This window comes from Colwellia sp. C2M11, from assembly GCF_018860915.1.
Classification (GTDB): domain Bacteria; phylum Pseudomonadota; class Gammaproteobacteria; order Enterobacterales; family Alteromonadaceae; genus Colwellia.
On sequence record NZ_JAHKQD010000007.1, the window covers coordinates 1 to 115,343 of the forward strand.

The window sequence follows — 115,343 nt, forward strand, 5'->3', positions numbered from 1 at the left end:
CCACTCGTAGAATCTTGATTGCTATCTCTCTAACATAATTCTTTTGTGCTGCCTGAAATTCAGTAAAATGACACAGCAAAGTATGATTTAAAAAAATAAATCTATAATGATTGTTTAGTTATGTTTTGTATGATTAAAATAACAGAAAGAATACAAAAATTAACTTAGGTTATCAAAGCTTGGGTGTCCCATAATTTCAATAATTTCATTTCTATAATTTCTAATCGAGGTTTATGAATATAATTTTAGTAACAGATATCTTCGGTAAAACACCTGCTTTAGTTAAGCTAAGCGAAGAACTCAATGCAAAGGTTATTGTCGATCCTTATGGTGGAGTCGATATGGCTTTTAAAGATGAAGCTGAAGCATATTCTTACTTTATGGAGAATATTGGGTTTGATGATTATTTGTCAATATTACTAAAAAAGACGGAGTCAATAACTTCTGCTAGTACTTTAATTGGTTTTAGCATTGGGGCATCTATAATTTGGAAGTTATCTGAAATGCTTTCGGTTAAAAATGTAAATCGTGCAATTTGCTACTATGGCTCTCAAATTAGAAATTTTAAAGAAGTGAGCCCACAATTTGAAGTCGATTTGATTTTCCCCAAAAAAGAGTTTCATTTTGATGTGCTAGAACTACAAAATGAGCTATCGAGAAAGAAAAATGTAAATACTTCTAAAGTTGAATATTTGCATGGTTTTATGAATTTATATTCAACTAATTACAACCAAACTGCTTATAATCTACAGCTAAATTGGTTGCGAATAAATTCCTGCTAACAAACTGATTAATTGGTACAAAAAATACAGTTGTCTGTTTTCACTACGTCCAACATTTTAACCAAAAATTTTTAGCTCGTTATTTGGGAGTTATAGACTAGAAGCTACCTTCTAGTTTCATCATTAAAAAAGGATTTCCATGAAAATATCTGTTTTAGCTTTATCATTCGTTTGTTTATTTAGCTCTGCTGGTGAATATGAGACCGCTGTGGGTATAGGACATCAATATGGAGGTGTTTTAGGTGCGCAACTTTCCTATAAAACAGACTCGAGTAAGTATTATGGCTCTGTTGGATTAATAGGACTTTCGGCTGGCTTTCAAACAACTTTCAGTGAAAACTCAAATCATGCTTATGGTCTTGTTATTGGTAGGGAAGAGATTCAGAGCGAGGATGGCTTTCTTTTTGCAACGTATGATTATCATTTTAACGGTTTTTCTAAAAATGGGCTTGTAATTGGTACAGGTCTTGGCGTTACTAGAGAGGATGCTGGTGGTTTTTATTCTGATACTGGAAAAACAGAAACCTCAACATCAGTAACATTAAATATTGGTTATAAATTCTGATACGCCTATAGCAAGCAATTCAACAGAACTAAAAACCGTAGGCTGTTCGTATCGTTACACATTTTAGTAAACAATTATCAGCCCCTTAAATGGACGTTGAGGCTGTAGAATAACTAACTCAGTCAAAACGACGAGTTTCTTTAGCTCCTGTATCAGGCTGTAGAGTGTTAACGCGATATAGGTAATGCATTTAGTACCCCTATTTTATGGGGAAATTTATAATAAACGAGTTATTCTACAAACTCGTTAGGTTTATACATGCTGTCAATTAAATTAAATTAAATTATATTTGGTCGGAGTATATCAATGTGATAACTGAATTTGCTCCAATTAATTTATATAAAGAAAAACATGGGAAATTCCCCTCAAGCAAAATAAAAATAAGTTTGTGGGACAATATAGTTGCTCACTTATTCGGTTCATTAATATTTGCCATAAAAGTCAGGAAAGTTGGGCTATGTACTTTCAAATTTTGTGCTAATGGCTTTGAGCGTAAATCGAATTTGGGAAATAAGTTTATTCCTTGGGATAAAGTTTTACACATTCACCAATTAACTGACGCTTATCTAATGGAATTGGAGCAAGGATTTATCCCTTTACCTTATAGATGCTTTGAGAATCACCATACTGAATTTAAAAATCTTATTTCCAATAAGTTTGTTTAATAAAATTAACAAAAACAGTCGTTCAAATTATTTTTAGATACCAACAAGCTTTATCCTTTTACTACCTGCTTGCCTATTGCTCTACCCTCATTTCTATAAGAAAGAAGGCAAAAAGCCTGCTTTACACATCAACCAGTAGGTCTGGTTTTTTGAACTTATTGATCTACTGGTAACAATCAAGTAATCTTTTTAAAAATACAATAATGGTTGATTGATACTCTCTTGTAGAAAGAAGGTATGTCACCTCATAGTAAGTTGTTATGCTTATAAAAGGAGTTAGTGTTGATTTCAGGTTATAAAATTAGTTCTGAAACAAGTGATATGGATATTTCAGTGATTCATGGGTACATTGCTAGATCTTATTGGGCTGAAAATATTCCATTGAATACCATGGAGACGGCAATTAATAATTCATTATGTTTTGGTGTGTTTACTGATTCAGGAAATCAAGTAGCTTTTGCTCGAATGATTACAGACACTGCGACATTTGCGTACTTAGCTGATGTTTTTGTTTTAGAGGAACATCGCGGTAAAGGTATTAGTAAATGGATAATGAAAAATATTATTGAACACCCAAAATTGCAAGGTATTCGTCGTATGGCTCTTGCGACAAGTGATGCACATGGATTGTATGAACAATTTGGTTTTAAAGCATTAAGCTCCCCAAAATCATTCATGGAATTACATCACCCGGAAGTTTACAAATAAGCATAATAAGTCGTTAAGTGTCCAGGAAGGCGAGATGATTGAAACAACTTGCCATTGTGGAAATATAGCAATAACTACAAATAAACTACCGGAATCAGTAACAACTTGTAATTGCTCCCTATGTTATCGTATTGCAGCTTTGTGGGCATATTACACAGCGAATCAAGTAGTAAATATCAGATATTTTGATGGTGCGAATACATTTAAATATGTCGAGCAATAAAGCACTTAACAATTTTATCAAACCTCGTTTATAAAGACATTAAATGCCTTAACTGATCAATTAAACTGTTTATCAATTTGATGCATATTAAACAATTATTTTTTAAGGACAATAATGAAGTATTTCATTTACATTTTTTTCACTACAATATTATTCATTTCGGTTGGTGTAAATACAGTTCCTGCGAAAAAAGTACTGATTATTGCATCAAACATGATTGATATGGGTGATGCTGAAAAGCATGATGCGCGAAATAACTTATGGGAAGTAGCGCCGCCTTACCATATTTTTGTGAGTCATGGTTTCGAGGTTGACTTTGTTTCACCTAATGGAGGAAAAGTTGAATTCATGATGGATCCTCTAGGTATCAGTAGTTACACCATTAAATATGAAGGTTTCATGGACAAAGCAAACAACACTTTTACCCCAAGGAGAATTGAACCGAGTAATTATTGGGGAGTTTATATTGGTGGTGGTTACGGCCCTTTATTTGATGTTGCTAATAATAAAGAGTTACAGTCAATTATTGCAAAAATATATGAATCAGGTGGTATTATTGGTGGCGGCGGACATGGCGCGGGTGCTTTTGCTAATGTTGTTTTATCTACGGGTGAGTTTCTTGTCAAGGGTAAGAAAGTTGCTGGTTTTCCAAACTCAACAGAAAGATCTAAATCATGGGCAAAACAAGGATCTCTATTACCATTTCTTGTTGAAAGTCAGTTAAATAAAAATGGTGCAATTGCACAAAATAAACATACTTTAAAAGACAAACACGAAGTTGTTATCGATCAGCGAATTGTTTCAACAATGTTTTTACCTTCGGCAGCTATTGTTGCAAAAGAAATGATAATATTAAACAAGTAGCAATGGCACTTAACAATATTTTTTCAGGTTGGAGTATCCAAATGGCTCAAGGCAACAATAAGAAATTACTAACCAAAAGGGTTCGTAAAGGTGATAAGGGCTATCCCATAGCAACGATAGCTTTTTATGGACCAAACAATAATCTTGCAACAAAAGCAGTATGCGCAATCATAATACAAGAAGGCGCGGAAACAGATCCGATGAAAAAGTGGTTTTCTTCATCAGACTTGAGAAAGTCAGAACTGGTTATGAGTGAAATTTTGAATTTTATTGATGAAAACGGAGCAAAATCCGTAAGTATGATCCAGGAAGTAATAGGTTGCCCTCACGAAGAAGGGATCGATTATCCAGAAGGTAACTATTGTCCTGAATGCAACTATTGGAAAGGCCGTGGTAGATTTAGTGGCGAGATGGTACATTAAAAGTTTAGTACGAAATTAAACAAGGACAAATATGGAGCTCCCATTGAAGTTTAGTTTTAAATCAAAGTTATTAATTAGTGCCGGTTTTATTGCCGCTGCTTCTGCGATATGGCACCTACTCTGTATCTGGGGTGGTCCTAGTTGGTTTACTTTCGCGCGAGCACCTCAACAAATTATTGATTCTGCACAGCAAGGAACTTTACTTGCCCCAATTGGAACAGTCGTAGTCGCTGGATTAATGTTTTCATGCACTCTTTTTGCTTTTTCCGCAGTTGGCTTAATTCGCAAAATACCTTTAGTTACACCAGCGTTAATTACTATTGCTTTTCTTTGCACATTACGTGGTTTAATCGCTATACCTACATTTACTAATCCTACAGGCTTAGATCTTTGGCAAGTTATTGCTAGTACAGTTTGGTTTTATGTTGGTATTTGTTTTATCGCCGGTAGTATAGAACAATATAGGCTTGGTAAATCAGACATATAACAATAACTTCAAATGGTGTCTTTGTAAAAACGGCCCAAATTCACGATTAGTGGGAAAGTGGTGGTTCATTACTAGCTACACTCATTCAATGTAACAAATTTTAAGTATTTTAAACGTTATTTACATATCGTAATCGGAGCTTATATGAAGGTAATCATAATATACTGTTTGGTGTTTTTCTCATTCTTAATCCAAGCATCAGATAATAATTCTGACTTTAAATGTACGGTAAAGCAGGCCCAGCATGTTGCTGAAAACGGTAAATTAGATGAAGTTAAAAGTTGGGATGTCTTCCTAGAAAAGAACTTTATGGTTGATCGTCAAACTGGAATAATAGTAGGTCAACAATTTAAGAATAACATTGCTTCAATAAAACCTTTGGTTTATGACCATTTCGTAAATGGATACTCTGTTATAGCTGCCACTAATACTCAAGTAGTTAGATACCTTCAAATAACTACAATTGATGATTCTCCCAAAAAGGTATTTATTTATATTATGAATAATGTTGTACTTTCAGGTGTATGTGTATCTTTTTAAAATACACATAATAATTCGTTAAAACAGGACAAATAACAATTGGCTTTTACTCTTGTTTTTGATTATTTTAAGGTCGTTATATTTATTTCAAATTAGGAAGTTGTCGTGAGTGGTAATTTTAAGTTAGATATTTTTATTGTTTGTTTAATGTTTATACCCATAATCATTCAATTTATACCTGTAGTTTCAAAGCTATTAATTAGCTCAAATAAGCAGTTTCGTTTTTCATTGCTTTCATTTCCACCCTCTCTATATATTATTTTTCTATCGGGCTTAGGTGGTAATTTACTAGGTCAAATTGTTGTGGGTTTGGCTTTTGTAATCTTTTTTGTTAGTTACGCTGCTGCTTTATCTTATTTATTTCAAGCAAATAAGCAATAAATATAATCAACTTTCAAATGAGGTTAATGGCGTTTGTGAAGATAATAAATGGAGATTACAATGAATTCTGATAAATATGATTTTAAGCTAGAAAGCCCATTAGTTGAAGAGTTTTTAAATTTAAGAAATAAAGTTGGTTGGGGAGAATTAGAATTTAATTTGGCTCAAACGAGCTTAAATAATTCCTTGTTTCACGTCACGGTCCGTGATAAATCGGTACTTATTGGTATGGGTCGTATAGTTGGCGATGGCGCAATGTATTTTTATATTCAAGATGTGATTGTTGATCCAAGTTATCAAGGTACAGGTGTTGGCTCTATTTTAATGGATCAGATAGAAAATTATTTATCCGTAGCAGCTCAAAAAGGCTCTACTGTCGGATTGTTAGCTGCAAAAGGAAAAGAGGATTTTTATATCCGTTATGATTATATGTTACGACCAAGCAATACTTTAGGCAGTGGTATGTGTAAGTTTGTGTAAATGAGTTTTATACTAATCTCACTAACTATGTGATCATTTCTACTTGCTAAAATCCCCCACTACATCGTTATTTAATAATTAGGACAACTAGTTATTGAAATAGATGCCTTATATTTGGCAATTCTTTCTATGTATAAAATTGTTCACTTAATTAATAAAATTGGTATTAATAAGAGCATCAAAGGTAAATTACAATCAAGAAAATAATTATGCATAAGTTAATCTCTATTATATCAGTCGCTTTTTTAATGTTTATCACGTGGATAATATATTTAGCTAATACCGCACAAAACAGCATTTTTTTTGAGCTGGTTGCTCGTATTCCTTATGGCGACAAACTAGGACATTTCTGCTTATTTGGTTTACTAACATTAGGCGTTAACTTTGCTTTTAAACTTAAATCATATACATTAATTTCATTTAACATATATGTTGGTTCAACCGTAGTTTTCTTCTTCGTGTTACTTGAAGAATTAAGTCAGTACTTTATACCTAGCAGGACACTAGACATAACGGATGTACTGGCTGATATTCTAGGTATTATTACTTTTAGCCTTGTAACAAAGTTTATTAGTAAACACCTCGAATAGAAAATTAGCCGGAAAAATTATAGTTGGCTTTTATTTAATTTTTCAAACATTATAGTTAACGGTAATTTTCGCTTATGAAAGCGTTATATACACAAGGAGTATCAAGCATTGTTTAATAAATTAATTCCTGTTTCGCTGATCGTTTTATTATCAGCTTGTGGTGCAACTCAGCCACCACCTTATCAAAAAGATAGAGCGCCTGAAGATAGAGATCAATATAGTGGTGCGCAAGGTATGTCGCAATATCAAAAAGATCAGAGCTACCTAGTTAAAAAAGAATTATCTGATAAATGTACTACAGCTAAAATTGACTTAGCAATTGCAGAAGCAGATAAAAATACTAGCGACATTGAAAAACAAAATGCCCTAATTAACAGTTCATGCCTATAACCAGTAATATATTGTTTGTTAGGTATGTGTTATGAGGAAATCACAAATAAGGATAGCTGATGAGTCGAACTAAAGTTTTCAAAACCTTAAGTTTTGTTATTGGGTTAGCCATGTTACTAGCAAGTATCATGGCGTTTTTGGGCTTCTCCCCTTTTTCTGATACAAGTAATATTGGAATAACGGGATCTTCTTTAGTTGGTGCATATTTTATATTTTATGCACTAACAGGAAAAACAGATATATTGAATTACTTTAAAACAAATCAAGTTTAGTCATTACCTATTAAAAATAAAAATAGTTAAAACAAGACTAACAACTGCTGGATTTTGATCCGGTGTTGTTTATTTCAGCAAACTATCTTTCGTCCTTTAATCTGTAGTTAGTTACAGTGAGTGTAAAATGTCATTTCAAAATAAATTAGAAGCTGCACAAAAAGAGCTTAATGAAGCTAATATATGGAAATCTAATTATAATCCTCCGATTGTTGTACTGTTAAGGAAGCTTGGCTTTAATATTCGTCCCTTCCATTATTGTTCATTCAAGAGCAATTTTATTACAGCCTCGTTATGGTTTGGTATTATTTGGGGAATTATTATGTGGTTTACCTCTTGGAAAAATGACCACATGCCTATTCAAATTGCTATATTTACAAGTTTACTTGCAGGTGTATTTTTTGGATTATTGATGGCGCTATATTACAAACGTAGTGCAAAGAAAAACAACTTGAGTGATTGGCATACATTGTAGCTAACAACCCGCAAAACGAAAAAATAGCGCCCCGTTAAAGTTGTAGTTTCTTAGAATGTGGCGGTGAGATTGAAATTTGAACTCTACTCGAAGGTGTTACGCTACAAACCCCAATACCGATTTAACAAGACCTAGAAAGCAAAAAACCCGTCAATCTTTCGATTAACGGGTTTTCTAAATGTGGCGGTGAAAATAGCAATTTGAACACTACTCGAAGGTGTTACGCTACAAACTACGGGTTTGTCTTTAACAAACACCAGACGAAAAAAAACCGCTATAACTTGATATAGCGGTTTCTTAAAATGTGGCGGTGAGATAGAGATTTGAACTCTAGAAGGGCTACAAACCCTTGCCGGTTTTCAAGACCGGTGCTTTCGACCACTCAGCCATCTCACCAATAGTTTTAACAATCATCTTGCTAAAAAGTCGAGGCGTATATTAAGCGCTATCCATATCATTGTAAAGGATTAATTCGCATTTTATTAAAATAAATTACTTTATAAAGTCTAAATGCTCTTGATAGAAGTCTCCTAAGATTGGAACTCTTATCGTATGGCCTTGCACAACATGATAAACAGCATATATCCAAACAAGTAAAACAACTACATTTAGCAACCATCCAATTAGTGGGATTAACGCGAGTAATGCCCCAGTAATAATGAGTCCTAAGGACTGACGTAAATGAAAACTAATGAAATTCGACTTGTGGCTGCCATGTAAAACAATAGCCACTAACCAACCGATTAAAGTGATATAACTTAATATTGCAAAAGCCTTTGCCATTGTAGGAACATCGGCATTAGAAGATGCATAATAGTTATTAGTATTAGAGGTAACCTGTTGCTTAGATTTTTCCATTGATTGATACTGCATAAATTGACGCTCCGTCTTTATTATCGTAATCACTATCTACAAACTTATTACATACTCTCTTACTCAATATAGAGATCTCTCTCCTACTTAACAATCATTTCATTAGAACAATATTGCATATTGACCCTAATTGATTAAAAAGCAAACGAAATTATTTTTCATCGTTGTTATGTTTGTTTAGAAACATGGTTATCACATTGTTCTTTCATTATTTCGGCAAGGTAGTTATTATGTCCATCCTTATATTTTTAATACATGAATATTGATAAAGTCATTGTAAATTAAATATATTATTAAGATTTTCACGCATAAAAAAGTCTACTTAAATACTCAATTTAAGTAGACTTTTATTATATTAAAATACTTTTAATCGCTTAGCTTTTTACAATAACATATTCGAGTCAGCATTAGATTGTCATTAACTATACAGATCTTCTGGTAATAACTGCATCACTTAACTGCGCTAATAACGTTTCGGTATCATCCCAGCCAATACATGCATCAGTAATACTTTGGCCGTAAACCTCAGCTTTACCATTAACTAGCTTTTGGTTACCTTCAACTAAGTGACTTTCAACCATAACCCCAAACACATTGTGATTACCTTGGCTAATTTGCTCACTTACATCAGTTGATACTAACATTTGGTTTTCAAATTTCTTATTTGAATTAGCATGACTAAAATCAATCATTATTTTAGTGTTTAAACCACAACTATCTAATTCTTCAGTAACTTCTTTCACACTTTGTGCATCGTAATTAGTACTTTTGCCACCACGTAAAATAATATGACAATCGCTATTACCAGTTGTTTCAACAATTGCTGCATGACCAAACTTAGTAACAGATAAAAAATGATGCGAAGCTGCCGCTGAGCCAATTGCATCAATAGCAATTCGGATTGTACCGTCAGTACCATTTTTAAAACCTACTGGACATGACAGGCCAGAAGCGAGTTCACGATGCACTTGAGATTCGGTCGTGCGAGCACCAATAGCGCCCCAACACATTAAATCAGCCATATATTGAGGCGTAATCATATCTAAAAACTCCCCCGCTGTTGGCAAGCCTAGTTCATTAATATCTAATAGTAATTTTCTGCCCAAGCGAAGGCCATCATTTAATTTGAAACTGTTATCCATGTATGGATCATTGATTAGACCTTTCCAACCAACCGTTGTTCTAGGCTTTTCAAAATAAACTCTCATTACTATTTCTAGGCTATCTTTATACTTTTCACGTAATTTCACTAACCGCTGAGCATACTCTAATGCCGCTTTAGGGTCATGAATAGAGCAAGGTCCAATAACAACAAGTAAACGATCGTCTTTGTCATTAAAAATGTTGTGAATTGCAGCTCGGCCAGAAACAACCGACTTAATTGCTTTCTCTGACGCTGGAAATCGTTCTAGTAATGCGATAGGAGGTAATAAGTCTTTGATTTTATTGATGCGCACATCGTCAGTTTGATACATAATATTTTCTCTTTGCTCTCTGCTAATCTAATTAGCAACTTAATTCGTTTTATTTACGTCTAGACATCCAAATGAATAATCTAAAGATAATTTAACAGTGTTATGCGCGTAATACCAGTATATTCCCATGAAGAAAGCGATAAAATTCGCTATAATCATGGTTTGAAATTCTAATTAAGAGGTAGATATATAATGATAAATAAGACTTTACCATTACTTGACCTTCACAGGCATTTAGACGGTAACATTCGCCCTGCTACCATTTGGCAATTAGCAACTAAAAACAATATTGTTTTACCTGCAACACAACTGAGCGATTTTATTCCTCATGTGCAAATACAGGGTAGCGAATCTGACCTCTTGGCTTTTTTGAAAAAATTAGACTGGGGAGTCGCTGTATTAAAAGATCTTGATGATGTAAAACGTATTGCCTTTGAGAATGTAGAAGACGCTTTTAATGCAGGGTTACATTACGCTGAATTACGTTTTTCTCCATACTATATGTCGATGAACCATAATTTACCGATTGCTGAAGTGGTTGCTGCCGTAGTTGATGGTATTAAAATAGGCATGAAAACTTTTAATGTTAATATTAACTTAATTGGTATTTTAAGCCGTACATTTGGTGTTAAACACTGCCAACTTGAATTAGATGCTTTGCTGACACATAAAAATGATCTTGTTGCGATTGATTTAGCGGGAGATGAGTATAACTTTCCTGGCGATTTATTTGTCGACCATTTTAAGCAAGTGCGTGATGCAGGCTTAAACGTTACAGTTCATGCAGGTGAAGCTGGTGGTGCAAAAAGCGTATGGCAGGCAATTAATGATTTAGGCGCAACTCGTATTGGTCATGGCGTTGCGACAATAGAAGATGAAAAATTAATGTCTTATATGGTCAATAATAATATTGCGATAGAATCTTGTTTAACATCAAATTATCAAACAGGAACAGTTAAAGATTTAGCTACGCATCCATTAAAAACATTTCTTAAACATGGCATAAAAGCTTGTTTGAATACTGATGATCCCGCAGTACAAGGTATAGAAATAAAACATGAATATACTGTAGCTCAAAATGTATTAAAGCTCAGTGATAAAGATACTACTCAATTACAAAAGAATTCGATTGATGTTTGCTTTTTATCTGACACTGATAAAAAGCAATTAGTCTCAACAATATAGAAAGAGGTTTGATTTTTATTGTCAAATTGATAAAATTACATCGGTAAACAACAAGATCAGTAAAACACCCTTGATAGCTGTTTTTTAATTATTTAACCTAATTAAAGGTTTATAAATTTCAGGCTAAAAACTTACTGTTTAACTTACTTCTTTAACTTACTTTCTTACCATAGGGGATAACTTAAAGAATGAATTTAGTAATCAACTTAAAGAATTAACAAGGGATTTCCATGAGTACTCCACATATTTCAGCTAACTTAGGCGACTTCGCCGAAACCGTATTAATGCCAGGCGACCCGCTTCGAGCTAAGTTTATCGCTGAAAATTTTTTAGACGATGCAAAATGCGTAACAAGCGTACGTAACATGTTTGGTTACACGGGTACCTATAAAGGTAAACGTATTTCTGTCATGGGTTCAGGTATGGGCATACCTTCTATTTCAATTTATGCCACTGAACTATACAAAGACTTTGGTGTTGAAAACATTATTCGTATTGGTTCATGTGGCGCAGTTCGCGATGATATTAAAATTCGTGACGTAATTATTGGTATGGGAGCAAGTACTGATTCAAATGTTAATCGTATGCGTTTTAATCAATGTGATTTTGCTGCTCTTGCTGATTTTTCATTATTGCACAAAGTAGTTAATACAGCTGATCGTCTTGATAAAAAAGTGCATGTAGGTAACGTTTTTACCGCTGACTTATTTTATACGCCACAACCTGAAATGTTCGCGTTGATGGAAAAACACGGTGTATTAGCAGTAGAAATGGAAGCTGCTGGTTTATATGGTGTTGCTGCTGAATTAGGTAAAAAAGCATTAGCTGTATTTACTGTATCTGATCACATTAAAACAGGTGAGCAAACAACGGCTGATGAACGTGAAAATACCTTCAAAGATATGATGGAATTAACATTAGAAAGTATTCTATAACGCTTTTTTTCCGTGATATTCTCAAACATTATAATCGCTTACGTTAAACTCTTTTGTAAGCGATTTTAATCTAAAAGCGTTTGAGCGGTATATATTATTTGTTGAGATATTTTTTTATTTACACCTTTTACAAGCACCCAACTATGCCAATAAAGTGTCCTAATAAGCTCTTTGTCTGGGCATAAATTAACTAACTCTCCAGCTTCAAGTTCATTTTTAATTTGCAAATATGGTACTAAACAATAAGCAACGCCCTGCTTTGCTAATATAACAAATGCCTCTGCGGATCGAACGGTATGACAATAATATTCACTGGCTTCTAAACCAAAATTCTCTGCAATATAATGCATATGCATCGCGTCTTTGTGATCATAACTAATGGCTGGCGCCATTTTTAATGACGATTGAGTAACACCTTGTTTAAAGTATTTATCTTTAAACCCTTTCGAGCAAACAAGGCAATAATTCATTGAGCCAAGTTCAAATGAACGATACCCTTTTAACGGATTTTTAATAATACTAACCGCACCTATGGCTTCGCCGGAACGTAATCTATCTAAGGTTCGATCTTCAGGTTCAATCAACAAATTTAACTCAATTAAATTTTCTTGTAATACTGGCGTTAATGCTTTTAAAAACCACGTAGCAATACTGTCGGCATTCACTGCCAGTGAAACTTTCATTGGTTTAATTGCGTTATCAGGCATTAATTCAGGTAAAAGCTCATTTTCTAATTGTTTCACTTTCTTAAAATGGCTTAACAATTGTTCACCGACTGTGGTTAATTCTATCGGTTGTCTGCGAATAAGCACTGGCTGACCTATATTCTCTTCAAGTAATTTAATACGTTGAGAAATAGCTGATTGAGAAATAAATAACTGTGCTGCTGCTAAGTCAAAACTTTGTGTTTCTATAATAGCAGCCAATGCTGCTAATAACTTATAGTCCATATTAGTTATTCTTATGATAAATAAATTTTATTAATTATATTAATTTAATGAAAAAGTTCAAACTCTTATTTTTTCTAATGACATTAAGCAAATAACTTAAGGAACCTATATGTTCATCTTGGCAGCAATCAAAGGATTTACACTAACATTGAGTATGATAATACCGATAGGAAGTCAAAATTCTATGTTGATCTCTCAAGGCATTAATAAAAACCACCATATTACCACGGCAGGATTATTTATACTTTATGATGCATTGATGATAACTGTTGGTGTTTTAGGTGGCAGTTTAATTTTATCGACCAATGCATTGCTATTTACACTACTCACCTGGGGTGGAATTTTATTTTTACTTAGTTATGGCGCGATGTCTTTTAAGCAAGCGTTTGATGGAATAAAGTCAGACAATAGCAATGTTAAAATAAAAAGATCATTAAAGATTGTTATATTAACAAGTTTAATTGTGACTTTTTTAAATCCACATGCTTATATTGATACTGTGATGGTGATTGGCAGTGTGGGTGGACAATATACCGGCCAAGAAAAGATTTATTTTCTTATTGGTGCGATTACCGGCTCTATCGTTTGGTTTTCTACCTTAGCATTAACAGCCTCAAAACTTTCGGTACAATTAAGTAAACCGAAAGTTAAGAGTGTTATAGATTGTTTAATTGGTGCTGTGATGTGGTTTATTGCTTGGTCATTATTTATGACTTGGACTTTGAAGTAACTCCGTCAAAAAGCTTGTACCATATTCCATTGCTTCTACATCAAAAAGCTCAGCAAGTGTTTGTCCTAAATCAGCAAAACTGGTGCGTTTACCTAAGTCTATTGATGCCATCGACTGTTGATAACTAAGTAAAGGTACAAATTCACGCGTGTGATCACTGCCAGGCCAAGTTGGATCACAACCATGGTCGGCAGTTAAAAATAGAATATCGTCTTTTCCCATATGCTTATAAATTTCAGGTAAACGCTTATCAAAGTTTTCTAATGCTTGGGCATAACCAACAGGATCACGACGATGACCAAAGTCTTGATCGAAATTCACTAAGTTAGTAAAGATCAGACTATTATCTTTTGAAGACTTGATATGCGCTATTGTGGCATCTACTAGCGCATCAATGCCATTTGCTTTTGTTTTTTGTGTTATGCCTTGATGAGCAAAAATATCAGCAATTTTACCAACACTAACTACTTCTCCACCTGCTTGCACAATTTTTTCTAATACTGTGGTTGAGGGTGGTAATACTGAATAATCACGTCTATTACCTGTACGAGCAAAGCTATTACTTTCACCAACGAATGGTCTAGCAATCACGCGGCCAATATTTAAATCACTGTTTGATAATATTTCACGAACTTGTTCACAATATTGATAAAGTTTATCTAAACCAAAATGCTCTTCATGAGCTGCTACTTGGAAAACACTGTCAGCTGAGGTATAGCAGATAGGTAAACCCGTTTGAATATGCATATCACCAAGCTTATTAATAATATCAGTACCTGATGCATGACAATTACCTAATATTCCACTACAGCCCGTTTTGTTATTAATTTCAGCAATTAAATCTGTCGAAAAAGATGACTCATGATCTGAAAAGTAAGTCCAATCAAACAATACAGGCACTCCAGCCATTTCCCAATGACCACTTGGTGTATCCTTACCGGTACTTAATTCAGCCATATAACCAAAAGCACCTTTATTAGGTTTAATATAAAAATCATTAAAATCTATCGACGACTTCGCTAAATCATCTTTATATTCTTGCCAAATTTTATCACTGCTCGCTTGCCGACTTAATTCATGTAAGCCTAATTCACCTAGGTTTGGCAATTGTATAACTTTATTTTTTGCTTTAAAGTAAGCTTTAGCTATGTTGATAAACGTATTAGCATTAACATCACCAAAACTTTCTGCATCATCTGCATAGCCGACCCCAAAACTATCAAGCACTAAAATTATTGCCTTTGCCATTGAATTTACACCTTTTGTTAAAAAAACATGACCAATTAGTCAAGTTGTGTTAATTTAAAGCTTTTATTATAATTAGCCAAGTTTTTTCTAACCTTTTTTCTTATTGCCTTGTGATTTACTTAGATTGTTCTAAATTAAGTTTATAATAGCAATAACTTGACCTTTTCTACGGACTTATTAATGATACAACCAAGTAAAACGACTGTAATCGCCATCGCAGGTGCTTCAGCATCAGGAAAGTCCCTTTTTGCTAAAACAATATATCAAGAGTTATTACCTGAATTAGGTCCTGACGGCATTTCTATTTTAAAAGAAGATGCTTATTATCGGGATCAATCAGATTTAACTATGGATGAGAGAGCGCAAACTAACTACGATCATCCTAGAGCCTTTGAACATGAATTACTCAGTGAACATTTAACATCTTTAATAGCGCAGAAAACAATAGACTGCCCTGTTTATTGTTATAAAACGCATACACGTACAACCAATACCTTATCAATAAAACCAACTAAAATCATATTAGTTGAAGGCATTCTACTTTTATCAAACCCTCAGCTTCGAGACTGTTTTGATATAAAAGTGTACATGGATACACCACTTGATATTTGCCTTATTCGACGTATTAAAAGAGATACCGAAGAACGTGAACGTAGTTTAGAGTCTATCACTAATCAATATTTAACCACAGTACGTCCTATGTATTACCAATTTATTGAACCGTCTAAAGCTTGGGCTGATTTGGTAATTACACGCGGTGGTAAAAATAGAATGGCAATTGAAGTATTAAAAGCTAAAATTCGACAGTTATCTTTAAAAAGTACTCAATAGAATTACTCATAGCATTTAACAATAATAATTAACAAGATAACTTGAGGTTACAATGGATCTAACGGTACTACGTAGTTTAATTGGTATTGGTGTGTTGCTCGCCATTGCTGTATTTATTTCTAAGCAAAGAAAATCTATCAATATTCGTACAGTTGTTTGGGCTTTTGCTCTTCAAGTTGGGCTAGGTGCATTTGTACTTTATATTCCATTTGGAAAAGACGTTTTAGCATCAATTTCAGGTGGCGTTCAACAAGTGATAGATAGTGCCAATGTGGGTATTGCCTTTTTATTTGGTGGTTTAGGCACAGATGCTATGTTTTCTAATGGCGTTGGTTTTGTTTTTGCCATTCGTGTGCTACCAGTGATTATCTTTTTCTCGTCATTAATAGCCGTTTTATATTATCTTGGCATAATGCAGTGGGTTGTTAGAATTATTGGTGGTGGCTTACAAAAGTTACTAAAAACCAGTAAACCTGAATCATTGTCAGCTACCGCAAATATTTTTGTTGGTCAAACAGAAGCGCCATTAGTAATACGCCCTTATATAGCGAATATGACACAATCTGAGCTGTTTGCCATAATGGTAGGTGGTTTAGCTTCTGTTGCCGGCTCTGTTTTAGCAGGTTATGCAGGCTTAGGTGTTGACTTAAAATACTTGATCGCCGCTTCTTTTATGGCTGCACCTGGTGGCTTATTAATGGCTAAAATTATTCTTCCAGAAACAGAACATGAAAAAATAGCTAATGAAAGTATCGTTATTGAAGAAAGTGCTGACAAACCGGTAAATGTTATTGATGCAGCAGCATCAGGTGCTGCATCGGGTTTAAAGCTAGCCGTTAACGTTGGCGCAATGCTATTAGCCTTTATTGCTATTATTGCTTTACTCAATACAATTGTTGGCGGAACAGCTAGCTTATTTGGTTTTGAAGGCATTACAATTGAATGGTTATTAGGGTATTTATTTGCGCCTATCGCTTTCATTATTGGTGTTCCAACCTCTGAAATGCTTCAAGCAGGTAGTTTTATTGGGCAGAAAGTCGTAGTAAATGAGTTTTTTGCTTATGTAAACTTTATTGAGATAAAAGACACGTTGAGCGTTCCTACGCAAGCAATTATTACATTTGCCCTGTGTGGATTCGCTAACTTATCGTCTATCGCTATCTTGCTTGGTGGTATTGGCTCTATGGCGCCAAATAGACGACCTGACATAGCAAGACTAGGCATGAAAGCCATGCTAGCAGCAACACTCGCTAATTTAATGAGTGCAGCAATTGCGGGCTTATTTTTATCCCTTTAAGAGTAAAAGCCATTATTGCTAATTCATAAATTATACCTAACTAACGATACATTGTTAGTTAGGTATTGATCCATATAAACTTAATTATCAAATTTTAACTATGACGACTCAAACAAATACCGACACACAAAAAGAAATTGCCAAACAAGCCATTAGTTTAATGGATTTAACCAGTTTAACGGATCAGGAAACACCCGCTGATATTAAAAATTTATGCTTACAGGCTAAGTCTGCAGGAGGTAATACAGCTGCTATTTGTATTTTTCCACGCTTTATTCCTTTAGCTAAAAAATTATTAGCTAATCAGGGTACACCTAATATAAAAATAGCAACGGTGACAAACTTTCCTCACGGTAATGATGATGTAGCAATTGCTGTTGCAGAAACAAAAGCTGCTGTTGCCTATGGCGCTGATGAAGTTGATGTGGTTTTTCCTTACCAAGCATTAATTAATGGTGATACTGAGATAGGCTTAAAGCTAGTAACAGCATGTAAAAAAGCTTGTCCAAACGATGTATTGTTAAAAGTTATCATTGAAACGGGTGAATTAAAAACACCTGAATTGATTAAATTAGCAAGTGAAATATCAATACGTGCTGGTGCTGACTTTATTAAAACCTCTACAGGTAAAGTTAACGTAAATGCGACACCACAAGCTTCTGAAATAATGCTTAGTGTTATTAATGCGACAAATAATGCAAGCACAGATACCGGTTTTAAAGCCGCAGGTGGTGTTAGAGACGTTAACGATGCTCAAGTATACTTAGACATAGCAAGCAACATTTTAGGTGAGCATTGGGTTAGCACAAAGCATTTTAGATTTGGTGCCAGTAGTTTATTAAATAACTTACTCACAACGCTTGAGTTAAACAATCAAGAAGCTAATAGCAACACTAGCACTTCTGCAAGTTACTAAGCATAAGGGCTAGATAATGGCACAACTTTACTTTTATTACTCATCAATGAATGCGGGCAAATCGACGCATTTATTACAATCGTCATACAACTACAATGAACGTGGATTAAAAACCGTTCTTTATACCGCGCAAATTGATGATAGGTATGCAAAAGGAAAAGTCACTTCTCGATTGGGTATTAATTCAGATGCTCATTTATTTGCACAAGAAACTGACCTATTAACAGAAATTACTGCGATTAAAAACGAAACTAAAATCGCCTGCGTATTAATTGATGAAGCACAATTTTTAACCAAAACCCAAGTTAAGCAATTAACTGACATTGTTGATAACTTAAATATTCCGGTATTAGCTTATGGTATTCGTACAGATTTCTTAGGCCAAACGTTCACTGGTAGTGCTGCATTATTGGCTTGGGCAGACAAGTTAGTTGAGTTAAAAACTATCTGCCATTGTGGCCGTAAAGCAAACTTTGTCATTCGATTAAACAGTGATGGCAAAGCTGCTACAGGAGGCGAACAAGTGGAAGTTGGTGGTAATGAACGATATCAAGCGGTATGCCGTGAACACTTTAAAGAATATGTCCCACTAGCTTAAATGAACGACATATCTCAATGATGTTTCACTATCTGCACTGCCAAAAGGGTAACACGTAACCAGTATAAGTTCTTTTATATCAACAACTTCCTTGTTACCCTCATTTTTATAGTTACTTTTATTCAACAGCACCAATTGCTCTGTAGCCAGATCTAAAATAGTAATTTTTTTCACCTTAAATACGCTAGCATTGCCCGTTTTTAACGTTAAAGTTATGCTATCGTTTACGCTCAATTCCTCTAAAATACGAAAGTGAGTATCATTGTGCGCTGAGATCACCATAACATTTGATTGGCCTAGTTCAACGCCAGAATCTGCCCTTTGATTAAGGCCCGGACCAAATGCTAACGCTTGTCCTGAATCATTATTTAACACAATGTGCGACAAGTTAAAACGATCAAAAGTAAGTTTAGCGACGGGATAAAAATCAGCCCATGGCCAGGGCTTATTTTCCTCAATCGTTTTATTTTTTGATTTAGACGCTTCATGATCATCATCAACACTTATCAATTGCTTTTGCCAAGTTGACGCTAATAAGACTTGTGCAAAATGCGCTTTTATCATCATGTAACTTGCCATTGCAAAACTAGCTGACGCTATTATCAAAAGCAGTATGACCAATGACGATATAATTTTATCCCTCTTACGCGTAAAATTTGTCATCATTTATTTGGCGCTTAATTCGTTTGAATGACGAACATAACGCTTATGTAAGCGTAGCGACTTATTTAGTAATTGCATTAGTATGGCGATCGTCATAAATAATAAAGCAAAATATAAATAGCCCGCTATGCCTAAGCTAGTATTCGCCAATGGAATTATTTGTGTTGAGCCTGTTGGCATTAAATTTTTTATCGCTTTTGATTTTAATGGTGCACCTTGTTTTCGTGTTATTTCCTCTTCAATAGCGATAAAGCTCGTATACGGTGAAAGTAAATGATGCTGTAATGCTAAGTTGGTAATTTCAGCCTTAACTATCTCTTTTTGCTCAAGAGAACTTCGACGATGTAGGTCAATTAAATGGTCAATTTTTTCTTTAGCCCACCACTGTGCAACGCCAATATTTAATTGTTTAACATCAAATGAACTTTCAGCTGAATTCAAGTTAACGCCCGCCTCTTTAACGTTAGTGATATCTATTTTTTCTTGCCAAGTCATAGCCGCTAATTGACCCGATACGTTAATATATGCATCTACTTTTGATTTTCCTAAACTATCCTTTTTGTTTGCTTGTTCCTTTAATTCATTTTTCAACCAACGAGCGCTGATCATTAAAGGCTGTCCTGCATATAAATCAGGAATATTTTTTGGAAAGGTCTCTACCGATTTCATTGGCCAACTCAATTCAACTTTTTGCATTAACGGCTTGCTAATTTGATTAAACAATTGCGTCATTTCATGGCTTACTTCATTGATACTTCCAATATAACGATAGGTGCCACGGCCTATTTTTGCTGCTTGTGACATAAAATAACTATTAGGGGCCGAGCCAATACCAATAGTATGTAAACGTGAACTAGCTAACTTACGTTCAATTAAATTAAATAACTCTGTTTCATTACCGACACTACCGTCAGTAATAAATACAATTTGTTTATATGGGTGATCTTTATTTGATGCTGTTAAAGCTTGTTCAATGGCCGGATACATATTAGTACCACCGCCCGCCTCTAGTTGTGATAGCCAATATTTAGCTTGTGCTACATTATCTGCATTCGCAAGCTTACTGACCTTGAATAAACTTTGTGTGCGATCTTCAAAGGCAATGATGTTAAAGGTATCATTTGAGTTTAATAAATCCAATGCTGTAATCAAAGATTGCTTTGCTTGTCTAATTGCCACGCCGCCCATAGAGCCAGACGTATCTATAATATAAATAACATTTTTATCAATCGCTTGTGCATAATCATTACTAGGTGGCATTAACATTAATAAACCATATTGGTATTTATTATTAGTAACATCTGTTTCTGATTGTATAAAGAAAGCAGCTTTCGGTACATTACCCTGTTCGAGCTGCCATTCTAAAACAAAGTCTTGATCGAGCTTGGTGTTTTTATCTGCAAGAGATATTAACAGTTTTTCATTTAATGGCGTTTTTGCTATTTGATGGTACAAACTAGTAACATTCGTTAATGGTAAACCACCATTTAAATCAACTGACAAGGTGACAGTTTGATTTTGGCTAGTATTTTCACCGGTGTTATCTCTTGTTTGAATAGGCGTAATTTCACTGGCATCGGTAACTCTGTCGTTATTCATTGCCCAGCCATGTGAATTGATGCTGGTTGTATTTATTACTTTTAATTCATCACTGGTATTACTCGCGTTTATTAGCTCTTTGCGATTAATTGCGTGTGATGAAGGGATATAACGAGGCGTTAAGGTTAGCGGAATTCTTAATGAAAAGGTCTCATTATTTAATTTTATTGATTGAAAATAGTGTAAATTTATTTTTATCGATTCCCCTGGCGCTATGTTGGCCACTTTTGTGGTAAATAAATTTGGCCGCTGCTGTGACACCAACCCTACTCTTTTACCTGCTGTTTTCGCTTTTGTATAAAGCTTTTGCGCTTGTTGTTTTTCTTTAATCTTCCCTACTATACGCCTTTCACCTATTTCCATGATCATTGAAGAAACAGAGGCATCATCAACCAATGGAAAAACATAAACAGCTTCAACATAGTCATTACTTGCGTTTTTAAAGGTTTGCGTAAAATTTACCTTTGCCAGTAAACCGTTAATGGTTACTTGATAATCACTTTGTTGAATTAATGCTGCAGAGTATTTTTCATTATTTTTAAAATACAAAGTACCTGAGCTAATCGATTGATATGGAATATTGTCCATTGATAATTCATTCGCACTCACTTTTGTCAGCACTAGTAAATAACTAAGGCTCATTATGGCAAGCAAGATAGGAGAAAATACGATACTAAGTAGTGAAATACGTAAAGTATAAGGTATTAAGGTGTAATGGGATGACGTTGAAATGGACCCATTAATAGTTGTGCTTTTTTTCATGATAAAACTCTATAGAAAGTAAAGTTTTATCATGAAGTGAAATTATGTTTTTACAGGGTAGGAATTATGGCTAACTTATGGCAAATTATGATTAATTCACCATAAAGTTTACTTACCCTGTATTTTACTAAAAGTAAATTAATCACAAGCCAAGTTATAACTAATAGAATTATATTAACTTAGCAAAGAATGACCTTCTGGCAATTGCTTAGCAATCCATAAGGCCAACTTATGTTTCATATTAGGTTGATCTTCATTGTCAACTGCAAGTGGTTGAATTAAGTTATCATTCACTAATAAACGATATAGACTTTCTATTTTATCTTTAGATGAATTGGTTGCAGCAAAGCTTTTATATCCTCGATTAACTGCATATTTTTCACCAATAACAAGTGCTTTTTTTAATAATTCAGCTTCATTTTTTAATTTTTTCATTTTACTCGATTCTTAAATAAAAACTTGGCTTAAAGATGCTTCAAATAAAGAAGTAAGTCAATTATCTATTACAATTTATAGCGTATTTAACGAGTATTTCGTTAAGGTCGGTTAAAACTCATACTCTACTGCGACTCGCAAGACATGACCTTTGCTTCGACTGTCCATTCCTGTGATAAAGCCGACTTCCCACTTTAGCTGCTTTTGTGCATTGAAACGTTGTAATCCCATAAATGCGGGGCCAATTCCTAAATAGTCTTCACCTAAGTATAGTTCTATTGCTGGTTGAAATTGTTCAATATAGCGATAACGGTACTTAAGGCGAAACTCAGTCTCAAGTTCACTTTTCAGCGTTTTTCCCCATTCGTAAATTACAAAGGCATTTAACGTCAGGCTAGTACGACCAAACTCTTTTTCAACAATAATACCAGAAGTAACTTCCCAGTTTTTTTGCTCTGTTTCTTTTTCAACCTCAAACAACAATCCCCAATCAGCCCAATATTCTCCTTGCTCTGTTAGCATCCAACGTGCTTCAAGTTCATAAGACACCAAATCAAAGTCATTATTACTATATCGCTCACCAACAAGATAAAACTCTAGCATCAAATTTTCACTTACTGATTGACCATAAGCTAGGCGCTGTGCCAATTTATTGTTGTTGCTTTCTCTATGTGAGAATAAACGCCATTCAACTTCTCTTTCATTCGGTAAGACATAAGGATGGTAAACTTTATCAACGACAACCCCGTCAGCATAAACAATAGAAGAGGTAACTAAAGAAATACTCAAGAATATCAGAGCCCAATAGCGATTGATTAATGACATGCTTATCATGATTTTCTACCATAAAAAGATAATGAAATATAAGGTAACTTGAGCAGCATTACCGGAAGAATTAAAGCCATAATATAGGAAACTAACTGTAAAAGTGATGGTGTTGTTTCATAGCCAAATAAAACAGTTAATAACTGCCCTAATCCTGAATCTTCAGCAATGAACTTGGCACTATCCCAAATAGGCTGGCTACTTGAAAATATATCAACCTGTTGCAAAAACATTATTGCGTGCATTAATTGCCCTAACCCATAAAACAATAAAAAATAACAAGAGCTGTGGTTATATATTTTTTTATCCAGATACCTTAATAAGAAATAGAATAATATCGATATGCTTAAGCAAATCCCGCCACCGAGTGTTATCCCGATCAGCACCGTTTCATCTTGTTGTGCTTGTGTCCAATAAGACACTAAATAAATTATAAAATGGGCGCCATTAAAAACGCTAATAATAAAAAATATCAACATCGCTAAGTATTTTTTAACACTGGTGTAGTCATTTTTATGACTTAAAATAAATAGGCACACAGTTGATAAATACACAATAATAGCGCCGAATGATAAAAACAATTCAGTTCCTTTGCCATCAAGTATTAGAGATAAATTTTCTAAATGACTACTTAAAATAACAGACATAATTACGGTTAAAATAACGCCGATAAAAACTTTCTTAGCATTGACAATATCAAGATAATTTATCGCAAAGTACCTTAATAATAATGAGGTAATAATGAAGACAGGTAGCGCATTATTTAAAAACAAAAGTACGGTATTAATTAGCATCTTGTTTTCCTTTTTCTAGCTTTTGCTGACTACTTTCTACAACAATTACTTTTCCTCGAGCACTGTGAGGATGATATTCACCAAAAAAACTATATTCGCCAACAGGAAGCGGACCAATAAAAATACTTGCTTGTTTATTGGGAAAAATAACTTTTTCACGATTAAGATCGAAGCTGTCAAACTCTTCAATATTTTCGTCATGATTGTCTATAACCAATTTAATTTTTTTATTTGCCGGAATAACGATAACGGCAGGATAAAACAAATGGTTTTTTATCTTGATATGATACTCAGACTTTTGCGCCTGTACATGTAAAGTAAGGAGCAGTAAAAGGCTAACTAAAACAATACGTAAATAACGAATTAATTGAATGTTATCCATGAGTGTCTATTTCTTCATTTGCTGTGGCGGGAAATATTACTTCAACTTTGAGCCCTTTTAATAATGTAGAACGTGATAACTGTATGTTAGCGCCATGTAAATCAGCAATATGTTTTACAATTGCTAAGCCCAAACCACAACCAAAGATGTCTGAATCATGTTGATCTCCGCCAACGCGATAAAAACGATCAAACACACGCTGATATTCTGTTTCATCGATTCCTTGGCCAGAATCTTCAACACAAAGCGCTATCGTTTTATTTCTACCTTGCGTTACGCTAATAAGAATTTCGCCTTCTATCGGTGTGTATTTATTCGCATTAGAAATTAAGTTAGTGGCAAGTAAATGAACTGAAAATTCATGAGCAGATAAGAAGATATCATCACTTTCTAACGTAATTACTTGGTCTTTATGTAAAATATCGTTATACAGCTCTGCTATCACTTGTTTAAGTAGCACGTTGATATTAAAAGCACTGCTTACGTTACTTATTTGAGCAGGGTTAGTTCGATTTAAGTTTAATATTTGATCTATAACATGCCCCATTCTATCTACACTATTATTTAACGCGTGTATGGAGCTAAAATTTTCAATATCAGTAGATGTTAACTGTTGATTTCTATTACTTATTGAACGTTCAGCTAAATCTTGAATCAGGTTATGTGTATCTATCTTTAAAACACTTAATGGTGTTTTTAATTCATGCGCAGCATCAGAGGCAAAGTGTCGTTCACGTTGAAAAGCAGCATCGAGGCGAGCAAACAATTCATTTAATGTTGCTACAATATCAGCCAATTCATTATTATCGACTTCTACATTTAAAGGGCTAAAGTCGTTACTTTTTCTTCTACTAAGCTCAAAACTAAGCTTATGTAATGGTTTCAAACCTTGTGTAATAATAATAAATATTAATAGTGACAATACTGCAATAGCAACTATCATCGGCGTTACGGCTGCTAGAATTAGTGTTTGGGTTAAAGAAAATTGTGCTTTAAGTGGTTGAGCAACAATCACAACCATATTATCATTAGGCGCTAAAAATAGTGATGACAACGCTACAGCACGCCAACGTTGATCTAAAAAATTCACCTCAAAAAATTCAGTTCCTTGGTGGGAGCTTAATGCGATATTAGTAATTAGATGATCGGGTGCATTATTACTTTTTAATATTAATCGTTTGTTTTTCCATACTTGAAAAGCAAAAGCACTTTGCTGGACTACTTGTAACGTTTTATCTCTATTAATATTTGCATTTGGCATACTATTCATTGCAGTTAATGTTTGTGCAAGGCTTAATAGTTGTTGATCAAACCCCGCCTCAGCTTGAGACATACTTTGCTTATAACCTTGAATTGCAGCGATAAATGTTATTAATGTTAATACTGAAAAAAGTGTTAAAACTAAATAACGTCGAATACTCATAATTACCCTTTGGTATTTATTATGTAACCAACACCACGAACATTTTTAATAAACTTTTCCGGTAAGTATTTTCTTAATTTATGAATATGCACTTCTACCGCATTACTGAGTACTTCTTCTCCCCAATGATATAGTTTTGATTCTATTTTCTCACGCGATAAAATTCTACCTGCATTTTCCATTAGCGCTTTTAGTACCATGTATTCTTTCTTAGTAAATGTGATTTCGTGCTCTTTACCTGTAACTTGATCACACACAAATACTTTATGTGCATAGGTATCTAATTTCACCTCATCAATACAAATAAAAGCTGTATTAGCCGTGCCTAATCGTCGTTCAATAACACGTAGACGTGCCATTAACTCTTTAATTTCAAATGGTTTAGTTAAGTAATCATCGGCACCATAATCTAAGCCTTTCACTTTACTTTCAATAGAGTCTCGTGCGGTTAGAATAATAACGGGTAAAGCTGATTTTTTTTCACGTAATTGTTTTAAGATCTCAAGGCCATCTATATCTGGTAATCCTAAATCTAGAATCATCATATCTTGATCATCACAGGCTAACGCGCTTAATGCTAATTTTCCCTGCTGAAGATGATTAACAACAAACCCTTCTGTTTGAAGCGACTTTTGCAGTGCTGTTGCAAGCGGAATGTCATCTTCAACTAACAATATGCGCATATTATCTCCTTGACCAGAATTTTATTTCTTGTTCGGTTAAAAATTGTTCCGCATTACTCCCTTGCAGTAGTGCTAATGTTGCTAATATGCCAGCTTGAATACACTGTGGTGCAACAGCGGTAATTGAACGCGGAGCATTCGCAATAGGCCAACCTGTTTTAGCATTAAGAATATGCCCATAACGAATATTATCTTTTATCAAAAACCGTTTAGCATCCCCACTGGTAGCAAGCGCACCTGACTTGAGTGAAATAATCATATCCGCATTTTGATTAATATGACTATCAACGTCAGGATGCTCGATGGCAACTTGCCATGTTTCATTGTTATAGCGTGGACCAGAAACGGCCAAATCACCACCTAAATTAACTAAAACTGGTTGCTCTGTTAACTGTTTTGCTAAAATAATACTGCGATCAACCGCGTATTCTTTGCCTATGCCACCAAAATCAATTTCCATCCCTCTAGCTAAGGTTATTTGTTGGCGATCAAAGTGTATTTTATGCCAACCAACATAGGGTAAAACAGTATTGATTGATGTTTGCGAGGGAAACTTTGCATAATGCTCATTGCGACCTTGAAAGCGCCAAACCTTTCTTAAAACACCTGAACTGATATCAAACAAGCCATCACTCAATTGATAACATTGATCGGCAAAAACTAACAATTGATAAGTTTCTTCATCAATAGCAATAGGTTTTCCAGCATTGTTATTAATTAATGTACAAAGACTATCTTGATTATAACGGTTATATTTATCTTCAATCCGCCAAACCTCTTTGGTCACTCTATTACCAATTATTAATGCTAATGCTTTGTCTGTTGTTTGTATAATAACTTCACAAGGACTCGCCATAGCATTAAATTGAATACTATAGCTGTCTTTGTTCGTTATGAAGTTAGTGGCTCTGCTCTTAGTCAAAAAATTCTCTATTTAAAACCCCTTGTTCCGACATAAAACAAAGGAAAACCTATATCGTTAGAAAGAGTAAGTTACTTGCGCAATAACCGCATCAACACTCGGATAAAGATCAACACTTTTTAATACGCCAATCTCATCAAAACCTGCATCGGTTGGTCTTTGACTATAATACTCAATTCTAAAAGATAATTCATGGCCATTATTAACCAACATGCCATATTTTAAACCAACAGTATAAGCTGTCATTTCTCCTATGCGGTAATCGGCACTAGCAAAAGCAGGTATTGACTCATTGTCGATTAAAAATGGTTGATAAAAATCAGCGGCACTTTGTTGATAAAACCTAAAATGTGGTTGTAAATAGCTTTCTTTACCAAAGCTATCACCTAAGGGTATTCTAAAACGAGAGTCGATGGTATGAGACTTTATTTTCCAGTCATCCCACATATAGCGATAAGACACATCCAATACTGTTGTATCAAAATGATATAAGGATTGAGCAAATACACTTTGTTTCACGCGAGAATCAGGACGTGATTCATAAATATAATCTTGTGCTTCGCCATTATTATTGACGACAGACAATACTTTAAATGGGTCTGTTAAATAGCCATCTACCGTTGAATAGGAATAATTAAATTGCATCAACATTCTACGGTTAATTACCTGCGTAAAACCAAGTAAAATATCGACAGTCGTTTTATCGTCCTCACTCCCTATTCGTGTAGCTGAAAAATCATCATCCCAACTGTCAGCATTACTATCACCAATAAGCATAGATGAAAAAGCTTGCGGCAACCCGCCTTCTGGTGAGAAAGTATCCTTAAAATAACTAAAACCTGCTGAAAAAGTTGAGTTTTTACGATCAAAATCTACAGCGATATTACCGTTGATACCTAATGACAAGTAATCATATTCTTTAGAAAGGTGTAACCCGCCACTTGCTGTATAGTCAGGTGCTATAGGTTGTGTCCATTGTGCGTTAAGTTGCACACGCGTATCTCTAAACGTATCATCAAGTGGTGTTTCTGCTGGCGCTATTTGATATTGTCCATTACCTGATGGTCGAGTAAATGTTTGCACTGTGGGTTGCGCTACCGCACCATTAGCAGAAGCACCAGTTAAAGTATCGATGGTTAATTTTAGATTTAAAATTTCTTCAGTATCAAATGTTTTTTGTGCATTAAAAATAGCTTCACCGGCACTTACTCTGTCAGCTTCGCTATAGTATAAAATGGCAGTATCAAACTTCCATTCATCTGGCTCTGTCTCAAACGTATTTGATTCAGCATGAGCTAAACTGTTTGTACCAAGCAACGTTGCAGCAGCAATAGTTAACACAGCTTTAATGTTTGGTTTTTCGGTTATATTTTTCATATGTTTTCTTCAGATGTGATTACAGACTATTGATTTTATTTAACGTACATAAAACTCACGATTTTCTATACTAAGTAGTAAAATAATGATGTAAGGTTAGTTACAGCCACATCCACCGCCACCAAAGCCTTTACCACCACTTGATGCCTCTTTACTGAAATAGATATGATCATCAAGCGCAGAGTCAACAGGCGATGCATTTAATAGCATCTCTTTCTTCGCTAATAAATCTCGTTCCCACGGTTCAACACCCAAACCTAAGCTGGAACAGCCTGATGTAACCGTCAGCGTTGAAGCGATTAATACTATATTTTTTATTGTAGACATCATTATTTAACCTCTTTTTCAGTTAAGAATTGTTCAATTTCTTGTTGATATTGTTTAATTTTATTAGTAAAAAATCCGGTGTGTCGTGATTTTATTGTTCCATCTCGGCCAATAAGCATACTGCTCGGCATCCCTTGAATATTAAAATGTTTTGCTAGCTTACCTTTAGGATCATAAATAACAGGAAAACTCGCAGGCATTTCTATTAGAAACTTTTCAGCTAATGCTTTATTCGCGTCTAGGTTGATACTAACGACCGTAAAACCTTGTTGCTTATATTTGTCTTGTATTGTATTCATCCAGGGGAAAGATTTACGACAAGGAACACACCATGATGCCCAAAAATCGATATAAATCACTTTACCTTTATGTTCAAGCAACGTTTGCTCTAACAAAGTTTTACTACTAGCTACGGGGGTTTGGTTGCTTTGTGCATTGGTAGTAAATGTAACAGTTACTAATACAATAAAGCCTATAATGAATTGCACTGGTTTAATTAAGTTTTTCAAGTATCACCTGGTTTAAAGTTTTGATTAATAATTCATTAAACCATAGCTTAAGTCTCTTTTCTTAACGAATACTTAAACAAATTTAATGAACCTAATTTTATTGATATGATTTTTTGATATAGAGCTGCTATTTATCAATTGAATAAATAAATTGGCTAATTTTTTGCTTTTTTGCTGTTTAAATTAGTTTTATTTAATTTTATTTCATTATTTTATACATTTAGGTTGCTTTTTACTGCTGAGCTGTCAAAGTATCAGTTACTAATTAGTGTAACAGCACTAATTACTCACAATTCGATTCAACAATAATTAAAGGAGTAGCGCTTCAATGTGTTCGATCTTTGGTATATTAGATATAAAAACAGGTGCTGATGCACTTCGTCCTCAAGCTTTAGAATATTCTCGCCTATTACGTCACCGTGGACCAGATTGGTCAGGCATTTACAGTAATGACCATGCAATACTCGTGCATGAACGTTTATCAATTGTTGATACTGAACATGGTGCTCAACCGTTATACAACAATGACAAAACTAATGTTTTAGCGGTAAATGGTGAGATTTATAATCATAAAGCTCTGGCAGAAAACCTAACTGTTGATTACGAATTTCAAACAGCCTCTGACTGTGAAGTGATTTTACCTTTATATGAAGAATTCGGTGCTGAATTTGTAGATAAACTACAAGGCATGTTCGCGTTTTGTTTATATAATTCAAAAGACAACAGCTACCTAATTGCACGTGACCATATTGGTATTATTCCTTTATATACAGGTTATGATGCTGAAGGTAACTTCTATGTTGCTTCAGAAATGAAAGCATTAATGCCTATTTGTAAAACAGTATCTGAATTCCCTCCTGGGCATATTTTAGATAGCCGTGTTGGCAAATTACAAAAATATTACAAACGTAACTGGCAAGATTACGCGGCAATTAAAGACAATACGACTAGCAAAACTAAAATTCGTGAAGCATTAGAAGAGTCGGTTAAAAGTCATTTAATGACGGATGTACCATATGGTGTTTTATTGTCTGGTGGTTTAGATTCATCATTAATTTCTGCTATTACACAAAAGTTTGCTGCTCGTAGAATAGAAGACAATGACTTAGCTGAAGCTTGGTGGCCAAAAGTTCACTCATTTGCTTGTGGTTTAGCTGGCTCTCCTGATTTAGTCGCCGCACAAACAGTTGCTGATAGTATTGGTACTACCCATCATAGCGTTATCTTTACCGAGCAAGAAGGTATTGATGCACTTAAAGAAGTTATCTACCATTTAGAAACTTACGATGTAACCACTATTCGTGCTTCTACCCCTATGTATTTAATGGCTCGTAAAATTAAAGCCATGGGTATTAAAATGGTACTTTCTGGTGAAGGTGCTGATGAAATATTTGGTGGTTACCTATATTTCCATAAAGCGCCAAATGCTCAAGAATTCCATGAAGAGTTATTACGTAAACTTGATAGATTACACAAGTTTGACTGTTTACGTGCTAACAAATCAATGTCTGCTTGGGGTATTGAAGCTCGTGTACCATTCTTAGATAAAAACTTTATGGATGTTGCAATGCGCATTAACCCTGCAGATAAAATGTGTGGTAACGGTGTTATGGAAAAAGCTATTTTACGTGAATCTTTTGAAGGTTATTTACCAAAAGAAATCTTATGGCGTCAAAAAGAACAATTTTCTGACGGTGTAGGTTATTCATGGATTGATGGTTTAAGAGCACACGTTGAAACATTAGTAACAGATCAACAACTTGAGAATGCTCATATCAGATTCCCGGTAAATACACCTGATACTAAAGAAGGTTACTACTACCGCACTATTTTTGAAGAAAAATATCCATTAGCAACTGCTGCTGATTGTGTGATTGGTGGTAAATCTGTCGCTTGTAGTACAGAAGAAGCACTAGCTTGGGATGAAAGCTTTAAAAACAATGCTGATCCATCGGGTCGTGCAGTATTGAGTGTTCATAATGAAAGTTATTAATACATAAAAAGTGACCTTAAGACTTTTAGTGGGCCGATCGTTTTTCTTACGTTTACCCACTAAAAGTAATCCCTGCCCATTGTTAACCATTTATTTTTATAGAAAACATAACCATCAAAAAATTATTATTATCAATAATTTTTATCAATAGCTTGTCGACACTTTTCATTAACTGTTAATTAACCAATAACGACTTGATTTCGTCCATCAGCTTTTGCTTGATAAAGTAACGCATCGGCGTTTTTAATATAAAAATCAAGGTTATTATTAGTTTTACTCGTTATTGATGCTCCAACACTAAAAGTGATATCCCAATCGAGAGCAGGATGCTCACTTTTAATATCGATACAATAATTAGCAAAATTTTCATTTAAACGTTTAAAAATATTATCTACCACTGACTTTTTGGTTGTGTGTAAAATAAATAACCATTCTTCACCACCATAACGACCAAATTTATCATGGTCTCTTAATGTTTTTCTGGCAGCATTGGCAAAAGCTATCAGCACTAAATCACCTACATCATGACCTAAAGTATCATTAATCTTTTTAAAGTAATCTAAATCAACAATGGCAATAGTTAACTCGTTATCAAATAAACTGTTTTCGGCCATTACCATAATACCTCGTCTATTTGGGCAACTAGTGAGGTAATCAGTGTTTGCAATCGTATGATATTTTTTACGTTGACTCACTTGTCTATTAATCAAAAATAATGAAACAAGTATCAAAATTACGGCAATAACCGTACTTAAACGCCAAATTATTTTTTGTTGATATTCTTCCTTAGCTTTAAATTCACTCATAGCATTAACTTGGGCTAAGCGAAGTATTTCAGCTTCCTTTTCTTTTACTTCAAATTTAACTTGTAGTGTTCTAATATTATTTTCACTTGTAGCTTCTAGATGTTTTTTCGTGAAGATAAGCTCTTGCTCAATGGCGTCAAAAGCCTCTTCATCTAAGCCCAATTGCCGTTTTAATTTATACCGTTTACTTAAAAAATTAGACTTATAAATACTTCGACTAAACTTATCCAATAAAGCAAAAACTTCATCATTTATCTCATTTGCTTTTTCTATTAAACCTTGTGCAATATAAATATCGCTTACTAAAATCATCGATGCTAAATGCATATCATGTACACCTGCGGCACGAGCAAGTGCAATATTGTCATATATATCTCTCAAAGCTTCATCATAATGCCCTTCAGAAAATTCAATTCTTGAAATGATATATTGAGAAAAAGCAATACCTGTATGCATATTCACTGACTTAAAATACTGCAATGCCTTTTTCAGGTACACTAACGCTCCTTCATTATCGCCCCTATCTTGCAGTATAGTGCCCATACTCCAATAGGCTTTTGAGGTTAAATGCTCATCATTCGTTTTTTCGTAAGCTATAATCGCTTGTTTTGAGAAACTTAACGCTTTGTCATTTTCATCTGAAAAATTATAAGCGTCACTTATTTTACGTAGAAAAAAGCCTTGCGATGAAAAATCATCATAAGTTATTGCTAGTTCTAATCCTTTTACAGATACCTCAAGCGTTTTTTTAAGCTTATCTACAGAAGTATAGTAATAAGACAAGGCACGAAAAATAATAACCTTTTCTTTATCATTGGAAAGTAATACCTGTTCTTCTAATTGCTTAGCTAATGCTTTAGCTGCTGTAGGATCTTCATGTCGAGAAAGGTACTTCAATTTAGCTTCAAGTAATAGTAAATATAAATCCCGCTGCTTCTTAATTCCTTCATTTTCTATATAGGCATTAATATGGTGATTAAGGGTTTCATATTGTTCTTGTCTAAAAAGTAATTCACTATATAAAACAGCTGCTTCAAGGTGTATATCATCCCAAGATTTATTTTTACTCATTTCAAATATAGTTTGGAATTCTTTTTCATTCTTGAGATAATCAAGCTTATTCGCTCTTAGATTGTTGATAAAGCTCTTAGCAGTTTTATAATCGATTGACTGAACTGCTGATTCAATGGGGCTAGTCTTAGCTAACAGTTTGTTATTAAGAAAAATGAAGAGAATAAAAATTAGACACTTTGCAAACACAATATAATAATTATGTGAGTTGTTAATTCTATTTAACATATAATCCTGTATAAATTTTGGTTTTCTTTATGTCGATGCACCTACAAATAAAAACATTGTTGTATAAATATTATTGAATTCAACTACTTTGTATTCCTCATTAATATTTGATCATAATGTATCAGCTCTCTATTGGTTAGGCAATAATAGAGAGCTAATAATAAAAAACACTTATTGAATAAACTTAACGTTTTGTTTTACAAGCCAATTTATAATAGTGATTATTATTAAATTCAAAATTATTAATAACGTTTAATGGTGTTTTTTTCGTATGTGCTTTATATGAACGCGTATTAATTTTATTAATAAACGTAACCATTATTGGATAACGTTTAGACATTTCACTTAGCGAAAAGTTAAATATTTTTTCAAACACACCTTGCCCACGTACGATTTTATCAACACAAACCGGGCCGTATTGATAAGAATTTGTTTTGGTAATAGCTTGTTTATGACAAGTTGAGTCATATAAGTTTTCAATCATAAATTGGAACATTGGCCATTGTGACCAATAATCCCAAGATGCAGCCATAGCATAAGCAACCACTTTATTATTTACACAAGCAATAAAAAGTCCCTTTTCATCTTGAATTAAACTAGTTAAATGCGCTTTAGTGAATGCTGTTGTTATAAAGCCATCGGTCTTGTCTTCCTCACTAATTGAGTCAATTTGATATTTATAATGCAGTGTCAAAATTTCTTCTATATTATCTAGCGTTGCTACTTTTAATTCAATATTCATATTTAAAAAACCTAAGATCACTTACGTGTGATTAATAATTATAAGTTTGTTTTACAGTGATACTATATTGTCTTTCTCACTACAGTACTATTAATGTCCGTTGCTGATACCTTCAACACTAAAAATAATATCTATATTCAAATTTTACTTCATTAAAATGTTTCGCATCATGAATTTTAGAATCTACTTTGTGAAAACCAGCTGATAAACGCAAACTACTCGAGTCACTTATTTGTATATTTTGTTGAAAACTAATTCGGCTACGTTTCGTTTGATCAAATAAAAATTGATAATGCTCTGCTTCTAATAAAAAACTTGTTTTAGGCCAATAATATATAAACCCGGCATGTAAGCCAGGGGCAATATTAGTGTACGCTTCAAGCTTGCGATTAAACTCTAATCGCCCTGTTGCCATTAAAAAAACATAACTGTTGTTAAGTGGTCGGTAACTAACCCCTCTACCAGCGGTACCTTGTGTTACAAGAACTTCCTCTTTACTTGTCCATTGTTGTTCAACAGTTATATTTGCTTGCCAAGACCAAGGCGAAACAAATTCATTACGCTCAGACAAGGAAATAATATTCAGTAATTCCGCTTTATCAAGCTTAATATCATCGTTTTCATATACTCTAAAGCTAACATTCACCATATTTAATGACATACCATCATAGTAACCATCTAACGGATCAATTAAGTCGTGATAACTTCCTCGGTATTTAAATTCTGCAAAATTGTTCTTTTCATCTTGGCCAACACTTACAGAAACCATTGTTGTTTTATGGCCTTGATCTGGGCTGGTTGGCGTCGCTATAACGATATCTAGATCCGTTGGATTTTTATTTAAATACCGTAATAGTTCAAAACTTCGACGAGTAATATCAACATCACGTCCGTTAAAGGTATTTTTATAACGTAAATAACGATAAGTACTATCGACAACAAGTTGCTGATTTTCGGTGGGTAAGTTTGTAAAACGAGTCTCTAATAAAACATTAATATCTTCACTTAACGCTAAAACAAGTTTTCGCTCTTTAGCTGATAACAACGTTAAATGAGCTTCAAGCTCAGTTAAAATCGAAGGTCTGTAGTATTTGTCAGCTATTAAATTCGCATCATCGACTACCCTTATCGTATCTAGAGGCATTGCCGTAACAGGGAAATTGTTAGTTAAATAAAGCCCAGGTCTTGCAACATCAAGTAACTCTAATAACCGGAATGAACAATTTTCATCGAAAAAATAGTACTCAAAGTTAATGCCCTGTAACTCCCATATATGAGAGAGCATTTTATCAATTTCATCTTCAGTTAAGTTCAGCTTATATTCCCACAAGTCTCTATTTTCTAACCGACTGTATTCTTTAATTTTTTCAAAATAAGGGTTGGCAGCAAAACTTCCTGGATAACCTCCAGTAAGACCTTTTGCCGCATAAAGAAAACCATTTTCATTTTCAGGTACTGTTGCACCAAAATTTAATGCATAAGATAAATATGTCGAATTATTATCAACTTCTTCTGTATCAAACCGCAAAAAAGTATGACCATACATTGAAGAAGGACTGTTCAGTTGCGCAGAAGCAAAAACCAGTACAACTGATTTAGTGTTTAAACGATTTCTCCAGTTGAGATACTCAGTACAGTCACCTGAAATAACTTCATTAGATAATTCGGGAATATTGTTAAGTAAAAAAGCGGTTCTAGCTGGGTACCTACATTGAATAGCACTATCAGTTTTTAAGGCATTTAACGTTGCCAATAATTCGTTTTGCGGGTTTTTATAGCCATCAGCTGCGATAAAAAATTTACTATCATCAACATAGCTTTCTATTTGACTACTATTTTTTTCTGTACTTATATGCAGTAATGCTCGCCACTCTGTAGTTTGAGATAATGCTAAAGTATCCACTGAATTATCGGCAGAAACCTTTAATGACAATAAGATGATAAAAGGAACGGTGAGAACACGGAAAATAAGATTCATAAAATTTCAAAATAAAAACACTAAATTAACTAGGATAAGTAATGTAATAAAAAAGGCTACCTTAAGTAGCCTTTTAAAAGATATTTAATAAATACTACACAGTGTATTTAGCTAATATCTCATCATTTTTCATTAATGAAAACATAGAACTAACAACATGTTCAGTAGTTGCATTTTCAGAAGGGAATAATGTATCGAAGTTATTATGAAGAGTAGCTTCAAAATGCGCGCGTTCAGCTTCTGAAACACCTAAAGACACAGCTACTGCTGTTAATGCTTCACCATTACCACGTGCAACATCTTCACTAAACTCGTCCATAATCATGCTAACATCAATCATTTCCTTGCCACCGTACGTTAACGTACCATCAGTAGAACAACCATTAGTACCAAAAGTCATACCAAAAGTATTGTTACCTGTTGAACCGTTAGTTGTCGCTGCAAGTACATGACTTGGCGTACCACTTTGACCAGCAAATAACATGTTACCCCAACCACAAGTTTGGCTACCAGGTGCATCAGCTAAAGCAGATGTAGATACTAACATTGCAGATGCAATCAATAATTTTTTCATAATTAATCCCTATAATTTAGATATTTATCTAATATTCAACTGATATTAGAGTGCGCATTCTAATGTATGTTCTGAACAAATTCACCTTTATTCGTACAAAAATTTAAATTTAGAATAAAAAATTTTATATTAGTACTCTAGCTATCATCATTGGTGTGATATATCAGCTACAAACCATTAACTATGTCTTTAATTAATGGCGGACCTTGATAAATAAAGCCAGTATAAACTTGTACTAAACTTGCACCAGCTGCCAATTTTTCATTGGCATCATTGCTAGAGGCGATACCACCAACACCAATAATAGGAAGTTTATCATTTAAAGCTTCCGCTAAAATACGAATAACGGTAGTACTTTTATCTTTAACTGGTGAGCCACTTAAACCGCCCTGCTCAGTGCCATGCTCAAGTTGTTCAACGCCTTCTCGTGATAAAGTAGTGTTAGTTGCAATAACACCATCAATACCATTGTCCATTAATGATCTCGCTATCGATTTCACTTCATCTTCCGTCAAATCTGGCGCTATTTTAACGGCGAGAGGGATATATTTTCCATATTGATTAGCTAAATTTGCTTGCTCGGCTTTTAATGCTGACAATAATTCATTTAAGGCATCACCATATTGTAACGCTCTTAAACCTGGTGTATTGGGTGAAGATATATTTACCGTGATATATGAGGCAAAATTATACACTTTACGCATACAATGAATGTAATCATCTTTAGCATTTTCTTCTGGAGTGTCTTTATTCTTACCTATATTTATCCCTAAAATACCGTCAAAATTAGCAGCCCGCACTTGTGATACTAAATAATCAACCCCCTTATTATTAAAGCCCATACGATTAATAATGGCATTAGCTTCAGGTAGTCTAAATATTCTCGGTTTATCATTACCTGGCTGTGGTTTTGGTGTGACTGTACCAACTTCAATAAAACCAAAACCCATTGCAGCGAAAGCATTAATACATTCTGCATTTTTATCTAATCCAGCCGCTAAGCCCAATGGATTAGGGAAGTCTATCCCCATAACATGAACCGGTTTTTCATTAATACGTTGTTTATAAAATGAATTTAAAGGAGTTGAACCGGTGCTTTTCAACCCTTTAATTGTCAATTCATGAATAGTTTCCGCATCAAATTTAAATAAAACTTTACGAATAGCAGGATAGAACATAGAACCTAGAACCTCAAAGTAGTTATGCGTAGGAGCAGAAATAAAAAATCCCCGCTGAACTTAAACATTAATAAGTTAGGCGAGGATTTTATCAGTTAACACGCTATTTATACATTGCTTTTAACGCTAATAATTTAACTTTTTGATCTTAACTTTCGTTAGATCTAGATTTAATTTTATTTAACTAACCTTTGACAATTTAAGCTTAATAACATTAATTCACGTAAAGCCACAGAGAACTTAGCAAATTCATGGGTTTGACCTACTTTAAAGTCAGCTAAGATATTTTTCCATCTATCTAATGGCTGAGCATTAGTGTTAACCCATGCTTCGAGCATATTATCTAAATCTTTCGCTGTAGCACTACAATCACATCGTAATACAACCGCCGTTAATGAACGTTGTTGCCAATCTAGCTCTTCTCTAAATGATGCTCTAGCTAGTGCCTGCCAATGATTACCAACAGGTTGGCGTGTGATTTGATCTAAGAACCAATGTAGATCTAATCGAACACCTAGTTTAAAGTATAAACTAGCAACAAGCTCGACGTCTCGCCCATCTTCGTCAGCAATTTCGGCTATGTCTAAGGCTGAAAAAATCGTACTTAATTGAGAAATTCGAATAGCAATTTCTTTAGGTACGTTAGCTTCAACTAAATCATTTTCAACACGTTTTAACTGCTCTAATTCACTTTCAATAATAAAACTATTTAATTTCTTAGACATAATAGCAAAGGTAGGTTTATACAACGCTATTGACTGCTCAATACTTAATGCCTTATTACGATGACGTAAGAACCAACGAGTCGCTCGTCTTACTGTACGTCGATACTGGAATAACATTTCCGTTTGGATTGAAGTAGAAATTTTATTATTTAACACTTCTATTTTTTTCCAAAACTCTTCAAGTTCAAATATGGCGCACGAAATAGTGTAGCTATTCGCTATTTCAGTAACCGTTGCACCCGTTTCTTCTTGCATGCGGTTAACAAAATTAAAGCCCATATCGTTGCCCATTTTATTCGCCAGTTTAGTAGCAATAATTTCAGCACGCAGTGGATGTTGCTGCATTTGTTCTTGGTACTTTTTATGTAACTGCTCTGGAAATGCATTAATTAATAACTGGTCGTAATATGAATTATCAGTGACATCTGGGTGAATAAGGTCTTCTTTTAGCACCATTTTACTATACGCAAGTAATACTGATAATTCAGGACGAGTTAACCCTTTGTCTTTAGAAACTCTGTCTGCAATTTCTTCATCATCAGGAATAAACTCTAAGGCTCGATTAAGTTTACCGGTACGCTCTAATTCATGAATAAAGCGAACTTGCTCTTTTAATTGATTAACACCACGCATAGCGGTAATTGATAATGAGTGTGTTTGACGATAACAATCTTCAATTACTAAGTTGCCAACAGCATCAGTCATATCATAAAGCAACTTATTACGTTGTTTAACAGTTAAATCACCCGACTGAACAAGCGTGTTTAATAAAATTTTAATATTAACTTCATTATCACTACAATCAACACCACCAGCATTATCAACTGCATCAGTATTAATGCGACCACCATTTGAGGCAAACTCAACTCGTCCAAGCTGGGTAAAACCAAGATTTCCACCCTCACCTACAATTTTAGCTTGTAAGTCGCAGCCGTTAATTCGTAGTGCGTCATTTGCTCGATCACCTACTTCTAAATGAGTTTCTTTCGTGCCTTTCACGTAAGTACCGATACCACCATTCCACAATAAATCAACTTTCATTGTTAAAATAGCTTGGATTAAATCTGTAGGCGACATACTTTGTTTTTGTGTGCCTAACATCTTTTTAATTTGTGGTGTTAACTTAATTGATTTCACATGACGACTGAAAATACCGCCACCTTCTGAAATTAATTTTTCATTATAATCTTCCCAGCTACAGCCTGGTAAATTAAATAAACGTTCACGCTCTGGGTAAGAACTCGCTGCATCAGGGTTTGGATCAATAAAGATATGCATATGGTTAAACGCCGCTTGTAAACGAATATGTTTAGACAACAACATGCCGTTACCAAACACATCACCAGCCATGTCACCAATAGCAATACAAGTAAAGTCGGTGCTCTGACAATCGATATCTATTTCTCTAAAGTGACGTTTAACAGATTCCCAAGCGCCACGTGCAGTAATGCCCATTGCTTTATGATCATAGCCAACACTGCCACCTGAAGCGAACGCATCGCCAAGCCAGAAATTGTATTCATCTGAAATACCATTAGCAATATCAGAAAAGGTTGCTGTACCTTTATCGGCAGCAACAACTAAATAAGCATCATCTTCATCAAGACGAACTACATCAACAGGAGGAACAATTTCGCCATCAACAATGTTATCTGTTATATCTAATAAAGCACGAATGAAGGTTCTGTAACATTCTTTGCCTGCTTCAAATATTTCTTGACGCGAACCTGTTGGCAGCTGTTTACAAACAAAACCACCTTTGGCACCAACGGGGACAATTACACTGTTTTTAACTTGTTGTGCTTTCACCAAACCTAATACTTCAGTGCGGAAATCTTCACGTCTATCAGACCAACGTAAACCACCACGAGCAACTTTACCACCACGTAAATGCACACCTTCAACTTGAGGAGAATAAACAAAAATCTCAAATTTAGGTACAGGTTGTGGCATCTCACTGATTTTATCTGGGGTTATTTTAAATGAGATATAAGGTTTTTCGCCTGATACGCTGTCTTTTTGGAAATAGTTTGTACGAATAGTCGCCAAAATCATTTCTGAAAAACGTCTAATAATTCGATCATCATCTAAGTTAGCAACATTATCTAACGATGTCTCAATAGCTGCTAATAATTTTACTTGCGTTTTTTCTTTAGCACTTTCACTTGCATTATTCTTTGGATCAAAACGATGAATAAATAAGTTAATTAATAACTGTGCTATATCAGGGTAACGTGCAAACGCATCTTCAATGTAGCTTTGACTAAAACGTCCACCAATTTGGAATTCATACTTGGCAAAGGCACGTAAAATAGAAACACTTCGTCCTTCTAAGCCTGCGCCTAAAATAAGACGGTTAAAGCCATCATCTTCTAAATCGCCTCGCCATACTTTCGCGAAGGCATCTTGGAACAAAGCACTAACAGTATAAATATCAAATGGACTATCGCCATTAAGTAACATAGAGAAGTCTAATATCCAGAATGTTTCACCTTCAGATGTTTTTATCGCATAAGGGCTCTCACCAATAACGCGTAAACCAAAGTTTTCTAAAATAGGTAATACATCAGAAAGATGGATAGGATCACCCTTATGGAAGAGTTTCAGTTTTACAAAGCGACTATCAGCTTTTTCTTCTAACGGTTGATAAAATAACATTTCTAAATTATCAGAAAGGTTTACGCCTTCTAATTTTTCAATATCAACAATGGCAGAGCCTGGTAATACTTCATCTTTATACGCTTGCGGGAATTTTATGTATTTATTACATAATGCTTTAGCTGCGACTTCCCCTTTATTTTCAGCAAGTGCAGTGGCTAATTTATCATCCCAATTCCGCGCGGCTTCATTTAAATTCTTTTCAATTTCTTTCACGTTAACATCTGCTTTTGTTGATTTCACTTGAACAATGTAGTGCGTTCTTGCTTGCACTGATTCAGAAAAATAAGTAGTAAACTGTACTTCTTCGTCACTGCCGAAGGCTTCTTGTAATAGCAACTGAGTTTCTATGCGTAATTTTGTGGTATATCGTTCACGTGGTACATAAACCATACATGAATAAAAACGATCAAAGGCATCGCGTCTAACAAATAAACCACAATAATCACGCTCTTGCATTTGCAAGATACCTTTAACATTCTTCAGTAGTTCAGCGGTATTACTTTGTAATATTTCATCCCTTGGGAAGGTTTCTAAAATATTAATTAACGTTTTATAAGCATGAGTACCTTGAGCAAATCCTGATAAATCACATACTTGTTGTACTTTGGTTTTAATAAGCGGTAAGTCTAATGCACTATTAGTGTAATAAGATGAACCGAATAAACCAATGAAACGATCTTCGCCAATGACATTACCTTTGTCATCAAAACGTTTTACGCCTATATAATCTAATTGTACGGGTCTATGTACTCTAGAGCGCGAATTTGTTTTTGTTAAGATAAGGTGATTGCTACCTAATGCAACTTCGCGGCCTGATTCACTTAAGGTAGAAATTAATCTATTTTTGGTGACACGGGAGTTTCTCATTAAACCGAGGCTAGACTCAAAGTCACCCTCAAGCTTTATATCCCCTTTTACCGCTGTTACTTCATAGGAACGATATCCCATTAAGGTGAAATTATTACTTGCTACCCAAGTTAGAAACTCAACAGTATCATCCTTGGCCTGTTTTCCACCCGGCAGTTTACCTTTAGATACTTCCGCAATAGTACCTTTTAGTTTTTTCAGCATAGGTTCCCAGTCATCAACCGTTAAGGTGATATCTTCTACAACGCTGAGCAATTCATTTTTTATATTATCAAGTGCCTGTTGATCAGGCTGACGATCAATTTCAATAAAGAAAACTGTTTCTTGTTTAGCCGCTTTATTACTAGTATCAGCACTAGAAGTAACTTGGATAATATTTTTCTTTTTATCTCTAACAACTTTTAGCGGAGAGTTAAGCATCAAGTGTGGTGTTAGGCCTAACCTATTAAGTGCTATTCGGATAGAGTCTACTAAGAAAGGCATATCTTTAATAATCACTTCTATGATTGTATGACTAGACTTCCAACCATTTTTACTTACTGAAGGGTTAAAAACATGTATTACCGGTTTTTTATTTGTGTGTTCATTAAGTGAACTCCATAAACTTAATGTTGCACCATACATATCACTATCGTTACGTTCAGATAAATCAAATGAAGAGATATTGCTATAAAGTAAGGTGGCAAATTGATCGACTAATTCTGCAGATTCTGTAGGGACTTTTTTCTTTATTAATTGTGCTACATTTTTCAGTATCACAGATGGTGAACCATTCACTAACGCCATGCTATTTTCCTTTTCCTATTTTTATACAGAAGTTAAAAAGAAAGCTTGTAATAATTTATTTGTTTTTCTTATATTGCTACTTGCATTATAAGTAGATACTTTTTATCAAAAATAAGTATTCCTTAAAAATATAAGGAAATCTTATTTGAGTATAGTACAGATTTTATGGATTAATTTGCGGTAATGCGAGGATTATTTTGATTTTAATTCTAAATATTTTCTTTTTAAATCAAACGTTTTCTTTAGCTGTGTTTCTTTATGCAAGTATAATAAATAAAAACCACTGAAACTGGCTGTTTCCTGTTTAAATATTCAATTATTTAATAAAAAAATACTGCTTAAATATTGTAAATTTAATTGTCAAATTATAGCTAAAACCACTTATTGCCAAAGATTGATACATTTTATTACTGACTAAAATGATAATAGCCATATTATTTTATTATTTTCTCAAAAATATCCACGATCAGTTATGAAATTATAGTGACCAACTTACTAAATAACACTATTTTGAAACTGTTTAAACAAAAAAACCTTTAACTCAGTTGAATTAAAGGTTTTATTTTTATTTCTTCACTTTATTATTTTTTCTTGTTTGGCCATAAAAACGCAGCTAAAGCAGGTAAGACAATAACCGCTGCTAGCATATTAACTAAAAACATAAAGGTTAAAAGTATGCCCATATCAACTTGGAATTTTAAATCTGAGAAGAACCATGTAGAAACACCAATAGCCAATGTAATGCCGGTAATTAATACTGCACTTCCTCGCTCCTTCAGTGCTGATAGGTATGCATCATGAACATTTGCGCCATTCTTCAACTCATTACTCATGGTTGATAAGATATAAATACCATAATCAACACCAATACCAACACCTAAAGCAATTACAGGTAATGTTGATACAGTTAAGCCAATATCTAATACCGTCATTAACCATTGCGCTAAGGTTGATACAATATAAAGCGGTAACACAACAACAACTGTTGCTCTAATACTTCTAAAACTTAATAAGCATAATATAATGACCGCACCATAGACATAAATCATCATAGGTAACTGTGCTTCAGCTACTGCTTCATTGGTAGCAGCCATAACTCCAATAGGACCTGATGCTAGTTTAAACTGTAATTGATCATTACCTAGCTCTTTTGCTGCCAACTTAACTTCATTCACAACACGTTCTATTGTGTCTGCCTTATGATCTTGTAAAAATAAGATAACAGGCATAACACTACAGTCATTATTTAACAAACCACTTGATGAAGGGACACGAGCAATAGACTGTACTAATGTTTGTTGGTTACGTGGGATCACACGCCAATTAGGATTACCTTCATTATAACCCGCATTAACAACCTTAGAAATTGAGGCCAAACTAACAGCAGACTGGACTCCAGGGACATTTTCCATACGCCATTGAAACCTATCAATAGTATTCATCGTTTCATAATACGTACAAGCATCAGGCGTTGTTTCAATGATAACTGACATATAATCAACACTGATAGCATAGCGTTCGGTAATTAAAAAAGTATCTTGATTATAGCGTGACGACTCATGTAGAGCAGGTGCACCAGCGTGTAATTCACCTATTTTTAAATTTTGTGAATTTAATAAGCCAGCAGCATAAAGCACTACAGTAAAAACTAAGATTACAAACGCTGTTTTCCTTGTTGCGAAAGTAGCCATAAAGCGCCAAATTGAGCTTTCTTCACCAATATTTCCAGCATGGTTAGCTCTATCTTTTGGTGTGATTTTCAAGTATGAGACCAACAAAGGTAATAATATTAAATTGGTAAGAATAATCATCGCTACACCTAATGAAGCAGTGATGGCCAGTTCTCTAATAACACCAATATCAATAGAAAGTAATGTCATAAAGCCAATGGTGTCAGATAACAATGCGATACCACCAGGGATTAATAAAGCCCTAAAGCTAGCTTGAGCAGCTGCTTGACTTGATAGACCTAAGCTCACTTGTCTCACAACAGAGTTAATCATTTGAACGCCATGACTAACACCAATGGCAAAAACTAGAAATGGCACCAAAATAGACATTGGATCTAAACCAAAACCTAAAGTAGACAACATGCCTAATTGCCAAATAACAGCCACTAAGGAACATAAAATAGGGAGAATAGTTAAGCTAATTGAATGGCAGAAAAAGTAGACCATTATCGCAGTAATCGCGATGGCGATAAGAAAGAAAATTACCACTCCTTTCGCACCGTCTGCCACATCACCAACAACTTTAGCAAAACCAATAATATGAACAGTAATATTATCTTTTTCAAATGATTGACGAACGTCTTCTTCAAGTTGCGCAGCTATTTTTAATATATCTAGCTTTTCACCTGTGTCAGGGTTGAAGTCAAGTAGAGACGCTTTGACCATTGCACAACTGTAATCATCGGCAACAATGCTACCTACTATGCCTGCTTTTTCAATGTTACCTTTAACTATCGCTAAACCACGTTCATCTGGTTGAAAGTCTGCCGGTATAACTGGACCACCAGCAAAACCATCTTCTACTACTTCAACAAAGCGAGTACTAGGTGAATATAATGATTTAACTTGAATACGGTCAACACCTGGAATAAAAAACAACTTGTCATGAACGCCTTTCAACGCTTCAAAAAATTCTGGGTTAAAAATATCGCCGTCACTATTACAAACAGATATTAAGATGTTATTAGCACCACCAAAATTCTCCCTATGTTTTAAATAGGTTTTCATATAACTATGGTTAAGCGGAATATTTTTAGTAAATGAGGCACCTAACTGAATTTGCGTAGCTTGAAATAACAAAAAGCCACTAACGAGGACAAACATCATTAATACTAAAATTTTATGACGAAATAGACCAATTTCTAAACGGTTTGCGAGAGAAGTTTTCATAATATTTTGCAATCCAATATTTTTAACTATTATTATGGTTTAAGTTTATAAAGATATTAACTTTACGCCGACATCTGAAACAGCAATTAATTTCCCGTTAAACCACACTCCTGCGATTAACGATTTTCCATCTTTTTGTGCTCTTAACTGATAACTTTGACCTTGATCTTTACTTTCTAATAAAGTGCCATTATTTGCTAAAAGGAAAATGCGATCATCTGCACTTAAAACAATATCATTAATAAGTGCTGTAGTATGTGTTTGAATAGCTTGCCATGTTATTCCATTATCTTTACTTTGAAAAACATGACCGCGTAAACCTGCAACTAAAAAATCACCTTGTTTTGTTTTAGAAATATCAAAAAATGAACCTTGATAAATATCATCAAACGGTTCCCAAGTAACACCAAAGTTATCACTTTTAGCCATTAATCCAATTTCTCCAACCATATAGAGAGTTTGTTTATCAAGAACCAAGCGATTAAAGTGCGGTAAAATAGAAGAGGCTTCATCTAAATAAGCTTCTTCATCTTCATTTTTAATTTCAGCTAAATATTCTGCATCTTCGGGTAAAAGGAATTCAGTATGAAACTCATTATGCCAACTTACTCCACCATCATTTGTTCTAAAAACAAGGCCATAAGCACCAATAGCGATACCTTCAGTTGGCGTTTTAAAAATAATATCAAATAAAGGTTTTTCTAGTTCAGGCATGTATTGCTGAATTTGCCACGTAGCTCCACCATCAACGGTATTTAAAATAGTAGCATCATGACCAACAGCCCAACCAAGTTCGTTATTCACAAAAAACACACTGGTTAGTGTTGTTTGTAATGGCACTTTAGCTTGTTGCCAGTTAACAGCATCTGATGAAAGTAAAATATGTCCATGCTCACCAACAACTACTAATTTATTAGGATTTACCTTCGTTATATCGAGTAATAGTGATTTACTCGCTAAACGGGCTTCAGCGGCAGGAATATTGATAATTGGTTTATTCTGTTTTACCGGTAACTCATCAGCAAAGCTTGTATAAGTTACTGAGTATAAGAGCAAAAACATGGTTAATAACGGGGAAATAAAAGGCATCGTTGAAATTCTCGACATTAAGTATGAAACGGTAGAAAAAATTACTAAAAATATTAAAAATGACAAAAGTAAACGTTAGAACAAAAACGGCTGGCACCTGCCAGCCGTTTTTAAGTAAAAAGCAGCGCTATCTTCTACCTTCTCTTCTTAATGCCGCAGGGGTAAAATCTTTATGCTCTAACTCTGCAGAAAAATCATACATTTTTGCCTCATTATCTAAGCCCATAGCAATATATCGTCTAGATTGAAAATCATGATAAACTTCTAGCGTAGACCATTGTGTTGGTACTTCATAGTAATTAAGACCATGAGCAACAGCTACACGATATAACTCATCTCGGTTATCATAAATATCAGAAATTGCTACTTGCCAACTATCTTCATCTATATAAAACACACGTTTTTTATAGGTATGACGAGTATTTTCTTTCAAATTAGCTTCAACAACCCAAACACGATGTTTTTCATATCGTACTAAATCAGGATTAATATGACCGGGTTTTATAATGTCATTATATTTAACTTTGTCGCTATGTAACCGGTAATCATTATAAGGAATAAGCAGTTCTTGCTTACCTTTTAGTGTCCAGTTATAGCGATTAGGTGCGCCATTGTACATATCAAAGTCATCAGTAAGTCTTAAACCATCTGATGCACTACCTGGTGCGTCATATGCAACATTCGGTGCACGTCTTACTCGGCGTTGTCCCGTATTGTATGTCCATGCTTGACGAGGTGTTTTTATTTGATCCATGGTTTCATGAACCAATAATGCTGTCCCGGCTAAACGTGCTGGCTCTGTAACCTTCTGCTTAAATTTAAATAAAATATTTGTACTTTCAAGATCAGCCGGCGTGCTACCTTTTACGTTGTAAGGTAATAGTAATTGGTCATCAAAACCAATAAAAGTGTAATCACCAGAAGCCGTAGGCGCTGCTTGTCCACCTTGACGTGTTAACCCTTCACCTCGATAACGAACAATATGATTCCAAATAGCTTCTAAGCCATTCTCAGGGATCGGAAATGGAATACCTACCGCTGTATTCTTAATACCATTGCCGCCTTCTACAAGTTCAGCTCTGGTTGAGTTAACTTTTACTGCCTTATATACATGATCAGGAAATGAAGCACTTCGTCTTGTTTGATAAATGTTCATTTTGTACGTTTCAGGATAAGTTTCAAATAACTTCACTTGCCCCGGAGTTAACAAATCTTTGTACTCAGCTACATTACTTGCAGTAATCGTAAATTTAATTTTATCATTTGGGTATGGATCTAAGTGGTGATCACCAACTTTATATCCTTCAGGGGCTTTAGTAATACCACCCGTCCACTCAGGAATTGAGCCATCTTTATTTGCCGCTTTAACTGCGCCCATTGGCGTTAACTCATTTCCTAATTTCTCTGCATCTTCTGCTGAAATTTTGGCTAGCGCACTACCGGAAGTAAATGCAACGGTTAAGGCGAGTATAATTGCACTTTTCTTTAAAGTACGTTTATTTAAGGTATGAGTCTTAAAGTTCTGATTGTTCATAATTGTGACTTCTCCTAAATTGAATAACTTATGCTAAGTGATATGTAGTCACGATCTTCCATTTGGTTAGTCGTGCCAACACCATCGAAGAAGCTGTTATAGTTTATATCTGCTTTCCAGGTGCTTTGGTAATCAAAAGTAAAACCAAGCGCTACAGATTTTCGATCTTCAATAAATAAAAATAATGGGTCAGGCGTTATACCTTTCACATCATGTGAAAAAACGATACGAGGACTTACATTAACCCCAGAAAACACGTTAGCGTAATCAAGCTTACCAACCATTTTATAACCCCAAGCAAAAGCCGTTGGGAATGGGTTAGTCTCTATACCATTTTGTAAACCTAATTCTAATCCTGGTGCTGCAGCTACACCACCATTTCTTGACGTACCCGGACCATTTAAACGTAGTACATCTTCATCAGGCATGTCACTGATATTGATCCCGCCAATTTCAACTAACCCAACAAATTGGCTTGCGCCTAACATTGGACCAAATAAGTGGGTGATGGTCATTTGTGCTTGAACGGTATCCGCTAAAATAAAACCATTGGCTGTAACACCTGAAGCATAAGGCAAACCTGTAGTGTCATCCTTAAGTTGAGATATATTGTTCAAATCATCTCTTAAGCCAGCATTAAACAACTGTTGTGGCATTGCAGCAAAAAGTAATTCAACATCATCAATTTGCAATGGCTCATCTTCACGATAACTAATTTCACCGGCAACCGCAGTATTTCCTAATGTTGTATTAAAACTCATTGCATACATTTTAATATCTTCAGGATAAGCAAGTTTTACTTGTGAAAAAGTACTCAGATCATAAAGATTTTCTGTGGTAATTTGACTTGTGGCTATTTGCGCAAGATCAGCACCAATAGAGGCAGCACCAAAGTCCGCTGTTTGACCTGAGAATAATGGGCGACGGCTATGATAGTTTACATAGTACAAGCTTAATTCTGTTTCATTTAATTCAGGTAAATACCAAGAAAAACGCAAACCATATTGACCTCCATTTTCAGGTCGCCATTCAGCAGTTTCACCTGGAGAACGCAATGTAACCTTACTTGGATAAGCTAAATAAGCTTGTGCAGCTGAAGTGCTGTCTAATGAACCAGCTCTTAATAAATCACCCAGTTGATTTAAACCAGCCATTAATGTATTAACATCAATATCTGGATTACCTGAGAAGCCTAGTTGTACATTATTATTATCGCCCCCATCACCAGCAAAGTCGTTCGTTGAGAAATAACTGCCTGGTGGGGGTAAAATAGTTTTTTCCCATGAGTATTGATAAAAAGCTTCAATATTAAAGTTTTCTGTAATACCCAAAGAGCCCCAAACAGCACCGAATGGAATAAACGCTTCTTTTAACTCTGCTCCAGGCGCTCTTAAACGTGAAATATCTACTGGGTTTATTTCACTAATACCATGACCAATGAGGGTACTTTCCCCCCAACTAATCACTTGCTGCCCGACACGAACAGAGAACGGCATATCGGCAATATCAAAATTACCGTAAACATAAGCATCAAGTATACGCACATCAGCACAAACTTGTTCTTTAGCTTCGCTATCATTACACGGGTCATTAACTTGACCACTAATTTGATTGGTCCAATCTCGATCACTATCCATCATGGCAAAGTCGTAATAATACATACCACGTAGGAAAACACCCATACCGTCATAATGAATATCTAATTCGTGTGTACCTTTAAGTATTTGTGAAAATGATTCACCAGCGTCGTAATTTAAATTACCGTTATCACCATTTGCAGAATAGCCACCCTGACCTTGCCAGATAGTTTCTTTTGTTGGGTTGGCATTAAACACCGCATTATATTGACTAAAATCAAGACCATTATTAGGATTGTTTGCTATAGCAACATTATCATTCCAATTTCGGTTTTCAGTTCGCCAACTACTACCAGCACTGAAAGTAGAATCAAAATTAACTTCTACGTCTCCAAATTCCCATCTTGCAGCTTGGGCATTATTAAGACTTGTGCCTAAAAGTGTCATTGAAAGTGCTGCAGCAATACCAACTGCTATTGGTTTTTTAGAAAACCTGCGAGGGTTATATTTCATATTCTGTTTCTCCCCTGAAGCGAATCAAATAATTTAAAATCTTATCTTTTTAGTTAAACGTAAAAAGTAGATATTTACCAAAACTTAAAATCGTTATTTGTTTTTTTATTTATTAACCACAAATGTGAAGGTTAATACACAATTTGATAGTTAGCCAATAATTGCATCATTTTCATTAGGTAGCAAGTGCAAAAACAATAGTTAAATAGCTGTAATATAATGATTTGCAGATAGTTATATCACATAAACTATCAGACGTTTAAAACATTTGTTTGAAAACAAAAAACATCTGTAAAATATATTACAACTAAGTTAATGAAATAACGGTTGTTTCTAAAGAAATATTCCCTTAAACAAGTCATTTAATGGTCAGACCTCTGTTTAAAGCTATTACTCTATTGGATTTAAAAAATATTTTTTTATGATAACTTTCTTAAAGATAAAAATTTATTATTTTCAGTTTCCAAACAAAAGTGACCGGAAATTCCACTACTTGTTAAATGATTCCGTAAATGCATTGCTGGAAATTGGACCTTAGTTCCTAAATTACTAGTTACTACTATTGATAAAATTTCACCACGGTAATAAGGAAAAAATTCTTCCCTAGATATATTTAATGAAAAATAATACTTCATGCTAATTTCATTCTTTAAAAATATAGACTGATGCATGCATAAATACCACATCAGCCTAGGTTGGATTTACATTGTTAGTGATGCATCTAATTTTTCTTTCAAATCATTAGACAAATGTGGCAGAGTTTGTAATTTCAATAATTGCGCCTTCATTAATTCTTTATGTGGTTGGGCAAAACTATTAAATTGAATTAGCGGTGTTATGAGTCTTGATGCTACTTGTGGGTTAATAGCATTAAGAGCAGCAATATTTTCTGCTAAAAATTCATAGCCTTTGCCTGACACACAATGAAAATAGCGAGGATTATTCATAGCAAAAGCGCCTATTAGTGATCTGGCTCTGTTAGGGTTTTTCAGTGTAAATAACTTGTGTTCAGTTAAGTTACCCAACTGAGTAAAAATATCTTCACTCACAAGACTGGCAGATAATGAAAACCATTTATCCATAACTAAGGATGTATCTTGCCACTTGTCTTCAAAAGCTTGCATTTGTGCGGTAAAGCCATCTAGATTGTATTTGGCACTACAAGTTAATGCGGCAAGTGAATCAGTCATATTGTCTGATTCATTGAATTGTTGCTCAACAAGCGTTGCGTGCTGCTCTAAAGATGCTAAGTAATGTAAACAGATATTTTTTAATGCTTTATTTGCTGTTACTTCTGCTTCAGATAAATTGCTATTTTGTAACAATGTCTGACAATCTCGTAGTTTTTGTAATAAAGGTTGTTCTATTCCCTTTGCAATGAATAAAGAAAGTTTTTGTAAAGCATTAACTAAGTTAATAGGGTTTACTTGCTCAATAATATCTGCTGCTTCATCAAAACTAGGTAGCATAAGCTGCTCAGCAATAAAAGCGGCATCATCGTTTGAGTTTAATAGCTCGGTTAAACATGTTAAAAGCTGGGTTGGAATAACAAATTCAGGCAGTAAAGTTAAAGATTTTATGTACGACATCAATAACTTTTGTCCTGCATCCCATCGACAAAAACTATTCTTTGCTTTTGAAATAATAGTAAATAAATCATCATCATCCTGAGCAAAGTTAACTTTTACTGGCGCACTAAAATCAGCTAGTAACGCAATAGTTGGCTTTGTTTCAAAACCTTTAAAATGCCATGTTTGATCATCTTCAGTTAATTCAACCATATGTTCTTGAACGGCTGTTTCACCATTAACAATAAGTTCAAGTTTAATAGGAATATGTAACGCTTGAGGGGCAACTTGCTTAGTGGTAATAGGCGATTGCTGAGCTAATGTTAAGCTATAAACCCCCGCTTCATCGAAATGCTCACTTACTCTAATTGATGGTGTACCTGACTGACTATACCAAAGCTTAAATTGTGATAAATCTTTATTAGCAGCATCGCTCATAGCATTAATGAAATCATCACAGGTAACTGCCATACCATCAAAGCGTTTAAAATAAAGATCCATACCCAATCTAAACTTATCTTTGCCTAGTAATGTATGCAACATACGAATTACCTCTGCACCTTTTTCATATACAGTTAAGGTGTAGAAATTATTCATTTCTAAAACTTGTTCCGGACGAATAGGATGTGCCATTGGACCAGCGTCTTCAGAAAACTGTTGTGACCGTAATACTCGTACATTTTGAATGCGTGTTACTGCACTTGAATGCATATCTGCGCTAAATTGTTGATCACGAAAAACGGTTAATCCTTCTTTTAGACTCAGTTGGAACCAATCACGACAAGTGACTCTGTTACCTGTCCAGTTATGAAAGTACTCATGTGCTATTACCGCTTCAATATTAAAATAATCGCTGTCTGTTGCACAATCTTTATCAGCTAAGACATATTTACTATTAAAAACATTTAAACCTTTATTTTCCATCGCCCCCATATTGAAGAAATCAACGGCAACAATCATGTAAATATCAAGATCATATTCTAATCCAAAGGTTTGTTCGTCCCATTCCATGGATTTTTTTAACGAGGCCATCGCATGTTCAGCTTTATGTAAATTCCCTTTATCAACGAATATTTCTAACGCTACTTCACGATCAGAGCAAGTCGTAAAGCTATCCGTTAATAAATCAAAGTCTCCTGCCACGAGTGCAAACAAGTAGCAAGGTTTTGGGAAGGGATCATGCCACGTAACAAAGTGTTTGTTATGGTCTAAATCACCTTGTTCAATTTTATTACCATTAGATAATAAATAAGGGTATAGCGACTTATCAGCAATAACTTTTGTCGTAAAAACAGCCATTACATCGGGTCTATCTAAATAATAGCTAATACGACGAAAACCTTCAGCCTCACACTGAGTACAGAAGGCATCACCTGACTTAAATAACCCCTCTAGAGAAGTATTTTCAACAGGGTTAATACGAGTAACAATCGTTAATTTAAAATCATTTTCTAATGTGCTTAAAGATAAACTATTTTCAGATAGCTGGTAATGTTCTGTAGATAATTGCTCATCGTTAATATAAATAGATATTAGGGTTAGTTGCTCACCATTTAAAACCAATGGTTCTTGATGCTCACCTTGACGAAATACTGTCATTTCATTGATAACACGAGTACTTGTATCGTCAAGTTCAACGGTTAAATTCACCGTTTGTAATGTGAAAGGTGATGGGCGGTAGTCCGCTAAAAAGTGTGCAGCAGTTTGAGACATAAATGATCCAAATATCTGATAAAAATAAAGCTACCTTAATAAAAGGTAAGTTAAAAAGTAGTTATACATCTTCCTCGAGTGTTTTAATTTTAAATCCGGTGTAAGCATAAATAACAGCGATAACAGGGTTTATTAAGTTAAAAAAACAATAAAATATGTAGTCATAAGAAGTAAGTGCAAGTGCGCCAAACATAAATGCGCCACAGGTATTCCATGGTATTAATGGTGACGTAATAGTACCAGAGTCTTCCAGTGTTCTACTGAGTACAGTTGGGTGAAGTCCACGACGATGATATTCTTCTTTAAACATTCTACCCGGCATCACAATCGCCATATATTGATCGGCTGTAATTAAGTTAGTGCCAATACACGTTGCCATTGTACTGGTAATTAAACTACCAACTGACTTAGCTGTTTTTAGAATTGTTTTAACAAATTTAGCAAGCATACCAAGACGCTCTAATACCGCCCCAAAACTTAAAGCACACATCACTAACCAAATAGTATTGAGCATACTCGACATACCACCACGACTTAGTAATTTATCAATTTCTGTATTACCCGTGTTTACCACTATTCCATCAAAAAAAGCAGTCCAAATGATAGTAATATAAGCAGTAGAATTAGAGATGCCTTTTTCAGCCATCGATAAAATTAATTCTTGTTGAAAAATTCCAGACCAAATAGCACCAATAATAGCCCCAATTGCAACCGCAGGAAATGCAGGCATTTTTTTGAATGCTAATGCTAATAAAATAAACAACGGGATCAAGTTGAAGACTGATATGTTGTATGTTTCATCTAAGGTTGCAGTTAATTTTTGAATTGTATCCGTACTCTCGATATTTCCAGCTGAATGATTAAATCCAATAATTAAAAACAAAACAAGAGCAATGACAATAGAAGGAATGGTCGTCCACAACATATAACGTATATGATCAAATAACTCACTACCGGCTACAGCAGGGGCTAAGTTAGTTGTTTCTGACAGTGGTGATAATTTATCTCCAAAATAAGCACCTGAGATAACAGCACCGGCAGTAACCGCAGTAGACATTTCAAAGCCATTTGATATACCAATAAAAGCAACACCGACTGTAGCTGCCGTTGTCCAAGAGCTACCTATACTCATAGCAACAATGCCACAAACAAGGCAACAAGCAGCGTAGAACCAGCTTGGATCAATAATTTGTAAACCATAATAAATCATTGTGGGTACTGTACCTGAAAGCAACCAAGTCCCGATGAGTGCTCCAACAGTTAATAAAATTAAAATTGCCCCTAACGAGATTGAGATTCCTTTAACGATCGCTGCCTCAATATCTTCCCATTGATGACCATTTTTTAGCCCAATAAGAATCGCAATTCCCATCGCTAATAATAGCGCTATTTGATTAGGACCAAAGGAAGAGTTATCCGCAAAATATGAAACTGAAGCAGTAAGCATAATCACCAAGGCGATTAAAGGAATAACAGAGTCCAGCATACTGGGTTCTTTCTTCTGTATTGGTGATTGATTTTCTGTTGGTACTTGATTTGACATATTATGAAATAACCTTTTTATGTTCGTTTTTATTATTTATTATTTATGCGCTATATTTTGATTATTTATTCACTTTAAATAAATATAAATACCTTGTTTCTAAGGCAAGAAAGCCGCCCTTAGGGCGGCTTTCTTAATTCGATCTTTTCTAGTTTTTAGCTACTTTACCTAAATTGACAAAGTCAAAGGTAATACGTGCTGTTTCATCAAGAAAGGGATCTAGCTCATCCAATTCATCAGGTAAATCATCCAAGTCTTTAACAGGCTCTTTACCCATTTTAACTAGTCGTTCATTATTTCTAATAAGTCGGTTGTTCTTACGTTCTTCACGTTTATTTTTACGTTTTTCTAAATTCAACGAAATTGTTTTATCATCTTTTTCTGCTTTATACGTTTCGATATCTTCAAGTAAATAGTTGAACTCACTATTGTTCTTAATTCTCTCTTTGTATAAAGAGGTTAAATAAGTGACCTCTTTCGTCACATCATGTAATTTAGAATATTGTGCTCTATCAATTTGATCCCATGGTAGTGCATTTTCTTCTTTACTTTCGCCCCACTCTTCAGGGTTTACTGCCGTAGGAAAAGCAATATCAGGTAAAACGCCTCTGTGCTGTGTGCTACCACCATTAATTCGATAAAATTTTGCGATAGTGTATTGAATACTGCCTAATGGATTTTCATATAAGTCATATACACGGCCTAAACCACGATGCTGTTGTACAGTACCTTTGCCAAAAGTATGTTCGCCGACAATCACGCCACGGCCATAATCTTGTATAGCAGCAGCAAAAATTTCAGAAGCTGATGCGCTATATCTATCAACCATTACAGTAAGTGGTCCATCATAATAGCTAATTCCATCTTTATCACGATGAACATCAACACGGTTAGCACCATTTCTTATTTGAACAACAGGCCCTTTATCAATGAATAATCCTGTTAATAATGTTGCTTCAGGTAAAGAGCCACCACCATTACCACGTAAATCAATAATAATACCTTGTACTTCTTGCTCTTTTAACTTCTCTAATTCTTTTTTTACGTCGCTAGATAAATTGTTATAGAAGCTTGGAATAGTAATTATCCCTAACTTTTCACCTTGTTTATCATGTTCAATTTGAGGAATAACTTTGCCTTTAACTTTGTCAGCTTCAGCATTGTCAATGTCATCACTTTCAACTTTCGCTTTTTCGATGCCACTACCTTTAAAATAAATTTCAGATTTAGCAGCTTTGTTTTCTAATTTGATTTTATCTCTAACAATAGTGACTTCTTTTACTTCTGATATATCATCAGACTCACCAGATAATACTTGTAGCCTAACAGTAGTCCCTTTAGGACCTTTAATTTTTTCAACGACATCATCTAAACGCCAACCGATAACATCTTCAAAATCTTTATCGGCTTGTGCTACGCCAACAATACGATCTTTGGGTTTTAAGGCTTTAGATGAATCGGCTGGGCCACCACTAACGACACTTTGAATAACAGTATAATCTTCTTCTGCACGTAAAACTGCACCAATACCTTCAAGTGATAAATTCATTTCCATTTGAAAACGTTCAGCATTACGAGGAGATAAATATGAAGTATGTGGCTCTACAACACGAGCAAAGCTATTCATTAGGAGTTGAAAAACATCCTCACTTTCACTCTGTTTAATGCGTTTTATTGCATATTTATAACGTTTAGTGAGTACTTTTTGCGTATCTGGCCACTCTTTACCTGTAAGTAACAGGTTTAATACATCAGACTTAACTTTGATTCGCCACAGCTCATCTAATTCAGCAATAGACTTAGGCCAAGCAGCGTCTTCACGATCATAAGCGTAAACATCATCTTTACTAAAATCAAAAGGTGACTTTTGAACTTCCTCATCGCCTGACTTAACAGTAGTTACTTCAGGATTAATTAAGTTTAGCGCATATTGGTAACGCTCTAAACGGCGCTGCATATTTAAATTATAAATATCATAAGCCGCACTTAATTGCCCTCGAGCAAAGACATCATCAAAATCTAAGCTCTGTTTTTGAAGTTTCTCAATATCAGAGGCTAAAAAAACATTTCTAGAATAATCTAGTTGTTTAATATAGCGATCGAAAACATCTTGAGAGAGGGTTTCATCAATTTTTACTTTCTTATAATGGCCTCGCGTAAACCTTGCCGTAATACGCTTCGTTGCGGTTACATGCTGAGATTCAGGCGCAAGTACCGGCAGTGTTAACTCTTTAGCTGTATCATCAAATGCAAAAGCACTATAGCTACTAATTGAAAAACTTACCGATAAAGATACGGCAAGTGCTATACGACAAAATTTTTGCATGCACATTACTCCAAACTATAATTAACCAAACTATGACTAATATTCAAACTAAATAACCAAAATTTGATTACGAATATATATTTTGCATTTGTGTTTTAATGGTCATGCCTGAGTCAAGTTGAACACTAATGTCTTTCCCTGCAATTTCAGTAATAGTTGCATTCATAGGTGAATTACCTAATTGAACTTTTACTTTGTTACCTACTTTTATTGTGGCTGAATCCACTTTTTTCAATGGCGGTAACTCTTTTTTTACATCTTTACGTTTAGTCGATTTAACTGACTTAAATTTAGCTGAATCACGTTTTGTTTCATCAGAAGATTTATCATTACTTTTAGAGGTATTAGCTTTAGGAGCTCTTTTGTCACCTTGAGCTTTTTTATTAGATGCAGGTGTTTTACCAAATTTCTCTTGGCTTTCTTTTAATGTTTTGCTTGCATAATTTGCTTGCTCTTCATCAATTTCAGCAACATCTTTTCCATCAATATCAACACGGAAAGCACCGGTTTTTATCGCTTTAAGATAACGCCAACTACTTGTGTAATGTCTTAATGCTTGACGTAAACGAGTTTTACTAACCGTTTCATCATCACTTAGCTTTTCAGCTAAATCTTGGAATATCCCTACTTTTAAAGGTTTTACTGGGCCCTTAACAGAAAAACATTCTGGAAATTTTTCTGTTAAATAAGTAATGATATCTTTAGTGCTTATACGTTTAATTTCAGTTTCCATAAATACAACTTTTATACAGTTTCAGTTAAATAGTTTAAATTAATAATCTTGTGTTTGTAGGTGCTGGTCTCGATTCTCTAAGATATTACGACACCAATCATAAATATCATCGGATTCTACATCAGGTAATTCATCTTGCCCAATCCAGTTATCCCATATTAAAGCTAATAGCTGCTCTAATACTTCAGTCTCTATATCTTCTTCTGCTAAGTCATAGAATGTATGGTAAATTTCATTAATCTTTTCGACAACAAGTTCTTCTTGGCCGTCCCAGTCACCAACAATTTCTGCTGTAACTAGATAGTCATGTATAACTACAAATTCTTTCATCGTGTTACTTTTTCATCACTGGCTAATAAAGTTTGTTCAAATACCTTTACTATTGCTTCTAAACCTTTTTGGTCTTCTTCGTCAAAACGAGCAAAGCTGGTACTGTCAACGTCCAAAACCGCTATTATATCACCGTTAACCTGAACTGGAATAACAATTTCAGCATTCGTTGTTGCATCGCAAGCAATGTGACCATCAAATTGATGAACATCATTAACACGTTGCGTCATTTTTGTTTGGGCAGCAGTACCACAAACACCGGTTCCAATAGGAATTCGAATACAAGCGACTTTACCTTGAAAAGGGCCTAAAACAAGCTGTTCGTCAATAACACGGTAAAATCCAAGCCAATTAACTTGATCTAACGCATCAAAAAGAAGAGCAGATATATTTGCCATGTTGGCGATAGGGTCTATTTCATCAAAAATTAACGCTTCTGTTTGCGCTAATAACTCCTGATAAAATTCAATTTTATTAACCAATGATATTATCCAAAGATTTAAAGAGGGCTTAAAAGGCATAACATACCTTGAAAGCCACATAAATTAAAGCTTTTATCTAACGGAAACTTTAATTTAGCTAAATTATTAACTAATCTATGGAGTATTTCACCAAAACGCTCGCATTAATCGCTTGATTTCCTACTTGTGAACTATGTTGTTCAAAAGAATCACTCATTTTCATTGAAGCACTATAGACAGGTCTATAATGATTACTACTTGTCTCTTGAACATAAATCAACTTCCCTAACGATTGTTCTGTTTGTTTAGCAATTTGCATAGCTTTTGCTTTTGCTTGGTCAATCGCTATTGATAAAGCCTGTTGATAATATTTATCACTATTCCCAATTGACATACTCAAAGGTGATATTCGATGTACTCCAATTTTTATGATCGAATTTAGAAACTGGTCGTAATCTTTAATATCTGAGAAGTTAATGGTAATGTTTCTGCTTAACTCAAAATACTGAGGTTGCACAGTCGTCACATTATTAGACGAGTTAGTATCAATGGTTAATTTACTTTTTTGATGATTCGGTAACGTTTGTATAACTTCAACGCCCCGTAGATTCACTTCGGTCTCGTCTTTAATTACACGTAAAGAAACTCTGGCTGAATTTATATTCTCTGGTTTAATACCTAAATTTGTTGCAACATCGACCACTTGATTACTTTTATGATCAACAATGGATCTAATTTTATCAGTGAAGTGCCCTTTTTCAATTATCGATACTGATAATGAAAACACGTCAGGTACGGCCAATACACTTCCTTGCCCTCTTACTTCAATCCCTGAGTTTTGTGTATTTGCTAGCACTTGTTGAGGTGACATACACACAAAAGTAACACCCATGACAAAGGCGCTAGTCCAAGGTTTAGTTAACAATTTTAACATTTTTTGTCCCTATGATTGCTAAATATTAATTTATACAATTTAGCCAAAGTTAATTTTGATAGAAAAATCATTTCTTGCTTGTCATGTATTGCGTAAAATGATTTCGTTCTTCATTTGAAGCATTTTGCCACCAATATTTTAACATAGTCAATGCATCAACTTGTATCAAAGTGTTACCCGAGTCCTGTACGACAGTTACTTTATCGTTTAAAGAAGTACTCGATTGAGTAACAGCAACATTTTTTTCTAATGATGAGACTGTCTTTTTCTGCATAGTTTGTTTTGCAACATAGGTATTAACGGCTAAATTAACCTGCTGAGCCATTTTGTAATTTTCTAGTGTTTCTAATGTAATATTAATTCGTTTATTTTTTTCATCTTTTAATATCAATTCTGGCGATTGAGAAAATGATTCAGCTTGCGCTAGGTTTTTGATAGCAACGGTATCAAGATTGAGATTACTTTCTTCTTTAACAGCAAGCTTAACAACAAAATCTTTTGATTTAACCACTCTATTTTCAGCAAAATCCAAATCTTCAAATACATCTTTATAATGCATTATCAGCGCATAATTCCCGGAGTTAAGTTCAAAAGTAGACTTTTTACTGAGTAAGCCATGTTCCACGGCTTTATTATCAATTTCAGTAACAATAAGATTATCTGCTACAGTGAGTGTTGCTGCAGATAAAGTCATTGAAACCATTGATGTGAATAAAACACAACTGATAGTGTTAAGAAGCCTAGCCATAATAAAAGTCCTTAAATCATTAATATAAGTTCTGTTATAAACGGACTAGGCGTGAATGCAAAGCAATATTTTACGTAACTAGGCTAAAGTACTAGGGTTATAATTAAAAGCTATCGCCAGGAATACGTACCCAACCTTCCATAAGTACTCTTGCACTTCGACTCATAATTGCTTTTGTTACCTGCCATTGCCCGTCAATCTCTATTGCTTCAGCGCCAACCTTTAAAGTCCCTGAAGGATGACCAAAAACAACCGATTCACGTTTACCACCACCCGCAGCTAAATTAACGACCGTACCAGGAATAGCACCTGCAGTACCAATAGCAACAGCAGCAGTACCCATCATTGCGTGATGCAGTTTCCCCATCGATAAAGCACGAACGTGTAAATCTATTTCTGTTGCACTCACTTGTTTAGCACTTGAAGTTGTATAATCTTGTGCCTTTGCAACAAAGGCAATCTTTGGGGTATGTTGTCGATCTTTTGCTTCTGCAATATCGTTAATTAATCCCATTTTAATTGCGCCATACGCACGAATAGCTTCAAAACGCGCTAGTGCTACTTCATCATTGTTTATCGCCTCTTGTAATTCAGTACCGGTATAACCAATTTCATCCGCATTTAAAAAAATGGTCGGAATACCAGCTGTAATCAAAGATGCGGTAAATGTACCGACATCTGGAACGTCTAGCTGATCAATGACATTGCCCGTAGGAAACATTGCTTCAGAAGGGTCAACAGGCGCTAGGAATTCAACAGGCACTTCAGCTGCAGGAAAAGTAACACCATCAAGCTCAAAATCACCTGTTTCTTGTACTTCACCATTAGTGATAGGCACTTTAGCAATAATGGTTTTTGAAATGTTTTTTTGCCAAATACGTACTGTACAAACGCCATTTTTTGGCACACGTTCAGGACTAACCAACCCTGACATAATCGCAAAGGAACCAACTGCCGCCGTTAAATTGCCACAATTACCAGACCAATCGACAAATGCTTTATCAATCGCAACTTGTCCAAACAAGTAATCAACATCATGATCAACTTGATCACTTTTTGCCAAAATCACTGTTTTACTAGTTGATGATGTTGCTCCCCCCATACCATCAGTTTGTTTGCCATATGGATCAGGGCTTCCAATAACACGTAACAACATATTATCACGCGCTTGACCTGCAACTTGGCAGCGCTCTGGTAAATCAGTTAAATTAAAAAAGACACCTTTGGACGTGCCACCACGAATATACGTAGCAGGAATTTTCACTTGAGGAACTGAAGACATTATTTTTTTCCTTTGCTATTTAGCTTATTTATTAAAAAATGGCACATGATCGGTGAAGAACAATGTGCCATTTTCATAAAACTCAACATATTGAATCTATTTAAAGTAAAACCTTAGTCTTCAATTTGGTTTTAGCCAAAAGCGACAGTGTTAAATTAATAAACATCCATAAACACTTCCAACCAATATAAAGACTAAAATATCATTTAAACATTTGACTCCAAAAAGTCATTGGCAAATTTCTGTAATACCCCACCTGCGGCATAAACCGATACTTCTTCCGCTGTATCTAAACGACATTTAACTGGTATATTAACAACTTCACCACTACGACGCCTCATCACAACTGTCATAGTTGCGCCAGGCGCTGTTGAGCCCTCAACATCATAGGTTTCAGTACCATCAATACCATAAGTATGACGTGTTTCACCCTGAGTAAATTCTAAAGGTAATACCCCCATACCAACTAAGTTAGTACGATGAATACGCTCAAAACCTTCAGAAACAATAACTTCAACACCCGCTAAACGCACACCTTTCGCAGCCCAATCACGTGAAGAGCCTTGACCATAGTCAGCTCCTGCAATAATAATTAATGGCTGCTTGCGCTCCATATAGGTTTCTATCGCTTCCCACATACGTGATTCAGTACCTTCAGGCTCAATACGGGCTAAAGAGCCTTGTTTTACTTGACCCTTATCATCTTTACACATTTCATTGTAAAGTTTTGGATTAGCAAAAGTTGCACGTTGAGCCGTTAAATGATCGCCTCGATGCGTTGCGTATGAGTTAAAGTCTGCTTCAGGTAAGCCCATTTTATGTAAATACGCACCTGCGGCACTGTTTAACTGGATAGCATTTGATGGTGATAAATGATCCGTTGTGATGTTATCGCCAAGCACAGCTAGTGGTACCATACCTTTCATCGTACGCTTACCTGCTAATGCTCCTTCCCAATAAGGAGGGCGACGAATATAAGTACTGGTTTCATCCCACGCATATAATGGACTTTCGGCAGGTTCAAACGCACCCAAATCAAACATAGGCGTGTAAATTTTCTTAAATTGCTCAGGTTTAACACAAGAAGCCACAATTGAATCAATTTCTTCATCTGATGGCCAGATATCTTTCAAAGTAATATCATTACCATTTTGATCTTGACCTAATACATCTCTTTCAATATCAAAACGAATTGTACCCGCAATGGCATAAGCAACTACTAATGGCGGTGATGCTAAAAAGGCTTGTTTAGCGTATGGATGAATACGGCCATCAAAGTTGCGATTACCTGATAATACAGCTGTTGCATATAAATCACGGTCAATAATTTCTTGTTGTATTTGAGGATCTAAGGCCCCTGACATACCATTACAGGTAGTACAAGCGTAACCAACAATACCAAAACCTAATTTTTCCATTTCAGCAAGTAGTCCTGCTTCTTCTAAATAAAGCTTGGCAACTTTTGAACCTGGTGCAAATGACGATTTAACCCAAGGCTTACGTATTAAACCTAGTTCATTGGCACGTTTAGCGATCAAACCTGCAGCAACAACGTTGCGTGGATTAGAGGTATTTGTGCATGAAGTAATAGCCGCAATAATTACTGCCCCATCGGGCATTTCACCATTAGCTTCTTGTGCTTTACAAGCATCTAAGTTTTTAGCTATATCTTTCGACACTAAATCAGCCGTAGCTAAACGACGATGTGGATTAGAAGGTCCAGCTAAGTTGCGTGTGACTGTAGATAAATCAAATTCGATAACACGTGGATATTCGGCCTCAACTAAATCATCAGCCCATAAACCAGTATGTTTAGCGTAATTTTCAACTAATGCGACTTGCGCTGGTTCTCGACCAGTCATTTTTAAGTAATCAATGGTTTGTTCATCAATATAGAACATACCAGCTGATGCACCATATTCTGGTGTCATATTTGATATTGTTGCACGGTCACCAATAGTTAATAATTTAGTTCCCTCACCAAAAAACTCTAAGTAGCTAGAAACAACTTTCTGATTACGTAAAAATTCGGTAATTGCCAACACCATATCAGTCGCAGTAATACCCGGATGACGTTTACCTGTTAACTTAACCCCAATAATATCGGGTAGGCGCATCATCGATGGACGACCAAGCATAACAGTTTCAGCTTCTAAACCACCAACACCTATAGCAATAACACCTAAGGCATCAATATGTGGCGTATGTGAATCAGTACCAACACAAGTATCAGGGAAAGCAACGCCGTCACGTGATTGAATCACTGGTGACATTTTCTCTAAGTTAATTTGGTGCATAATACCGTTACCGGCAGGAATAACATCAACGTTTTTAAACGCTGTCTTAGTCCACTCAATGAAATGAAAACGTTGTTCATTACGACGATCTTCAATTAACCGGTTTTTGTTAAAGGCTTCTGGATCAAAACCGGGTGATTCTACGGCAAGCGAGTGATCAACAATTAACTGTGTTGGTACAACTGGGTTTACCTTGGCAGGATCACCACCTTGCTCAGCAATAGCATCACGAAGACCTGCTAAGTCAACCAAAGCTGTTTGTCCTAGAATATCATGACACACTACTCGAGCAGGATACCAAGGAAAATCTAGATCTTGTTTACCTTCAATAATTTGTTTTAATGAATCGGTTAATGCTTCAGGATCACACCGACGTACTAGTTGTTCAGCTAATACACGCGAGGTGTAAGGTAATTTAGCATAAGCGCCTGGTTTAATATTGTCGACAGCTTCACGAGTATCGAAAAAATCTATATTCTCACCAGGTAACGGTTTGCGGTAATCATAATTCATAACGTAGTCCACACAATGTTTAAATAAAGGCATCAACTTCAAGAGGTAATACCTTTTCATTATTTATTTTATAACTCTCTACTATTCTCTTAGGCTCAATAGATAACAAAATGCATAATTGACTTACGTATATTTATTAATTGAACTAAAGAACAGAACACATTTAATTATCGTTGTGCAATTGGCACAACAGCACGTGGTTCAGAGCCAGTATAATCAGCGCTAGGACGAATTATACGGTTGTTCGAGCGCTGCTCCATAACATGCGCAGCCCAACCAGTTAAACGTGAACAGACAAAAATTGGTGTAAAGAGTTTTGTTGGAATCCCCATATAGTTATAAGTTGATGCGTGGAAAAAATCAGCATTACAAAACAGCTTTTTGGTGTCCCACATGAATTCTTCACAAGCGACAGAAATATCGTATAACGATGTATCTCCGTTTTCAGCCGCTAATTTTTCAGACCATGCTTTGATCACTGTATTACGAGGATCTGAGGTACGGTAAATTGCATGCCCAAAACCCATAATCTTTTCTTTACGTTCTAGCATACCCGCCATTTGTTCTTTGGCATCAGCTGGTGACTTAAATTTTTCAATCATGTCCATTGCCGCTTCGTTTGCACCACCGTGCAGTGGACCACGCAACGTACCAATTGCACCAGTAACACATGAAAACATATCTGATAAAGTTGACGCACAAACACGTGCGGTAAATGTTGACGCATTAAACTCATGCTCGGCATATAATATTAATGAAACGTCCATTACACGTTTATGCTGCTCGGATGGCTCCTCTTGGTTTAATAAACGTAAGAAATGCCCCCCTAATGACTCTTCATCAGTCATACAGTCAATTTCAATACCGTCATGTGAGAACTTATACCAATAGCACATGATTGCAGGGAAAGCCGCTAATAAGCGATTTGCGGCCGTTTTTTGTTCAGAAAAGTCATTTTCAGGTTCAATGTTACCTAAAATAGAACACCCTGTACGCATAACATCCATAGGGTGAGTTTCTTTAGGAATCAGTTTTAATACTTCTTTCACTGCAACAGGTAAATCCCGCAATGCCTTTAATTCTGACTTATAAGTATCTAATTGTGTTTGGTTTGGTAACTCACCATTAAAAAGTAAATAAGCTACTTCTTCAAACGTTGAATTTTCAGCGAGATCAGCCACATCATAACCACAATATGTTAATCCACTACCTGATTTACCTACAGTACAAAGTTTAGTTTCGCCTGCGCTTTGTCCTCTAAGACCTGCACCACTTAATTTTTTTTCAGTCATCATCTCATCCTCAATTGTTTATGCGTCAATCAGACTTAGTAGCTGATTATTTGATAGTCATTGCTTTTATTTATTATTATTATTTGTTTTTACCTTCGGAGAAAAGTGCATCTAACTTTTGCTCATAGTCGTGATAACCAAGGTAATCATATAAATCCATACGTGTTTGCATGTTATCTATTTCAGCTTTTTGATCACCATCAGCTAATAAGGTTTTATAAACTGATTCAGCGGCTTTGTTCATGGCACGAAATGCTGATAATGGGTAAAGCACCATGCCACAACCCCATTCACCTAACTGTTCTTTGTTCCATAACTCCGTTTCACCAAACTCGGTAATGTTGGCGAGTACGGGTACATTTAGCGCTTCAGTAAAAGCACGATAATGTTCTTCTGTTTTCACTGCTTCAGCAAAAATACCATCCGCCCCTGCTGCCACATAAGCCTTTGCACGTTCAAGTGCCGCTTCAATGCCTTCTTGTGCAAACGCATCAGTACGCGCCATAATAAAAAAATCAGGATCAACACGCGCATCGACTGCTGCGCGAATACGATCAACCATTTCTTCAGTGGAAACAATTTCTTTATTTGGGCGATGGCCACAACGTTTTTGCGCAACTTGATCTTCTATATGCACTGCGGCAGCACCAGCTTTTTCCATATCACGTATAGTTTTGGCAATATTAAATGCTCCCCCCCACCCCGTATCTATATCAACTAATAACGGTAAAGAAGATGCACTAGTAATACGTGCTACATCAGCAACGACATCATTTAAAGAAGTCATTCCTAAATCAGGTAAACCATAGGAAGCATTAGCGACACCACCTCCTGATAAGTAAATAGCTTGATGGCCTAATTGCTCAGCCATCATTGCGCAATACGCATTGATAGTACCAACAACTTGAAGTGGTTTATTATTCATTAATGCTTGGCGAAATTTAGCGCCAGCAGACTTTGGTTTATCGAGTGAATGCTTAGTCATAATATTTCCTCTACTTATTTTCGTTAACTTCTAACAACGCTTGTTGCATTATTTTATTTTCAATATTTTTTCTTGATGCAGCAATGTGACGGCGCATTAACATTTCAGCTAACTCACCATCTCTATCGCTAATCGCTTGAATAATTTGATAATGTTCATTAAATGCACGGCTAGCTCTCGGGCTATTCATACCAAATTGACATCGATACATTCGAACTAAGTGATATAATTGTCCACAAATTAGATCAATTAATTGTTTATTATGACTGCCTAAAATCACTTTATAATGAAAGTCGAGGTCACCCTCTTCTTGATAATAAGCAACACCATCTTTCAACTCTTGCGTTTGACTATGCGCTTTAAGCATTTCTTTCATCTCGTCAATTTCTTGATCAGACATATTTGATGCAGCTTGGCGACAAGCCATTCCTTCAAGCGCTTCTCTGGTAATATAAAGTTCTAGTAACCCTTCAATAGTACAGCTAACTACTCTAGAGCCTACATTCGCTTTACGTTCGATTAAATGGCACTTTTCTAAACGATTTAACGCTTCACGTAAGGTCGAACGGCTTATTTGGTATCGTTTGGCTAATTCAGGTTCACTTATTTTACTACCAGCTGGAATCTCACCTTCAACAATAGCGTATTGCATCTGTTCAAATACTTTATCTGCTGTTGTTATTGCGGTAGTCTTTGTAGGGTTTATTAAATGCATATAAATTAAGTCTTAGTTATATTTTAAGATTGTCGACAAATTGAAGGTTGAATAAGCATAATAGCTGATTAGGAATAAATTACAAGTAAACAAATTAACAATTGTCGACAATTTTGTTTTGTTTAAAATTTTTAAACGCAAAAAAGCCCACGCAATACTTAACTATTGCGTGGGCTTTCTATACTTTCTTCACTTTTTGTACACTTTATTTAAAAGTAAATAAAGTGGCATCCCTAAGGGGATTCGAACCCCTGTTACCGCCGTGAAAGGGCGGTGTCCTAGGCCTCTAGACGATAGGGACACTGAATTAACAATTATATTTAATTATTAATAAAACTATCTACCAGATCACTCTGGTGATTTAATTTTCAACACCATCAAATGATGTAAAAATTAAAACTCTAAACTCTTATTTATTTTTCCTTTAAAGATTGCTCTTTTCGAAAAATTCAGTATAAGAAAACTGATTCACTTTTTATATGCACTTCCTTATTAAAAGAGAAAGTGGCATCCCTAAGGGGATTCGAACCCCTGTTACCGCCGTGAAAGGGCGGTGTCCTAGGCCTCTAGACGATAGGGACACTAAAACTGGTAAATCACCAATTCTGAACAGTGCTTATTATTTTATAAGTATAAGCAAACTTAATATTCTAACACTCTATTTATATAAATAGACTATTAAAGAATAGTGGCATCCCTAAGGGGATTCGAACCCCTGTTACCGCCGTGAAAGGGCGGTGTCCTAGGCCTCTAGACGATAGGGACACTAAAACTTGAAAACAAGTTAAAACTATCTATTTTTTGTTGAATATAAAACATCAACAAAAAACCTAAATATTGGTGGAGCTATGCGGGATCGAACCGCAGACCTCTTCGCTGCCAGCGAAGCGCTCTCCCAGCTGAGCTATAGCCCCGCTTGCTTAAACAATTCTAATAAAAGAAATAATTCAAACAGTTACATTTAATACCTGGCCTAATAGCTATTAAGTGCATTTACTTCCTCACTATAAATACTAAGAAAGTACATTCTCTTTCGCCATCAATTTCGTTAATTGAAGTCTTCCTGAAAACGAGGCGCATTCTAAGCAGCGACCTCGAAAGTGTCAACACTTTTTTTTAAAAAACATCGAAAATATTGCAAAATAGTGTTTGAGTGACTAGATAAAGAACAAGTTGATTGTTTTTTGCCTAACTAGTTGTTTGACTGTGTAATTTGCGTTCAAAGAAGTTGTTAAACTTGATGACTCATTTATTAACTAAATATTATCAACATATCCTTCTACTTTCTTTTTTTAGCGATTACAGGTATTGTTCACACACAAAACATATCAATTAATCCCCCAATAGAGTTTTAAATTATAGAATGCAGTTAAATCAATTAAATATTGTTGCTATTGGTGGTGGCCATGGTTTAGGAAGAGTTTTATCTACACTTTCATTTATGGGCGATAAACTAACAGGTATAGTAACAACAACCGATAATGGCGGTTCAACAGGTAAATTAAGAAAACGCAGTAGTTCTATTGCTTGGGGTGACTTAAGAAATTGTTTAACTGAACTGGTTGATAATGATTCTATCGGTAGTCAACTTTTTAATTTTCGTTTTGATGGTGCTGATGAGTTGGGTGGTCATAATTTAGGTAATCTTATTTTATATGGTTTGGGACAAGTACAATCTCGACCTTTAGACTCAATTAAACTTGTTAGACGAATGTTAAGAGTACGTACACAAGTATTACCTATGTCTGAGACACCAACCGACTTAATGGCGTTTTATCCAGAAGGACGTTGCCGCGTTGGAGAGCTTTCTGTTGATGAAATGCCGATTATGCCCAAAAACTTAATGCTAGCGCCTTTAGTGAAGTCTATAAAGCCTTGTATTGATGCTATCAACAATGCTGATCTTATTATTTTAGGCCCAGGTAGTTTTTTAACAAGTATCGTACCGCCATTATTAATAAGGGATATTAGTAACGCTATCAATAATAGGAAAGGTCACTGTGTATTTATTGATAACGTAGTACTAGAAAATAGCCCCGCAGCTAAGTTAACGATAGATGAGCGCTTAACTTGGATCCAAGATAATATTGGCTGTTTACCTATTGACAGTGTTATTTGCCAAGACCCACATGTTACGTCAGAAAAAGTGAATATTATTTGTCGTGATTTAGCGCATAATAAAGTTCCTCATCATCATGATAAAAAGAAACTCATTAGCGCACTGGAAGATTGTTTAGCGAGTGTTGATTACAAAAAAAGAGTCGGTTGAGACCTCCACCCTATTCTTCTTTGTTGCTAGATTGTTTGTCTTCACTAATTCTACTTGCAACCGCTCCCTTTTGATCTCTGTACTTCGCATCAGTTCTTTTATTGTATGGGCGCAATGCACTTGATGACATAGTTTCAAAGTTAAGTGCAGCTATTTTCATTTTTGGGCGAAGCGCCAATGGTAGCTTTCCTGAATTGTAAAATTCTAAAACAATTTGTCCTGACCAACCAGGATCAATTCTATGGGCGGTAACGTGCACCATTAAACCAAGTCTAGCCAGTGAAGAGCGTCCATCTAACCAACCCACTATATTATCAGGTAAAGTAACCGACTCATAAGTAACGGCTAATGCCAGCTCTCCTGGGTGTAGAAAAAAAGCATCACCATCGGCAATATTAATTTCCTCACTCATCACTGAGTTCATGGCGGCTTGCATTTCAACCTTTGGACCACTTAAATCAATATACGGTGCTGCATGGGCTTGAAAAACACGAAATTCATTACCTAAGCGAATATCAACACTTACCCCTGAAATCATTGAACTATCGGGCTTTGGTAAAATAATTATTTCTTCATCTGCTAAGTATTGTTCTATATCTTTATCGCTTAATCTCATAATGATTGTTCTTGTATTATTAATTTATATTATTGATGTGCATTACGTTATGTATATTAACGTTCGATTAGTCTGTATATATAACAGTTGTCGTTAGTGGGCTAGCATTATCAAATTGTAGAAAAAGTTGCCCCGTAATATTACGTGCTATTCTACGGTACAAAGATGCTATATCACCAGTGCTATTTTCGATGATGTCTGATTCACCAAAATCAGCATCTTGGCGAATATTAATATCAAGCGGTAATTGACCAAGTAATTGTGTTTGTTTTGATTTTGCCATTTTCTCGCCCCCAGCTTCTCCAAAAACATGGCTTTTATGCCCACAGTTTTCACATAAGTGATAACTCATATTTTCAATAATACCTAAAACAGGCACTTGCACCTTATCAAACATAGCAATTCCTTTTTCAGCATCAATCAAGGCAATGTCTTGTGGCGTTGTAACAATAACGGCAGCGGCTACGGGTACTTTTTGCGCCAAAGTTAATTGAATATCCCCTGTACCCGGTGGCATATCAATGAGTAAGTAATCCAATTCAGGCCACGCCGTTTCATTTAGTAATTGATTAAACGCACCACTCGCCATTGGACCTCGCCAAACCGTAGCATCTCCTTCATCAACAAGAAATCCTATCGACATAGCATGTAAACCATGAGCCTCTAACGGAATCATAAATTTGCCATCTTTAGATCCAGGTTTAGCATTTTTCAGCCCTAATAATGTTGGAATAGAGGGACCATAGATATCTGCATCTAAAATGCCAACCTTAGCCCCTTCAGCAATTAGTGCGTAAGCAAGATTTACTGCGGTAGTTGACTTACCTACCCCACCTTTACCTGAAGCAATAGCAATAATGTTTTTAATCTTACCGCCATTAAGAGCAGAAGAACGTACCGTATTGACATTAAGTGTTATTTCAAAATCAACTTGCTGAGCAAAAGAAGTTGATAAGGTAGTGGCAAGTGTATCTAATTCTCCTTGGCAAGGAAAAGGCAGAGTTAACTCAACCAGTATTCTGTTCGATTTTTCTGTATGTATTTTAAAATCACGACAAACAGCAAGCACACCTTGAGGAAAGTTTAGTGATTGATAGCTTGTTAATGCTTCTTCTATCACTTGAATTTTTTCTGCCGTTGTTAAATCAATGGTAGGTAAAGCACTTTTAGAATCGTTTTGAAGTCGCGGTCTAGTGGATGATTTTTTATTTTCACTTTTATTATTGAAGAATTTACCGAACATATTGTCACATTAATTATTTGAGTATAAACGTTAAATTCTGTACTATTGCAGCCATTATTACCATCAAAAAACACTATTTATTCATGTCTATAGCTACTTCTTCGCAAACATTACCAAAAAAACGCAAAATATTAGTTACTTGCGCATTACCTTACGCCAATGGATCAATTCATTTGGGACATTTACTTGAGCATATTCAAACAGATATTTGGGTACGATTCCAACGAATGCGCGGACATGAAACTTATTTTGTTTGTGCTGATGATGCTCACGGCACACCAATTATGCTTAAAGCACAAGAATTAGGCATAACACCTGAAGAAATGATTAATGCAGTTCGTGATGAACATATGGCTGATTTTGCTGATTTCCACATTAGTTTTGATAATTATCACACAACGCATTGTGAAGAAAACCAAGCTTTATCGAGTGATATTTATAATAAATTACATGCTAAAGGTCATATTAAGACACGTACTATTTCGCAGCTTTATGATCCTGAAAAGGGTATGTTTTTACCTGATCGTTTTGTAAAAGGCACCTGCCCTAAGTGTAAATCAGAAGATGAAAATGGCGACAGCTGTGACAAATGTGGCGCAACTTATTCACCAACTGAAGTCATTAACCCGCGCTCAGTTGTTTCTGGTGCCACACCGGTACTAAAAGATTCGGAGCACTACTTCTTCGATTTACCAGCCTTTGAAGGTATGTTAAAAGAATGGATTCGCAGTGGCGCATTACAAGAAGAGATGGCTAACAAGCTTTCAGAATGGTTTGAGCAAGGTTTAAAGCAATGGGATATTAGCCGTGATGCTCCCTACTTTGGTTTTGAAATTCCAAATGCTCCTGGTAAATTTTTCTATGTTTGGTTAGATGCACCAATCGGCTACATGGGAAGTTTTAAAAATCTATGTAATAAGAATTCAAACATTGATTTCGACAGTTTTTGGGCCGAAAATTCTGACGCTGAGCTATACCACTTTATTGGTAAAGATATAATCTATTTCCACAGTTTATTTTGGCCATCAGTACTCGAAGGTGCTGGCTATCGTAAGCCAACAAGCGTATTCGCCCATGGTTTTGTGACAGTAAATGGCGAGAAAATGTCTAAATCTAAAGGCACCTTTATTAAAGGTCGTACTTATTTAGATCATTTAAATCCTGAATATTTACGTTACTACTACGCAGCGAAATTAACGAATCGCATCGATGATTTAGATTTAAATCTAGAAGACTTTGCTCAACGTGTTAATTCTGATTTAGTGGGTAAAGTCGTTAATATCGCTTCACGTTGTGCTAGTTTTATAACCAAACGTTTTGATGGGATGTTATCAACAAATATTGATAACCAAGCACTTGCTGACGAAGTTATGAATGCTGGTGATAGCATTGCCGCACATTATGAAAGCCGTGATTTTGGTCGTGGTATGCGTGAAATTATGGCACTTGCTGATAAAGTTAATGAGTACATTGCGGTAAAAGAACCTTGGCAGCTTGTGAAAGACGAAACTAAACAGCAAGAAGTACAAGATATTTGCTCTTTAGGTATCAACATGTTCCGTACCTTAATGATTTATTTAAAACCTGTCTTACCAGTACTTGCCGATAGCACTGCTGCATTTTTAAATGATGAATTAATTTGGGATGGTCATAAAAAACTATTAACTGATCATAAAATCAATAAGTTTAAAGCACTGTTACAACGTGTAGATATGGATAAAGTTAATGCAGTCACAGAAGCTTCGAAAGAAAATTTAGCGGCTATAAGCACGGACGCTAAAAAAGAAAAAACAAATAATAAGAAAAAGAAACAAGAAAAAATTGTCGATAATTCTGCTGCACTTGCTAATCCATTAGCTGCAGATCCTATTAGTGAAGAGATTCAGTTCGATGATTTTGCTAAAATTGATTTAAGAATTGTTAAAATAATTAATGCTGAGCATGTTGAAAAAGCCAATAAACTACTTAAATTAACATTAGCACTTGATAATGATGGCACAGAAACTCGTCAAGTATTCGCTGGTATAAAATCGGCTTATCAACCTGAAGATTTAATTGGCAAGCAGACGGTTATGGTAGCCAATTTAGCGCCTCGCAAGATGCGCTTTGGCATGTCTGAAGGTATGGTGTTAGCTGCAGGCCCAGGCGGCGAAGACTTGTGGATATTAAACCCTGATGATGGCGCACAACCAGGTATGCGAGTTAAATAAAATAACTTACTGTTATCACTACCAACTTCATTTTATATGAAGCGCTCGTAAAAAAGGTATGGCATAACGCGATACCTTTTTTTTGTCAAGCTAAACTAATTAAACCTATAAAAACATGAGTATTATTATGGTAAAAAAACTAACAAGTTTGCTAAGCAACACACCGGCTTCCTTGCTAATTTTAATCGCTATGTTTATCGGTTTAGTTGTTGGTGCAACCACATCAACCGTTTATTCGGGGGTAAATGAAATAGCAGACGCCTTTGTTATGCTATTACAAATGACAGCGCTTCCTTATATTGCGTTATCATTAATTATTGGTATAGGTAGCCTCTCAGAGCATAGAATAAGCGGTACGATTAAAAAAAGTTTAGTTATTCTTATCTCATTAACCGCAACCGTATTGCTTTTTATTTTAATTACGCCCATTGCCTTTCCAGACTGGGAAAGTGCTGATTTTTATAGCTTAAGTACAATAAAAACAGTACAAGATCTCGATATTATTAAGCTCTTTATTCCCACTAATCCTTTTTATTCTTTTGCTAACGGTTTAATTCCAAGCGTTGTTATGTTTAGTATTCTGGTTGGCATCGGCTTAATGAAGGTAAAAGCTAAAAAGCAAACCTTATTAGCTTTAATAGGTTTAAACAAAGCCATTATTAATGTTAGCTCTATGGTGATTAAATTAGCGCCATTAGCCATTTTTTGTATTGCATTACGTGCTGCAGCAACAATTGATAGTTCACAAATAGATGGGTTACTTGTTTATATAGTTTCCGCCAGTGTTTTAGTGCTGCTTTTAGCCTTTTTGATAATACCTGCAATTATTGCCACTATTACACCTTTGGGTTATAGGGAAATACTAAAGGCCTCACGTGAAGCAATGATCACTGCCTTTGCAACCGGAAGCTTTTTTATTGTTATTCCATTAATTGTCGAAAAAACAAAACAGTTAATTGAAAAAATGCCGGTAGATAATGCCCATTTACGCACTGATGCTATTATTGCGCCTAGCATCATTGTGCCTATTGGCTTTAGCTTACCAATAGGCGGTAAACTTTTAGCTTTATTATTCGTTTTATTCGCTGCCTGGTTTTCTGGCTCAGAAGTCAGTGCAAGCCATTACCTTTATTTACTTACTGCTGGTTTACCCCAATTATTTAGTTCAAGCTCAGTGGCTATGCCAAATTTATTAGAAATATTCAATGTACCTAGCTCAATGTATGAATTATTTTTAGTCGCTGAAAACTTAATTGTCGGTCGCCTTAGCGCTTTGCTTTCTGTGGTATTCTCGTCAAGCTTAGCAATATTAATTGCGACAAGTATGTTAAAACAACTTACATTTAAATGGTCTAAGTTTAACAAATACTTAATCCTTCTTCCGGTATTATCTGTTATTGCCTTTATCGCATTAAGGTTTACTTTTGACAGCATTAGTTATCAATACCAAGGGTATACAAAGTTTATTGAACGTGACTTTATTATGTATAACTCCCAAAGTAAGGTGTTAGAGGCACCAACTAATATCAAGGCTAACTCTCAACCCAATGTTGATGTGTTAACACGTATAAGTAAGCGAGGCTTTATCCGTGTTGGTTATTTTAGAGATGACTTACCTTATGCTTTTCATAATAATGAGGGAAAACTTGTCGGTTTTGACATTGAAGTGCTTAACCTACTCGCAGATGATTTAGAGGTAGATATTGAATTTGTGCGAATTTTCCATAATGAAGCACAAAAACTACTCTCTTCAGGTTATTTGGATATGACAACCGGCATTCCTTTAATTCCTAACAATATGAAGAAATTCACATTAACTGTGCCATATAGTACTCAATCTCTTGCTTTTATCGTTCACGATGGCAGGCGGAGTGAATTTACCACTTGGGAAAAAATTATTAATAATGAACAACTAATTATTGGTATCCCTGAATTATACTACAGCGAAAACTTAGTGAATCGTCATTTTGAACACGGCACAATTTGGGAAATATCTACACCAAGGTTATATTTTAAAAAAGAATACGAACATATTGACGCCATGCTTATTGGGGCTCCAACGGCTTCAGCTTGGACTTTATTACACCCAGAATATACAGTAGTAACGCCAAAACCAGCGCAAGCTCCCTTATCAATGGCTTTTGCTATTAATAACAAAGATACCGCTTTTGAATTATTTATGCGTAACTGGATACACATGAAAAAGCAAAACAACAATATTGATCAATTATTTCAATATTGGATTGCCGGAAAAGAAGAATTTAAATAGTACATAACAATAGAGCCTAACCAAGATGAAATTGAACACAAAATTAAATATGAACAGAACATTAAAGCTATGTGTTAGCCCTTTACTGCTTTTATTAGCCAGTTGTAGTAGTAGCTTTGTCTCAACCAATCTCGATAAAGATAACTTTAGTGATTATTTCTCTGCCAGTCACGTTAAAATTTATCAAAGCGAAAAAGACATTAACGCTCGTTATCAATTAGTGGGGATTGTTGAGGGTCAAGATTGCCAAATTAAGCCTCATCACGCAGAGCCTGATGAGATTAATGCACGAACTGAAGCAAGAAGGTTGGCATTTGATCAAGGAGCTAATGGTATCGTTTTTTCACAATGTGCCTTATTAGCCCACGAACGGTTAGCCCAACTAAATGACAGTGCTGATGCGCAACAATGCCATGCCATTGTTATCTGTTATGCAAAAGCTTATGCCATTGAAGTAACCAAGTGACATGATTGAAACAAACTTAACGAGTGCTCCTAGCATTAACATAAAGCCCATTGGTATTGTTAATTCTCCTTATAAAGAGAAGTTTGCGATACCTCGTCAACCTGGGTTAGTGGATGCGGCCAAAGGCACTATCGCATTACTTAATGATGTCAATACACTTGATAGTGTTAGAGGACTAGAGCAGTTTAGCCATATTTGGCTATTATTTGTCTTTCATGGCACACAAGCGCAAGGCTGGAAGCCATTGGTGAAACCACCTCGCCTTGGTGGTAATAAAAAGCTAGGAGTACTTGCAACACGTTCAACCTTTAGACCCAACCCTATTGGGATGTCCGTGGTTAAACTCGATAGCATTGAAACCGTAGAACAAAATATTATTTTACATATATCGGGGATGGATTTATTAGATCAAACACCTATTGTAGACATAAAGCCTTATATTAGCTATTCAGACGCCTTACCCAATGCATGTGCTGGCTTTGCTCAACATCAACCTAATAGTAAGCTAAACATTACCTTTTCAGAAAATTCACGGCAAATTTTAACCAGATTAACACAGCGATTACCTGAGTTATCCTTACTTATCGAACAAGTATTAGCGCAAGATCCTCGCCCTGCTTACAAACAAAATAAGCTTGATGAAAAGGTTTATGGCATGCATTTATATAACCTAAATATTCAATGGCGGATGCTAAATGTAGAGACAATAGAAGTTATTCAAATTACTGAACTACCGTAAGATTTAGCTTTATCGCAACTAAATTTCGAACAAAGCTATTCTCCTGTGTGTTCACTTATTTTTTATTTTTCTTATTTATTACAAGCCGCTATAGGGTGAACAACTGCTTTGGTAATTTTACCATATTGGTATTTAACAATAGGTTGGTTTATATAACCAGTAAATTTTCTTGGCTTCCATTGAGGTAAAAAAGCATAGTCTGTTGTTAAATTAACAATTAACCCTGTCGATTTTTGACATTTTATTTTGTTCTGGCTCTTAATGTTACTCGGGCTACTCGACGCTTCATTAGCTAAAAGATCATTAGAGAAGTTTTTCTCACGACTCCCTGCGACAACACAAATCCTATTCTCAGCAGCTAGAGACAGAATATTATACTCGACCTCGCTGGGCTCTTGAATATCAAAGGGTAGCAACAATAAATGAATGCCACTCAACGCGGCAACTTTTACTATTTCAGGTAGGTTAGCATCATCGGCTGTTAACATTGCAACAGTAATATTACCTTGCTCTAGTGGCAACGCTATTATAGTTAATTTATCGCCTAATGATGTCCACTGATACCTATTACAAAAGTGTAATTGCTGTTGTGTTGCCAATAAACCTTGTTGATTTATTAGAACCGCCTGATGTATTCCTTCAATAACTAAACTGGTACACACATACTGAAAAGGTCTCAACACTGCACTAATTTTAGTTATGAGCTGTAGGCTCAAACTCGCAATTGTTTTACGTTTTTCAACATCATTTGTTATTGCTTTATCAGCGATAAAAAACAACTCTGGTAATTGAATAATATCGCTAAGATTATTTTCAATATAATGGCAAACATCTTCAATTGCTTCTTCATTAGATTTATAGGTAGCATATATAGCGACATTAGCTGTTTTTGCTATATTTTTATCTACCAAAGCATGCTTATGTAATGCAGATTGATTAATATTTTCTCTTAATGCCTGATATAACTCAGGCCGTAATTGTTTAAGCACTTTAGAGCCATCAGGACGAACTTTATTATGCAGTCCAACTTTTTTACCTGTACCTATTAAATCGATATCAGCAAAAATATAGCCCTCTTTATTATGCTTTATTTGTGCTAGTACTGAACCACTAGGACAAATAATTTGGCTATTCCCTACTCCCGAATTACTCGACTGAGCCGTTTGCGTTGTAAAATCATTAGCTTTGCTTTGAGCAATAAAATCTTGTGATGATTCTTGATGACTTACTTGGTGACGTACCGGATAAATTAATGCACCGATTTTATTAGCTGTCGCGATAAACACGTTATTTTCATAAGCACGAGCAGGATCATATAAACAACTTTGATCAAGCGCAAAGGTGTTAACAGAATTACACAATAACTGCGCGCCACCTAACGCTAATTTTCTCGATTTTTCAAAAGTGATATCATCGTTACCATTTAATAGGCCTAATTTTCCATATGGCGTTGTGGCTACATCTGCAGTTTCGCTTGTACAAATATAAAAGTCATGCTCATGCCCTATCAACGAGTGTTTATCTTTTTGTTGAATAAGCTCTCCTAATGGTGAAAATAAACAAGACGTTACCGTAATATTTGATTTAATAGCGCCATCTTGATGATCACGTGAAGGGTCTCTTCGTAAAGTAACATTAATAACAATATAACAATGATGTTTTATTGCTTGATCAGCAATACATTGTAAGAAACTACCATTGATTTCTAGCGCTGCATTCCATGCTTGATTATGATCACTACACTCACTCAACGTATTACTATATTCAGGAAGAACAATTAGCATGGGTTTACACACCGCAGCGTCATTTATTATACGGATACAAGTTGCTAAATTTTCTTGTGTGCTTGAAGTGGTGGCAAACTGAGTAACGGCTACACGCATAGTTTATACTTTTCCATAGAGCGAATGATTATTTATTTTAAAAATGTGAATTGTATAACAGAACACATTGCACATGATGGGCGTGATAGTACAACACAAAGCACATCAAAAACTATTGCTAAGCTTACATTTGCTAATTTTTAACTATATATGTTACTGCTAGCTATAGTTTTATATGCGTAAACACATCAAGTGTCAGAAAATTTTACACTATATAAAGCGCTTTATGCTCTTGTTAATAAAAACATCCAAAACAAAAGTAAATTACTGATATTTAATAACTAATAACTTAATTGTTAACTAGGCGTAAAAGTTGCATTAATATGTAAATTGTTGGTGTTACTAATGTAAAAGGTGATATTCAACATATAAATTAATAAAAATAAAATAAATTAGGAAGTAACATGTTAAATAAACTTTTTTTAAAAACATTATTCACATTATCATTAGTATTCGCCGTAAGTAACACAGCCAATGCGACGTTAATCACCCAAGATATTTGGCTTGATTCAGGCATTACTACTGAAATTGATTATCAATATATTGGCTTTATTACTATAGATACTGAAATAGCAATTGTTGATGATGTTTTCAATGATGGCTCACTGATATTAGGCACTGTTAGCGCTTGGGTTGATTTTGAATTATTTGGTTTTAATTTTTGGACTGAAGCAGAGGCCATAGCCGCCCCTGGTGCTTTTCCAATGTTTGGTTTCTTTGAAGCCGTATTTGATGTAAATAATTTAGCAGCAGGTATTGAATTATTACAATTTGATGTTACTGAAAATGCAATTAATCAAATTGCTTTCAATGGTTTCATTGATACATTTGTACCTACTGGCTTTCTTGATATTTTCGATCCAACTGGTGCCTTGTACGACTTTGGTGATTTAGCTTTTGGTGAAGCGAGACTTACCGCTGTACCTGAGCCTACCAGTTTACTACTATTTTTAGCCGCTGCAATCGGCTTAACTACACGTAAAAAAGTAAAATAATACGATTAATACACGGTTTAACAATACAAGAGTTATTGCATCGTACAACAAATGATAGTTTTTAATATAAGGCTAAGAGTTAACACTCTTAGCCTTTTTTTATGCCATCAGCTTCGTTATTCGCTATGCTATCAACCTCAACTAGACAGTATTGAAAGCAGTTTAACCATTTAATTCAATATCTAGTCTAAACTACATTAGTAAACCTAGCCCACACAACATTAAATACGGCCATATTATCAATAGACTCCTCATTAGTGCAGTATAGGTAATGAAGTTCCCAACGATAAATTATCAAACTATACCTAAATATAGCTTTATCGCTAATATTTAACCGTAAATACCATATAGGAAACTTATTATTTTTCGTTACTTGTATAGTAAGAAAATGTATACAAGATTATTATTAAATATTTTTTTAAACATAAAAAAACCTCATTGAATTACGCCAATGAGGTTTTTATTTATTTTACTATTTAAACAAATAAACAGTATTGATATTTATTTATAAAGCGAGTGATTAGTTTCCTAATTCAAGTACAGTAGTACCTTCAGCTTCACCGTCAGCATTATAATAAGTAATCGCACCCATATAAATAACTCCTGCATCTAAACGAGAAGTAGAAATGGTTGTATAATTATAACGTCCTTCTATCGCTCTGCGACTTGATGTTATACGTGTAGTGCTTTCAGCTTGATCAGCTACCCAGCCTAACATTGTATAGTTTGTTTCAGCTGCGCCTTTTAAGTCTTTACCATGAACAAAAGCAATATATAAATCGCCGTTGTCACCATTATTTGCTGGAGCAGGATTTGTTAAAATAATGTCTTCATCTGAATCTTCTGAAACAGCACTTTCAACGGCACTACAGCTCCATGCTACACAGTGATAGAAGTAAATATCTAAATTAGCGTCAGCTGCATCAACTAAACCACCACGTAAACTAAAACGTGCCACTTTTGTACCTTCTGGAACAAGAAAGCCATGAAAACCTAATCCAGGTTCATTAAAATCATAAGAACCGTTTGAATCTTGAGAGACTGTACCATTTGCACCAAATGGCGCAACTAAACCAGCATAGTCAATAGATATAGCCCCTGAATAGTTTGTTTTTACAGGGAAACTATAACGTCCTCGCTGCAATTGAGCAGAAACAATAGCAGGCACTTCAATATTAGTATCTGCAACCGCTTTTATCGCAATCGGACTACGGACACTATGACCAGCATTATCAGTCCAAGTGATTGCACCAAATTTCCAAACATCATTCTCACTTAATGCTGTTTTTGCAAATGTTAATGCATAACTTGCCTTACCACCTACTTCAACATCCAATGTGTTACTCGGGTTAACAGCACCGTTAGCATCAAATGTTTGTAACTGCACATCAATTCCTTCAGGCGCTTCAATTGTTGCTGTATAACTTGATGCACTATTTGCAGCATTTGAAACAGTTCTAGTAACCGTTTCTGGTGCTTGTAACTCTGCAACCCCAATTGAAGGTAAATTTAATTGACTAGGATCAAGACTGAATCCAGCTGCAGTTAATGCATCACACTCAATGCCCATGCTCGCAACAAAAGTTTCATTACCTATGCCACATAAAAAAGCAAGGTAGTCAGCAGTATTCGCATCATACAGTAACCCTGGCGTTAACGAGGCAACAGGGTCAACATGACCAGCACCAAAATTAAAAGGATCTGCAGGTGTGATACCATCAGGTTTCATAACATCTTGATAAGCATTGGTCATCATCGCTGATTTTATTTGTGCTGGCGACCAAGTGCTATTTGACTCTGTAAATAATGCCGCGATTCCCGCGATATGAGGAGAAGACATTGAAGTACCTTGTAAGTACCTAAATGAATCACCTGCAGCACTACTGACAGGGTTTTCACTATAAGCCGCTAATATTTTAACACCTGGCGCTGTAATGTCAGGTTTAATAATATCGTAACTTGCTGTGTTTGGCCCAAGAGAAGAGAAGTCTCCCATTATATTACCAATCACTGGTGTTGGAGAGAATATTTCTGGTGACATTGTCACCTCAAGCACTTCCCCGCCAGTAATCGCTGCATTGAGTGATTCTCCATTACTTTTACTAATCATAAAACCTGGAATTTCAAAAGTACCATCACCCCCCATAACGATAGGCGTATCATCTGTGCTATAAACAATAACAGCGGTCGCACCAGCAAGTTGAGCACGTTCAACTTTTTCGGTAAACGCACAAGAACCACGACTAATTAACGCAATTTTACCTGCGATTTCGGCAGAGTTATCAAGCGCTGTAGCTAAACCACTATCAAAACAGGCTAATAAAGGCTCTGCAACCACTACATTACCAATAATAGCACCAGTTTCGCCTAATGGTTTAGTGATAGCCCCTTCAGCCGCCACGATAATCTCTTCTGGATCACGTGATGAAATTTTTATACCTTGTGTTATAGCAGTACCATCATAAGTTGAAGCCGCAACACTAGTTATCCAAGGAGCTGGTGTGCCAACAGTTTCAGGTCCATCTTGACCACTATTACCTGCAGAAACCGCAACAAAAACACCTGCATCTACTGCGCGTAGCATTGCCGCTGTGGGTGGTACTGTTAAATCAGTTAAACTACCGCCAATTGAATAATTCAAAACATTGACACCATCAGCAACGGCTTGATCTATCGCCGCCATGGTATCACCGTAAAAACAACCGGCTTCATCATCCCCTGTAATAGGATCTTTGTACGCGTCATTCCAACATACTTTATAAGCAGCAATACGCGCCCTAGGAGCCATACCAGAAACCGTACCTGTGCTAGCTTCATAGCCATTAATATTAATGGAACTCGCAACACCTTCATTACCTGCGGCAGTACCAGCAGTATGACTACCATGACCAGCCGCATCTCTTGGAGACTCAACTTCACCTAATTCATATTGAATGTCATAAACAGCTTCAAAAGAGTCTTTGAAGTATCGAGCACCAATAAGTTTATTATTACAATTAAAGGTTTCATCTAAACCTGAATCACAAGCACCTAACCAACCAAGTGTTGAAGGGTCGCTATAGCTGCCATCATCAGAAAAACTCGGGTTTTCTGGCCAAATACCGGTATCAATAATTCCAACAACAACATCTTCACCTTTAATACCGAGTGAATGTTGACCGCTGCCTGAGGTTAGCCCCAAAAATTCAGGTGTATTTGCAGTGGAAACACGTTGAACTTTATCTTCCCAAACACCAACAACGTCTGGATGAGATTCTAATGCTGCTTTTTGTGTCGGTGACAATATGGCACTAAAACCATTAAAGGTATGCTTAAATGAATAGTTGATATCAATGGCACCTATTTCATTAGCAATAGCTTTTTGCTTTGACTCTAATGCTAATTGATAAGCAACCATTGCAGGTGTATTCGCGTTGTAGTTGTTGCCAGCAACAGCTACTTGCTGGTTACTAGGTAGTAGCTCACCAATATTTCGAGCTTGTTCAACACCTGTTTGCCCTTTAATTTGTACAATATAGCTTTTACTTTCTGTAGCCTGCGTTAAATTTTCACCCGCAAGAACTAATCGACTGCTATCTACTATCACTTCATTAGCATTCGCGGACGTTGCTAAAATGAGTGTAATGACACTTCCTATCATGGATCGTTTAAGTTGCATTTATTACTCCAATTATTATTATTTATTCGCTAAACATAGATATTATTATCTTTACCTTACATACCAGTATGTAAAAAATATACTTTCTTCCATACCAAGGTAATTAGCGATAATAAAATGAAGCAATAACAATGCCTTTGTTGCAAAATTATGAAATTCATTACAACAAGGTAATAAAAATGTTACAAAAGTATACAAACGTAAAACAAGTGTAAAAAAACTTTACACTTATATCTTATATTAAACGAATATAAAACAAACGATAGCGTTTTTAATGACAACAAAAGAATAAAAAACAAAATTAAGAACAACAAAATTAAATTAAACAAAATAAAGTTCTAAGTAATGTTTTTGTTTCTTTATGATTTATGTAAAATAACCTGACAAAGTGTTTATACTGCTTAAATTATAGACACAAATACTTACATAATTTTCAGACAAAGAGTAAGTATTTCACTAATTTATCAGTTCTTTATTGTCCTAATGGTGTAAATAATTAATTACTGTTAATTTAACGAGTAATAATTAAGTGTGGCTTTAGGTTTACAATGACATTTTTCAGCAATAATAAATATACGATCTGTGGAATAGCGGCAATATTACTTTGGAGTTGTCTCGTTGCACTTATAAGGGACGTTTCAGAAATATTTAGTCCCATTGGTGGTGCAGCAATGATATATTCGATCAGCGTTATATTTTTAATGCTAATAATGGGATTACCAAAATTAAAGGATTTCCCACCTCGTTACCTTATTCTTGGCGCTATATTATTTGTATCTTATGAAGTTTGCCTTGCCTTATCTTTGGGAATGGCGAATACCAGACATCAAGCAATGGAAATGGCTGTTATTAATTATTTATGGCCTGCTATCACCATATTATTAACGGTGTTTTCAGGCCGTAAAAAAGTAAGTCTCTGGGTTTATCCCAGTGTGTTAATTGCTTTTGTTGGTGTCGCATGGTGTATAACTGGCGATAATGATGTTTCAGTTGCTGTTTTAATGAATAATTTTTCTGATAACCCAATAACGTATTTAATGGCATTTTCAGCGGCATTTATCTGGGCTGTTTACTGCATAATCACCCAAAAACTGAGTAATGGTAAAAATGCGATCACCTTATTTTTTACTGCAACTGCGATTATATTGTGGATTCAATATGCCTTGAGTGACGAGCCGCCATTAACATTCTCAATGAGCTCTACTGTCATTCTGTTAATTGCTGGCATTGTTATTGGTAGCGGGTATGCTTTGTGGAATAAAGCGATTATAGGCGGTAATTTGATGCTACTCGGTACCATATCTTATTTTACACCGGTTTTTTCTACTATTATTTCTGCTTTTTATTTATCTATTACCCTCAGCCAATCATTCTGGCAAGGTGTATTTTTAGTCACTCTCGGCTCACTAATTTGTTATTTTGTTACCAGAGAAAAAAGCCCAAAGTGTAAAGATATCGTACTTACATAACAGGCATAGCAAGATCAAATTTTTTAACTGAGCAAATATAAATATTTACTCAGTTAATGCTTGGTTTATAATTTATATATTTTTTACTAGATTTTAATCAAACAAACCTAAACGTCACTCATTCTGTCTAGTAGCTTTACATGGCTGCACGAAAAATGTTACAAATTTCTTCGTGGCTTGCTTGTCTGGGGTTAGTTAGGCTACACACATCTTTTAACGCGTTTTCAGCTAATAAATTTATATCACCGTCTTTCGCACCAAGCTCTATTAAACCAGCTGGGATTCCTACTTTTTGGCTTAATGTTTCAATAGCACTAATGGCAGCGTTTGCGCCTTCCTCTGCAGACATATTAAAAACATTTACCCCCATACTATTCGCAATATCTTTCAAACGTTCAGGGCATACTTTTGCATTGTAGCGTTGTACATGTGGTAATAAAACGGCGTTACAAACGCCATGAGGCAAATCATAAAAACCACCTAATTGGTGAGCCATCGCATGAACATAGCCTAATGAAGCGTTATTAAATGCCATACCTGCCATAAACTGAGCGTAAGCCATTTGTTCTCTTGCTTCAATATTTTCGCCATTTGCCACTGCTGTTGGTAAATTTGCTTGAATAAGCTCAATTGCTTTAAGAGCAACAGCATCAGTAATGGGTGTTGCGCCTGTAGAAACATATGCTTCAATAGCATGTGTTAAAGCATCCATACCTGTTGCAGCGGTTAATGATGCTGGCATACCAACCATAAGAGAAGGATCATTGACCGATAACATTGGCGTGGAATGTTTATCAACAATTGCCATTTTTACATGACGTTTTTCGTCAGTGATAATAACAAAACGAGTCATTTCTGATGCTGTCCCCGCAGTAGTATTAATCGCAACTAAAGGTAACTGAGGCTTTTTAGATACATCTATGCCTTCATAATCTGCAATTTGGCCACCATTACTCGCAACTAAAGCAATACCTTTAGCACAATCATGTGGTGAACCACCACCTAACGAAACGACAAAATCGCAATCATTTTGCTTAAGCATAGCTAATCCAGCATTAACATTACTGACAGTTGGGTTAGGATGTACTTGATCAAAAACAACACTCGATATCTGTTCTTTATCGAGTAAATCAGTAAATTTTTTTACTATACCTATTTTGCTTAATACACTATCACTAACAATTAAACCCTGCTTAAATCCTTGATCTTTTATATAATTAATCGCCTCGACTAAGCAGCCACTACCCATAACATTTAACGCTGGCATATAAAATGATGTACTCATGAAATTCTCCTTTAGTGAACCTGATAAAACCAATAGTTATTTGTACCATAAAAAGAACATGAATTAATTGATCTAAAATATATCTTTATCATTCACTACCGTTATGCCTAAAAGTCCGATATCTTTTGTTGTTTATCATCCAATAAACAACAAAAGCTCCAACACTTATAGAAAAATTTAAAGCTTAGTTTGTAAAATATATATAGACTTACCCATTAGTTTTTTAATTATCAATACAAGATTACTCAACCAGAGATCAGGTTAATTATATAGGAGCACTTAGTGCCAAAAATTTCACTTAAATCAAACAAAAACATTACCGCGCCAATAGCTAAAAAAATTCCACATAAAATGGAAATTCATAATCATCAACGGATCGATAATTATTATTGGATGCGAGATGATCAACGCAGCGATGAAAGTATTTTGGCGCACCTTGCAAGTGAAAATAATTATGCTGATGCTATGCTGTCAGAGCAAGAACCATTACAAGAGCTACTTTTTGAAGAGCTCAAAGCTCGCGTAGTAAAAGACGATAATACTGTGCCTGCAAAAGATGGAAAATATTGGTATCACAGCGAAATTCATGGTGAACAAGAATTTTCAAATCATTATCGTTCAACAAGCTTTTCAGGTGATAACAAACATCTACTATTAGATGTAAATGAAAGAGCTAAAGGTCATGAGTTTTATGATTTAGGTGATATGTCTATCAGCCCTAATGATCAACTATTATCGGTATCTGAAGACACCGACAGCCGTCGTATTTATACCATCCACTTTAAAGATTTAACTAAGCCTACAGACTTTCCAAACCCATATTTATCAGATGTCCTTGTCGAAACTGAAGGACAAATTGTTTGGGCTAATGATAATCAAACCGTTTTCTATGTAAAAAAAGATCTAGAGACCTTATTGGGTACACAGGTTTTCCGTCATAAGCTAGGTACACCTCAATCTGATGATGTTCTTGTGTATGAAGAAAAAGATCATAGCTTTTATATGAGTTTAGATAAAAGTAGAGACGATTCTCAACTTTACATTTGTTTACACGCCACGGAGTCTACTCACTATCTATTTCTTAATGCAAATGAGCCAAATGGTGAGTTTATCGAATTGCTGCCTTATCAAGAGCAACATGAATATCATGCGGATAAAATGGGAGAATATTTTTATATTGTCAGTAACTACCAAGCTAAAAACTTTAAGCTAATGAAAGTTGCGGTTGATAAAATTAGTGATATAAATCACTGGCAAGAAGTGATTCCTCATCGAGAAAATGTGTTATTAGAGGGTGTTGAATTATTTCATAACTTTATCGTAACCACTGAGCGAGAAAATGGTCAGATTAGATTTATCGTTCACACAATTAATGGTACTAATGCTGGTAATCAGTATCCATTATCATTTGATGATCCTTGCTACTTTGCTTGCTTGGGTGATAACCCAGAGCCAAACAGTGCAATCGCACGGTTATATTATTCTAGTTTGACCACACCTGGCTCTTTGTATGAATTTAACTTAGCAACTGGTGAACGAAAACGGTTAAAACAACAGAAGGTTTTAGGTGATTTTAATAAAGACCATTATCAATCAGAGCGTTTATTTATTACGGCTCGTGATGGCGTAAAAATACCAGTATCAATTGTTTATCGCACGGATATGTTCAAAAAAGATGGTACTAACCCACTCCTTCAATACGGTTATGGTGCTTATGGTATCACTATAGATCCTAATTTTTCTAGCCAAACCTTAAGCTTGTTAGACCGAGGCTTTGTCTATGTTATCGCCCATATTCGTGGCTCTGAAATGTTAGGTAGACAATGGTATGAAACAGGTAAAATGGCACATAAGCAAAATACTTTTAATGATTTTATTGATGTTACTAAAGCATTAGTAACTCAAGGATATGGTGCTAAAGATAAAATATTTGCTTCAGGTGGAAGCGCAGGCGGTTTATTAATGGGAGCCATAGTAAACCAAGCCCCTGAGCTATATTTAGGTATTGGCGCGCATGTACCATTTCTAGATGTATTAACTACCATGCTTGATGAAACGATCCCACTAACCACCAATGAATATGACGAATGGGGTAATCCAAACGAAGAGCAAGCATACAAAAATATTTTAGCTTATTCGCCTATTGATAACATTAAGGCACAACATTACCCTAATATACTGGTAACGACAGGCTTACATGACTCTCAAGTTCAGTACTTTGAACCAATGAAATGGGTGGCAAAAATGAGAGAACTGAAAACAGACGACAATATATTATTGTTTAAAACAGATATGGATGCAGGCCATGGCGGTGCTTCTGGACGCTTTAAGCGCTTAAAAGAAGTTGCTTTAGAAATGAGTTTCTTTATTTCGCTATTACCAGAATAGAACAAAATAATAAGTTGAACGTTAAAAATGTCTAAATTACAGCAACTAACAATGGTGGTTAACTCATATGTTGTTGCTGGCGTTTTAACGCTTTGTTTTTAATTATGGGGTCAACTTGTGTTAATTTATCTTGTGGAGTGGCATAAAGGTTAAGCCCACTAAAAAGGCTTTTTAATTTAGCTGCATCATAGTCTTGCTCAATTTTTTTAATGACTAATTGATGTTTTTCTGGATATAACGCTTCGACTGATTGTGAAATCAATTCAAATAATTTTTTCAAATTAATCTTATGTATTTGCCCTGTTTTATTAAAAATCCATTCGGTAATCGCCATAAAATCATCAAAAGGCTCATCAGTCAATATATGCGGTAATGAGTACTTAAAACGTCCTGAATTACCTATCATGTCCCAATATCGAGCAAAGCGGTTAATACGTTGCATGGTAGAAAAGCTTACTCTATCAGTACTTAATATATTAAATGGCGGTAAAGGATTAAACCTCAAATCAAAAGCTTCTGTATGTCTAATAATCGGGCTACCTTTTAAGCGTTTTAAAATACCCATTTGAATTTCGTGCGGACGACAATGATAAAGCTGATTAAAACTATCTTTGAAAGTGTCGAAGGTTTCGCCTGGTAAACCAAAAATCAGATCAGCATGAATGTGCGCATGAGTATTATCTTTTAGCCAAATTAAATTATCTTTCGACTTTGCATTATTTTGTTTACGGCTAATATTCTTTTGAACTTCGGTATTAAAGGTTTGTATGCCAATTTCAAATTGTAAACTGCCTTCAGGAAACTGTGCTAATAATTCTTTTAACTTTCGAGGAAGGTGATCAGGTACCACTTCAAAATGTAGATAAAGATCGTCAGTCATGCGGTCTAAGAAAAACTGCATAATATGCATTGTGGTATTAATATTTAAATTAAAGGTTCTATCAATGAATTTAAAATTACGCGCACCTCGTAGATAAAGAATGTCCATTTGCTCAAGAAATACCGTTATTTCAAAAGGTACTGATGTTTTATCTAAAGATGATAAACAAAACTCGCATTTAAATGGACAGCCCCGTGACGCTTCAACATAAAGTAAACGATGGGTCAAATCTTCATCGGTATAATACTCATACGGTAGCGCTAATTCTTTTAACTCAACCGGTTTCGAGTGAACTATTTTTTTATTTGGTGGCGTATTGTTGATTATATCTTTACAAAGCTGATAAAAACTTAAATCGGCAGGCCCTGTTAATACATAATCTGCACACTGAACTATTGCTTGTTGTTCAGTTTCATAACTAACTTCTGGACCACCTAAAATAATTTTTATTTCAGGTGCAATCACTTTTAATAAATTAACAACATCGGTTGTTTCCACTATGTTCCAAATATAGACACCAAAACCGACTATATCAGGCTTTGTCTCCAAAATTTGTTCGACAATATCAATGGGACGAGTTTGAATAATAAACTCTTTTATTTCACAATATTGCTGTAGTTCTTGTAAATTGGCATAAAGATAACGTAGCCCAAAACTTGTGTGAAAATAACGTGCGTTAAGTGTTGCTAATACAATTTTAGGTGAAGATTTAGCTATTCTATCATTTATTTCTAAAGAGGCTTGGTGAGTATTTTGAATAGACTCTATTGGCACAGGCGATGTTAATAGTTCACTATTATCATCAGTTAAATGAATTTGCGTAACCTTGAGTTCAGGGTGATGCTTTTGCTCTGCCATTCTATGTGTTAACTGCTTTTATTAATATGACTGCAATTATACGTTGATTGCTCACATTATTCAGTAATCTTATTTTCACATCAACAATGTCACTGAATAGTGTTAGATATCTTTGCTAGCCATATTCATTCAATATGAGTATTTATATTTCATCATGATGATTTATCGTCACCATCTTGGTAATGTTTAAAAGCATTTCGGCCTGCACGTTTTACTTGATACAGCGCTATGTCGGCTTTTCTCAGTAAATCTTCAATAGAATCATCACCTGCAGGATCAGAAATAGCAATACCAATACTCAACGATACTTGTCGCTTCAGAATACCATTGGAAAATACATCACTAATCGCTTCAAAAATATTATTAGCTATTAAAGTAGCATCTTCTGAAGATTTAATTTCTGATAAGATTAAGACAAACTCATCTCCTCCTTGACGGGCTAGCGTATCAGTCCCTCGCAGACACGACTTTAATTTACTTGATAACCATATAAGTAAATCATCGCCAACATCATGACCATATTCGTCATTAACGAGTTTAAAATGGTCAACATCAATATACATAAGCGCAAATGGTCGCTTATATCGACGGCTTAATTCATAAGTACGCGCTAGTCTATCTTTTAAGAATCGACGGTTAGGTAACCCTGTTAATTCATCATGACTTGCTTGATGTAATACTTGTTTTTGAAGTTCCTTACGAACAGTAATATTTTCAATTTGAGAAACGAAATGAACTGGTTTCCCTTTAATATCAACTACCATAGATACACTAAGAAACGCCCAAACAATAGAGCCATCTTTGCAGAAATACCGTTTTTCCATTTGATAGCTTTTTATTTCTCCCGCAACAAGTGCCGTTAGATGTTCAAGATCTAAATTAAGATCTTCTGGGTGAGTAATATCTTGAAAAGTTAACTTAAGGAGTTCTTCCTCACTGTATTGCAACATATTGAGCAAAGACGGATTCACTTCAATCCATTCACCATTTAGCCCTACAAGTGCAATCCCCATTGCTGCTGTTTCAAATGCACCTCGAAAGCGTAGATCACTTTCGGTAAGTGCTAGTTCTAATTTTTTCTGTTCAGTAATATCGGTATGAGTTCCTATACTACGGGCAACACGCCCATCGTCAGTCCAACTAACCGCGTCTCCTCGACAAAGAATCCATATCCACTTACCATCTTTCGCTTGAAGCCTTTGCTCTAGATTATAAATATTCGTTTTACCACTAACAAAATTTGCAATTGCTACTTCAGCACGTTCCCAATCTTCCGGATGAAGTAAGCGTTTCCATTCTGAAAATTCATTTTTAATTTCATCGTCAGCATAGCCAAGCATAGACTTCCATTTAGTATCGAAAGTGACACTATTAGTAAGGTTGTCCCAATCCCAAACACCATGTTCGGCACCAGACAATGCCGACTTCCATCGAAACTCTGTTTCTGAAAGTTCTTTATTCATAGATTCTGCTTTTGCTTCAGCACGATTTTTACTGGTAGATAAAGACCAAACAACTAATGTTAGTAATAATGAAAATAAGCTACCTATCAATAAAACAATGATTCCTTCAGTATTAACATGAGACTGAACAAAGTTCTTATCTGCTGAAAACACAACAGTCCATATTCGCTGAGCAATAACTAGTTGCTCCGTTTGCTGAAACGCCATCTCCTCAAATTCTTGCGCATTTTTCATTGAAGAATATAGTTGCGTCTTTTTATTTATGACCGTGCCATCATATATATTTAAATTAATCTTTAGTTTATCGGATAAAATCCCTTCCATCAGTATGTCCATACTAAACGGAGCATAAACCCACCCATATAAATTTTCGGGGATTACGCCAACCTGCTCGTCATTATCCTGGTAAACAGGTAGGTATAACAAGACTCCTGAGATAGGACCACGATCGACGTCTTGTACCAAACTTACTTTACCCGAAAGCGCTAGCTTATTTGTAGCTCTAGACTTATCCATTGCTGCACGTCTGACTTTTTCTGAATACATATCAAAGCCAAAAGCATTCAAATTATTTCCGCTAAATGGCTCAAGATATATTATAGAAGTATATTGTTCTCGCTCCCCTTTAGGCAACATCACATAATTTGGAAATCCTTCCGCACGAATGCTCGCTATATGCTCTGCACGTTGACTGGGTGCAATAGAAAGGGAAAATCCAACCCCTAAAATACCGGGATAGGTATGTTCTAGTGCAAGTTCTTCAGTGTAAGCTTTAAATTCAGTACGATTAACGTTATCTGAGGCAACAAACAATCCTTTTATCCCTCGCAGTACTTGCTGATATGTTTCCATCTGTTTTTGTATGTTCAAGAGACTCTTATCAGTCTCTTGTTCAAAACGTAATTGGTCTTCCATAAACACTACATCAACCGCGTTACGCCATTCTATTATTGTTAATGAAAGCCCTAAAGTAAGTACAGCAATACTTAATACTGTTGTGCGGGTTAAACGACCTATATTTTTAGAAAAAGTTTTTGTTTTATTCATCATTACTTTTTTGTGCCTAAATACTGATTGCATTCAATGACTGATTCATCTGGATAAACTCAATCATTGTGTATCGCAAAATCAAAAATGCTATTTAACAAAAATTAATTTGATGAATAATTTTGCGCTAATTTTTTGAATTCTAAGCCATGATTAAATATATTAACAGTGCTCCGCTCGCTTATATTCACTCATCCGATGTTCTAAATAATTAAATACAACTCGATATAACAGTAGACCCTATTCAAATAATTAGCACGATAAAACTTAAATTTATAAAAAATTTAAACTGAGTTGAATTAACGTTACACATATATGAACTTATTTTATTCAATAAAATTTCAAGTAAAATAATTCACTGAAGATTAAAGTTTTATTTCAAAATTGTACTCATTAAATTAATAAATAATGTACCTTTAATCATTTAAAACCTATTGTGTACTTATATTATGTACTTATCTCGCAAATATCAGCAAAGGCCTAATTATGTTAAAAACCATTATGTTATTTATTTTTAGTACATTTTTAGCAACTCTGCTTGTTTCTATTGTGTCTACTCAAATAATATTAGCTGAGGTGCAATCATTTGGACTTAGTATTTCTACAGAAATACGGGTCAATGCTACCATTGAAGATCTACTTGGATTAGCGCCAGCTTTGTACCTATTGATTTCTATTGGTTTTTTAGTTGGTTTTATTATTGCTAAATATGCTTATCAATTGATTGGAGGTAACAGAATTCTTTGGTATGTTGGCGTGGGAATCACTTCTTTTCCTATAACAATTCATCTCATTCAATACGTTATGGGATTAACGCCAATCGCTTCGGCACGAACTCCTCTAGGACTCTTTTTAACGACTTGCTGCTGTATCATTTCTGCATGGCTATTTGCCTTTTTAACATCACATTCTGCTGCTCAACCTAGTTACTTGGGAAATAATAATGAACAATAATACCCTGACAATAAAAAAACTCTGCATGAGCTTCTGTATGTTGATTACCAGTACTATTAGTTGTGCGGAAACACAAAACAAAGAATACAAGGTATCTACGATAGTCGAAAACTTGAAATATCCTTGGTCGATCGCCTTTTTGCCTAATAATGATATGTTAGTGACTGAACGTATAGGCGTCTTAAGAGTAATTAGAGAAGGTAAGCTACTTGAAAAATCCGTTTCTGGCTTACCTAATATTTATGTCGATGGCCCTGCAGGTTTATTCGATATTTTGTTAGATCCAGACTTTGAAAAAAATAAAAAACTTTATATCTCGTACAGTGCTGGCACAAAAAGCAACAATTTTGTTTCTGTAATGAGTGCTACATTACAAGGACTGTCATTACAACATCAGAAAGTGATATTTACAGGTTCAAGTAGAAATACGCCACATCATCATGGCGCAAGAATGACCTTTTTACCTGATGGTACGCTACTAATTACAGCAGGTGACGGCTTTAATTTCCGTGAACAAGCACAATCCCTACAAAGCATGTTAGGAAAAGTACTGAGAATTAATACTGATGGCAGCATTCCTAAAGATAATCCATTTGTTCATCAAAATAATGTAAGGCCTGAAATATACAGTTATGGTCATCGAAATCCACAAGCTATTTTAGTCAGTAAAACGGGAGAAGTTTGGCTCCATGAACATGGCCCACAAGGGGGTGATGAATTAAACTTACTTAAATCAGGTCATAATTACGGCTGGCCTGCTATTAGTTATGGCATCGACTATTCAGGGGCGTTAATTTCACCTTTTACCGAAGCAAAAGGCATGGAGCAACCGGTTACCTATTGGATACCTTCAATTGCGCCTGCTGGAATGACCGAATATCAAGGTGATATTTTTCCACAGTGGCAAGGAAACTTATTTATTGCCGCTCTCGCAGGAAAAAGTGTGCGACGTTTAAGCCTAGATGATAATAAAGTGATTGCAGAAGAAACGCTGTTAGCTGAGCGCCAACAGCGAATAAGAGATATAAGAACAAGCCCCGATGGCTACTTGTATATTTTAACAGACAGCGAACAAGGACAATTATTAAAGCTATCTCCTAACCTATAAAAATTAAGCTAAAGCCACTAATAACATAATTTCAATCAATTAAATTTTTACCAGATTTTAGAGCTCAACAATAGTTCAGCTCTACCTTTTACTGATAAATAGTGCTTCCTTTAAAAGCCTTCTAATACTATTTTACCGATTGATTTTCCTGACTCAAGCTCTTGATGAGCTGCTCTTAAGTTTTTCGCAGTATCACAGCCGCAGCAGAAAGTTTAGATATGCGAACAGCGACAGCAAGTGCTGCAATTAAACGAGTTGAACGTGCGTTAGGGGTTGAGCTATTTATCAGAACTACCCGGCACTTAAGGCTTTCAATTGCTGGTGAAAAATACATTCCAAACTGTGAACAAGCATTACAAATGCTTAATTTGGCAAAACAAAGTGTAAAAGACGATTTAGACGTTATTGATGGTGAACTACGAATTTCAGTCCCCTCTGATTTAGGTCGAAACTTAATTTTACCATGGATTGATGAGTTTATGCAGACACATACAGGCATTAGTGTGAAGTTACATATCAGCGATAGTAATATTGACTTCTACCGTGATCCTGTTGATATCGCTTTACGTTATGGAACACCCAATGATGTAAGTCTCTATGGTTTTAAAATTTGTAAAGTACCCTGCGTGATTTGTGCAACAACCGAATACTTAGAAAATAATGGATTACCAACACACCCTAATGATTTAGCTAACCATAATGGCCTTTTGTATCAACTTCATGACATTATTCATGATGTTTGGGAATTTACTCACCAAGAAAAGTTAATGAAAGTAAAAATGCCAAGTAATCGTGCTTCAAATGATGCCGAACTGGTAAGACGTTGGTGTGTAAATGGTAAAGGTATAGCCACTAAGTCTAGCTTAGATATGTCACATGACTTACTGAATGATAATATTGTATCGATATTAAAGGACTTTGCGCCTAAGCCGACAGAGCTATGGCTAATTTGTCCAAGCAGACAAACAATTACCCCCCGCAGTAAGACTGCTTAGAGAACATTTAAAAATTAAATGCCGTGATGTTTTTACACAACTAATTAACAAAGGCGTGTTAACTCAAGCAAATGTCAGTTATTAAACTACAAACCTAGCTGATATTGCACATAGACTATTTTAACTTGAAATTAGTTTATGATACTTTTAATCAATTGAAACATTTCACAATATTATTGAAGACAACACAGCTTGAATATATTTAAAAAACTGGCAATGTTTAGATCACTGCCAGTACAATTTATCGTATATGATAAATTTTTTTATAAAATTGCTTAGATTTTAAATTGCGTAACATGATTATTAAGCTGTACAGCAAATTGAGCAAGCTCTTCCGTAGCAATTTTAATTTCTTCAGCGCCAATACCTGTCTGATGTGATAAATCTTTTATTTCAACAACTTGTTTACCCACTTCAGCTGCAACACAACTTTGTTCTTCTGCTGCACTGGCAATTTGTGAATTCATATCAATAATTTGATAAACAGCATTTTTTATTTCAGCTAGAGCCTGCTGCACATCCATTGTTTGCGATACAATAGTGCCTGCTTGACGACGGCCAATTTTCATTGACTCTACAGAAGCCTTTGCACTTTCTTGTACTTTACTTATTTTTTCTTCAATTTCAGCAGCCGATTTTTGCGTATTAGACGCTAAGGTACGTACTTCATCAGCAACTACTGAAAATCCTCGGCCAAACTCACCTGCTCGAGCAGCTTCAATAGCAGCATTAAGCGCCAGTAAATTGGTTTGATCTGAAATACCTTTTATCACAGCAAGTATTTCAGTAATCTCTTCTGTGTTATCAGCAAGCTCAGAGATAATGATAGATGTGTTATCCAGATCACTTTCTAATCCTTTAACACCTATCGAAGATTGTTCAGCTTTCAAAGTGCCTTCATCAACAAGTAAACGAGCAGCTTCCGTTGCTTCAGCAGCAACATTTGTATTATTAGCAACATCTTCTGCGGTAGCATGCATTTGGCTGATCGCTGTTGCAATTTGTTCTGTTGCTTGACCTTGATCTGAAATATTATTTTTGGTTTGAACTGAAATTGACGCTAACTCTTCAGACGCGGTTGCCTGAGAATCTGCAGAATCTGATATTTGTTTCATCATGGCCTTAAGTTTACCAACCATGAGTTGCATTGCTGAATAAATACCAGTTTCTTTTCCTGTATGTTCAAACTGCATACTCAAATCGCCATCAGCAATTTTACGTGTGAGTATTTCTATATCTCTTGGTTCACCACCAATAGGCTTTAAAATTGATAATGTAATCTTCCAACTTAGTAATATCGCCAAAATTACAGCTACTGTCACCAATATAATTAAATTTGTAATTGCTGATTTACCTTGTGCTAAAGAATTCATGGTAAATTCATCAGCTTTATTTGTCGCAAAATCCTCAAGCTTTAACAGACGGTTATTTAAATCACGAATATGCGCCTCACCTTCATTTTCTGTAATTTGTCTCGCTTCTGCTCTTTTACCCTCTTTCATCAAAACAATTACTTCACTTCGGATTGGTTTCCAGTTCATAAAGTTTTCTTGTAGTGCTTTAATTTCTGACTGATCACCTAGAAAACGTTCATTCAAGACCGCAAAATACTGTAGTGCTTCTTTTTCAATATGCGCCACATCCGCAACCGCTTGATTAATTTGTTCTAATGAATTTGCCAACGCAACATCTTTCATAGAACGATGCATGCCGGTAATAGAGCCTTCTACTTTTGCAATGGCGACACTAACCGCGAAAGGATGTTTATAGAGAAGTTCAGTGTAACTAGATAGCGATCGCATTTGCTTAACAGCTAAGCCGGTCATAATTAATAAAATAACAATTACAATAGAAAAAGCAGCGGCCAAACGTTTTCCTAGTGACAAATTATCAAACATAGAAAATCCTTCTGTTTATAAATTAAATAAAAAAATCGATTTGAAAAATTCAGATGCTAAGTATCTTGTTAATCAGGTTCTCATGCCTTGATCACTATTCAAATCAACTATATTTTTATATAGAAGTTTATGAAGGTTTGATTTTGACAGTGATGATATAGTGACTATGTACCTATAATTAACAACCACATACACTTAATTTTTTGATTAGTGGATTTTCATCTTGACATAAACAACAGCTCGAATAACAATAATTATTTGAGGTGCATGCTTGCATAGATAGAAATAAAATATAATCAAGGTGCAGGTTTTTAATATCCCCTGCACTTAATTTAGTCCTAGAAAATCCCAGGAAAAATATTTATCAAGCTTAGCTAACTTTATAGATTAACCTTTAAGCGAACCAGTACCATTCGGCGTTACAATTGATTCACATGTGCCTTTAGGTGAATATGTCCATGCATTCGCTTGAAAATCTGACGTTGAAGTACCTTCACAACTAGTACCTGCGCCCGCTTTACAATCATTTTCACCCGCTAAAGCAATACCAAAGCATTTATCTTTACGGCCACGAACTTTATCACCAGCTAACCATTTAGTAAGTTGCTCTTGTACTTTTGGTGATGCACCATCTGCAATTTTTAATTGGCTATTTGGACCTGCCGTTGCACCTGTACTTAATACTGCTACTGATGCGCCCACTAATAAAGCTTTAGTTAAATTTACTTTTTTCATTTTTATACTCCAAATTAAAATATTTTTGTTTTTTAAGATTATTTATAAACCAATACAATAGCGACAAGCATATCGCCGTTTTATCAATTAAATAGACCTATACTATTTATAAAAAATTTCAGATAGATAGCCATAAATACAGAATTAATAAAAAAATAGTACAATTTATTCCCATTAATTCCATTTAAAGCATTTTATAATATAACTACCACCCCAAATCCCTAATAACATTCCTGCGACAGCACCGAACCCCGAAGGAGAAAGTGTAGGTAGTGCGAGTAATAACTGCACACTATTACCTCCCATGGCTATTGAAGCCCCAACTCCCATGAGTGTTCCAGCAAATAAATGTTTCGCCAAATAGCTAACATTAGCAGGAATAAAATTAAATCTTTTTGTCCGCCATGCTGCCAAAAACATACCTAAAAGCATAGCAATAAAAAATAGATACTGCTCTATTAATGGCCAATTATTATTTTGACCATTAATCAAGGCTAAACTTATTTGTTGCAATAAAACACTTGGTGGCCATTGAGGTTGGTAAAGAAAAATAAACCCCGAAAGTAGCCCTATCCCCATCATACCAAACCAAAGCTTTTTTCTTTTTTTATCACCAACTAAACCCCATATAGTAATAGCTATTGTAATGAGAATAAGTGGAATATAACTAATCTCACCAGGCAAAGAGCTACGTACTACCTCTATTTTTGGCGGCCAACAAGCGAGTAGCACCCAGCCAACGAACCACCCTAAAATAGTGGCAAACATTCTAGAGTCACCACGTGCTAATCGACTTAATGTAGATACCCCACAACTTTTGTTTAACGCAGCGCCTAAACCAAATATAAAGCCGCCTAGCACAAACCAGCCACTTAAAGCGTGAGTCCAAAAAGTAAATTTGATATCAAAAAACTGAGAAAAATAAGCGCCAACCCAAGCTAAAACGCCACTAAAAATAATGGCTAATAAAAATTCTTTATTACCTGCTTGCCATTCATTTACTCCTCGAACCATGCATAAGCCTGTTGTTTGAGCTAAATACCCTAAAAAACAAACGCATATAAAAACGCTAATAAACAACATATTTTATCCTGCGATTAAATAAACAATAATAGAAGTGATAAATTTTTAAACCTGCCTGACACTTACACATATAATTATAAATTTATATTGGTTATATACTTACAAAAGAGGCATTTAGCCTCATTTGAATAATTAACGATTGACATATTTACCAAGAAGCTGCATTTGCTTGTGCCATATCATAACGCCAGCTTTCAGGCATACTAACGTCTTCTAATAAGCTATTCGCTTTAATGGTAGGATAAAGCTGCTCATAACTTTTAATATTTATTCCTTCAACTCTACGGTTTAAGTGTTTAGGCTCAAGTTCATCGACACCGTTCAAACCAGCAGCCCCAACTAACTCAACTAAATTTTTAACCGTTTCACGTTGAAAGTTAGCAACACGTTGCGCTTTATTGGTCACAATAATTGCTTTATTTCGAGATGGATTTTGCGTTGCTATTCCTGTTGGACAATTATCTGTATTACAAGTACGTGCTTGAATACAACCTAAAGATAGCATCATGCCACGAGCAGAGTTCACTGTATCTGCACCTAAAGCCATTGCTCTTAATATATGAAATGCTGAAAACATTTTACCTGACGCAATAATACGCATTTTGTCTCTAAGGCCAAACCCTATCAACGCATTATTTACAAAGATCAATGCATCCTTTATCGGTGTACCTACCGAATTTGTCATTTCAGTTGGTGCTGCACCAGTACCGCCTTCACCACCATCAACGGTAATAAAATCAGGGGTAATACCCGTTGCTATCATCGCTTTACAAATAGCTAAAAATTCGTCACGTCGGCCTATACACAATTTAAATCCTATCGGTTTTCCATCCGATAACTCTCTTAACGTTTTAACAAAAAGCAATAACTCTGTTGGTGTTGAAAAAGCGCTATGTGCTGGCGGTGAAACAACATCAAATCCCATAGGAACATGACGAATGGCCGCTATTTCTTCAGTTAACTTAGCCGCAGGTAAAATACCACCATGGCCTGGTTTTGCCCCCTGAGAAAGTTTAATTTCTATCATTTTTACAACATCTTTAGTGGCATTTCTTCTGAATGTTTCAGGATTAAAATTGCCTGCTTCATTACGACAACCAAAATATCCGGTACCAATTTGCCAAACAATATCTCCACCATGTTCTAAATGATAAGGACTCATACTTCCTTCGCCGGTATTATGTGAAAAACCGCCAATTTTAGCGCCCCGGTTGAGTGACATAATGGCATTTTTACTTAATGCACCGTAACTCATCGCAGAAATATTAAGCACAGAAGACATATAGGGTTTGGAGCAATCAGGACCACCAAACTTAACACGAGGGTCAAAATTAGTAAGATGTTTAGGTTGCATTGAATGATTTACCCACTCATAACCCGCACGATTAACATCAAAAATAGTACCGAATGGTCTTGTATCCCTATCACCTTTAGCGCGTTGATAAACTAACGATCTAAATTCTCGAGAAATAGGTGTTCCACTCGTATCAGACTCAACAAAATATTGTTGAATTTCTGGCCTAACAGATTCTAGTAAATATCTAAACCGCCCAAATACCGGATATAAGCGACGAATAGATTGTTTTGTTTGTAATATGTCGTATAAACCAATTAAGTTTATCGGGCCTAAAATAACCAAGGCCCACAACCAATTGGTAGAGATCATAGATAGACCAATTAATAATATAATTGATGTAAACATGAATGCGATGAACATTTGACGCATAGTCATGGAGTAAGGTTCCTCTTTTATAAATTTTATGTAATTATTTATTTCACGGTTATAAGACAAGCCGTTAGATAATAAAATTTCACAATAAAAGAGTATTGCTAAGTAGTATTACTTCATTAGCGATGCAAATAAAAAATACTACTTATAATTCAATAATATAAAAACATAGCAAAACTAACTAAATATTTATATTTATCCCCCTAGATGTCACTAAAGAAAACTATTATTGATTTTGATTGTTAAGTTTTTTTTGTGCTTTTGACTTAATTTTTAACAATTTAATTTTGGCGCCATACCAATCAGCCATTGGCGCTGCTGCAATACCGTGTATCAAAGTGCTTATCCACACAGCATTAATCGCTACTATTAATATTGAATGCCCATACTCTCCAATAATATCTTTAGAAATAATTAGCGCAAATAGTGCAGTTGCCAGCCCTCTCGGACCAAAAAACCCCATAAATACCCGCGTTAATGTTTTGGCTTTTGTACCAAGCAATGATAAGTAAATAGCTAGAGGACGAACAATAAATATACTGACCAAAATATAACCTACAACCGGCAATGTTAAGTGCTCTATAGCAGATGGAAGCAGTCCTAAGCCAATAATAACAAACGATGTCCATATTAATATTTGCCCTTCACTTTCAGTAAATTGATAAATGAAGCGACAATGCCCTTTTACAATATGACCAAAAACTAAACCAGCAACAAAAGAAGCAATAAAACCATTACCGCCCAGTAAACTAGCCATTACGTATGATATACCAGTCAGAGCTAAAACACCGATCCCTTCATACACACTTGAGGTTATTTGTTTTGCTTCTGAATATAAAAATAAACGACCACTTAACCAACCCATTAATAAACCAACAAAGATACCGACAAATATTTGATTAAAGCCAAACATTAACCAAGATGTCCCATTTGCTTCAGAGCCAATTTCCATAGCAACTATGCTGGCAAAAAATAGAATAATGGGTAATGCGAGTCCATCATTTAAGCCACTTTCAACTGATAAGCTTTGTCGCTCATTTGTAGGCACACTTTCATTACTAATAACCGCTTGCCCTAAAGCAGCATCAGTAGGTGCTAAAATAGCAGCAATTAAGGCTAACATTGGCCAAGGCCACTCTGGAAAAAATAAGTAAGCAAAGCCGGTACCAATCAAAATGCTCAATGGAAGACCTAGCAATAACATCCTCAAAGGCCAAGTATTCTGCCTTTTTAATCTACGTAAGTTAATTTGTGAAGCATCTAAGAAGAGTAATACTACAAGCGATATTTCAGCGATCAAATACACAGTTTCATGCGCATCTTCTACATGAATCAAGCCTAGTTGAGACACGATAAATCCCATACCCAAAAATACCATTGGTGCGGTGATAATAGTTGTCGATAATTTTTTTGCCAGCATAGCGTAAGTGCTAACGGCAAAAAGAAGAATGAGTAATCCGATTTCCATTGGAAGTTCCTATTGAGTGAACGAGGGCTTTGATAACCCCGCGAATAATAGACATTATTAAAAAGTCAACCTAAGTGAATGGCTTTATTAATTATTGTGTTTAATCATTAACTTTTATTTAAAAAATAACCGGCTCATGGCCGGTTATTTTTGCTACTTAGTTTACATACGTTAATTTAATCATTAATACGTTGTGGTACGTTTAGCATCTAAGCCAAGAAACTTATCGACAGATAAGAAACCTGGGCCACGTGCAAAAACGACTAATAATGAAGCTGCCCACCAAGAAGCAGGATTAATCCAATGATCTAAGGTTGGAAAAACCGCAAGCTGAATAAACATTGTCATACCAATAAGGCCTAATGCTGCAAAACGAGAAAATAAACCGATAATTAATAATATTGGTAGCACAACCTCAACCACACCTGCCACAACAGCAAGTAATTCAATTATTGTTACGGTAAGTGAGCCATCTACATAGTCTAATGTTTGAGGATCACAAAGAAGTAATGCGCCATCCCTTATTGGATCTGGACAAAAAAATTCATATTTAAATAGGTCATATTTATCAACATTAAATTGTAAAAAACCATCCCATTTACTTAATCCTGAATCGAGAAATACTTTTGCAACCATAAAACGAATAGATAATAACGCTAAAGGCTCTAGAAACCTTGATAACTGTTCACCCATTTGTACGTACAATAACTGTAGTTTTTTTACCATGCTCATGTTTTTTTCCTTATCTTACTTATTATTTATATTTTTTAATTACTGTTAATTTCTAATAACTCATTTTGTAAGCAAGCAGTAAAAGCATCACTTACTTCAAAGTTTTCATCTAGCGTAATAGCGGCATCAAAAGCCTCCCCCAAAGTTCTACCTTTACCTTGTAGAGCTTGCATAAGTGCAACCTCAGCAATAGACAGTAAACGGGCTTGTACTCCACCTTGTAAACGCCATAACATTACAAAAACATCTATTGATGATCTGTCTGTAATAGCATCATTATTATTTTTTTTTAGTGATATCCATTCAGAAAAAGCATCCTTTTTTACATGTACCAACAACACACTCGGATTAAGCTTTACATTAAGTTCAGTAAACTCAATTTCTTGCTCAATTAAATCGGTAACATACTCTATGGTTAATGTTTCATTAGAATCAGCACTCATTAAACTCATTAGCCATGCGTAGTCTAAATACGCAATATCAGCTAAGTTAACGTATAAGTCGGCAGAAAAGTTCTGTGCTACAGTCAACCCAACCTTATCACTACTTTCAAATTCAAACTCTTTAAGCAGGTCGATAATAAAGTCAGGGAAATTTTTTCCGTATCCAACTAAGGTACCTTGCTCTGGTGGAAAATGGTCAACATAAAGTCGCGCCATTTTTCTAAAATCATCATTGCCCAATTTTTTTTCACACATAGGAAAATTAGCAGCTAAGGCATCAACACAACCTTTATAAAACCCATTACGATAAACAGCCATTCGTTCAAGGTGCGCTGAATTTTCACAAAAAGGTGCCATAACACTGAGATCACCATGACGTAAATAACGCGAAAAAGCATCGATATATTGATTGCTATTCATTACTGAGCACCTCATTACCAGCTGCATTGACGTTTCTTAGTACCTTGTCTTGCTCTAAATAGTTTTGAGCTATTTGGCGTTCCTTCATAAGCTCTGTAAATGATGGAATATTCGCATCTCGTTCAACCAATACAGGCGTATGACCAAATAACCCTAACGCTTGTTCCAACAACTTCCACACCGGTGGTGCTACTGCTGCTGCATGACTGTCAATTAATAATGATTGACCCAGGGTAGGATCGGGATCGTGCCCTGCAATATGAATTTCACCAACAAGCTCTGCTGGTATCTGTTTTAGATAGTTTAATGCATCAATACCTGTATTTTTACTGCTGATATATAAATTATTAATATCAATAAGCAAGCCACAACCTGATCGCCTAGCAGCCTCAACTAAAAATTGAGGTTCATCCATATCACTTATAAAATCTAAATAGTTACTTGGATTTTCAATTAAAATAGACCGACCAATACCTGACTGATAACAATCAACACCATCAATTAATGATTGCAGTGCATCTTGTGTTCGAGGCAAAGGCATTAAATCGGCAAAATACTTACCATCTGACTTAGACCATACTGCATGCTCTGATACTAAAATAGGTTGAAATTCATTAATCAATGCTTTTACTTGCTTAGTATGGGCAGCCATGGCTTTATGATCAGAGCCTAGCGAACCACCAACCCCATGAAAACTGATGTTATGGTTTTCACGAACTGCTCGTAAATAGTTTAAGCGTGGGCCACCTGCAACAAAATAATTTTCGGTATGTACCTCAAACCAAAGATTATGATTTACTGATGGTGCTTGCACAGGTAGCGATAAAATATCATCAAGATGTTCAGGTTTTAGACTTAAGCCTGCACCTAATTTATCCCCAGCAATAGTATGCTGAGGAAAATTTTCTTGGGAATAATATAAATTATTAGCCTTCAAGTGAGCCTGTTCCATTCGGCGTTACAATTGATTCACATGTTCCCTTAGGTGAATATGTCCAGGCATTCGCCTGGAAGTCTGACGTTGAAGTACCTTCACAACTAGTACCCGCGCCCGCTTTACAATCATTTTCACCCGCTAAAGCAATACCAAAGCATTTATCTTTACGGCCACGAACTTTATCACCAGCTAACCATTTAGTAAGTTGCTCTTGTACTTTTGGTGATGCACCATCTGCAATTTTTAATTGGCTATTTGGACCTGCCATTGCACCTGTACTTAATACTGCTACTGATGCGCCCACTAATAAAGCTTTAGTTAAATTTACTTTTTTCATTTGTATACTCCTGATTTAATTTATTTTTCTTGCTTAATCGAGAGCTATTAATAAAAAGTTAATAACCGTTACCTTCTAAAAGCAAGTACCTTAAGGATAAGTCATATCCCTGTATTAGCAATTTAAGAGACCTCAACTTGTAACAAATAATTTCAAAAAATTTTTATTAATTGTAATAACACTAAAAAAAACCTGTGCAGGTATTTATTAAATTATCTAAAGCCAACGAAAAACGGGGTCTATAATGAATCAGCCTTATTAGCTGCCTTTATCTATAACAATTATTAACTATCACTATTTACTATTACCGTTTTGTGAAAATTATTCATTAATACCCTTCTTGTTCATTATTAATTTTTCTACAAATGCTTCAAAGGCGAGTATTTATTTCGCACACTTTACTGGTTAAATTAAAAGCAACACTAGGTTAAATTTCAACACATAGAAAGTTATTCACATATTTTGAATAAATAATTACGGTTTTTCGTTTCTTTTTATACTCATATATTGCTAGGATAGCGCCAACACAGTGTAACTAACACAATTATAAAAAATATAATAAAAAAACCAATAGGGGCATGATTATGCAAAATTACCGTATAAACACATTAGCACTAGCGATAACATTAGCTATTAGTGCACCAAGTATTGTAAATGCACAAGAGTCACAAGCGCTTAGTGCTGAAAACCTTGAACGCATTTCTGTATTAGGTTCACGCGTATCTAACCGTACTTCTACAGAATCTTCTTCTCCTATCGATTTAATTGACGCAGATGATTTAAACAAAGGCGGTTTTACTGAACTTGGACAAAGTTTACAAGCAACAGCACCATCATTTAACTTTTCTCGTACACAAGTTTCAGATGGCTCTGATTTATTCAGACCAGCAACATTGCGAGGCTTACAACCTGATCAAACCTTAGTCTTAATTAACGGCAAACGTCGTCATAACCAGTCTATTTTTGGGCTTAATGGTACAGTGGGCGCAGGTGCTGCTGGTACTGATATGAACGCCATTCCACTGACTGCATTAAAAGGTGTTGAAGTATTACGAGATGGCGCTGCAGCACAATATGGCTCAGACGCTATCGCGGGAGTTATTAACTTATCACTTAATAACTCCACTGGCGTTACCACTGGTTATGTTCAATATGGCGGTACAAGTGAAGGCGATGGAGATACCCTTTCTACCGGTTTAAACCGTGGTTTTGAGCTGGGCGATAATGGCGGATTTATTAACTTATCACTTGAATACCGTGATGCTGATGGTACTAATCGTGCTGAGCGCGATACTGGTGGTTCGCTTGACGTAGAGCCTGGAACTTTATCTGACGAAGTACGTTGGGGCCAAGGTAATTCAGCGAGCGAGTTCACTTCATTCTTTTATAATATGGCAATTCCTTTTGGCGATAACGAGCTATATTCATTTGGTGGCTACTCTGAGCGTACCGCGTTAGGTAATGGTTTTTACCGTAACTTTAACGAAGCATCTAAAAACGTAACACAAGTATACAGCGATGGTTTTTTACCACGCATTTATAATGAAGCAGAAGATACCTCGATTGCGGTAGGTTTAAAAGGTGATATTAACCCTGACTGGACTTACGATGTTTCAGCAGTATATGGCGAGAACCAATATGATTTTTCTTCTCGTAATACGTTAAATGCCTCTTACGCTGCCGAGTATTTATTTAATAACCCAGAAGCCAGCGATACTGAAATTGCCGCGAATTCAGGTCCATCTGGCGGTTATTCTGGTGGTTTCAGATTCGATCAAACAACGGTTAATCTTGATATTAACGGTATCGTGGATATTGGTCGTAGTGAACCGCTTTATGTATCAGTAGGCGCTGAATATCGTAAAGAAAACTACGAAATAGTTGCAGGTGAAGAAGCCTCTTATGCGTGTGGTTTAGCCAATATGGATACCTCATATCCTTCGGTTAACGACCCTGAGCAATTCGCTGAATGTGGTTTTCAGGCTTATAACGGCTTGCGTCCAGAGGCAACCAACGACAGTGACCGTAACAGTTACGCATTCTATGCAAACGTTGAAACTATGATTAACGATGCTTGGAACGTTAGCGGTGCACTTCGTTATGAAGATTTCTCTGATGCGGGTGATGACATCATTGGTAAGTTAGCCACTCGTTATGAATTTAACGATGATTTTGCGGTACGTGCAGCGGTATCAACTGGCTTTAGAGCCCCTTCTCTTCAACAAAGTGGCTACACAGCGTTCACAACGAACTTAGACTCAGACGGAACATTAACGCAATCATTCACAGCAACAACAGGCTCAGCATTCCCAAGTGCATTAGGCGTTGATAGTTTAGAGCTTGAAACATCTAAAAACTTAAGTGCTGGTTTTGTTTATGATGTAAGTAGCGAATTATCATTAACCGTAGATTTTTACCGTGTAGAGATTAAAGACCGTATCAACTTAGGTAGTTTACTATCTGCTGATGATGTTGCCTTTAGTGCTGACGCTGTAGCTGCGCTTCAAGCAACAGGTGCTGTACAAGCTAACTACTTCTCAAATTCAGTAGATTCAACAACACAAGGTGTTGATATTATTGCGTCATATCGTACCGAGCTTGATGGTGCCAACGTAGCAGTAACATTTGCAGGTAATATCAACGATACAACCATTGATAATGTGAATGCTTCTGAAGGTATTCCTGAAACTGTTGCCTTAGATGACCTACAACGTAGCTTCTTAACTGACGGGCAACCGGGCGAGCGTGCAACACTAACCTTCGATTACGGACGTGACGCCTACATAGCAACACTACGCTTTAATTATTTTGGTGAAACTGATGTTAAATATTTCGGTAATGACCATATTTCATTACCTGGTGAGCTTTCACCAACAGGATCGTTTAAACCAACCAGTATCGTAGAATCTGCTGTGCTAGTTGACTTAAATGTTAGCTACAAAATTAACGAAATGTTTTCACTTTCTGTAGGTGCTGATAATCTATTTGACGAAACACCAGACGAATTAGGTGAAGACGAAGTACTTAACTTTATCACCAATGGTGCTTTTAAATACCCTGTACGTGCATTGCCTTACGGCTTTGACGGCAGAACGTATTATGCTAAATTAAGCTTTAGTTTTTAATGGCTAACATCACTCATTAAGTCAATAAGGCTCTCTGAAAAACGCAGTTAATTACTGCGTTTTTTTATGCTATTTTTTTGTCCTTTAGTGACAATATTTATTTTGCTAAAACAGACTAAATTACAATAATAATACTTGCATGCTTGTAAATTGAGCATACAATCGCCATCTTAATAGTAAGCTGATTTGAAGCAGTAAATTATTAAAAACATTTTAATCTCTTAACAACGTATAAGTAACATATAGGACTGACATGACTAAAAAATCTAAAGCAAAAAACACGGTTAATTCAACCGTAGATACTGGCAGAGGTGTTATCAAACACAATGCACTAGCAGCGATGGTAACGTCTAAATTATTTAGACCGCAAGTAGTAAAAGCGAAGAAAGGCAAAGGTTCATTTAAGCGTAACAGTAAACATTCAGGACAAGAGTCCTATTTAATCGCCGCTTAAATAGTTGTGATCAAATAGGGCTTTTTCAAAGCCAGTAAACAAGTTCAGAATAAACCAACAATAATCCCTCATTAAGATATGCCTTTGACTTTAATTGGCTTATGTAGCTATTGTGCCATGAAAATTTAGATATAACGCTTTTAACTTGGGAGGAATAAGTGGCCAACCAATTTCTTTCGTTACCCTACTCGCCTGCCAAAATAAGTGTTCAACATAATACACATCAATAAATTCGAATTCTTTAGGATGAACATCAATTAACTTTTGTTCCATATAAGATAAATATCTTTGTGCTAATTCAATATTCCCGTTAGCAAATGCGATACAGGTAGCATCAGCAAAGGCTTCCATTTTTGATGTAGTCATAGATTCGTCTTGATCATCCATCAATAGTTTTATTTCAGGAAATGTACAACAGATTTCATTAAGAAAACTTTGTACCACGTCATCATCATTCATTACTAATACCATTACTGAAAACTTTAGAGCGCTTTACCTATAGATGAACCTATAATAACGCCAAAAGCCATAATAAAAACCAACCCAATAAATGATGCTAGTACAATTAAGCCAGTTTTCTGATTTTTTGGTACCGATAGCCACCAGTTTTTCAATTCATTAATCATATTGTTTCCTTATAATATCGAAACGTGAAATTATTAATCCCAAAAATATCACTTAGAGACAAGCAATAGTAGGTTACAATCAAAGACTATTGCATATAAAACTTCACATACACTAGCCGAAACTTAAAATGTTGGTGATGGAATATCAAAGGCTACATTTGCTACATATTTCCTCATAAAATACTATACTTAATTATAGAAACCAATAACACATAACAATTTTATCGTGCACGAGTTTCGTACTTTAAGCATTAAGTTCTTTTTAACAAATAACTTAATGCTTTGCCACTTATAGAACCTCTAATACTCCATACTGTTCAGAGAATGAAAATACCGATCCTATTTATCTGAATATGAGCAAAGCCCTAGATACTGTACAAATAAAAAGGCCTCATAATAAAGGGCACTTAAAGCATGTGATAAATTTAAAAATGCCAATAACCTTGTAACCTTCTTGAAAATGAGGGCATCTAAATAATATGTTAGATAATTAGAATCACTCGATTAGGTACGATTTATATACCTAGAGTGGTGCTAAAGCGGTAAGAATAGCGGTGATATATGTGTAGTACGCCAAGACCAAAAACAAGGGTAAAAGGTAAAGCCGGTAGTTCGGATAGTGTGTTATCGAATTTAAGTGTTGAGTCTAGAAGCCTGTTCGCTGAGCGGGCTAATATTGCTCAAGAACGACGTTATCAAATGGCAATGAAACAAAGAAATGATCAACGTCAACATGATGCTTCGATAAAAAAAGTTACAAAAGCGGTAAATAGCGATGTTAATAATTCTCAAAACAGCTTAAGCTATTGGTTACTAAAGGCAAACTTAAAAGACCTTTTTATTATGTTATTCTTCGGTACGTCAAGACGAACATAGTTTATATACTATTAACCACTTATAAAATTTAATTACGTTACCCATTATACCCCGTTATGACAGATACAGATAAAACACGTTCAGACTTACGAATAGCATCAATGGCACCTAATTCCTTCGCTGGGTCAGTGCTTAAGTTATTTGCTCCCTTGCTTGATAAATTGTTAGGTATTAGACGCTTACGTAGTATTTACGAATCCTCTGATTTACCCGGTTTAGATAAACAAGCATTCTCTGAAAAGTTATTGAAATTGTTAGGCGTTCAGGTGTTGGGTGGCGAAGATATAATCGCTAAAATCCCAAAGACAGGTCGATGTATTGTGGTATGTAATCATCCTTACGGTATGATTGAGGGTGTTATTATTGCCCATTTACTCACTGCCTTTCGTGCTGACACCAAAATAATGGCCAATGTTGGTTTACAAATATTTAAAGAAATTAAAGACTATTTTATCTTTGCTAATCCGTTAGTACCTAAAGCACCCATTAATACTTCTGCGATAAAACAGTGTTTTAGTCATATTAATCAAGATGGATTATTAGTTATATTTCCTGCAGGTCGCGTGTCTTTTTTTAACTCGGATAAAAAAATAATAACGGACGGTGATTGGAACCGACTTGCGGTTAAAATTGCGAATAAAACTAATAGCCCTATTTTACCTGTTTTTATTTCAGGTACTAATAGCGCTTTATTCTACCGCATGGGACGCATTTATTATCGTTTTCGTTTATTAATGCTAATTCGTGAAATGCTTAAATTACAGCAACACCGCATAACCCTAACAACAAAAAACTTAATTGAGCCTAAGCAGCTAAAAAAACTTGGTAGTATTGAAAAAATGAATGATTTTATACGATTACAGTGTTATTTAAATGACGAAGATTATCTCAGCCAATGGCCTGAAGACGATGAACAAGGATCTTTTAAAGACGTTATTCCTCAGGCTGACAGTGAATTAATAAAAGCGGAATTATCTCGCTTACCGGCTAAGCAACACTTGTTAGATTTTAAATCATATTCTGTCTACTACGGTTATCAACATCAAATACCCACTTGTGTTCAAGAAATTACGCGTTTACGAGAAATTACGTTTCGGACACTAAACGAAGGCAGTGGCGAGTCTTGTGATACCGATAAATTTGATGCTACTTATATGCACTTATTTGTTTTTGAAAATAACAATGAAGAAATTATAGGTGCTTACCGCGTTGGTCAAACAGATCTTTTACAAAAAGACGGGGATATTTCACAGCTCTACCTTTCACAAATGTTTGATTTTCAACCTGAGTTTATTAATCAGCAGCAACCTTGTTTAGAGATGGGGCGCTCTTTTATTATAGAAGCGTATCAAAATAGCTTATATGGCTTATTATTATTGTGGAAAGGTATTGGCGCATTTGTTTGTCAGAACCCGCGTTATAGAACGTTATATGGCACGGTATCGTTAAGTAAATTATATGACCCACGTTCAGTCGCTTTAATTAATGATATTATGGTAAGAGACGCTCATGGCGTTCAGCCTAAAGCCGCGTTTGTTGGCAAGCTTCATCCGGAAGTAAAAGATTTTGCGAATCAGGAATCGGTGGGTATTTCGCAACTATCGTCGCTAGTTAAAGCGATTGAAGAAGACGGTAAAGATATTCCTATATTATTGAAAAAGTACCATAAACTTGGCGCTAAATTTCATTGTACGGGCATTGATTTAAACTTCAATCAAACCCCCGGCTTACTACTTAGTGTTGACTTTCCTCGATCACCTGACAAACTATTAAAGATTTATCTTGGTGACGGTAAAGATGAGTACGTACAATATAGCGACGTTGATTAATTTGAATATATGAATGCAGTTTAGTGGGTGATCATGAACTTAGTTTTACCAAAATAGTGGATTTAAACAAAGTTCAGTACGCCCTATTCTTTCAAAAAAAGTTTAGCGGTTAGCATTATCCTTATCACCACATTGCACAAATAACGAAAGTTTATCTTGCTCTCATATAACTTACCGTGGCGGGAGCTAAACCAAATGTTTGAGGCAGCGCTTTTGTTTGGGCAAACGATATTTGAGCAATCATAGCGTAATGATGAACAGCATGACTACCAACAAACACTAATTCTCGGGCGATTGAGGTTTGTACTGTTTGTACATTTTTACTGGTCATCGATACTTCAGTTTTTAGTGGCAACAACGTGTTTAATTGCCTTTCACTAAGGCTTTTAATCCAATCAGATATTTCATTTAACTTATCGATTGCAAGTGTTGGATGTAGTTCGACAGAACTACCACGTCCTCTCTTATCATAATCAATTTCGTTGTTATGTAAACCTGACATCAGAGCAAGGTAATGATCAATGATATGTCGAATATGGGAGCCAGCTGAACTGATAAAGTTAGGAGATATGATAGCGGTGTAATCCTCTTGGGATACTTGATTGAGGTATGACTGAGCTTGTTCAATAATTTCTAACTGGCTTTTTATCATTTTTCTTTATTTCCAATGTTTAAATTAACTAATACTATTTTTTCGTTCGACTTTTTAATATCGCTTTAATAAGTTCTTCAGGTACTTTTTTAGCTGGCTCGGCATTAGTAAACTCAGCTTGAGAAATACGAATGGTATTTTCGTATTTACGGACATAATTTTTACACTCTTTACACATACTTAGATGCAGTTTAAATTTTAAGCACTCTATATAGGATAATTGATTTTCATGAAAATCATATAAAAAACTGTCAATTTCTTTGCAAGTGAGCATACCTGGAACATATTTAGACATTAACCGTCTGATCGTTAACATGCCAATTCACCTTCCAATTATCTTCAAAGTTGCCTTTATCTTTTTCCGCTAAAATAGCCTTCAACAGCAGCCTTGCTCTATGAAGTTGCGTTTTTACTGATGCTTCAGATATACCTAATATATTCGCAGTTTCTTTCGTACTTACTTCTTGGATGTCTCGAAGCAAGATAACGTTACAATATTTATCAGGAAGTTGGTAAATAAGTTCATTAAGCGACAGTTTTAGTTCATTTTGTTCAAATAACTGCTCAACATTATGCCCTATTCCTCCCATTACCCCTTGTTCTTGCCCTTGCACAGAATTAGCACTAAAAACAGTACGCTCACCGTATTTATTGTAATACTGAGTAAAGCTTTCTAGGGATAAAGTGTTTTGTCTTTTTCTCTGTCTTATCAACATTAATGCTTCATTGACTGTAATACGGTGCAACCAAGTTATTAAGCTTGAATCTTTTTTAAAAGCAGCAATATTTTTGAATACTTGAATAAAAGCTTTTTGCAACGTTTCTTGTGCATCGTCATCTGAAGTAAAAAAACGGCAAGCAACAGCATACATTCTTTCGCTGTACTGTCGTACCAAGATTTCATAAGCAAAATCATCGTTGTTAATTAACTTATCAATAAGTTCATTTTCTTTCGCTTG

General features: G+C 35.3%; 97 protein-coding genes, 5 tRNA genes and 1 pseudogene (1 of these 103 running past the window's edge). 37 read left to right on the top strand and 66 right to left on the bottom strand.

From position 1 onward, the window contains the following. Nucleotides 1-233: 233 nt before the first annotated feature. From KO509_RS01285 to KO509_RS01350, 14 genes are all read left to right on the top strand, one after another. Nucleotides 234-782 carry a hypothetical protein gene (locus tag KO509_RS01285; RefSeq protein ID WP_215971483.1) on the top strand — a complete coding sequence of 183 codons (549 nt, stop codon included), beginning with the start codon at nucleotides 234-236 and terminating at the stop codon, nucleotides 780-782. Between the two features lie 139 nt (nucleotides 783-921). Next, the gene (locus tag KO509_RS01290; protein ID WP_215971484.1) at nucleotides 922-1,347 is read left to right on the top strand and encodes a hypothetical protein; all 426 of its coding nucleotides are present in this window, start codon (nucleotides 922-924) and stop codon (nucleotides 1,345-1,347) included. 308 nt (nucleotides 1,348-1,655) lie between these two features. Then, nucleotides 1,656-2,012, top strand: coding sequence for a YcxB family protein (locus KO509_RS01295; protein ID WP_215971485.1), 357 nt, complete (start codon nucleotides 1,656-1,658; stop codon nucleotides 2,010-2,012). Nucleotides 2,013-2,294: 282 nt separating this feature from the next. Further along, nucleotides 2,295-2,720 carry a GNAT family N-acetyltransferase gene (locus KO509_RS01300; protein ID WP_215971486.1) on the top strand — a complete coding sequence of 142 codons (426 nt, stop codon included), beginning with the start codon at nucleotides 2,295-2,297 and terminating at the stop codon, nucleotides 2,718-2,720. A gap of 337 nt (nucleotides 2,721-3,057) precedes the next feature. Further along, nucleotides 3,058-3,807, top strand: coding sequence for a type 1 glutamine amidotransferase domain-containing protein (locus tag KO509_RS01305; RefSeq protein ID WP_215971487.1), 750 nt, complete (start codon nucleotides 3,058-3,060; stop codon nucleotides 3,805-3,807). A 41-nt stretch (nucleotides 3,808-3,848) separates the two neighbouring features. After that, nucleotides 3,849-4,229, top strand: a complete 381-nt coding sequence (locus tag KO509_RS01310; RefSeq protein ID WP_215971488.1) for a hypothetical protein — start codon at nucleotides 3,849-3,851, stop codon at nucleotides 4,227-4,229. A gap of 43 nt (nucleotides 4,230-4,272) precedes the next feature. Continuing rightward, nucleotides 4,273-4,716 (top strand): hypothetical protein, encoded by a 444-nt coding sequence (locus KO509_RS01315; protein ID WP_215971489.1) that lies wholly within the window; start codon nucleotides 4,273-4,275, stop codon nucleotides 4,714-4,716. Between the two features lie 144 nt (nucleotides 4,717-4,860). Continuing rightward, nucleotides 4,861-5,256: a hypothetical protein gene (locus tag KO509_RS01320; RefSeq protein ID WP_215971490.1), complete on the top strand. Its 396-nt coding sequence runs from the start codon at nucleotides 4,861-4,863 to the stop codon at nucleotides 5,254-5,256. A 105-nt stretch (nucleotides 5,257-5,361) separates the two neighbouring features. Beyond that, nucleotides 5,362-5,637: a hypothetical protein gene (locus tag KO509_RS01325; RefSeq protein WP_215971491.1), complete on the top strand. Its 276-nt coding sequence runs from the start codon at nucleotides 5,362-5,364 to the stop codon at nucleotides 5,635-5,637. Nucleotides 5,638-5,697: 60 nt separating this feature from the next. After that, complete coding sequence (locus KO509_RS01330; RefSeq protein ID WP_215971492.1) at nucleotides 5,698-6,117, top strand: GNAT family N-acetyltransferase; 420 nt, start codon at nucleotides 5,698-5,700, stop codon at nucleotides 6,115-6,117. A 209-nt stretch (nucleotides 6,118-6,326) separates the two neighbouring features. After that, complete coding sequence (locus KO509_RS01335; RefSeq protein ID WP_215971493.1) at nucleotides 6,327-6,707, top strand: VanZ family protein; 381 nt, start codon at nucleotides 6,327-6,329, stop codon at nucleotides 6,705-6,707. A 108-nt stretch (nucleotides 6,708-6,815) separates the two neighbouring features. Next, a complete protein-coding gene (locus tag KO509_RS01340; RefSeq protein ID WP_215971494.1) occupies nucleotides 6,816-7,097 on the top strand; it encodes a hypothetical protein in 282 nt (93 codons plus the stop codon). 59 nt (nucleotides 7,098-7,156) lie between these two features. Next, entirely contained in the window at nucleotides 7,157-7,369 is a 213-nt protein-coding gene (locus KO509_RS01345; protein WP_215971495.1) for a hypothetical protein, read from the top strand. A 127-nt stretch (nucleotides 7,370-7,496) separates the two neighbouring features. Then, nucleotides 7,497-7,844, top strand: a complete 348-nt coding sequence (locus KO509_RS01350) for a DUF6404 family protein (protein WP_215971496.1) — start codon at nucleotides 7,497-7,499, stop codon at nucleotides 7,842-7,844. A gap of 305 nt (nucleotides 7,845-8,149) precedes the next feature. Here the strand turns inward: KO509_RS01350 and KO509_RS01355 are convergent. From KO509_RS01355 to aroG, 3 genes are all read right to left on the bottom strand, one after another. Beyond that, nucleotides 8,150-8,240: transfer RNA gene (locus KO509_RS01355), tRNA-Ser, on the bottom strand. A gap of 96 nt (nucleotides 8,241-8,336) precedes the next feature. Beyond that, the gene (locus KO509_RS01360; RefSeq protein WP_215971497.1) at nucleotides 8,337-8,717 is read right to left on the bottom strand and encodes a hypothetical protein; all 381 of its coding nucleotides are present in this window, start codon (nucleotides 8,715-8,717) and stop codon (nucleotides 8,337-8,339) included. Between the two features lie 422 nt (nucleotides 8,718-9,139). Then, nucleotides 9,140-10,195 carry a 3-deoxy-7-phosphoheptulonate synthase AroG gene (gene aroG / locus KO509_RS01365; RefSeq protein WP_215971591.1) on the bottom strand — a complete coding sequence of 352 codons (1,056 nt, stop codon included), beginning with the start codon at nucleotides 10,193-10,195 and terminating at the stop codon, nucleotides 9,140-9,142. 189 nt (nucleotides 10,196-10,384) lie between these two features. On the opposite strand from aroG, the gene add reads away from it, so the two are divergent. Further along, nucleotides 10,385-11,377, top strand: a complete 993-nt coding sequence (gene add / locus KO509_RS01370) for an adenosine deaminase (protein WP_215971498.1) — start codon at nucleotides 10,385-10,387, stop codon at nucleotides 11,375-11,377. 230 nt (nucleotides 11,378-11,607) lie between these two features. Continuing rightward, nucleotides 11,608-12,312 carry a purine-nucleoside phosphorylase gene (deoD, locus tag KO509_RS01375; protein ID WP_215971499.1) on the top strand — a complete coding sequence of 235 codons (705 nt, stop codon included), beginning with the start codon at nucleotides 11,608-11,610 and terminating at the stop codon, nucleotides 12,310-12,312. 65 nt (nucleotides 12,313-12,377) lie between these two features. On the opposite strand, the gene KO509_RS01380 is transcribed toward deoD, so the two are convergent. Continuing rightward, nucleotides 12,378-13,262: a LysR family transcriptional regulator ArgP gene (locus tag KO509_RS01380; protein ID WP_252727327.1), complete on the bottom strand. Its 885-nt coding sequence runs from the start codon at nucleotides 13,260-13,262 to the stop codon at nucleotides 12,378-12,380. Nucleotides 13,263-13,446: 184 nt separating this feature from the next. On the opposite strand from KO509_RS01380, the gene KO509_RS01385 reads away from it, so the two are divergent. Next, nucleotides 13,447-13,992: a LysE family transporter gene (locus KO509_RS01385; RefSeq protein WP_252727328.1), complete on the top strand. Its 546-nt coding sequence runs from the start codon at nucleotides 13,447-13,449 to the stop codon at nucleotides 13,990-13,992. On the opposite strand, the gene KO509_RS01390 is transcribed toward KO509_RS01385, so the two are convergent. After that, nucleotides 13,966-15,240 (bottom strand): phosphopentomutase, encoded by a 1,275-nt coding sequence (locus KO509_RS01390; protein WP_215971501.1) that lies wholly within the window; start codon nucleotides 15,238-15,240, stop codon nucleotides 13,966-13,968. The genes KO509_RS01385 and KO509_RS01390 overlap by 27 nt on opposite strands. Before the next feature lie 180 nt (nucleotides 15,241-15,420). Between KO509_RS01390 and udk the strand changes: the two genes are divergently transcribed. The 4 genes from udk (at nucleotide 15,421) to KO509_RS01410 (ending at nucleotide 18,882) form a co-directional block, all read left to right on the top strand. Beyond that, nucleotides 15,421-16,071: a uridine kinase gene (gene udk, locus KO509_RS01395; protein WP_215971502.1), complete on the top strand. Its 651-nt coding sequence runs from the start codon at nucleotides 15,421-15,423 to the stop codon at nucleotides 16,069-16,071. A 52-nt stretch (nucleotides 16,072-16,123) separates the two neighbouring features. Beyond that, complete coding sequence (locus tag KO509_RS01400) at nucleotides 16,124-17,368, top strand: NupC/NupG family nucleoside CNT transporter (protein ID WP_215971503.1); 1,245 nt, start codon at nucleotides 16,124-16,126, stop codon at nucleotides 17,366-17,368. Between the two features lie 100 nt (nucleotides 17,369-17,468). After that, nucleotides 17,469-18,284: a deoxyribose-phosphate aldolase gene (gene deoC, locus KO509_RS01405; protein ID WP_215971504.1), complete on the top strand. Its 816-nt coding sequence runs from the start codon at nucleotides 17,469-17,471 to the stop codon at nucleotides 18,282-18,284. A gap of 16 nt (nucleotides 18,285-18,300) precedes the next feature. Further along, nucleotides 18,301-18,882 (top strand): thymidine kinase, encoded by a 582-nt coding sequence (locus tag KO509_RS01410; protein ID WP_215971505.1) that lies wholly within the window; start codon nucleotides 18,301-18,303, stop codon nucleotides 18,880-18,882. On the opposite strand, the gene KO509_RS01415 is transcribed toward KO509_RS01410, so the two are convergent. The 12 genes from KO509_RS01415 to KO509_RS01470 form a co-directional block, all read right to left on the bottom strand. Then, nucleotides 18,874-19,548, bottom strand: a complete 675-nt coding sequence (locus KO509_RS01415) for a class GN sortase (RefSeq protein ID WP_215971506.1) — start codon at nucleotides 19,546-19,548, stop codon at nucleotides 18,874-18,876. The genes KO509_RS01410 and KO509_RS01415 overlap by 9 nt on opposite strands. Continuing rightward, nucleotides 19,549-21,906 (bottom strand): marine proteobacterial sortase target protein, encoded by a 2,358-nt coding sequence (locus tag KO509_RS01420; RefSeq protein WP_215971507.1) that lies wholly within the window; start codon nucleotides 21,904-21,906, stop codon nucleotides 19,549-19,551. Nucleotides 21,907-22,080: 174 nt separating this feature from the next. Beyond that, the gene (locus KO509_RS01425; RefSeq protein ID WP_215971508.1) at nucleotides 22,081-22,341 is read right to left on the bottom strand and encodes a DUF5062 family protein; all 261 of its coding nucleotides are present in this window, start codon (nucleotides 22,339-22,341) and stop codon (nucleotides 22,081-22,083) included. Between the two features lie 111 nt (nucleotides 22,342-22,452). Then, nucleotides 22,453-23,166, bottom strand: coding sequence for a hypothetical protein (locus KO509_RS01430; protein WP_215971509.1), 714 nt, complete (start codon nucleotides 23,164-23,166; stop codon nucleotides 22,453-22,455). Between the two features lie 5 nt (nucleotides 23,167-23,171). Continuing rightward, on the bottom strand, nucleotides 23,172-23,960 hold the full coding sequence (locus KO509_RS01435; RefSeq protein WP_215971510.1) for a hypothetical protein: 789 nt from the start codon (nucleotides 23,958-23,960) through the stop codon (nucleotides 23,172-23,174). Beyond that, nucleotides 23,950-24,342, bottom strand: coding sequence for a cupredoxin domain-containing protein (locus KO509_RS01440; protein ID WP_215971511.1), 393 nt, complete (start codon nucleotides 24,340-24,342; stop codon nucleotides 23,950-23,952). The genes KO509_RS01435 and KO509_RS01440 overlap by 11 nt, the downstream gene beginning before the upstream one ends. Next, entirely contained in the window at nucleotides 24,335-25,765 is a 1,431-nt protein-coding gene (locus KO509_RS01445) for an ATP-binding protein (RefSeq protein ID WP_215971512.1), read from the bottom strand. The genes KO509_RS01440 and KO509_RS01445 overlap by 8 nt, the downstream gene beginning before the upstream one ends. Nucleotides 25,766-25,767: 2 nt before the next feature. Continuing rightward, nucleotides 25,768-26,448, bottom strand: a complete 681-nt coding sequence (locus KO509_RS01450) for a response regulator transcription factor (RefSeq protein ID WP_215971513.1) — start codon at nucleotides 26,446-26,448, stop codon at nucleotides 25,768-25,770. A 1-nt stretch (nucleotide 26,449) separates the two neighbouring features. After that, a complete protein-coding gene (locus tag KO509_RS01455) occupies nucleotides 26,450-27,370 on the bottom strand; it encodes an FAD:protein FMN transferase (RefSeq protein ID WP_252727329.1) in 921 nt (306 codons plus the stop codon). 57 nt (nucleotides 27,371-27,427) lie between these two features. Next, nucleotides 27,428-28,747, bottom strand: a complete 1,320-nt coding sequence (locus KO509_RS01460) for a DUF3570 domain-containing protein (RefSeq protein WP_215971514.1) — start codon at nucleotides 28,745-28,747, stop codon at nucleotides 27,428-27,430. Between the two features lie 96 nt (nucleotides 28,748-28,843). Next, nucleotides 28,844-29,077, bottom strand: coding sequence for a DUF4266 domain-containing protein (locus tag KO509_RS01465; protein ID WP_215971515.1), 234 nt, complete (start codon nucleotides 29,075-29,077; stop codon nucleotides 28,844-28,846). Further along, a complete protein-coding gene (locus KO509_RS01470; protein ID WP_252727330.1) occupies nucleotides 29,077-29,583 on the bottom strand; it encodes a TlpA disulfide reductase family protein in 507 nt (168 codons plus the stop codon). Before KO509_RS01470 ends, KO509_RS01465 begins: the two co-directional genes overlap by 1 nt. A 328-nt stretch (nucleotides 29,584-29,911) precedes the next feature. On the opposite strand from KO509_RS01470, the gene asnB reads away from it, so the two are divergent. Beyond that, nucleotides 29,912-31,576, top strand: coding sequence for an asparagine synthase B (gene asnB, locus KO509_RS01475; protein ID WP_215971516.1), 1,665 nt, complete (start codon nucleotides 29,912-29,914; stop codon nucleotides 31,574-31,576). A 179-nt stretch (nucleotides 31,577-31,755) separates the two neighbouring features. On the opposite strand, the gene KO509_RS01480 is transcribed toward asnB, so the two are convergent. The 28 genes from KO509_RS01480 to KO509_RS01615 form a co-directional block, all read right to left on the bottom strand. Beyond that, entirely contained in the window at nucleotides 31,756-33,453 is a 1,698-nt protein-coding gene (locus KO509_RS01480) for a diguanylate cyclase (RefSeq protein ID WP_252727331.1), read from the bottom strand. 412 nt (nucleotides 33,454-33,865) lie between these two features. Next, nucleotides 33,866-34,423 (bottom strand): GNAT family acetyltransferase, encoded by a 558-nt coding sequence (locus tag KO509_RS01485; RefSeq protein ID WP_252727332.1) that lies wholly within the window; start codon nucleotides 34,421-34,423, stop codon nucleotides 33,866-33,868. 118 nt (nucleotides 34,424-34,541) lie between these two features. Further along, nucleotides 34,542-36,401 (bottom strand): DUF4105 domain-containing protein, encoded by a 1,860-nt coding sequence (locus KO509_RS01490; RefSeq protein WP_215971518.1) that lies wholly within the window; start codon nucleotides 36,399-36,401, stop codon nucleotides 34,542-34,544. 94 nt (nucleotides 36,402-36,495) lie between these two features. Next, the gene (locus KO509_RS01495) at nucleotides 36,496-36,975 is read right to left on the bottom strand and encodes a DUF3015 domain-containing protein (protein WP_215971519.1); all 480 of its coding nucleotides are present in this window, start codon (nucleotides 36,973-36,975) and stop codon (nucleotides 36,496-36,498) included. Between the two features lie 167 nt (nucleotides 36,976-37,142). Further along, complete coding sequence (gene pyrD, locus KO509_RS01500; RefSeq protein WP_215971520.1) at nucleotides 37,143-38,153, bottom strand: quinone-dependent dihydroorotate dehydrogenase; 1,011 nt, start codon at nucleotides 38,151-38,153, stop codon at nucleotides 37,143-37,145. A gap of 176 nt (nucleotides 38,154-38,329) precedes the next feature. Then, nucleotides 38,330-43,192, bottom strand: coding sequence for an NAD-glutamate dehydrogenase (locus KO509_RS01505; RefSeq protein WP_215971521.1), 4,863 nt, complete (start codon nucleotides 43,190-43,192; stop codon nucleotides 38,330-38,332). Between the two features lie 581 nt (nucleotides 43,193-43,773). After that, the gene (locus tag KO509_RS01510; RefSeq protein ID WP_215971522.1) at nucleotides 43,774-46,092 is read right to left on the bottom strand and encodes an MMPL family transporter; all 2,319 of its coding nucleotides are present in this window, start codon (nucleotides 46,090-46,092) and stop codon (nucleotides 43,774-43,776) included. Between the two features lie 45 nt (nucleotides 46,093-46,137). Continuing rightward, entirely contained in the window at nucleotides 46,138-47,154 is a 1,017-nt protein-coding gene (locus KO509_RS01515; protein ID WP_215971523.1) for a YCF48-related protein, read from the bottom strand. 154 nt (nucleotides 47,155-47,308) lie between these two features. Further along, a complete protein-coding gene (locus KO509_RS01520; protein WP_215971524.1) occupies nucleotides 47,309-48,715 on the bottom strand; it encodes a DUF1329 domain-containing protein in 1,407 nt (468 codons plus the stop codon). A 14-nt stretch (nucleotides 48,716-48,729) separates the two neighbouring features. Further along, nucleotides 48,730-50,805, bottom strand: a complete 2,076-nt coding sequence (locus KO509_RS01525; protein ID WP_215971525.1) for a DUF1302 domain-containing protein — start codon at nucleotides 50,803-50,805, stop codon at nucleotides 48,730-48,732. A gap of 419 nt (nucleotides 50,806-51,224) precedes the next feature. After that, complete coding sequence (locus KO509_RS01530) at nucleotides 51,225-51,491, bottom strand: DUF2835 domain-containing protein (protein WP_354668409.1); 267 nt, start codon at nucleotides 51,489-51,491, stop codon at nucleotides 51,225-51,227. Nucleotides 51,492-51,506: 15 nt separating this feature from the next. After that, nucleotides 51,507-54,086, bottom strand: coding sequence for an aminopeptidase N (gene pepN / locus KO509_RS01535; protein WP_215971526.1), 2,580 nt, complete (start codon nucleotides 54,084-54,086; stop codon nucleotides 51,507-51,509). Between the two features lie 61 nt (nucleotides 54,087-54,147). Continuing rightward, entirely contained in the window at nucleotides 54,148-55,629 is a 1,482-nt protein-coding gene (gene nhaC / locus KO509_RS01540; RefSeq protein WP_215971527.1) for a Na+/H+ antiporter NhaC, read from the bottom strand. A gap of 148 nt (nucleotides 55,630-55,777) precedes the next feature. Then, nucleotides 55,778-57,955 (bottom strand): carboxy terminal-processing peptidase, encoded by a 2,178-nt coding sequence (gene prc, locus KO509_RS01545; RefSeq protein ID WP_215971528.1) that lies wholly within the window; start codon nucleotides 57,953-57,955, stop codon nucleotides 55,778-55,780. Between the two features lie 67 nt (nucleotides 57,956-58,022). After that, on the bottom strand, nucleotides 58,023-58,688 hold the full coding sequence (gene proQ, locus KO509_RS01550) for an RNA chaperone ProQ (RefSeq protein WP_215971529.1): 666 nt from the start codon (nucleotides 58,686-58,688) through the stop codon (nucleotides 58,023-58,025). Between the two features lie 39 nt (nucleotides 58,689-58,727). After that, nucleotides 58,728-59,018 carry a hypothetical protein gene (locus KO509_RS01555; RefSeq protein WP_215971530.1) on the bottom strand — a complete coding sequence of 97 codons (291 nt, stop codon included), beginning with the start codon at nucleotides 59,016-59,018 and terminating at the stop codon, nucleotides 58,728-58,730. After that, nucleotides 59,015-59,539 (bottom strand): GAF domain-containing protein, encoded by a 525-nt coding sequence (locus KO509_RS01560; protein WP_215971531.1) that lies wholly within the window; start codon nucleotides 59,537-59,539, stop codon nucleotides 59,015-59,017. Before KO509_RS01560 ends, KO509_RS01555 begins: the two co-directional genes overlap by 4 nt. Before the next feature lie 70 nt (nucleotides 59,540-59,609). Then, nucleotides 59,610-60,413, bottom strand: a complete 804-nt coding sequence (locus tag KO509_RS01565; protein ID WP_215971532.1) for an SIMPL domain-containing protein — start codon at nucleotides 60,411-60,413, stop codon at nucleotides 59,610-59,612. A 67-nt stretch (nucleotides 60,414-60,480) separates the two neighbouring features. Further along, complete coding sequence (locus KO509_RS01570; RefSeq protein WP_215971533.1) at nucleotides 60,481-61,161, bottom strand: DUF2057 family protein; 681 nt, start codon at nucleotides 61,159-61,161, stop codon at nucleotides 60,481-60,483. Nucleotides 61,162-61,264: 103 nt separating this feature from the next. Next, nucleotides 61,265-62,443: a 2-methylaconitate cis-trans isomerase PrpF gene (gene prpF, locus KO509_RS01575; RefSeq protein WP_215971534.1), complete on the bottom strand. Its 1,179-nt coding sequence runs from the start codon at nucleotides 62,441-62,443 to the stop codon at nucleotides 61,265-61,267. Between the two features lie 206 nt (nucleotides 62,444-62,649). Next, entirely contained in the window at nucleotides 62,650-65,253 is a 2,604-nt protein-coding gene (gene acnD / locus KO509_RS01580) for a Fe/S-dependent 2-methylisocitrate dehydratase AcnD (protein ID WP_215971535.1), read from the bottom strand. Between the two features lie 167 nt (nucleotides 65,254-65,420). Then, on the bottom strand, nucleotides 65,421-66,545 hold the full coding sequence (prpC, locus tag KO509_RS01585) for a 2-methylcitrate synthase (protein ID WP_215971536.1): 1,125 nt from the start codon (nucleotides 66,543-66,545) through the stop codon (nucleotides 65,421-65,423). Nucleotides 66,546-66,624: 79 nt separating this feature from the next. Beyond that, on the bottom strand, nucleotides 66,625-67,530 hold the full coding sequence (prpB, locus tag KO509_RS01590; protein WP_215971537.1) for a methylisocitrate lyase: 906 nt from the start codon (nucleotides 67,528-67,530) through the stop codon (nucleotides 66,625-66,627). Between the two features lie 10 nt (nucleotides 67,531-67,540). Further along, nucleotides 67,541-68,245 carry a GntR family transcriptional regulator gene (locus KO509_RS01595; RefSeq protein ID WP_215971538.1) on the bottom strand — a complete coding sequence of 235 codons (705 nt, stop codon included), beginning with the start codon at nucleotides 68,243-68,245 and terminating at the stop codon, nucleotides 67,541-67,543. Nucleotides 68,246-68,470: 225 nt separating this feature from the next. Further along, a tRNA-Glu gene (locus KO509_RS01600) sits at nucleotides 68,471-68,546 on the bottom strand. A 204-nt stretch (nucleotides 68,547-68,750) separates the two neighbouring features. Further along, nucleotides 68,751-68,826: transfer RNA gene (locus tag KO509_RS01605), tRNA-Glu, on the bottom strand. 108 nt (nucleotides 68,827-68,934) lie between these two features. Beyond that, nucleotides 68,935-69,010: transfer RNA gene (locus KO509_RS01610), tRNA-Glu, on the bottom strand. A gap of 73 nt (nucleotides 69,011-69,083) precedes the next feature. Further along, nucleotides 69,084-69,159: transfer RNA gene (locus KO509_RS01615), tRNA-Ala, on the bottom strand. 449 nt (nucleotides 69,160-69,608) lie between these two features. Between KO509_RS01615 and KO509_RS01620 the strand changes: the two genes are divergently transcribed. Next, complete coding sequence (locus tag KO509_RS01620) at nucleotides 69,609-70,514, top strand: gluconeogenesis factor YvcK family protein (RefSeq protein WP_215971539.1); 906 nt, start codon at nucleotides 69,609-69,611, stop codon at nucleotides 70,512-70,514. 10 nt (nucleotides 70,515-70,524) lie between these two features. On the opposite strand, the gene dcd is transcribed toward KO509_RS01620, so the two are convergent. Further along, nucleotides 70,525-71,130 carry a dCTP deaminase gene (gene dcd / locus KO509_RS01625; RefSeq protein ID WP_215971540.1) on the bottom strand — a complete coding sequence of 202 codons (606 nt, stop codon included), beginning with the start codon at nucleotides 71,128-71,130 and terminating at the stop codon, nucleotides 70,525-70,527. 67 nt (nucleotides 71,131-71,197) lie between these two features. Beyond that, a complete protein-coding gene (apbC, locus tag KO509_RS01630; RefSeq protein WP_215971541.1) occupies nucleotides 71,198-72,373 on the bottom strand; it encodes an iron-sulfur cluster carrier protein ApbC in 1,176 nt (391 codons plus the stop codon). A gap of 83 nt (nucleotides 72,374-72,456) precedes the next feature. Here apbC and metG point away from each other — a divergent pair, with 83 nt between their 5' ends. The 4 genes from metG to tsaA all read left to right on the top strand — a co-directional run bounded on the left by metG (nucleotide 72,457) and on the right by tsaA (nucleotide 78,057). Then, a complete protein-coding gene (metG, locus tag KO509_RS01635) occupies nucleotides 72,457-74,583 on the top strand; it encodes a methionine--tRNA ligase (RefSeq protein ID WP_215971542.1) in 2,127 nt (708 codons plus the stop codon). A 127-nt stretch (nucleotides 74,584-74,710) separates the two neighbouring features. Continuing rightward, nucleotides 74,711-76,852: a cation:dicarboxylase symporter family transporter gene (locus tag KO509_RS01640; protein WP_215971543.1), complete on the top strand. Its 2,142-nt coding sequence runs from the start codon at nucleotides 74,711-74,713 to the stop codon at nucleotides 76,850-76,852. 31 nt (nucleotides 76,853-76,883) lie between these two features. Beyond that, complete coding sequence (locus tag KO509_RS01645) at nucleotides 76,884-77,318, top strand: rcsF protein (RefSeq protein WP_215971544.1); 435 nt, start codon at nucleotides 76,884-76,886, stop codon at nucleotides 77,316-77,318. A 1-nt stretch (nucleotide 77,319) separates the two neighbouring features. Further along, a complete protein-coding gene (gene tsaA / locus KO509_RS01650) occupies nucleotides 77,320-78,057 on the top strand; it encodes a tRNA (N6-threonylcarbamoyladenosine(37)-N6)-methyltransferase TrmO (RefSeq protein ID WP_215971545.1) in 738 nt (245 codons plus the stop codon). Between the two features lie 71 nt (nucleotides 78,058-78,128). Here tsaA and KO509_RS01655 read toward each other — a convergent pair whose 3' ends face one another. Beyond that, nucleotides 78,129-79,940 carry a nitrilase-related carbon-nitrogen hydrolase gene (locus KO509_RS01655; protein WP_215971546.1) on the bottom strand — a complete coding sequence of 604 codons (1,812 nt, stop codon included), beginning with the start codon at nucleotides 79,938-79,940 and terminating at the stop codon, nucleotides 78,129-78,131. A 404-nt stretch (nucleotides 79,941-80,344) separates the two neighbouring features. Here KO509_RS01655 and KO509_RS01660 point away from each other — a divergent pair, with 404 nt between their 5' ends. Further along, nucleotides 80,345-80,935 (top strand): PEP-CTERM sorting domain-containing protein, encoded by a 591-nt coding sequence (locus tag KO509_RS01660; protein ID WP_215971547.1) that lies wholly within the window; start codon nucleotides 80,345-80,347, stop codon nucleotides 80,933-80,935. A gap of 520 nt (nucleotides 80,936-81,455) precedes the next feature. Here KO509_RS01660 and KO509_RS01665 read toward each other — a convergent pair. Next, nucleotides 81,456-84,593, bottom strand: coding sequence for a S8 family serine peptidase (locus KO509_RS01665; protein WP_215971548.1), 3,138 nt, complete (start codon nucleotides 84,591-84,593; stop codon nucleotides 81,456-81,458). Between the two features lie 548 nt (nucleotides 84,594-85,141). On the opposite strand from KO509_RS01665, the gene yddG reads away from it, so the two are divergent. After that, nucleotides 85,142-86,062 carry an aromatic amino acid DMT transporter YddG gene (gene yddG / locus KO509_RS01670; protein WP_215971549.1) on the top strand — a complete coding sequence of 307 codons (921 nt, stop codon included), beginning with the start codon at nucleotides 85,142-85,144 and terminating at the stop codon, nucleotides 86,060-86,062. A gap of 136 nt (nucleotides 86,063-86,198) precedes the next feature. On the opposite strand, the gene yiaY is transcribed toward yddG, so the two are convergent. Further along, nucleotides 86,199-87,347: an L-threonine dehydrogenase gene (gene yiaY, locus KO509_RS01675; RefSeq protein ID WP_215971550.1), complete on the bottom strand. Its 1,149-nt coding sequence runs from the start codon at nucleotides 87,345-87,347 to the stop codon at nucleotides 86,199-86,201. 282 nt (nucleotides 87,348-87,629) lie between these two features. Between yiaY and KO509_RS01680 the strand changes: the two genes are divergently transcribed. Continuing rightward, nucleotides 87,630-89,735 (top strand): S9 family peptidase, encoded by a 2,106-nt coding sequence (locus KO509_RS01680; RefSeq protein ID WP_215971551.1) that lies wholly within the window; start codon nucleotides 87,630-87,632, stop codon nucleotides 89,733-89,735. A gap of 58 nt (nucleotides 89,736-89,793) precedes the next feature. On the opposite strand, the gene KO509_RS01685 is transcribed toward KO509_RS01680, so the two are convergent. Together KO509_RS01685 and KO509_RS01690 are read right to left on the bottom strand one after the other, a co-directional pair. Next, nucleotides 89,794-91,473: a DUF4080 domain-containing protein gene (locus tag KO509_RS01685; protein WP_215971552.1), complete on the bottom strand. Its 1,680-nt coding sequence runs from the start codon at nucleotides 91,471-91,473 to the stop codon at nucleotides 89,794-89,796. 152 nt (nucleotides 91,474-91,625) lie between these two features. Continuing rightward, nucleotides 91,626-93,986: a CHASE domain-containing protein gene (locus tag KO509_RS01690; RefSeq protein WP_215971553.1), complete on the bottom strand. Its 2,361-nt coding sequence runs from the start codon at nucleotides 93,984-93,986 to the stop codon at nucleotides 91,626-91,628. Between the two features lie 483 nt (nucleotides 93,987-94,469). On the opposite strand from KO509_RS01690, the gene KO509_RS01695 reads away from it, so the two are divergent. The 3 genes and pseudogenes from KO509_RS01695 (at nucleotide 94,470) to KO509_RS01705 (ending at nucleotide 97,125) form a co-directional block, all read left to right on the top strand. Next, entirely contained in the window at nucleotides 94,470-94,937 is a 468-nt protein-coding gene (locus KO509_RS01695) for a hypothetical protein (RefSeq protein ID WP_215971554.1), read from the top strand. After that, entirely contained in the window at nucleotides 94,927-96,045 is a 1,119-nt protein-coding gene (locus tag KO509_RS01700; RefSeq protein ID WP_215971555.1) for a PQQ-dependent sugar dehydrogenase, read from the top strand. The genes KO509_RS01695 and KO509_RS01700 overlap by 11 nt, the downstream gene beginning before the upstream one ends. A 191-nt stretch (nucleotides 96,046-96,236) precedes the next feature. Then, nucleotides 96,237-97,125: pseudogene (locus tag KO509_RS01705) on the top strand (LysR substrate-binding domain-containing protein). A 190-nt stretch (nucleotides 97,126-97,315) separates the two neighbouring features. On the opposite strand, the gene KO509_RS01710 reads toward KO509_RS01705, so the two are convergent. From KO509_RS01710 to KO509_RS01750, 9 genes are all read right to left on the bottom strand, one after another. Further along, nucleotides 97,316-98,938 carry a methyl-accepting chemotaxis protein gene (locus KO509_RS01710; RefSeq protein WP_215971556.1) on the bottom strand — a complete coding sequence of 541 codons (1,623 nt, stop codon included), beginning with the start codon at nucleotides 98,936-98,938 and terminating at the stop codon, nucleotides 97,316-97,318. A gap of 387 nt (nucleotides 98,939-99,325) precedes the next feature. Further along, nucleotides 99,326-99,673, bottom strand: coding sequence for a DUF2282 domain-containing protein (locus KO509_RS01715; protein WP_215971557.1), 348 nt, complete (start codon nucleotides 99,671-99,673; stop codon nucleotides 99,326-99,328). Between the two features lie 174 nt (nucleotides 99,674-99,847). After that, the gene (locus tag KO509_RS01720; protein WP_215971558.1) at nucleotides 99,848-100,756 is read right to left on the bottom strand and encodes a YeeE/YedE thiosulfate transporter family protein; all 909 of its coding nucleotides are present in this window, start codon (nucleotides 100,754-100,756) and stop codon (nucleotides 99,848-99,850) included. Between the two features lie 148 nt (nucleotides 100,757-100,904). Then, nucleotides 100,905-102,488, bottom strand: a complete 1,584-nt coding sequence (locus KO509_RS01725) for an FMN-binding glutamate synthase family protein (protein WP_215971559.1) — start codon at nucleotides 102,486-102,488, stop codon at nucleotides 100,905-100,907. A 223-nt stretch (nucleotides 102,489-102,711) separates the two neighbouring features. Continuing rightward, the gene (locus KO509_RS01730) at nucleotides 102,712-103,953 is read right to left on the bottom strand and encodes a cation:proton antiporter (RefSeq protein ID WP_215971560.1); all 1,242 of its coding nucleotides are present in this window, start codon (nucleotides 103,951-103,953) and stop codon (nucleotides 102,712-102,714) included. A 183-nt stretch (nucleotides 103,954-104,136) separates the two neighbouring features. After that, nucleotides 104,137-104,685: a DoxX family protein gene (locus KO509_RS01735; RefSeq protein WP_215971561.1), complete on the bottom strand. Its 549-nt coding sequence runs from the start codon at nucleotides 104,683-104,685 to the stop codon at nucleotides 104,137-104,139. A 35-nt stretch (nucleotides 104,686-104,720) separates the two neighbouring features. Beyond that, complete coding sequence (locus KO509_RS01740; protein ID WP_215971562.1) at nucleotides 104,721-105,548, bottom strand: DNA-binding domain-containing protein; 828 nt, start codon at nucleotides 105,546-105,548, stop codon at nucleotides 104,721-104,723. After that, the gene (locus KO509_RS01745; protein WP_252727333.1) at nucleotides 105,541-106,485 is read right to left on the bottom strand and encodes a DUF692 domain-containing protein; all 945 of its coding nucleotides are present in this window, start codon (nucleotides 106,483-106,485) and stop codon (nucleotides 105,541-105,543) included. The genes KO509_RS01740 and KO509_RS01745 overlap by 8 nt, the downstream gene beginning before the upstream one ends. Beyond that, on the bottom strand, nucleotides 106,475-106,822 hold the full coding sequence (locus KO509_RS01750; protein ID WP_215971564.1) for a DUF2282 domain-containing protein: 348 nt from the start codon (nucleotides 106,820-106,822) through the stop codon (nucleotides 106,475-106,477). The genes KO509_RS01745 and KO509_RS01750 overlap by 11 nt, the downstream gene beginning before the upstream one ends. Nucleotides 106,823-107,406: 584 nt before the next feature. On the opposite strand from KO509_RS01750, the gene KO509_RS01755 reads away from it, so the two are divergent. Both KO509_RS01755 and KO509_RS01760 read left to right on the top strand, forming a co-directional pair. Further along, nucleotides 107,407-109,947: a TonB-dependent receptor gene (locus KO509_RS01755; protein ID WP_215971565.1), complete on the top strand. Its 2,541-nt coding sequence runs from the start codon at nucleotides 107,407-107,409 to the stop codon at nucleotides 109,945-109,947. A 253-nt stretch (nucleotides 109,948-110,200) separates the two neighbouring features. Then, nucleotides 110,201-110,401 (top strand): ribosome alternative rescue factor ArfA, encoded by a 201-nt coding sequence (locus KO509_RS01760; protein WP_215971566.1) that lies wholly within the window; start codon nucleotides 110,201-110,203, stop codon nucleotides 110,399-110,401. 99 nt (nucleotides 110,402-110,500) lie between these two features. On the opposite strand, the gene KO509_RS01765 is transcribed toward KO509_RS01760, so the two are convergent. Continuing rightward, nucleotides 110,501-110,860, bottom strand: coding sequence for a hypothetical protein (locus tag KO509_RS01765; RefSeq protein WP_215971567.1), 360 nt, complete (start codon nucleotides 110,858-110,860; stop codon nucleotides 110,501-110,503). A gap of 23 nt (nucleotides 110,861-110,883) precedes the next feature. Further along, on the bottom strand, nucleotides 110,884-111,027 hold the full coding sequence (locus tag KO509_RS01770) for a hypothetical protein (protein ID WP_215971568.1): 144 nt from the start codon (nucleotides 111,025-111,027) through the stop codon (nucleotides 110,884-110,886). Nucleotides 111,028-111,588: 561 nt separating this feature from the next. Here KO509_RS01770 and KO509_RS01775 point away from each other — a divergent pair. Continuing rightward, complete coding sequence (locus KO509_RS01775) at nucleotides 111,589-111,903, top strand: hypothetical protein (RefSeq protein WP_215971569.1); 315 nt, start codon at nucleotides 111,589-111,591, stop codon at nucleotides 111,901-111,903. Between the two features lie 56 nt (nucleotides 111,904-111,959). Further along, on the top strand, nucleotides 111,960-113,732 hold the full coding sequence (locus tag KO509_RS01780) for a GNAT family N-acyltransferase (RefSeq protein WP_215971570.1): 1,773 nt from the start codon (nucleotides 111,960-111,962) through the stop codon (nucleotides 113,730-113,732). Between the two features lie 151 nt (nucleotides 113,733-113,883). Here KO509_RS01780 and KO509_RS01785 read toward each other — a convergent pair whose 3' ends face one another. The 3 genes in view from KO509_RS01785 to KO509_RS01795 are tightly spaced (at most 34 nt apart) and all read right to left on the bottom strand, a layout consistent with a single transcriptional unit that may run on beyond the window. Next, nucleotides 113,884-114,384, bottom strand: a complete 501-nt coding sequence (locus tag KO509_RS01785; RefSeq protein WP_215971571.1) for a DinB family protein — start codon at nucleotides 114,382-114,384, stop codon at nucleotides 113,884-113,886. 34 nt (nucleotides 114,385-114,418) lie between these two features. Then, a complete protein-coding gene (locus KO509_RS01790; protein WP_215971572.1) occupies nucleotides 114,419-114,700 on the bottom strand; it encodes a zf-HC2 domain-containing protein in 282 nt (93 codons plus the stop codon). Further along, on the bottom strand, nucleotides 114,672-115,343 hold the 3' portion of the coding sequence (locus KO509_RS01795) for a sigma-70 family RNA polymerase sigma factor (RefSeq protein ID WP_215971573.1). 33 nt of this gene lie beyond the right edge of the window; the window shows 672 of its 705 coding nt (coding positions 34-705); its start codon lies beyond the right edge, outside the window — the gene reads right to left on this strand; its stop codon occupies nucleotides 114,672-114,674. Before KO509_RS01795 ends, KO509_RS01790 begins: the two co-directional genes overlap by 29 nt.

Coding starts and splice junctions, on each gene's coding strand:
- KO509_RS01715 (WP_215971557.1), bottom strand. CDS start 99,673: ATGAAAAAAGTAAATTTAACTAAAGCTTTATTAGTGGGCGCATCAGTA.
- asnB (WP_215971516.1), top strand. CDS start 29,912: ATGTGTTCGATCTTTGGTATATTAGATATAAAAACAGGTGCTGATGCA.
- KO509_RS01695 (WP_215971554.1), top strand. CDS start 94,470: ATGTTAAAAACCATTATGTTATTTATTTTTAGTACATTTTTAGCAACT.
- udk (WP_215971502.1), top strand. CDS start 15,421: ATGATACAACCAAGTAAAACGACTGTAATCGCCATCGCAGGTGCTTCA.
- KO509_RS01725 (WP_215971559.1), bottom strand. CDS start 102,488: ATGACTATGCGTCAAATGTTCATCGCATTCATGTTTACATCAATTATA.
- KO509_RS01460 (WP_215971514.1), bottom strand. CDS start 28,747: ATGAAAAATATAACCGAAAAACCAAACATTAAAGCTGTGTTAACTATT.
- KO509_RS01620 (WP_215971539.1), top strand. CDS start 69,609: ATGCAGTTAAATCAATTAAATATTGTTGCTATTGGTGGTGGCCATGGT.
- metG (WP_215971542.1), top strand. CDS start 72,457: ATGTCTATAGCTACTTCTTCGCAAACATTACCAAAAAAACGCAAAATA.
- KO509_RS01480 (WP_252727331.1), bottom strand. CDS start 33,453: ATGAGTAAAAATAAATCTTGGGATGATATACACCTTGAAGCAGCTGTT.
- KO509_RS01640 (WP_215971543.1), top strand. CDS start 74,711: ATGGTAAAAAAACTAACAAGTTTGCTAAGCAACACACCGGCTTCCTTG.
- KO509_RS01430 (WP_215971509.1), bottom strand. CDS start 23,166: ATGTCATTAATCAATCGCTATTGGGCTCTGATATTCTTGAGTATTTCT.
- KO509_RS01755 (WP_215971565.1), top strand. CDS start 107,407: ATGCAAAATTACCGTATAAACACATTAGCACTAGCGATAACATTAGCT.
- add (WP_215971498.1), top strand. CDS start 10,385: ATGATAAATAAGACTTTACCATTACTTGACCTTCACAGGCATTTAGAC.
- KO509_RS01570 (WP_215971533.1), bottom strand. CDS start 61,161: ATGGCTAGGCTTCTTAACACTATCAGTTGTGTTTTATTCACATCAATG.
- KO509_RS01390 (WP_215971501.1), bottom strand. CDS start 15,240: ATGGCAAAGGCAATAATTTTAGTGCTTGATAGTTTTGGGGTCGGCTAT.
- KO509_RS01710 (WP_215971556.1), bottom strand. CDS start 98,938: ATGTTTGATAATTTGTCACTAGGAAAACGTTTGGCCGCTGCTTTTTCT.
- nhaC (WP_215971527.1), bottom strand. CDS start 55,629: ATGTCAAATCAAGTACCAACAGAAAATCAATCACCAATACAGAAGAAA.
- KO509_RS01345 (WP_215971495.1), top strand. CDS start 7,157: ATGAGTCGAACTAAAGTTTTCAAAACCTTAAGTTTTGTTATTGGGTTA.
- KO509_RS01720 (WP_215971558.1), bottom strand. CDS start 100,756: ATGTTGTTTATTAGCGTTTTTATATGCGTTTGTTTTTTAGGGTATTTA.
- apbC (WP_215971541.1), bottom strand. CDS start 72,373: ATGTTCGGTAAATTCTTCAATAATAAAAGTGAAAATAAAAAATCATCC.
- KO509_RS01785 (WP_215971571.1), bottom strand. CDS start 114,384: ATGATAAAAAGCCAGTTAGAAATTATTGAACAAGCTCAGTCATACCTC.
- KO509_RS01485 (WP_252727332.1), bottom strand. CDS start 34,423: ATGAATATTGAATTAAAAGTAGCAACGCTAGATAATATAGAAGAAATT.
- KO509_RS01760 (WP_215971566.1), top strand. CDS start 110,201: ATGACTAAAAAATCTAAAGCAAAAAACACGGTTAATTCAACCGTAGAT.
- yiaY (WP_215971550.1), bottom strand. CDS start 87,347: ATGAGTACATCATTTTATATGCCAGCGTTAAATGTTATGGGTAGTGGC.
- KO509_RS01465 (WP_215971515.1), bottom strand. CDS start 29,077: ATGATGTCTACAATAAAAAATATAGTATTAATCGCTTCAACGCTGACG.
- KO509_RS01420 (WP_215971507.1), bottom strand. CDS start 21,906: ATGAAAAAAAGCACAACTATTAATGGGTCCATTTCAACGTCATCCCAT.
- KO509_RS01750 (WP_215971564.1), bottom strand. CDS start 106,822: ATGAAAAAAGTAAATTTAACTAAAGCTTTATTAGTGGGCGCATCAGTA.
- KO509_RS01740 (WP_215971562.1), bottom strand. CDS start 105,548: ATGAATAGCAATCAATATATCGATGCTTTTTCGCGTTATTTACGTCAT.
- proQ (WP_215971529.1), bottom strand. CDS start 58,688: ATGGAAACTGAAATTAAACGTATAAGCACTAAAGATATCATTACTTAT.
- KO509_RS01490 (WP_215971518.1), bottom strand. CDS start 36,401: ATGAATCTTATTTTCCGTGTTCTCACCGTTCCTTTTATCATCTTATTG.
- KO509_RS01780 (WP_215971570.1), top strand. CDS start 111,960: ATGACAGATACAGATAAAACACGTTCAGACTTACGAATAGCATCAATG.
- KO509_RS01530 (WP_354668409.1), bottom strand. CDS start 51,491: ATGTGGTATTTATGCATGCATCAGTCTATATTTTTAAAGAATGAAATT.
- acnD (WP_215971535.1), bottom strand. CDS start 65,253: ATGAATTATGATTACCGCAAACCGTTACCTGGTGAGAATATAGATTTT.
- KO509_RS01495 (WP_215971519.1), bottom strand. CDS start 36,975: ATGAAAAAATTATTGATTGCATCTGCAATGTTAGTATCTACATCTGCT.
- KO509_RS01700 (WP_215971555.1), top strand. CDS start 94,927: ATGAACAATAATACCCTGACAATAAAAAAACTCTGCATGAGCTTCTGT.
- KO509_RS01730 (WP_215971560.1), bottom strand. CDS start 103,953: ATGGAAATCGGATTACTCATTCTTCTTTTTGCCGTTAGCACTTACGCT.
- KO509_RS01525 (WP_215971525.1), bottom strand. CDS start 50,805: ATGAAATATAACCCTCGCAGGTTTTCTAAAAAACCAATAGCAGTTGGT.
- KO509_RS01445 (WP_215971512.1), bottom strand. CDS start 25,765: ATGAGTATTCGACGTTATTTAGTTTTAACACTTTTTTCAGTATTAACA.
- deoC (WP_215971504.1), top strand. CDS start 17,469: ATGACGACTCAAACAAATACCGACACACAAAAAGAAATTGCCAAACAA.
- KO509_RS01735 (WP_215971561.1), bottom strand. CDS start 104,685: ATGAGCATGGTAAAAAAACTACAGTTATTGTACGTACAAATGGGTGAA.
- KO509_RS01770 (WP_215971568.1), bottom strand. CDS start 111,027: ATGATTAATGAATTGAAAAACTGGTGGCTATCGGTACCAAAAAATCAG.
- KO509_RS01360 (WP_215971497.1), bottom strand. CDS start 8,717: ATGCAGTATCAATCAATGGAAAAATCTAAGCAACAGGTTACCTCTAAT.
- prpF (WP_215971534.1), bottom strand. CDS start 62,443: ATGTCTTCAGTTCCTCAAGTGAAAATTCCTGCTACGTATATTCGTGGT.
- KO509_RS01350 (WP_215971496.1), top strand. CDS start 7,497: ATGTCATTTCAAAATAAATTAGAAGCTGCACAAAAAGAGCTTAATGAA.
- KO509_RS01310 (WP_215971488.1), top strand. CDS start 3,849: ATGGCTCAAGGCAACAATAAGAAATTACTAACCAAAAGGGTTCGTAAA.
- KO509_RS01515 (WP_215971523.1), bottom strand. CDS start 47,154: ATGTTTTTGCTCTTATACTCAGTAACTTATACAAGCTTTGCTGATGAG.
- KO509_RS01765 (WP_215971567.1), bottom strand. CDS start 110,860: ATGAATGATGATGACGTGGTACAAAGTTTTCTTAATGAAATCTGTTGT.
- KO509_RS01380 (WP_252727327.1), bottom strand. CDS start 13,262: ATGGACTATAAGTTATTAGCAGCATTGGCTGCTATTATAGAAACACAA.
- KO509_RS01415 (WP_215971506.1), bottom strand. CDS start 19,548: ATGATGACAAATTTTACGCGTAAGAGGGATAAAATTATATCGTCATTG.
- KO509_RS01400 (WP_215971503.1), top strand. CDS start 16,124: ATGGATCTAACGGTACTACGTAGTTTAATTGGTATTGGTGTGTTGCTC.
- KO509_RS01335 (WP_215971493.1), top strand. CDS start 6,327: ATGCATAAGTTAATCTCTATTATATCAGTCGCTTTTTTAATGTTTATC.
- KO509_RS01560 (WP_215971531.1), bottom strand. CDS start 59,539: ATGCCTTTTAAGCCCTCTTTAAATCTTTGGATAATATCATTGGTTAAT.
- KO509_RS01330 (WP_215971492.1), top strand. CDS start 5,698: ATGAATTCTGATAAATATGATTTTAAGCTAGAAAGCCCATTAGTTGAA.
- prc (WP_215971528.1), bottom strand. CDS start 57,955: ATGCAAAAATTTTGTCGTATAGCACTTGCCGTATCTTTATCGGTAAGT.
- KO509_RS01440 (WP_215971511.1), bottom strand. CDS start 24,342: ATGGATAACATTCAATTAATTCGTTATTTACGTATTGTTTTAGTTAGC.
- KO509_RS01510 (WP_215971522.1), bottom strand. CDS start 46,092: ATGAAAACTTCTCTCGCAAACCGTTTAGAAATTGGTCTATTTCGTCAT.
- KO509_RS01555 (WP_215971530.1), bottom strand. CDS start 59,018: ATGAAAGAATTTGTAGTTATACATGACTATCTAGTTACAGCAGAAATT.
- KO509_RS01505 (WP_215971521.1), bottom strand. CDS start 43,192: ATGGCGTTAGTGAATGGTTCACCATCTGTGATACTGAAAAATGTAGCA.
- KO509_RS01790 (WP_215971572.1), bottom strand. CDS start 114,700: ATGTTAACGATCAGACGGTTAATGTCTAAATATGTTCCAGGTATGCTC.
- KO509_RS01690 (WP_215971553.1), bottom strand. CDS start 93,986: ATGATGAATAAAACAAAAACTTTTTCTAAAAATATAGGTCGTTTAACC.
- KO509_RS01435 (WP_215971510.1), bottom strand. CDS start 23,960: ATGCTAATTAATACCGTACTTTTGTTTTTAAATAATGCGCTACCTGTC.
- KO509_RS01450 (WP_215971513.1), bottom strand. CDS start 26,448: ATGCGCATATTGTTAGTTGAAGATGACATTCCGCTTGCAACAGCACTG.
- KO509_RS01660 (WP_215971547.1), top strand. CDS start 80,345: ATGTTAAATAAACTTTTTTTAAAAACATTATTCACATTATCATTAGTA.
- KO509_RS01285 (WP_215971483.1), top strand. CDS start 234: ATGAATATAATTTTAGTAACAGATATCTTCGGTAAAACACCTGCTTTA.
- yddG (WP_215971549.1), top strand. CDS start 85,142: ATGACATTTTTCAGCAATAATAAATATACGATCTGTGGAATAGCGGCA.
- KO509_RS01385 (WP_252727328.1), top strand. CDS start 13,447: ATGTTGATCTCTCAAGGCATTAATAAAAACCACCATATTACCACGGCA.
- KO509_RS01425 (WP_215971508.1), bottom strand. CDS start 22,341: ATGAAAAAATTAAAAAATGAAGCTGAATTATTAAAAAAAGCACTTGTT.
- KO509_RS01410 (WP_215971505.1), top strand. CDS start 18,301: ATGGCACAACTTTACTTTTATTACTCATCAATGAATGCGGGCAAATCG.
- KO509_RS01595 (WP_215971538.1), bottom strand. CDS start 68,245: ATGCATTTAATAAACCCTACAAAGACTACCGCAATAACAACAGCAGAT.
- dcd (WP_215971540.1), bottom strand. CDS start 71,130: ATGAGATTAAGCGATAAAGATATAGAACAATACTTAGCAGATGAAGAA.
- KO509_RS01565 (WP_215971532.1), bottom strand. CDS start 60,413: ATGTTAAAATTGTTAACTAAACCTTGGACTAGCGCCTTTGTCATGGGT.
- pepN (WP_215971526.1), bottom strand. CDS start 54,086: ATGTCTCAAACTGCTGCACACTTTTTAGCGGACTACCGCCCATCACCT.
- KO509_RS01775 (WP_215971569.1), top strand. CDS start 111,589: ATGTGTAGTACGCCAAGACCAAAAACAAGGGTAAAAGGTAAAGCCGGT.
- KO509_RS01305 (WP_215971487.1), top strand. CDS start 3,058: ATGAAGTATTTCATTTACATTTTTTTCACTACAATATTATTCATTTCG.
- KO509_RS01665 (WP_215971548.1), bottom strand. CDS start 84,593: ATGCAACTTAAACGATCCATGATAGGAAGTGTCATTACACTCATTTTA.
- KO509_RS01685 (WP_215971552.1), bottom strand. CDS start 91,473: ATGGCAGAGCAAAAGCATCACCCTGAACTCAAGGTTACGCAAATTCAT.
- pyrD (WP_215971520.1), bottom strand. CDS start 38,153: ATGTTCTATCCTGCTATTCGTAAAGTTTTATTTAAATTTGATGCGGAA.
- deoD (WP_215971499.1), top strand. CDS start 11,608: ATGAGTACTCCACATATTTCAGCTAACTTAGGCGACTTCGCCGAAACC.
- KO509_RS01320 (WP_215971490.1), top strand. CDS start 4,861: ATGAAGGTAATCATAATATACTGTTTGGTGTTTTTCTCATTCTTAATC.
- prpB (WP_215971537.1), bottom strand. CDS start 67,530: ATGACTAAGCATTCACTCGATAAACCAAAGTCTGCTGGCGCTAAATTT.
- KO509_RS01290 (WP_215971484.1), top strand. CDS start 922: ATGAAAATATCTGTTTTAGCTTTATCATTCGTTTGTTTATTTAGCTCT.
- tsaA (WP_215971545.1), top strand. CDS start 77,320: ATGATTGAAACAAACTTAACGAGTGCTCCTAGCATTAACATAAAGCCC.
- KO509_RS01520 (WP_215971524.1), bottom strand. CDS start 48,715: ATGAACAATCAGAACTTTAAGACTCATACCTTAAATAAACGTACTTTA.
- prpC (WP_215971536.1), bottom strand. CDS start 66,545: ATGACTGAAAAAAAATTAAGTGGTGCAGGTCTTAGAGGACAAAGCGCA.
- KO509_RS01655 (WP_215971546.1), bottom strand. CDS start 79,940: ATGCGTGTAGCCGTTACTCAGTTTGCCACCACTTCAAGCACACAAGAA.